Genomic DNA, 114145 nt, shown 5'->3' on the forward strand with positions numbered 1-114145 from the left:
CACGCGGACGAGGCGCACGCGAGGCATGGCGGCGGCGTCGACCGTCACCGTGAGGCCGGTGGGGCCGGCCGCGGCGGCTTGGAACGTGAGGTACTCGACGCCGCCCGAGCGCACCTTGCCGTCGGCCGCCTCGAGCTTCTGGGTCTTCGGGCCCTTCATGCTCTGGCCATGGAACTGCGCGCGCACGTCGGCGCCGCGCGGCTTCTTCGTGATCGGGTCGATCTCGACGGGGAGGTACGAAAAACAGGGGTTCTGGGGCTTGGCGAAGCCGGCCTTGTCGCCGTTCGAGAGGGCGAGCGTCGTGTAGAAGTCCATGGCCATCTCGGCCGGAGTGGTGCCGAGCGCGGTCGCGGTCCGCTGCGCGACGCCCTCTTTCGCGTCGAGCACGTCGCGGAGGTACGCCGGGCCTCCGCGGCCCTCGATGGTGCCGTCGGCCTTCGCCGTGTCGCTCCCGGCGCGATCGTAGAGGTAGCGCACGAAGAGGTACGAGGCGCCGCGCAAGAGGCCGTCGCGCTTCGTGTCGTAGGTCGAGCGCGCGCCCAGCACCTCGGAGAGCGAGTAGTCACCGATGCCGTCGAGCCCGGCCATGGTCACGTACAAGTTCCCCGACTGGAAGCCGCTCACGTCCTGCGTGAACCCTCCGAAGCCCTCGATCATGTAGGACGAGTCGGGCCACTCGGTGAGCTTGTTTTTCAGCACTTTTCGGCCGAAATGGACGAGATGGCCGAGCTCGTGGGCCAAGATCTCCTTGATGGCGGCGGGCGTGTTGTAGGGCGGCGCGATGTTGGCGGGCGGCGTGAGGTAGAGAAACTCACCCCTGTTGCCCGAGTCGGCGCCGCAGCCCGTGACCCCTTCGAGCAGATCGCACTGGCGGAAGAAGGCGACGGCCGAGTCGCGCGTGAGCGGAGAGAACACGAGGCCCACGCGCCCGTCTCCGTCCGTGTCGCTCTCGGTGCCGAAGATCGTGCGCGTGCGCGGCAAGACGTTCTTGTCGAAGTCGGCCAAGAACTCGGTGACGAACGCCGGGTCGAGCGCGCCCGGGTTCGCGGGGCTCTTGTCGAGCCAGACGACCGCCGTATCGCTCACGGCGACGACCTCGGCCGGCACGGGCTCGAGGCGCGAGCCGACGGGGACCTTGAGCGTGCGCGTCGTGCCCACGGCAGGGGCGGTGCCCTTGGGGGGCTCTTCGGTGGGGACGCTCTTGCCCTTCCACATGTCGGGCGAGAGCGCACACCCCGTAAGGCGCTTCGGCTCCTTCGGCGACGCGACATCTCCGGTCGACGCGGTGTAGGCGTGATCGCCGCGTGAGGTGTCGAGCTTGGTCGAGACGACCACGGCGACGTACTCCGCGCCCGGGAAAGGAGCGAGCCTCACCGAGGCCGTCCCCTCTTCGACGGGGAGCTCCACCGCTTCGCCCGGCTCGAGCGAGGCGCCACCCGCGGCTCCGTCCACGCCACCGTCGACCGTGGGCGGCACGACCGAGGCGTCGGGGGTCGGCGTGGTGGTCGACGCGCACGCGCCCGCGGAGGCGGCGACGAGGCACGCGGCGAGCGGGAGACCGTAGAACCGAAGTCGTTTCATCGTGGGCCTCTTCACTTCGCGTCGAACACGAACCAAAACCGCGCAAGCTTGCGATCGCTCACCCGCTTCGCCATGGCCTCGGCGAGCTTGGTTCGCGGCGTGGTCGAGACGATGCGGTACGCGGAGGCGTCTTTTCCGAGGTAGCGGACGGCGCGATCGGGCGTGGCGAGCCCGGTCTGCGCGTGGAAGTCGCCCGCGACCGTGAGCACGCGGCCGCCCTTCTTGGCCTCTTCGGCGGCGAAGTAGCCCATGGTCTCGTCCCGGATGACGGCGAGGTCGGTGAAGTACGCGAGCGCCTCGGCGGGCTTCATGCCCATGTTCGAGTGCGCGTTCGGATCGAAGTTGTCCGCGAAGTAGGCCTTGAAGGCGTCGTCGGGCGCGGGGATGGGGCGTGGCGCGATCGAGCCCGCGTACTTGAACGAGTCGCCGAGGGCGTTGAAGGCCTCGAGGGGCTTCTTGGGGTACGCGGCGTAGAGCGTGTCGAGCGCCTCTTTGGGCACGTTGAGACCGACGACCGGGCGCCCCTTCTCCTTCATGTGATCGACGAGGGGCTTCCAGTACTTGGCGTAGTTCGGCCACGGCTGGCTCTTCTTCTCGAAGTCCTCGGGGGTGAGGTTGCCGGCGACGTAGTCGTCCAAGATGGGCTGCTCGTCGCGCTGGAAGTGCTCCATCGCGAGCGAGACGTCCGAGAACTTCGCGGTCATGCGGGTGAGCGCCCAGAGCTCGAGCTCTTGGACCGGCGCGGTCTCGTGCTGCTCCCCGAAGAAGACGAGCTTCACCTCGCCGAGCTGCGCGACGAGGGCGGCCTCGTCGAGGTAGACGCCCTTCTCCGCGTCGAAGATCTGCATGGCCGTGAAAGCCGTGCCTTCGTACTTCGGGGCCGCTTCGGCCGTCGCGAACGTCTTCCCGGCGTCGGCGGGGGTGGGGCTCGTGGGATCGCCCGGCGTGGTCACGACCTCGGAGGCACAGCCTACGAGCGAGAGGACGGAGGCCAGCGCGAGCGACGAGAACGAGAGCCTTTGCATGGGGTGTGTCCTGTCACAACTCGCGGCCGTGCGGTAGGCCGCCCGGCGCGACGAGGCAGGGCACATTCGCAACACTACGACTTTATTGACATTTCGCACATTGCCCCTTGGTTCGTCGGGGGGCTACCCTCGAGGTCGATGCCCCCTCCGATGCCCTCCTACGCGCCCCCCGGGAGCCACGTGAGCTCGGCGCCAAGGAGCGCGCGGTGAGCCTGCTCGTCACGGGCGGAGCCGGGTTCATCGGTGCGTCGCTCGTAGCGCTCCGCGTGCGCGAGCACCCGAGCGAGCCCGTCGTGGTGCTGGATGCGCTCACGTATGCCGCGCGCCCCGAGCGCCTCCGGGACCTGCCCGGGGTCACGCTCGTCCATGGAGACGTGTGCGACGGCGAGCGCGTCCGCCGTACGATCGACGAGCACGGCGTGGATCGCGTCGTCCACCTCGCGGCCGAGTCCCACGTGGACAGGTCGATCACCGACGCGCTCCCCTTCGTGCGCACGAACGTGCTCGGCACGGCGACGCTGCTCGAAGAGGCTCGGCGCGCGGGCGTGCGGCGCTTCGTGCACGTCTCGACCGACGAGGTCTATGGCCACCTCGGGCTCTCCGATCCCCCTTTCACGGAGACGTCTCCGCTCGCGCCGCGCTCGCCCTACGCCGCATCCAAAGCGGGCGCCGAGCACCTGGTGCGGGCGTACGCCGAGACGTACCGCTTCCCTGCCCTCGTGACGCGTGGCTCGAACACGTACGGCCCCTACCAGCTCCCGGAGAAGCTCGTCCCGAGGCTCGTGATGCGCGCCCTCCGTGACGAGCCCCTGCCCCTCTACGGAGACGGCTCGAACGTGCGCGACTGGCTCCACGTGGACGACCACGCCCGCGCGATCGACCTCGTGCTGGAGCGCGGCGAGGACGGCGAGACCTACAACGTGGGAGGGCGCGCCGAGCGCTCGAACCTGGAGATGGCGCACGCGGTGCTCGACCTGCTCGGCAAACCGAGGAGCCTCGTGCGGTTCGTAGCCGACAGGCCGGGGCACGATCTGCGGTACGCGCTCGACGATGGCAAAATCGAGCAAACCCTAGGTTTTTCTCGGTCGCACACGCTCGAACGGGGCCTCGCCGACGTCGTCCGGTTCCTCGCCGAGCACCCGGAGCTGCTCGAGTCTCGGAGGGACGCCGAGGCGGGGAGCCTGCCTGGAGAGTGACGCACGACCGGGCGAAAAGGCGGTATCGTCGCTTCGCCATGAAGATCGTCGTCTTCGGTTCGGGTGGGCTCGTGGGGCGCTACGTCGTGCGTGAGCTCTTGGCGCGAGGGGAAGACGACGTCCTCGCCCTGCCGAGGTCCGCGTGCGACATCACCCGCCGGGAGGACGTGAACGCCGCCACGAACGAAGCCGACCGGATCGTGAACTGTGCAGCCTACACGGACGTGGAGCACGCCGAGGACGACGAGGACACGGCCTACCGCGTGAACACGCTCGGCGCGGAGAACCTCGCGCGCGCCGCGGCCCGGCACGACGCCTCGCTCGTGCACCTCTCGACCGATCTCGTGTTCGACGGCGAGAAGCCCACCCCCTACGACGAGCTCGACGTGCCCAGGCCCGTGGGCGCCTACGCGCGCAGCAAATGGGCGGGTGAGGTGCTCGCGCGGGAGGCCACACCTCGGCTCTTCGTCGTGCGCGTCCAAGGCGTGTACGGAGAGGGCGGCAAAGGGTTCGCGTCGAAGCTCCCGCGGCTCGTGCTCGGGCGCGGGCCCATCACCGCCGACGGGGAGCGCCTCGTTCAGCCCACGTGGGCTCGCACGGTGGCGCGCCACGTATGCGACCTCCTCCATACGGACGCGTACGGCACCTACCACGTGAGCGCCAAAGGCAAGACGACCTGGGCCGACTTCGCCCACGCCATCGCGAAGCGCCTCGACCTGCCCTCGCTCACCACGGGCGTGCCCACGGCCACGCTGAAGACACGCGCGATCCGGCCGAAAAATGCCCTCTTTTTACACAGAATGCTCGCGCTGCGTGGGTTCGATCGCCTGCCCACGTGGGAAGAAGATCTCGACGCGTACCTCGCCCACGCGGGCCTCGCGTGAAAGGGATCGTGCTCGCCGGCGGGAAGGGCACGCGCCTCTACCCGCTCACGAAGGTGGTGTCGAAGCAGCTCTTGCCCGTGTGGGACAAGCCCCTCGTCTACTACCCGCTCACGACCCTCATGCTCGCGGGCATCCGCGAGATCCTCGTCGTCTCGACGAGAGAAGACCTCCCTCGGTTCGAGGCGCTGCTCGGCACGGGCGCCGAGTGGGGCATCTCGCTCACGTACGCCGCGCAAGACGAGCCACGCGGAGTGGCCCACGCGCTCGTCGTCGGCGCCGACTTCGTGGGAAAAGACAAGGTCGCCCTCGTGCTCGGCGACAACGTGTTCTACGGCCAGAGCCTCGTCGAGCGGCTTCGCCGGGCCGCGAGCCTCGAGCGAGGAGCCACGGTGCTCGCGCACGTCGTGAAGGACCCAGAGCGCTACGGAGTCGTGGAGCTCGACGGCACCGGCAGGCCGGTCTCCATCGAAGAGAAGCCCGCGGCGCCGCGATCGAGCTACGCGGTGACCGGCCTCTATTTCTACGACGAGGACGCGGTGACCATCGCGAAGAGCCTCACCCCCTCCGCGCGCGGCGAGCTCGAGATCACGGACGTGAACGCCGAGTACCTAAGGCGTGGCGAGCTCCACGTGGAGGTGCTCGGCCGAGGCACGACCTGGCTCGACGCGGGCACCCCCGAGGCCCTCGCCCGTGCCACGGCCTACTTTCAGATCCTCGAGGAGCGCCAGGGCCTCAAGGTCGCCTGCCCCGAGGAGATCGCGTACCGCCTCGGGTACATCGACGACGACGCGCTGCTCGCGCTCGCACACGCCATGGGAGACGTCGACTACGCGCGCTACCTCGCGCGGCTCGTCGCCCCGAACGAGACCAAATAAAGCAAAGATCACGAACACTTACCCAGCACCGCCGCGAAACGTTTTGGGCCGGGACCAAAAAACCAGGAGGTGGGGCCCCAGCGGGCTTCGCCCGTGGGGCGGAGGACAGCGTCCTCCGATGACTACGCGAAACGTTTTGGGCCGGGACCCAAAACCAGGAGGTGGGGCCCCAGCGGGCTTCGCCCGTGGGGCGGAGGACAGCGTCCTCCGATGACTACGCGAAACGTTTTGGGCCGGGACCCAAAACCAGGAGGTGGGGCCCCAGCGGGCTTCGCCCGTGGGGCGGAGGACAGAGTCCTCCGATGACTAGGCGAGCTAAGTCAGCGGTTTTGGTCGAAGACCATGACCGATGACTTAGCGCGACGCCGTGATCTCGCGGACGAGCTCGGCGTACCTGTCGAGGCCGGTGCGCAGCGAGAAGTGGCCCTCCGTGAGCTCACGAGCGCGCGCGAGCACGGCGTCGTCGCGCTTCGTCTCGGCGAGGAAGGTGGCGGCGCGTTCGAGCTCGGTGTCTTCGAGGCTCGCGAGCACGTGGCCCGAGCCGGCCTTCGCGACCCACCCCGTGACCTCGTCGTTGCAGCCGAAGTAGACCGGGCGCACGCCCGAAGCGAAGAGCTCGGCGAGCTTCGTGGGGACGCTGGCGCGCTTCGCGTCGTTCACGACGAGGAGGAGCACCGAGAAGTCGACGAGCGCCATGTAGGCGGGCATAGCAGAGTGAGGCGCGACGCCGATGGTGACCCTCGAGGGATCGAAGCCACGCGCATCGAAGAGCTTCCGCCACTCGGCCTGTTGGTCGGAGAGCACGAGCACGTGGAGATCGTCGGCCTTCTCGAGCGCGCGACGCACGACCTCGAGCGTCTCTCCGGCGTAGTACGACTTGTTGAGCGAGCCCACGAGGCCGATGACCCGCTTGCCGCGCGTCTTCTCGCGGATGGCCGAGGGCACGCGCTCGGCGGCCTCGGCGTCGCGCAGGCGAAACTCGTCGTAGTCGGCGCAGGTGGGGATGTTCACGACCGGCGCGCCCGTCCACGGGCCGAATTTTCCCGTGCGAAGATCGTTCGCCTGAATCCCGGTGAGGGTGACCACGCCGGCCGCGTCCCGGAAGAAGCGGCGCTCGATCGCGCGCGCGACCGTGCGCACGTCCCTCCGGCCGAACCAGCGGCCGTCGGTGATGCGCTCGTCGATCCAGTACGAGCGGGCGTCGAACAGGTAAGGGACACGCGTCGTGTAGTGGGCCGCGGAGGTGACGAGCGCGGCGTGGTAGGCGCGCGCGTGAACCAGGGAAATTTGCCCGGTGGCGGCGAGCTTGGTCACCTCGGCAGTGGCGCGGCCGACGTTGCTCCCCGCGGCCTTCGTGGTGCCCGAGACGTCGTACGGGAGCGCCGTCCACGTGACGCCAGCTCGCTCGAGGCGCGCGCGCACCTCGGCGGTGTGACCCTGCTTGGCGAGATCCTTCGGGCGCTCGAGCGAGAGCAGCCGATACGGCACGCCGCGCTCGGCGAGGCCCATCACGATGCGCGCGACCTGGGAGTAGCCGATCGGCTGGAGGATGCCGTCGAACGTGACGTAGAGCACCGGCTTCATCGGGAGACCCTCTTCTTTTCGCGCATGGCGCTCGCCCGTCTACCGCGACTTCGCCCCGACGTGAACCACGAGCTCACGCAGGCTTTCGCGCGACCACTCGCATCGCGTCGAAGAGGTTCAGGGGGACCCCCACCCCACCGAGCAGGGGCGGCGGCGCCGGCAGGCCGAGCTTCGTGACCGCCTGGTGCAGCGCGAGCCCGAGCGGCACGACCTTCCACGGCCGGACGACCTCGACCACGTGGAGCCCCGCGCGCGCGAGGAGCGCCCGAAGGGAAGCCTCGGTGAAGAAATAGAGATGCTCCGGCGGGGTCATGAGGCGCCAACGTTTGCCAGCGAGGCGGCTCGCGATCGAGCCGAAATCCCCCGTCGTGAGCATCAGCGCGCCACCCGGCGCGAGGTTCTGCGAAACCCGACGGACCACGTCGTACGGATCGGCGAGGTGCTCGATCACGTCGAGCATCACGCACGCGTCGACGGGCCCGACGGCCTCGGCCATCGGGTCGTCGTAGACCCCCGTACGTACGTCGAGGCCACGCGCACGAGCGGCCGTCGCCGCGGGCTCCGACACCTCGACCCCCACGCAGGAATACCGCGCGCCCGCCTCGAGCAAGAAGAAGCCGAACGCCGCGCCGAGCTCGACGAGCCGACCCCCTCCCACGTGCTCGCCGAGCGCCGAGACCGTCCGCCCGAACTCGCCGCGAAGCACGGCCTCGCTCCCCTCGTAGTCCGCGTAGCCGAGCGCGCCGTCCGCGGTGAAATAGGCCTCGTCGTAGAGGTCGCGCGTGTCACGCGTGGGCGCTCCGTCGACGAAGCCGAGGCCACATCGGGGGCACGCGACGATGGTCTCGTTCGAGACACGAAAGAGGAACTTGGGGAGCACGGAGGCGCCGCACGCGGGGCACGCCGGACGGGGAGAGACCATGAGACCGAAACCTTCGCCGAGATCGGCGCCCCGAGCAACGCGCCTTCCCGTTTGACAAGGGCGGCGTTGTCCGCTCAAAGTCCGCCCGAACCGTGAATTTTCCGCTCGTTTCGACATGAACGCCCCCCGGCCGACCCCCTCCCCCGACGACGACGCGGGCGTCGAGAGCGGGCCCGTGCGCGTCTCGCAGGGCCGCGAGCGGCTCCTCGTGGTCATCCCCGCGAGGAACGAGGCCGAGCGCATCGGAGCGGTGATCACGAAGCTCCTCGAGACGCTCCCCGGGGCGCGTGTGCTCGTCGTCGAGGACGGCTCGAGCGACGACACGGTCGGCGTCGCGCGGAGGAGCGGCGCGACGGTGCTCCCGCTCGCGGTCGGGATCGGCTACGGCGGGGCACTCCAGACGGGCTTCAAGTACGCGGTTCGCAACGGTTTTTCGCGCGTCGTCACCCTCGACGCCGACGGCCAGCACGACCCGCTCGACGTGCCCAAGGTGCTCGCGCGGCTCGGCGAAGGCGGCACCGACCTCGTCATCGGCTCGAGGTTCTGCTCGGACACGGGCTACCGCACCGGGGCCGTGCGGCGCGCCACCATGGCCTTCTTCGCGTGGCTCACGAGCCTCCTCGCGGGGCAGCGCATCTCCGACACGACGAGCGGCTTCCAGGCCATAGGCGGCAAGGCCCTGCGCATGTTCGCGGACGAGTACCCCCACGACTATCCGAACGCCGAGGTGCTCGTCGACCTCGCGCGGCACGGCGGCAAGATCGCCGAGGTGCCCATCGTCGTGCACGCGCGCACGGGCGGCACCTCGATGTTCGACGTGTGGAGCGCGGCCTACTACGTCGTCAAAATGAACCTCTCGATCCTCATGGTGCTCCTCCGCAAGCGGCGCACCCTCCCCGCGATCCCCGAACGAACCGAGAACGGAGGCGCCGAGCCGTGAGCCCGCAAGGTAACGTCGTCATCGGGGCGCTCGCCACGGTGCTCCTCCTCGTGATGCTGAACATGCTGCGGAAGCGCAAGATCAGCGAAGAGGTGAGCCTCATCTGGATCGTGGCGTTCGCGTCGGTCATCGTGCTCGTCGCGCTGCCGGGCCTCACGGCGCGCCTCACGCACCTCGTCGGGGCCATCTATCCCGCGTCGGTGCTCACGCTGCTCGCGCTCGCGTTCATCGGGGTGATGCTCGTGTACTCGTCGGTCAAGATCTCGCGGCTCTCGCAGGAGGTGCGGGCGCTGGCGCAACGGCAGGTCATCGTCGAGGCCGAGAACCAGGCCCTCCGCGCGCGCCTCGAGGCCGAGGGCGGACCACGCTCCGAAGGCGAGCCCTCGCGATGAACCTCGCGGGGAAACGCGTGCTCGTCACGGGCGCGGACGGCTTCATCGGGAGCCACCTCGTCGAGGCGCTCGTCGCCCACGGGGCCGAGGTGCGCGCGTTCGTCGTCTACAACTCGCTCGGGTCGTGGGGCTGGCTCGACACGCTCCCCGAGGCCACGAAGGCGAAGCTCGAGGTGGTCGCGGGCGACATCCGCGACCCGCACGTCGTGTCCGAGGCGGTGCGCGGCGTCGACGCGGTGCTGCACCTCGCGGCCCTTATCGCGATCCCGTACTCGTACGTGGCCCCCGCGTCGTACGTCGAGACGAACGTCACGGGCACGCTCCACGTGCTCACGGCGGCGCGCACCCACGGCACGGCGCGCGTGCTCGTCACGTCGACCTCCGAGGTGTACGGCACGGCACGCTACGTCCCCATCGACGAGCGGCACCCGCTCTCGGGCCAGTCGCCCTACGCGGCCACCAAGATCGGCGCCGACCGGCTCGCCGAGTCGTTCCACAAGTCGTTCGGGGTGCCCGTCGTGATCGCGCGCCCCTTCAACACCTACGGCCCGCGGCAGTCGGCGCGCGCCGTGCTCCCCACGATCGTCACGCAGCTCCTCTCCGGCGCCGACGAGATCCGCCTCGGCAACCTCGCGCCCACGCGCGACCTCAACTTCGTCACCGACACGTGCCGCGGCATGATCGCGCTCGCCGAGTGCGACGCCGCCGTGGGAGAAGAGGTGCAGATCGCCACCCAGACCGAGGTCTCGGTGGGCGACCTCGCGACCCGCCTGGTCGCCTTGATCCGCCCCGAGGCGCGCATCGTGACCGAGGCCGCGCGCCTCCGCCCCGAGGCCTCCGAGGTCGAGCGGCTCGTCGGAAGTAACCAAAAGATTCGGGCACTTACGGGGTGGTCGCCCCAGGTCGAGCTCGACGAAGGGCTCGCGCGGACCCTCGCCTGGTTCCGAGAGCCCGGAAACCTCGCGCGCTACCGGGCCCATCACTATGCGACGTGATCCGAGCCCGAGCGGCCCTCGCCTCGTGTAGAAGCGGCTCGTGCGCGCGATCCTCCTCGCCGGGGGCCTCGGGACCCGGCTCAAACCCTACACCACGCTGGTGCCGAAGCCGCTCGTGCCGATCGGCGGCGAAGTGTCCATCATCGAGATCGTGATCCGTCAGCTCGTGCGCCGAGGGTTCACGCACGTGACCATCGCGGTGAACCACCTCGCCGAGCTCATCATGGCCTTCCTGGGGGACGGCTCGCGCTGGGGCGTCAAGGTCGACTACTCGGTCGAGAGCGAGCCGCTCGGCACCATCGGGCCCCTCACGCTCGTGCCGGATCTGCCCGAGCACTTCCTCGTGATGAACGGCGATATCCTGACCGACTTCGACTACGCGAGCTTCCTGCGCGGCCACGAGGCGCGCTCGAACGCCGTGTCGGTCGCCTCGTTCCAACGTGACACGAAGATCGATTTCGGAGTGCTCGAGTACGACGCCGAGGGTCGGCTCACGGCCTTCCGTGAGAAGCCCGTCCTCCGCTTCGACGTGAGCATGGGGATCTACGCCCTCTCGCGGCGCGTGATCGAGGGCCTGCCCAAGGGCAAAAAGTACGGCTTCGACGATCTCATGCTCGACTCGCTCCGCGACGGCGCGAGCGTGCACATCGTGCCCTTCCAGGGGCTCTGGCTCGACGTGGGCCGGCCCGACGACTACGACACCGTGAACGAGACGTACGCGGAGCTCAAGCCGCGGCTCGGGATCGGGCCATGACCGTCCTCGTCACGGGCGCCGCGGGCGCGGTGGGTCGCGCGCTCGTACCTCTGCTCGAGGCGCGCGAGGGCTCGGTCGTGACGACGGACGCCGTGCACACGAGCCATCGAGCTCATCTCGTGGCCGATCTCGCCGAGCCTTCGGAGGCACGCGCCCTCGTCGAGCGCATCCGCCCCGACTGCATCGTTCACCTCGCCGGAGCGTTCTCGGGGCACCTCGAGACCGACTACCGCGCGAACGTGCGCACGACGCAGAGCCTCCTCTCGGCGGTGTCCGACCTCGCGCCCACGTGCCGTATCGTGCTCGTCGGGAGCGCCGCCGAGTACGGAAAGGTCGCACCTCACGAGAACCCGGTGCGCGAGACGCACAGGCTCGCGCCGCGCAGCATCTACGGCCTCACCAAGGCCACGCAGACGTCCCTCATGCACCTCTACGCCGCGCTCTACGGGCTCGACGTGGTGATGGCGCGCGCGTTCAACCTCACGGGCAAGGGCCTCTCGGAGCGGCTCCTCCCCGGGCGGCTCGAGCGTGAGATCGACCGCGTGCGCTCGGGAGAGATCGATCGCATCGTGCTCGGCTCGCTCGAGGCGCGGCGCGATCTCTTACCCGTCGAGCGCTTCGCCGCGGAGCTCCTTCGCGTCGCGGATCACGGCGCGCGCGACGAGGTGTACCACGTGGCGAGCGGCGCCCCGACGCGCATGCGCGACTACGTGAGCGCGACCCTCGAGGCCGCGGGGCTCGACCTCGGTGTGGTCGAAGAGACGGGGCTCGGCTCCGGCCGAAGCGCGGACGTAGTGGACGTTTGGGCGAACGTGGAAAAGCTCCGTGGCCTCTGATCGTCCCCCTTCGTCGAGGAGCGGGGCCGCTCCGCCGACAGCCGCGCATGCTCCCGCCGAGAGGCTCGAGGGAGAGAGCGACGACGGCTCGACCGCGGCCACGACGGTGGGAGGCAAACGCGCGTGGCTCCCCGAGCTCACGATCGTAGACGTCACGCTCGCGCTCTCGGGCATGCTCTTCGGCGCGCAGTCCCTCTTTTATCCGTTCGGGCGCGACCAGGCGACCCACGGGTACATCGGTCGCGAGTGGCTCGCCGGGCGCCTCCCGTTCGTGTCGACGTTCGACATCAAGACGCCGGGGATCTTCTTCGTCCACATGGCGACCTTCGCGATCTTCGGGGAGCACACCTGGGGCCTCCGCGTCGTCGACCTCTTCGGCTGCGTGCTCACGACCGGGTTCCTCGTGGCGTACGCGCTCACCCCCCCGGGCGAGCGGCCCCGTCGCGGGCTCGTCGGCTTCTCCGTGCTCGCGGTCAACCTTCTTTACTATGGTCCGTTCGACTTCTGGAACTCGGGCCAGTGCGAGAGCTTCTGCAGCGTCTTCTCGATCGCCGGCATGATGGTCGCGCTCCGCGCGCGCCCGAGAGATGCGCTCGTGAGCGGCCTCGCCGTGGGGCTCTTCACGAGCCTCGCCGTGCTCTTCAAGCCTCCGTGCTTGTGGAACGCCATCGTGGTCTTCGCCGTCTTCGCGGCCCAGCTCGTGCGCAAAGCTCCGTCACGCGACCTGCGTGTACGCGCCATCACGCGCGCCGCCGCCGCGAGCGCGATCGGGGGAGCCCTGCCTCCCGCGCTGGTCATCGGGTACTTCGGCGCCAAAGGCGCGCTGCCGGCCATGTACGACGTGCTCGTCGTCACGAGCCGTCAGTACGTCGCTGGGGGGAGCTACGCCGACAGCTTCCTCCAGGGCCTCCAGCTCTTTTCGTGGGGCATTCTCAACTTCAACGCCACGCTGCTCGTCTCCATGAACGCGCTCGTCGTGGGCGCTGTGCTCGCGCGGCGGAGGGGCGATCGCGACACTTTCTTCCTCTACTGCGCGTGCATCGGAGGCCTCGTCGCGGGCTTCCTCACCGTGGTGATCCAGCTCAAGTTCTTCACGTACCACTGGTCGGCGATGCTCGGGTTCTTGGTGCTCGCGGTGACGGCGCTCGCGAAGGGCCTCTGCGAGCGCCTCGACGCGGCCGGGAAGACGTACGGACCGAAGCTCGCCGTGGCCGTGCTCGTCCTCGCCTACCTCACGGGGACGGCGCAGGTCGCGCGCTCGCTCGGGCTCGCGAAGCGCGCGCTCTACTACGCTCGCACGGGGGACGACGAGCCGCTCGGCGAGATGTGGGACGTACCCGGCTTTTACCCCTGGAAAGACGCCAAAAAGACGGGGCTCTGGCTCGCGCAGCACGCCGGGGCCGACGAGCGTGTCGCCGTGCGCGGGTTCGAGCCGCAGATCTACTTCTTCGCGAAGAAGAGGTACGACGGCCGCTACTTCTGGACGACCTTCCTCACCGCGCGGCGCTTCTCCAAGAACCGTGATCACCTCTCTCGCGAGGACTTCGCGAGCTTCAAGGTCAAACCTCCGAAGTGGGTCGTGGCCCTCTCGTACGAGCACGAGGGCGTCGACGCCGCCGAGACCTACGAGGCCCTCGGCTACGTACGCCGGGTCGTCGAAGGCCATTTCGTCATCCTCGAGGACGTCGGGAAGCTCGACTTCGGTGACGAGGTGCGGTGGTGAAGGTGCGCACCCCGAGGCTCCCGGCCCGCATCGACCTCGCGCTCGTGGCGTTGGCGGTCGCGATCGGCGTCCCGCACCTCTTTTTCCCGTTCGGGCGCGATCAGGCGCTCGCCGCCTCCGTCGCGCGCGCGTGGCTCTTCGACGGCACACGACCCTACGAGGGGAGCTTCAGCCAACACCCGCCGGGCCTCTTGCTCCTCCACGCGTTCGCCGCGCTCTTCGGCGACACCCACGCGTTTCCGTTCCGGCTCCTCTGCTTCGTGGCCGTGCTGGTCACGGGGCTCTCCGCGCCACTCGTGCTCGCCCCTGCGAGGTCGCGCATCCCTCCGGGCGTCCTGGGGCTCGGCGCGTGCGCCGCGAGCCTCTTCGCCCACGGGTACTTCGACTACGGGGACTCCGGGCGAGGCGGTGTGTTCGTCGCGGCGTGCCTCACGGTGGCGATGGCGCTGCTCCTCCGCGCCTCGCACGAAGACGGGCAGTCGCGACGGGCTGGACGTGTGCTCGGCGCGGGCGCACTGCTCGGGGTGGCGCTGCTGCTTCGGCCCACGGCGCTCGTCTTCGTGCCCCTGCTCTTGGGTGTCGTGGTGTCGGGGGAGCGTCCGTGGTCGCGCGCGGTGCGCCACCTCGCGACGTTCGTGCTCGGCGCGGGGCTCCCCATCGGCGCGGCCCTGCTCGTGCTCGCGCGGGGCAACGTGCTCTCGGACGCCTACGATCTTCTCTGGGATGGCCGCTGCGCCTACCTCGGCGCACATGCGCGGGGTGCGCTCGATCCGCCCTTCGCGATGGCCTCCGCGCTCACGACGTTCGAGCCCCTCGTCGCGCCGATCGGCTTCCTTTTTGCGGTCTTCGGCGTGTGGGCGTTCGTCGATGGCCGCCGCGACGATCTCGGCCGGCGGGTGCTCGTCGCCGGCGTGACGCTCGCTTCCGTGGGCGCGATCGTGGTCGAGCGACACTACGCCCGCTTCGCCTTCGAGCTCCTCGTGCTGCCCGTCGCGCTCGTGGTGTCGGCGATCGCGCTCGACCTCGGGCGGCTCTTCCCCACGGCGACGGCGCGAGCCCACCTGGCTTTCCTTGCACAGTGCATATTTCTCTACGCGGTGTCGTGTTGGGAGATCTACACGCCGCCCGCCGTCTATGGTTTGCGGTGGGCGGGGCTCACGCTGCATGCGCGTGGTCGTATGCCGCTTCGGATGTACGCGCACACGTTCGACGCCCCGCACGAGGCGTATTTTCCGGCCGAGAGCGCCGAGATGGCGGAGTGGATCCGGGCGCGCGCGGCCGAGGGGGACGAGCTCCTCGTTCGAGGGAACGCGCACGACGTCTACGTCCGAACCGGCCTCCGCTACCGCGGGAGGTTCGGGTCGTCCGGGCCGCTCACCGCGAAGGGCTGCGCCTACAAACGCGCGGCGTGGCTCGCCCAAGACGGCAACGAGCTGCGCGCGCGGCGGCCGAGGTTCGTGGTCGTCGAGGTCGTCGACGAGAGCAAGCGCTCCGCCGAGCCGGACGAGGGCAAGGGCTTCGCCGAACCGTTCCTGCTTCTCGGGTACACCGAGGGCTTTCGAACGTCGCACTACGTCGTGCTCGAGCGCCCTCGTTGACGAGGGCCGCGCTCGACGGTTGCGTCAGACCGCCTCGGCCGACGAGGGCGCAGGCGGCGGGAGGATGGGCTCGATGGCGTCGGGAGAGGTCTCGCGGCGGGACGTCGGCTCTCGCAGGACGATGCCTCGGTACGAGGGCTCGAGCTCGAGCGGCCGAATGTCCGACAGCACGCGCGCGGCCGCAGACTCGACCGTGAGCAACCCGAGGCCGACACCGAGCACCGGGAACACCAGGGTCCCCGACGTGGACTCGCGCACCTCGACGAGGCACCCGTCCTCGGACGGGTAGATCTCGACGGTGATCGCATCGTCGATCCAGGGGACGTCAGCCGCGGCGAGGGCGGCGAAGGCGTGGAGCAGCACGACGAAGCCGTTCGCGTCGCGCGCGCTCCCGCAGAGGCGGCGGAGGGCCACGAGACAACGCGCTTGGGTCGACGTATCCAGGGTCACGGTGGCGGCACACATATCCCGCCTCAAGCACTCCGCGTACCAGGAAATCCTTGGTGTTTCATGACGCTACGGCAATCGTCCTCGCGCACCGCGGTCTTTGGCCCTCGAACCGAGGTGCGGTGACCTCACGCCGGCTCGAGCACGGGGACGCCCGCGCGCTCGAGCAGGGTCACGGTCGCCATGAGCGGGAGCCCCACGATGGCGGTGTGGTCGTCGCCCCGGATCGACGAAAAGAGCATGATTCCACTCTCCTCGAGCTTGTAGGCGCCCGCGCAGTCGTGGGGGTCGTCGGCGTCGACGTAGGCCGCGATGGCCAGCGGGGTGAGCGAACGCATGGTCATGACGTGCACGTCCACGTGCTCGAGCACCTGGCCGGTCGGGGTGCGCACGGCGACCGCGGTGACGATGCGGTGCTCACGGCCCGAGAGGCGCGCGAGCTGCTCACGGGCCTTCTCCTTCGAGCCGGGTTTGCCGAGGATCGTGCCGTCGATCTCGACCACCTGATCCGAGCCGACGATCACCTCCCCGGGCAGCGAGTCGGCGAGGCTCTCGGCCTTGGCGCGCGCGAGGAACGCGGCGACCACCACGGGATCGCTCGTGCGAGGCTCGAGGGCGCGCTCGTCGCACGCGTGCGGCACGGCGTCGAACGGGATCCCGAGCCGTTGGAAGAGGGCGACACGAAACCTCGACGTGGTGGCGAGCACGACCTTCGGCATCCTCCGACTCTACCCGGCTTGCCCGACGGCGCGTCACGCTTCACGCTCCTCGGGTGACCCGTCGAACGGCAGCCGAGAGCGTCGCAGAGGTGCGCCTCGCGTGGGAGCAGCTCGTGAGCGAGTACGCTCCCGCGCCGCTTCACGCGATCGAGGGCGTCGAGATCACGGCGAAGCAAGCGCCGCGCACCTACCGGATCGCCGCGGAGACGGCAGCTCGGCTCGGGATCACGCCGCCGCGCGAGGTCCTCTGCGCGGCGACGACGGCAGCGCGCGGCACGCCCGAAAGCTGGCGCCTGTTCGTGGCACCGGCGGAGGTCACGGCGCTCGACGACGAGGCCCTCGCGGCGCACCTCGGGCACGCGTTCGCGAGCGCGACGTGGGCGACGCCGACGCGCCCGTTCGGCTTCGACGGCCCCGGAATGACGGTCGAGGCGCTCTTCGCGATGGCGAGGTTCCTCGGGGCCGACCGGTTCGCCCTCGTCGCGGCCGGAGGCGACGTGGAGGCCTTCGCGCGGTTCGTGCTCTCGCGCGAGCGCGACGATCGCACGGCCCCTTCCCGGGGAGTCGGCGCGATCCTCGACGCGCTCGACGAGGCGACCGTCTCGTCCCCGCTCGCCCGGCTCCTCGCCGACCCCGCCATGGGTGTCCCGAGCCTCTCTCTTCGTCTCTACGCGGCCAAGCGCTTCGTCCAGACGCGCCTCGCCGCCATCCTCACGGGTCGAGGCGAGGGGACGCTCGACGTACGCGAGCTCGATACGTCGCTGAAGGCGCTCGTCACGCGCCGCCATGGGTTCTTCCCCCATCGTCGGGTGGAGGGCATCCGCCCGGAGCGGGTCACCCTCGCGACGACGGCCTCCGCGCCGGGGTACGGTCTCGTGGACGCGTACGGCGACGCGCTCGGTCCCGAGACGGTGGACGTGGTGGGCTCGACCCGACGCGGGTGAAGCGCGTCGTGCGTGACGCGGCACGGGCATCGGAGACGGACGGATCGCGTCCACGGGGACGCACGGGAGCACCAAAGAAGCGATTCATTTCAGGCATTTACGGACACCACGTGCCGGCACGTGGGTTGCGAAAGGGAGGTCATCCCAGCGAGGCACCGTCGCCTCGCACGACATCCTTGGAGGCTCTCATGTCCGTCGTCCGTACCGTTTCGTTCTTCGCGGCCCTCTCCCTCTCCATCGGCGCGCTCGCGGGGTGTACCGCGGAGTCGAGTGATCCCGTCGTCCTCAAGGGGCGCATCGGGAGCGGCTCGTCGAGCACCACCACGAAGACCTTCGGCGGGCTCACGGGCGCCGAGGCGGGCCTCCACGTGACGGCGCGCGAGCTCCACAAGAAGGGCGCGACCGGCCGAAAGATCGACGTGCCCGTCGCTCCGGACGGCACCTTCGCCATCGACGTCCCGAGCGGCGCGCGCTGGGTCCTCACCGTGGACGGCACCGTCGCGGCGGCCGAGAAGAGCGCCCTCTTCGCCCTCGCGCAGGGCAAGAGCGTGCTCGACGCGAGCGTCGCGAAGGCCGGGGACGTCGAGCTCGGCGCCGTGAAGGTCGTCGGCGGTCAGGCGATCCCAGAGCTCCCGATCGACGGAAAGGCCGGCCTCGCGTCGGCGCTCGCCGAGGCCGAGGAGGTGTTCGAGTCCGCCCAGGGAGCGATCGTCGAGGCCCGCGCCGCCGCCGACGAGGCCCGCGCCGCCGCCGAGAAGGCCCAGGCCGAAGCCGAGGCCGCGCGGCTCGCCGCCGAGAAGGCCGCCAAGGACGCCGCCGAAGCCGCGAAGAACGTGCCCACCCCCGGCCTCCCCGGAGGCAGCTGAGCGCGAGCGGCCCGAGCGCCGACCTCGAACGCACGAAGGGCGCCCGATCCGTGAGGAGGGGCGCCCATAGCAGCCCGTTGATTTACTCCCGTCCCCCGTCGGGGACTTCCAAGGGTCGTCGGCCCGTCGCCGCCGCATCCCGACCGCCTTCGTTGCGCTCCTCCGGTGCCTGCGCGCCTACAAGAGTAGGCTCTGCGGGCTCCTCGGATCGCGCCTCGGCGGGTCGGGCGCGGACGACGACGACCCTTGGAAGTCCCTGACGAGGGACGGACCTCGGTCCCTAAATCAACAGGCTGCTTGGATGCGACCTGGCGGTTACGCGATCTCGTAGCCGACGGTGTCGATGGTGTTCGCCTCGAGCTTCGCGTCGGCCTCTTGGTAGCGCTTCGTGACGCGGCCGAGGTGGAAGAGTGCGAGGCCGACGACGCCGATGTCGTCGAGCCAACCGAGCACCGGCACGAACGCCTCGGGCACGAGGTCGACCGGGGTGGCGACGTAGACGACGGCGAAGAGGAGGAACGCCTTGCCGAAGAAGGAGGCGTCCCTGTCCCCGAGGTAGCGCCGGACCGCAGCGAAACGACCGAGACTCTTCTTGGATTTCGTCATCGTCGACCTCCGAACGAGGACGAAGGTAAGTCGCGAGCGACGGCCCGCAATGCGTCGCGATCTACGCGGCGGAGGGGCGCTATTCGGCGACCAAAAACGTAGTTCTTCCGACGAGTTGCCCGTCTTCCGTCTCGACGTCGACGCTCCAGTTTCCGGCGAGCTTCGCAGGCAGGTTGTCGCCCGAGAGGCGCGAGCGGAGGCGCACCGAGCCCTCGGGCCCCTCGACGCGGGAGGTCTCTTCGTTGGCGCGGACGACCTCGTTGCCGTCGTGCCGCCAGACGTGACGGAGCCGGTCTCCCTTGCCGCCGGGGACGACCACGTCGGTCACGGCTTGGAGCTGCTGGATGACCGACGGGTGGAGGACCTTGACCTCCATGGCGAGGCGGCCGTCGGCGAGCGTCATGGGGCCGACCGAGGCCCGCGAGAGGTGCATCGGCACCGGCGGGATCACCGTGCGCCCTTGGTACACGAGCCCGACCATGGCGAGCGCGGAGAGCGCGATAGCGAGGAGCACGCCCCGCTTTTTGTAGGCCGAGAGGTCGAGGTGCATCGTCCAGAACGCGAGCGTGGTAACCCCCGCCGCGATCATGAGCGAGTAGAGCGTGCGCGTGTTCGGGAAGAGCGCGGGCACGATGAGGTTCATGCAGCCGAAGAGCGCGACGGCGTGGAAGATCGACGCGAGCCCGACCCACTTCAAGAGCACGCGATCCATGACCACGTCGAGCGTGGAGAGCAGCGCGCAGGCCGCGAGCAGCACGATGAACCAACCGTTCTTCGAGTCGAGCGTGGTCGACTTCCAGTAGAACGGGAGGAGGAAGAACAGCATGCTCTGGTAGAGGTTCTTCAGGGCATACGTCATGGCGTAGAAACGAAGCTTCGTCTTCGTCTCGGCGCCCTCGAGCGAAGCCTGGCTCGTGCCCGACCCGTGGAGGCGGAAGAAGAGCAACACGAGCAGCCACGCGCCGCCGGCCGTGACGGCGAGGTACCGCGCTTGCTCGAAGCCCTTTTGCGCGAACAGCACGACGCCCGTGCCGAGCCCGAGCGCGTAGACCGAGTGGGCCCACCAGAGCTTCTTCGAGTGTCGGTTCGTGAACGCGCGGACCTTGTCGCGAAGGCCGAGCGGTACGGGATCGACCGAGCGCGCGGGCTCGCGTACCGGGCCGGGTGCGGGCGACCCTTGGGGCGGCGGAGACGACGGCGCGACCTTGGTGGGCTCCGGCGTGTCGGCCGAAGCGAGCACGTCGGCGCCCTCGAGGGGCGGCGGGACAGGCTCGGGTCCGGGAGGGGGCACGGCTACCACGTTCATGGGATCTAGCGCGTTTTCGAGGCCCGTACAGGCGGCCGTGCCGAAGCGTGCACCATGCACCTCCCTCGAACGCGGGTCGACCCTAACGGCATTCCCCCGCGTGGGGAAAAAACTTGGCCTTCTTTTCGTGAGCCTGCTTCTCGCTCTGGCTCGCCGACGCGTCGCGCCGATCAGCCGGGGGGCTCGGAGGCCGAGGGTGCGGGGGGCTCGGCGCCTTCGCTCGCGGAGGCCGGGGCGTCGACCGTGGCGATCTTCTCGCGCAGCGCCAGGTACGGGATGAACCCGAAGATGCAGGGACCGATCTGCCCGAAGAAGAAGAGGTTGAACGCGTCGGCGCCGTGGGGGAGGCCGACCATGACGAAGAGCTTCTCGAACGCCATGTGCCCCACCCCCGCGCCCGCGGCCGAGATCGGCAGCATCAGGCTCAAGAGGCCGATGGGGTAGATCGTGGCGACCTTGCCGAAGGGGACGTCGAACCCGCAGAGGAGCGTGGCCATCCGCGTGAAGAGGATCATGTTGACGCCGTGCACGCCCATGCTCAGCACGAGGGCCGTGACGAGCGCCGAGGGCTTCGCCGACACGAGGCGGAAGGCCGACACGATCTTGGTGACGAGGCCCGCGACCTTGCTAGGTCCGCTCGCGAGCGCCTCGATACGTGCACCATACATACGCATGAGCGCGACGAACACGATGGGCCCGACCACGAAGCCTGCGCCGAGCAAGAGCACCGTGGTCACGAGGGGGCGAAACTGAGGGTTTTCCCACAGCTCGCCCCCGCGGACGAGAACCACGAGCAGGGCGACGGAGACGAGGCCCGCGAGGCCTACGACGCGCTCGACGAACGCCACGAGCAAGAGCGGGACACGCTTCTCGGGGCCTTCGTCGCGGGCCACGTAGAGGGCCTTTATCACGTCGCCGCCCACGTTCCCCGGGATGACGACGTTGAAGAAGAGCGACACGAGCTGGAGCTGCACGGCGCGACCGAAGGGCACCTTGGCCCCCGCGAGGGAAAGCAGCGCGCGCCATCGCATGGTGGCGAAGCCGATCGACGCGAGCACGAACACGAGCACGTCCCACACGAGGAGCGAGGGGTGCTCGAGGAACTGCCCGAGCGACTTCATGTCGAGGGCCCCCTTCTTCACGAGCCAAGCGACGAGGCCCGCCGTGACGACGACCTTCACCGCGAAGAAGAGCCGCTGCTTGGCTTTAGGGGACAACGGTCATTCTTTCGGGCCCTCGTTGTAGCCGCGAGGGCGGTACTTCGGATCGACCCCGTTGTGCGACTCGCCGTTGGCGACGATGTCGTTCGTGAGCCACTCGAGCCAGCTCCCCTTGTGCTTGGCGGCGAGCTCGCGCAGCTCGACGCGACGCGCGGGCTCGGGCGGAGGATCGTCTCCCTCGGCGGCCTTGGGCATGGTGATGACCTTCTCGTCCCAGAGGCACTGGATGCCGAGGGAGAGGAGGTTCACGTCGTTCGGGGCGAGCGCGAAGCCCTTCATGTAGTGGGGCCAGGCCTCTTGGGGTTTGTGCTGCCGGCAGATCGTGTCGCCGAGGTAGATGCTCGCCATGGGCCACTCGGGCGCGAGCTCGAGGGCGCGGAGGTTCGCGATGCGGCGGGCCTCCAGGTCGCCTCGCGCACCTTTCATGACCGAGTAGTTGAGGTGCGCCTTGGCGCTGTTCGGGACGGCCTTGCGTGTCGCGTCCCAGAAGGTGAGATCGGTCGTGTAGTCGTTCGCGTGGACACGGGCGGCGACGCCTTGGAACACGGTGAACGCGACACACGCGGCGACGACCGCGCCGGCCGATTTCATGGTCGCCAGGCTCGGATCGCGCGTGGCGCGGACGATCTGCACGACGCCGTAAATGAGGACCCCGGCGAGCACGACGTAGGTGCCGCCCGTGGAGCCATCGGTGACGAGGAACGAGGCGACCGCGAGGACGAGCGCCGCGCCGGCGAACCCGAGGCCGACACGCGTGCGTGAGACGCCGCCCGAGGCCGCGTCGTGTTGCTTCGCGCGGGTGAGGAGCGCATCGAACATGACCGCGAGCACGATGCTCGAGCCGACGACGGGGAAGTACCAGAACCGCTCGGCGCGCACCGTGGGCAGCAGGATGGGGATGTTCGATACGGGGAAGTACGAGGCAACGATCCACACGAGGCTCGCCGCCACGAGGGGGCGCGCGTCGACTACGGGCGCGGCGGCCGGAGCCGCGGGCTTCGCTTCGGGATCGGTGCCCGAAGATGCGGGAGAGACGCCCACTTTCGCGCGGCGCCCGTCCAAGAACGAGCGGATCCCGAGGGCCGCGGCGACCGGCACGGGCAAGACGAGGCAGAGCGCGCCGAGCACGACCTCGACCGAGAAGAGCGACGAGGGGATGGGCTCTTGCGGCGACGAATAGTCCCCCGAGAGGGTCTTCGGGAAGACGACCTGCCCCAAGCCACGGAAGTAGACGCGCAGCGCTCCGGCGATGCGGTGCGGCGTGTCGGCGAGGGCCAGCGGGTTGTTGAGCGGGTCCTTCGGGAGGACGGGCTGGCCGTACCACTTCATCAGCGACGCGAACACCTTGTGCACGCCGCCCTTGGCGATGGCCTTCGCGTCCTCCGGGATGGGCGCGGGGAACCAACGGCGCCGCGACTCGACGTAGAACACGAACGACGCGGCCGCCGCCACGAACGCGACGAGCGTGCGCGCGACGCGGCGAGGTTTGTCGGGGAAGACGCTGCTCGCCGTGGCCAGCGCGAAGAGCGGTACCATGGGCACCACGATCATCGCGCTCTCTTTGGAGTAGAGGCCGAAGAGCGAGCCGACCACCACCCCGAACGCCATGAAGGGCATGCGCAGGGTGAGCGCGTAGAGCGCGACGAGGCACCCGAACGTCCCGAAGACGTCGGCGATACCGACGACGCCGCTCACGGCCTCGGTGAGCACCGCCGAAGCGACGAGGAACATGCCCCCGAGCCACGCGAGCACGGGGCGCTTCGTGAGGCGCCACAAGATCAGCGTGAGCAGCGCGCCGTTCGCGCCGTGGAAGAGCACGTTCACCCAGTGGTGCAAGAAGGGGTTGTGCTCACGCGCGCCGCACATCCACAAAAAGCGCCAGACCAGGTTCGGGATCGGGCGATACGAGCCGATGCTGCGCTCGGGGCCGAGGCCCCAGAAGTCGCGCTTGAAGGCGTCGAGCCAGTGGAACTTCGGCGCCTTCTCCATGACGCTGCGCACGTACGGGTTCGCGAGCAGCGCCTCTTGTTCGTCGAAGATGAAGTTCGTCTTGATGGGGTGCCGCGTGAAGAGCAGCATCGAGAGGAAACAGAACGGCACCACCGCGGCGAGGAACTGCGGGTCTTCTCCGAGGAAATAGTCGCGGAGCCACGCCTTCGCGGCCTCGTGCGGCTTCGGGCGGAGGCCCGGGACGGGAGGCTCCGGGGCCTTCGTCGTGTCACCGGGTGGGGCTTCGGCCGGCGTGGCCACGGCGGACGTGAGCTCGGCGCTCCCCTCGGACGGGACCGGCTCCGAGGTGGCCGCGCTCGGCTCGCTCGGCTCGTTCGACGCGCCCTCTGCCGACGGAGCGGGCTCGGCGTCCGTGATGGATTCGGAGCCCACGGCCGTGGGCTCGGCCGCCGCCTCGGGCGCCTCGTTCGGGGTCGGTCCGAAGCCCGGAGGATCGACGGGCCCTTCGCCGGAAGCCATGGAAACTTATGCCTTTTTTACGGGAGAATGTTTGTCGCGCAGGGTGGCGAGCACGGGCGGCTCGGGGGCCTGGGCGGCGTCGGGGATGATCCAGTTGTCGCCCCAGAGGTGGGCGCCGCCGTCGATGTACCAGGTCTCGCCGGTGACGAACCACGCCGCGTCGCTCGCGAGGTACACGACGAGCTCGGCGACCTCTTCGGCCGTGCCGATGCGCTTCATGGGTGTGCGCACGCGGCTCATCTCGAGCAGCTCCGGTGGATATTGATCGGTGCCCGACGTCTTGATGACGCCGGGGGCGACGGCGTTCACCTGCACGTTGTGCTCGGCCCACTCGACGGCGAGCGTCTTGGTCATGTTCTCGACGCCGGCGCGCGCCGCGCCCGTGTGCACCATGCCGGGGAAGCCGCGGGCGACGTTGGCGATCACGTTCACGATGCGCCCGCGCTTCTGCGGGATCATGTGCCGGACGGCCACGGCCTGCGTCATGAAGAAGGTGCCGTTCAGGTTGTTGCGGACGACGGCCTCCCACCCTTTCGCCGACACCGAGTCGGCCGTGGTGGGGAACTGCCCGCCGGCGTTGTTGACGAGGATGGAGGCCACGCCGAGGTTCGACTTCACGGCGTCGGCGAAGGTGGCCACGGCCTCGGCGTCGCGGATGTCGCACGCGCTCGCGAAGACCTCGATCCCACGCGCGGAGAGCTCGCTCTTGGCGGCCTCGAGCTTCTCGGCTTTGCGGCCGCAGATGGCGATTTTGCAGCCGAGCTCACCGAGCGAGTGCGCGATGGCGAGGCCGATGCCGCTCCCCCCGCCGGTGATGATCGCGAGCTGACCCTCGAACAGTCCCGCACGAAAGATGGTGGCCATGCTCGTTACTCTCCGCGGCGAACGACGCCGTCTTTGCCGCGCACGAGCTTCTCGCCCGTCTTCTTGCTCACGGCCACGTCTCCCTCGAACACGGCCGTGTCGCCGTCGGCGAAGACGTACCCCACGACGCGCGCCGGGTTGCCGCGCACGAGGGCGAAGTCGGGGACGTCTTTCGTGACGACCGAGCCCGCGGCGACCATGGCCCACTCGCCGATGGTGGTGCCGCACACGATCGTGGAGTTCGCGCCGAGGGCCGCGCCCTTCTTGATCAAGGTCTTCGAGACGATCCAGTCGGTCGCGCCCTTGACGCTGAGGTCGGGGTTCACCGCGCGGGGCCTTAGATCGTTCGTGAAGCAGACGTGCGGGCCGCAGAAGACGCCGTCTTCGAGGGTGACCCCGTGGAAGAGCGAGACGTTGTTCTGGATCTTGCAGTTTTTGCCGATGGTGACGTCGCTGTCGACGTACACGTTCTTCCCGAAGACGCAGTTCTCGCCGATGGTGACGTTCTCGCGGACCTGGCAAAAGAGCCAAATCTGCGTGCCGTCGCCGATGACGGCCTTCTCGTGAACCACGGCGCTCGAGTGGATGCGGATGCCCATTTGGGGGCGCAGCTTAGCCGAAAGCGGCCCGCGAGGGAGAGGGCGCTTGGGGGTCGCCCGCAAGCCAACTTTTTACATACATTTCATGCACTTATACACGCCGGGGTCGGCATCGGGGTGGCGGGCCCGAGGCGCTCTCCTTCATTCGAAGGATTCGCGAAGGAGCCGCCGGCGGCTAACGAAGCCGGATCGAGGCTCGCAGAGGGCCCGAATCCCGGGAGGGTCTTCATGAAACGTACACTCGTTAGCCTCGTTCTCGTTCCGTTCGCCGCCGCCGGCATCGTGGTGGGTTGCGTCGGGGACGACCCCGCCACCGGCGGAGACGCCGGCACCACGCCGACCGGCACGACGACCACGACCTCGCCCACGGCGACCTCCACCGACGCCGCCGTGCCGGACACCTCGACCCCTCCGCCCGACGCGGCGACGACGGACGCCGCGACCGACGCCCCGCCGCCTTTCTCACCGACCAACGTCGCGGGCCTCGTGCTGTGGCTCGATCCCTCGAGCGGGCTCACGTCCGCGGGCGGAAAGGTGAGCGCGTGGGCCGATCGATCGACCTCGGCCATCGCGGTGGCCCAGACCGCCGCCGCGAGCCAGCCCTCGGTCGGCTCGGTCGGCTCGAAGCCGGTCGTGGCGTTCGGCGCGACGAGCTGGCTCGAGGCCGCGGGCGCGACCGTGGGCACGAAGCTCGACTTCGGCACGGGTGACGTGCTCGTGGAGTACGTGGTCGCCACGGACTCGGCGGCGGCCACGGCGCTCACGGGTGTATTGTACAAGGCGAGCTTCGACGCCGCCCCCTACGACGGCCTCCAGCTCTACGGAAACCTCGGCGGAGGCGGGAAACCAGGCGCGGGGCTCGCCGGCGTGGATCTCGTCCTCACCTCCACGTCGGGGAACACCGCCGACGGCAAGCTGCACGTCGTCGGGTTCCGGCGCGCGGGGACGAGGCTCTCGCTCCGCTACGACGGCGCCGAGGTGGCCTCCTCGACGATGGCGGTGCGCAGCGTGGACAACACGCGCGCGCTCTACGTCGGCGGGCGCCCCGATGGCACGCACGGCGCGGCCCACAAGGTCGGGGACGTGCTCGTCTACAAGGGCGCCGTGGCCGACGCCGACGTGGCGAAGATCGAGGCGTTCGTGAAGCAAAAGAGCGGGATCTGACGCGCGAGCGCGGTTCACGAGCGGCCGCGGCGGAGGACCGTTCCCTGCGGTGACACGCCAAGCGAAATGGGCGGGATGGATCGACGATCACGACCGCCGATTTCGCCGGACGCGTGGGCGGCCCATAGCGGGATCACGCCGAGACACGAAGCACGAGGGCGACGAGATCGGCCTGGCGCTCGGTCTCCGTTTTGAGGAAGACCGAGCGGAGCTGCGAGCGCACCGTCGTCACGGCGACACCTCGCCGGGTGGCGATCTCTTTCAAGGTGAGCCCGTCGACCAGGGCCCCGACGAGCTGCGCCTCGGCTTCGGACAACCCGAAGAGAGCGCGGAGCCGGGCCGCGGGGAGCGCCGTCGGGCCCAGGATCTCGAGCGCGACCATCGACGGGAGCGGCGCGGGCCGAGCCACCACGAGGCGGAGCGCCGGGTCCGCGAGCCGCACGACCACGCACTTGCCGTCTCCGTCGGCGACGGTGCGCACCGCGCGCGCGAGACGCACGTCGTCCGCCGGGAACCGCAGCGCGAGGCGACCACGAAGGAACGCCAACGCGCCCGTGTCGAAGAGGGTGTGCGCCCGAGCGTCGCGATCCACGAGGCGACCTTGGGCATCGACGAGGAGGACGACCTTTCCGAACGGAGCCTCGGCGGCGCGCTGGATGCGGCGCGCGGTCGCGAGGCAGGGAAGCCATCCCTCGAGCTTCGCGCGATCTTCGATGGTGAACGGGTCGGCCGCGCCGTGGCGCATGACGCCGATCGTGGTCACCTCGGTCGCGTCGAGGTGGACGACGCCGGCCTCGAGCTCCGGGAGATCGAGCGGGATGCACAGCTCGTGCAGCATGGGATTTTTGAGCCGATCCTCGTCGGTCAGGAGCTCGGCGCTCGTGTAAGCGCGCCCCGCCGCGAGGCCGAGCCGCACGGCGCCGGCGACCCACGGGTCGTGCGCGTGGTAGTACGAGACGTACTCGCGATCGAGCTCCTCGGGGAGGCCGAGCCAGGTTTGGCTCACCCCCGAAGGACCACGCGAGGTCATGCCGACGGCGCGCGCCCCGAGGTCGGCACGGAGCACCGCGAGGGCACCCATGAGATCGCCCTCGACGACCGCCGATAGAACGCTCTGCGCCTTCCCCATGTACCCCACACGCACCCCCTATCGAACCTCGATGTTCCCCTATCCGGAGGCACGAGACAACGCACGCGCGATCGACCAGGCCGTGGTCGGTCGACCTGCCAGCCCCGCGAGCGCCGCGGACGCCGGAGCGTCACACGGCCGAAAGGCCGGGGAGTTTCGCGCTCTTACGTGACGACACGGCGAGGCGGGCGAGCTCGTCGGCCCGCTCGTTGAGGGGCACGCCGGCGTGCCCGGGCACGTACACGATGCGGAGGTTCTTGCGGGCCTTCACGAGCTTCACGATCGAGCCGACGAGCTCGACGTTGGCCTTCGCCTTCCAGCCCTTGGTGAGCACGCCGATGCTGTACTGGCTGTCGGTGTGGAGCACGAGCTTCTCGTCTTGGGTGAGAGACTCGAGGACGCGCAAGATGGCCGTGAGCTCGGCGATGTTGTTCGTGGCCGAGCCGAGGTACTCGTACGACTCGTGCCGCTCGCCCGAGGGCGTGAGCACCACGATGCCGAGCCCTGCGGGCCCCGGGTTGCCCGAGCACGCGCCGTCGGCGTAGGCGACGTAGGCGTCCTTCGGGAGCTCGGCGTGGTCGGCGACGGCCTTCTTGGCCGAGGCGGCCTTCTTTTCTTCTTTGGTGCGAGGCACGGCCTCGCCCGCGACGCAGTGATCGTCGGGCAGGACGGCCTCTCCGGGCTTCACCTCGAGGTTCGCTAGCGCCGCCTGGTAGGCGCGGCCGTCGTTGGGCTTGTAGCGGATCTCGACGCGGCCGCCCTGAGCGACGAGCTCCCCCGAGTCGGAGCAGCGGGCGAAGACCTTTTGACCGCGGAGCGTGGCCGTAATCCAGGGCATGGGGCGGCTCTATAGCCGCGATGAGAACGTGAGGGAACGGGGAGCTGCGGGGCGCGCGAGGGCGAGGGTCGACCTCATGAGGCGCCGGCCGCGCGGCACGAGGCGACGACGACGTCCACGAAGCGACGCGCAGGGGCGCGGAGCGGCTCTCTCCAGAGGACGAAGTAGGCAATCGGCGCGGCGCCCTCGAGCGGCACGGCGACCATGCCGCGCGGCGGCGAGCAGAGGTCGTTGACGATCGTGAGGCCGACGCCGAGGCTCGCGAGCGCGAGCATCGCGTCCCACCCGTGCACCTCCGCGCCGATCTCCCACGGGGTCCCTGCGAGGAGCCGATCGACGGCCTCACGGTGCGCGCTCGGCGACGGTGGGACGACGAGCCGCTCGCCTGCGAGGTCACGTGGTCGCACCTTGGTTCGCCGCGCAAGCCCGTGCCCCTCGGGGACGACGACGTGTTGGCCCACCGTGCGGAGACGCGTGGACTCGAGATCGCGAGGGGCGGAGCGGGCTCCGATGACCGCGAGATCGGCGCGCGCCTCGCGGACCGCCTGGGCTGCCGAGTCTGCGTTCGCGGTGACGAGACGGAGCCGAGAGCCCCCTCGCCCGAGCTTGCGGACAGCCGGCGCGAGCAGCCGCACGAAGGCGAACGCCCCGGTCGCGAGCGTGATCGCGCCGTCGTCTGCGTTGCCACGGAGCTCGGCGACGAGCGCGTCGCCTCGGGCGTGCACCTCGCGGGCGAAGACGGCGACACGCTCGCCCGCGGGGGTGAGGGAGAGGGCCTTCCCGCGCCTCGTGTAGAGCGGGACCCCCACGTCTGCCGAGAGCTTCTTCACCTGCACGTGCAGCGCGGGCTGGGACAAGGCGAGGCGTCGCGCGGCGTGCGTGAAGGAGAGGTGCTCGGCGAACACGGCGAACGAGAAGAGGTGCTCATAGTTCATGGCTGGTCTATCCGTTTTCACTATAGTCGCTCACGAACGGATCGTGGCGGCGGCGGCGCCGAGGGGCCATGCTCTCCTCACACACGGAGGAGACGAACGATGGGCACCAAGCCATCTCCACGACACGTCAAGGTCAGCAAACATCTCTCGTACGTGCTCCGGCACGCCCCTCGCGCCATCGGGCTCTCCCTCGACGACGCCGGCTGGGTCGACGTCGACACGCTGCTCGAGCGCTCGCGCGACGCCGGGTTCCCGATCGAGCGAGCGTTCCTCGACGAGGTCGTCTCGACGTCCGAGAAGCGGCGCTTCTCCTTCAGCGAGGACGGCCGACGAATCCGCGCGAACCAGGGGCACACCATCGAGGTCGACCTCGGCTACGCGCCCGAGAGCCCTCCCGACGTGCTCTTCCACGGGACGCCCCGACAAACCGTCGCGCTCGTGCGCGAAGGGGGGCTCAAGAAGATGGCGCGCCACCACGTCCACCTCTCGCGAGACGTCGAGACGGCCACGACGGTCGCCGCCAGGCGAGGTCGCCCCGTCGTCCTGCGGGTCGACGCCGCGGCCATGGCACGCGCCGGACACGTCTTCTACGTGACGCCGAATGGCGTATGGCTCACGGGCGAGGTGCCGGTCGCGTTCATCACGTTCCCCGACTGACCTACATCGGCGCCATTGGCGGGCGTGCTTCGATCACCGGGGTGCGGTCAGTGGATCGGGGCACCCCCACGCGGCGCGGACTCGGGCAGCTCTCGCTCGAATTCCGCTGATTTTCGAGGCCCGGCGTGCGGTACGGCCCGTGCTTGAGGGAGGGTATGGGCGCCCCGAAGAGAGCCGTCGCTGCCGTCGCGTCCTTCGCGATCGCGTTCGGTGCCGCAGCCCTCGTCATCGCGTGTGCGCCCGAGGTCGCGCGGCCCGTCGTGCGACCTCGCCCGGTCCTCGTGCCTACGGTGCGGATCGCGTCGGACTCGGCCGGGTGCCCGAAGGACATGGCCCTCGCGGCGGGCACCTTCTGCATCGATCGGTACGAGGCGTCGCTCGTCGAGATCGCGGGCGACGGGCGCGAGAGCCCCTTTCCGTGGAACGTGTCCCCCGAGGGGAAGAGCGTGCGGGCCGTCAGCGTGTCGGGCGCGTATCCCCAGGGGTACATCAGCGGCAAAGACGCGGACCGCGCGTGCCGCGCGTCCGGGAAGCGGCTCTGCGATCCGCGCGAGTGGGTCACGGCGTGCAAGGGCCCGAAGAAGACCACCTACCCCTACGGCGAGGCGCGGAGGCGAGGCGCCTGCAACGATCACGGGAAGAACCCGCGCCAGATCTTGGGCATTCGCGCGTCGACGTGGAATGCCATGAACCTGCCCGCGCTGAACGCCGTCGAGGGCACCTTGTCGAAGACGGGGGAGCACGAGACGTGCGTGAACGAGTGGGGCGTCTACGACATGGTGGGCAACCTGCACGAGTGGGTCGCCGATCCGAAGGGCACGTTCCAAGGGGGGTATTACCTGGACACCCACGAGAACGGCGAGGGCTGCGACTACCGCACCACGGCCCACGTGATGTCGTACCACGACTACTCCACGGGGTTTCGCTGCTGCCGCGACCTCGAGGCCGAAGAATAACCAGAGAGCGCAGCCCTCAGATCGCCCAGCCCATGCCGGCGACGAACGTGGGGAGCTCACGCTGACCGCCGGCGAGGGCCTGGACGGCCGGGAAAAACACGCCCGCCGTGAGCTGGAGGTCCATGGTCGGCCTCACCACGAGCTCGGGCGCGAGATAGCCCGCGAAGCCACCCGAGATGCCATCGCCGCGGCCGTCGGCCCCGGCGCCCTCGAGCTCGGCCCGCGCCGTCACGCCGAGGCGCACGGCGAATCGGGGTGCGGCTGGAACTGCCCTGTCGTCGAGAGCGAGAGCGTCGCGCCGCGGTGGGGTGCGGCGCGCACGGGAACGGGTACACGCACTCGGGGGGCGAAGGTGAGCGAGAAGCGCCCCGAGACGAGCCTCGAGGACACGATGACCTCGGGCACGACCGAGTTGCATCCCGGCTGGAGCATCGAGGGCAAGAATTCCCCACGATCGTCGCGCGCGACGGGGGCCGTGGGCAGGCCGAGCCCCGCCGTGAGCACGAACGCTCGGCCGCGACCCTGGTCGGGCTCGAAGCCGATGTCGGTCGACACGTGAAGGTCTCCAGGCACACCGCGCAGATCTCCCGCGGTGTCGGGCCCGGAGAGGGACCTCGCGAGCACGGGCATCGCGAGGCGGAGGCGGAGGGAGTCTTTGGGTGCAACATACACACTCCCCTCCGTCCGCCACTCGGAGAGCCGGGTCGTGTCGCCCAGCCGGAGGCCACCGCCGCGAACGTCGACCGCCGCTCCCATGGTGCCGCTCGCCGCGCGCTCGGCCTCTTTGGGCGCCATGGAGGCGTCCCCCGCGGCGCAGACGCCGCAGGCCGAGGAGGCTTTGGGGGTGAGCACGACGAGAGACACGAGGCACGCGGCCGAAGCCGCCGCGAAGAGGCGCATGCCCATTCGTGGAGGTAGGCCCCGACCGTTATGACCGGGGCGACCGATTCGTTCGATTTCCCGCGCTCAGGAGCGGGCGCGGGCGAAGGCCGGGCTCGGCTCGGTGCCCCGAGAGAGCACGAGCGCCGGGGTCATCGCGCGGCCGAAGAGCGCGCGCAGGCCCGCGAAGACCGCGACGCCGACGACGGGAGCACACGTGTAGAACACATGCATCGTGCGCGTGCCGTGCGCGAGATCGAAGGCGAGGGCCGTGCGGCTCGGGTGGCCGACCTCGTGGATGCCGAGCACGACGTACCCGAGGTACTCGACCGCCGCGAGCGCGACGAGGTACCCGAGCGCGGTCAGCCCGAGCGCCTTCGCGGGCGAGCCGAGGCGCGCCTCGAGCGACGAGAACACGAGACCTACCGCGACGAGCGCGAGGGTCCAAAGGAGGAACGCCCACCAGCAAATGCCCGGCGAGTTGAAGAAGGGGCGGCTGTACGAGTAGCCGTAGTTGCCCACCCACTCGAAGGCCACGGCGACCGCGCCGAGCGGGACGGCCGCGGCTCGGACGAGGCCCTCGCGCGAAGGGCCGCGGAGGCGCTCCCCACGACGGACGAGCGCGGTCGTGACCCAGGCGCCGGCCATGCCGACCAGGATGTCGGTGCCTTGGTCTTTCAAGGTCTCGGGGCGGAAGGCGTGGAACGCGACGTAGATGAAGGCGAGCTCGAGCAGCTCGTACGCGACGAGGAGGGAGACGAGCCACGTCCACGGGCGCCGCACGTGGAGGGCGCGGAGGACGAGCATCACCAAGAACCCCGAGTAGAGGTGCGCGAGCGACCACAGATCGAAGAAGAAGAACGGGCCCTCGAAGAGCTTCGTGTAGAGCCACCCCGTGTGCGACAAGATGCTATTGCCGGCTTCGTTCATGGCGATCTCCGTAGGGCGCGCCGCGCACGACCGAGGGCCGCGAAGGCCGAGGCGAGCGTGAGGGTGACGACCACGTGGGCCGCGAGCGCGTAGGCGAACCCGACCCCGAACAAGGTGAGCGTCGCCAGGATCATGAGCGCCGTGGCCACGCATAGGGCCCACGCGAAGGCGCGGAGGCGCGCGCTCCGACTCGGGGCTCTCGTCCCGGTCGCGCGAGAACGCCGTGGCGAAGAGGCCCACGAGCACGAGCACCGTGGCCAGCTCGAGCGCGACGTTCTTCTCGATGAAGGTGAAGGCCTTCGACTCGAAGTAGCGCGCGTGCAGCGCGAACACACGAACCTCGAGGAATTTCGGGCGAAAGCCGCGCGCGAGCACCGCGTACCCGAGGGCCGCCCCCGCCGCGGCGAGCGCGAGGCCCACGGGCCGCCCTTGGCTCGGCAGCCAGGGGAACACGGGAGGAGCTCCGGCGTCGCTCGCCATGGTCAGTTCTTCGAGAGGACGTAGGAGCTCATGGTGCTGCCGTCGTCGGCCACGGCCTCGACGTGCACGATCCCGAATTTGTGATTCGCGCGAATGACGATCTTCTTGATGCCGGGGATGCGCGAGTCTTGTTCGATGGTCATGGTCTTGATGTCGAAGAAGCCATAGGGGAAGTCGTCCTTATCGGACTTGGCCACGATCGTCCGCGTGATGACGGTGCCGTCGCTCTTCGAGATTTTGTAGGTGTCACCCACGTTGCCGGCGTACTTCACCACCGTGTGGGGTTTGCCGTCTTTGTTGAAGAAGTCTTGGACGCCCTCGGTCGTGACACGGAATTTCACCTCGGTGTCGATCGTGCCGTCGGGCTTTTTGGCGGAGCTCGGGATGAGCGCGGCGAACTTGGCGATACGCGGGTCCTTCGTCGGGTCGGCCGTGACCTTCGCCGTGACGAGGCCACCCTCGTTCTTGGTGATGGTCATGCGCGCGCCGATGTCGACGTTGTCGGCGCCGAGCTTCACCGTGCCGAGCGAGATGACGTTGCCCACCTGAGCCTGGGGCACGTTCGTGTCGCCCGCGAGGGTGTCGAGCGGGATGTCCTCCGTGGTGCTGCTCGAGCACGAGAGCCCCGCGAGGGTGACCATGACGACGAGCGAGCCTGCCGCGAGCCAACGTGACTTCATGACGTGGACCTCCTGGTTTCGCAGGTAGCAGGCCACGTGCCACGCGAAGCGACAGGGGTTTCCCCTGGCGCACCGCGTGGCGGGGTGCAGGGCGTGCGCGGGGCGCGCAAAACGAGCCAGGATTGGCTCGTTTGCGCGGCGCGTGTGGGGCGGCGCGGGCGGAGGCCTCTGGCCGGAGCTCGCGCCGCACCTTCGCGGGTGACGGGGTGGGGTGACGGGGGGGGGGCGGCGCGGGCGGAGGCCTCTGGCCGGAGCTCGCGGCGCACCTTCGCGGGTGACGGGGGGCCTCCCCCTGGCCGCTCGGAGGCTCCGCGCGCGGGGGTGGCGCGACGGGGCGCGGGGGCGCGGGGCCGAGAACGGCCTTTGGGGGAGGCGCGGGCGCGCAGGCCGAAGGCCGAGCACCCGCGGGTGGGGGCATCCCTGCTGCTGCTGCTGCTGCTGCTGCTGCTGCTCGGTTACACGCGGAGCTTGCGGGGGCGGTAGGCGGACGCGGCGTTCGCGGGGAGGGCCACGCCGTAGCCGCGGAGCTGGGTGGCGCGGGCGGCGACCACGGCTCCCTCGAGGAGGTTCAGCGCGATCTGCACGGTGGTGCGCTCGGCGGGGTCTTCGAGGAAGGTGCCCTTGACCCACGCGTTGAAGGCGCCCATCGCCGGGCCACACCAGATTTGGTAATCGCCTTTGCGGGTGGGCTCGCCCTCGATGGCCCAGCGGCTCGACTTACCCAAGTACCAGCGGAAGACGAGGGCCATCTTGTGCTTGGGATCGCTCTCGGCCATGACGACCTGCGAGGGATCGCGGTGCTCCCAGAAGGCGCGCGTCTCGGCCCAGACTTGGTCGATCGGGGCGCCGAGGAGGCGTTTTTCGACCTTGTCGCGGACGTCGCTCGGGAGAGACTCGAGGCTGTCGTACGAGCGGTAGATCTCGTAGAGACCATTCGCGCGATTGGGGAACATGGTGCCGCGCTTCAGCACTTGGAGCTTCACGCCGAGCTCGAACATGTCGGCCGCGGCGGCCATGGCCACGTCGGCGATTTGGGCCTCGGCCAGCATGGCCTTGCCGACGTCGGAGAGGCCGGCCTCGATGGCGCCCTGGTTGACGGTGCCCGTGACCACGTAGGCGGCGCCGAGCGCGAAGGCCGCGGCGACGGCGGTGGGGGTGCCGAGGCCACCGGCCGCGCCGATGCGGATCGTCTCGGTGTAGCCGTACTTCGCGGTGAGCTCGTCGCGGAGGCCTGCGATGAGCGGGAAGAGCGCGACCAAGGTCTGGTTGTCGGTGTGGCCGCCCGAGTCGCCTTCGACGGTGATGTCGCACGCGACGGGGATGCGCGCGGCGAGCTCGGCCTCGGCGTGGGTGAGGCGGCCTTGTTCGACGAGCTCGCGGAGCATCTCGGCGGGAGGCGGCGACATGAAGGGCGCGGCCACCTCGGGGCGCGATATCTTCGCGAAAACATGGTGCTTTCGGCGCACGTTGCCGTACTCGTCGAGCGTGAGGCCGGCGGCCGCGATGCGCACGACGGAGGGCTGGAGCGCCATGAAGGCCGACGCCGAGACGCGCTTCACGTTGCGGGCGACGAGCATGTCGGCGACGCGCTCTTCGAGGTCGGGCTCGGCCGGCGAGTGGATGAGGTTCACGCCCCACGCGGGGCCCTCGGTGCCGAGCTCCGCCTCGAGCTCGTCGAGGGCGCGCTCGACGCGCTCGTACGAGAGGCCCGCCGCGCCGAAGAACCCGAGCATGCCGGCGTGGGCCATCGCCACGACCATGGCCACGGTCGCGATGCCGTTCGCCATCTCGCCGGCGACGTACGGGAAGCGGACGCCGTGCGCCTCGTTGAACGAGCGGTCGCCGAGCCACTCGGGGTACGAGGGCGGCAGCGTGGCGAGGAGCGGGTAGTCGCCCTGGGCGAGCTCCGAGGCGGGCAGGATCTCTCCGCCCACCGCGAGGCCGACGCGGCTCGTGCTCGGGTCGAACACGACGTGGAGGGGCTCGCGGACGCGAGGCAGCGCGTGCACGAGCTCATCGGGAGAGAAGACGGGCAACGGACCGGGACGGTAGGTTCCGACGGCAGGGAGAGACATCGCGCCCCGGGTAGCACAGCTTGGGGGCGGGAGGTGTCAGGGAGACGTCAGGCGAGGCCGTTTTTCGCGGCGCGGCGTGCGCGAGGCGTGAGGCGGCTGCTATGCTCGGGCCATGGGACTTCGGCAGTGCGAGGGGTGCGAGCGACACGTGCGTGAAGGTGACACGGGGTGCCCGTTCTGCGGGGCAGAGGGCCGCGCGCTGGTGCCGGCGCCGCGCTCCACGGGGTCGCGTAAGGCGTGGGTCGGGGCGCAGGTGGCCGTGGCCGTCACGATCTCGGCCTGCTCGGTGTCGGCGGTGCCGGTGTATGGTGCACCCTTCGACCCGGACGATGTCTTCCCGGACGCTGGCCCGCGAGACTCGGGGAAAGACGTCGAGACCGACGGCCCGCTCGGCCCCGCGCCCTCGTGTTTCTCGAACCTCGGCGAGCGTGTGCGCGGCACCGAGCCCACGGCTCACCGCGGCGTGTGCACCCCGGAGGACGTGACCACCGCGGAGCGTGCGTGCGTGGCCGCCGCCCACACGGGCAGCGCCTGCACCGACTTTGCCGCCGCTCGCCCCGACTGCGCGCGTTGCATCTTCGGGCCTCCCGCGACCGAGGTGCCTGCGGCTTCGCCCATCGGGGCGCTCGTTCCTTCGGGCCCGACGACGGTCATGCCCAACTTGGGGGCGTGTGCGTCGCTCGTGCTCGGAAAACCCGAGTGCGCGGTGCCCATCACCAAGGCGAGCGCGTGCACGGCGGGGAGCTGCGCGGCGTGCGCCCCTCGCTCGAACGAGAAGGCCAACTGCGAGGCGTACGCGCAGCGCGCGTGTGTGGGCACGATCGAGTCGGCGTGCGAGAAGGCGCTGCTCGACGGATTCTCGAAGTGGGGGAGCACGTGCCAAGGCGCCAACGTGGGGGCGTCGTTCGCCAAGGTCGCTTGGTACCTCTGCGGCGACGCGCCGGCCGACGCGGGCGCGGCAGACGGCGGGGACGACTGACACGCCGGACGGGCGATGATTTGCCCGGGCGCGGCTGTTACGAATTCGGCTGCGGTAGGGCCGGGCGCGGGTATGGGCACGGGCGAGAGGATTCCGGCAGCCGCAGAGCCGGGCACGGGCGAGCGCATTTCGGCAGCAGCGGAGCCGGGCACGGGCACGGGCACGGGCACGGGCACGGGCACGGGCACGGGCACGGGCAAGAGCAAGCCGGGAACGGGCCGAGCAAGCCGGGAACGGGAGCGGACGAGAGCACTTCGGCTGCCGCAGGGCCGGGCACGGGCACGGGCACGGGCACGGGCACGGGCGAGCGCAAGCCGGGCACGGACGAGAGCAAGCGGGCACGGGCACGGGCACGGGCACGGGCGAGAGGAGAATCGAGCACCGGCGCTAACCTCGGGCGAGCCACGCTCCGGCGAGGGTGCCGAGCACGAAGGCCGCGAGGACCCATGGCACGACCGGGCGTGGGGGAGCGGCCCTGATGGGCGCCGATACGACCTTGAGGCGGGACGACTCGGCGTCGACGAGCACGACCCCGTCGACGTCGAAGGCGCACGAATACTCGAGGATTTGCCTGCGTGTCGCGGCCGTCTCGAGGCGCGGCGCGAACGCACCGGCCTTGGCCTCGGCCACGAAGCGGCGCCCTGCTTTCTCGACCACGAAATCGGCGCGCACGAGGAACGTCTCCTCGCCCCCGTCGACGTCGAGCGCGTAGCGCGCCGCGAGCTGCCGTTCGACGATGGTGTAGCCGTGAGCCTCGAGGAGACGCTCGGCCAGCGCCTCCCCGCGGGCGCCACGGGCTCGTGCGAACGCGACGCGCTTCGCGGGGAGGGCGCGGAGCCACCCGAGCCGCGCCGTCTGCACGAGGGCGAACGCGCCCGCACCGACCGCCACCACGGGGAGCCACGAGTCGAGCGAGGTCACCGCGCGATCGTCGGTGAACGGATGCTCCGGGCCAAGTTTTTGGGCGTGTGGGTCGGGGCGGCGGGGGCGATCGGAGAAAAACGACATCGTCGACGCAACGAGGTGGGGCGCGGCGCCGATAGAGCCGTTCATGAAGCTGACCTGGGTTACGGGCTTTCGCGCGGTCGGCGACACGAACGGCCTCGTGTGCGATTGAACGCTCCGTACTCCTTCGATGCGCACGCGGGCGTCCTCGTGCGCATCGTTCGAAGGGTCCTCGCCATGCCTCTCTCCTCACGCTCTCGGTTCTTCCTTGCCGCAATGCTCGTGCTCACGCTCCTCGCCTGGCCGCGGGCGGTGCTGCGACCGGGCATCAACGCGCTCCCCGCCTCCTTCGTCGTCGTCGCTGCGGCCGCGTTCGTCTCCATGGCCGTTCGAGCGGGCTATGCCTACGCCGGACGAGCGCCCATCGTACCAAGGGCAGTCGGCCTCGACCTGTGCCTCGCCCTGTCGTCGACCATCGCGCTATTCGGCAGTCTGGAGCGCCCCGTGAATGGGAGCGGCAATCGGCCCGCGAACGCTCTCTTTGGCCCACTCGCCGAGCTCTACGACCCTTGCGAACGCGGTGAGGGACGGCTCGTGCGGAGCGGTGTCGTTCCTCGGTTCGGCTACGTATGCGAGCAAGGGTACACGATTCGTATCTGCGCCTCCGCGGGCTGCTCCGGCGATCCTCCGCCGAACCTCGAGGGATCGCCATGACTCCCCACGAGATCCGCACGACGAGCCTCGTCTCGCTCGTACCCATCGTCTTCCTGGTCCGCCACACCACCGGCATCGTCGAGTCGAGCCCTCGCGGAGCGATGCTCACGGCGCTGATCGTCTTGGTGGGCAGCGCCCCCCTCCTTCATCGCCTCGTCGAGCGCTCCAGGGAGAGGGCGACGGCTCGACCCACCGACGATGGCCCGTATCGAACCGACCCTCTCCAGGAGGCCGCGCCACCCCCGTCGTCGTTCGCTCGCGGCGCCCTCGGTGACGCCCTCTGCGTGGTGCTCGCCCTCGCCGCGTGGGCGGAGCTTCGTTCCGCCGAGCCGCTTCAGCGCATTCCGATCCCCGATCCCTACGCTCAACGATGCGTCAGCACCCCGTGCTGATGGGGACATGAACAGCCGATGCTGCTCGCGCGCGTACCAACGTGAGGGAAGCGCGGGCGCGGCGGGGGTCGGCCGGATGGCGGATGGATCCCACCTCCCCTGGTGGGGACATTTTCGGTGCAGGGGGCGTGGCGCGCCGAGCGCCTCGCCTCGGCGCGATCCTCCGTAACGACGCCAGAGGCCCGAATTCCGCGGCGTCGCGACGATCGTGAGCGGTTGGTCGTTCGTGGCATGCGCGTTGCTGTTCGCGGGCCAGCCGCGGGGTGGCCGAAGGTCGGTCGATGGAAACCGCGAGCTCGCTCAGGAGCCCACCATGTCTACGAAGAAGCTCACCCTCACTTGCCCCACGCTGGGCGCCGTGTTCACGTTGCTCGCGCTCGCGGCATGCAGCAGCGGCCCGAACGACGAGGACGGGGCAGGCGTCGCCTCCGATGCGATCGTGGGGACGATCGCGGCCGACTCCCCCGCCCTCGACGCCGTGGGCCAGGTGTACGGGCCGAACGTGTTCGCGCCGGGGCAGCCTATGCTCCCCTACGGCTCCGCCACGCTCATCGCGCCGGACCGGCTCCTCGTGGCCATCGGGAGCCTCGCCCCGGGAGCCGAGTTTCGGGTCGGCCCCAATCCGGCCTCGCCCTCTCAGACGATCCCGATCGTTCGTTGGATCCGGATCGTCCAGTCGGACGTGGATACCGTCTCGTTGCGTGGTCTCCCCGGCCCGCAGGGCGCGATGGTGGCGTATCTCGCGCGCCCGGTGGTCGGGGTCACGCCGCTGCCCATCGGGGACCTGTCTCGCGCCGACATCGGGGCGCGTATCAGCGTCGTAGGCTATGGGAACGCGGGGGGCGCGCGGCAGCTCGGCCAAATGACTCTTCGGGCCATGCCCGGCGATTCGGCGCCACGCATCCTCTACCCCGACGTCGGCGCGTACGCCGCCGACCTGAAGGCCACGTGGATGGGCAGCTTCCCCCAGGAGACGATCCTCGAATACGCGAACCACGATTGGAACGCGCGGCTCGGCAGCGACGACGCGGTGATCGGCGGCGTCACCGGCGACACGGCCCCTCCCATCGGCACCGGGTACCTGGGCGCCGCCATGGTCCGACGGATCGGGGGGAGACCGCACTTGGTCGGGCTCGTATCGCAGCACTTCGGTATCGCAACATCGGAGAACGTGGTCATACCGCGTTGGGTATTTCGATTCGGCCCCGCGGCCAAGGAGCTCGTCGCCGCCTCGGCCGGGCCAGCATGCGAGGGTGTCACGAATTGGAGCAACGGGCGCGGATGTCTCTACACGGCCCCGACCGTGCTGAACGGTAGGACCACCGCCACGAACAGCGCGAACGGCATGAAGGGCACGATCTCGGGTACGTGCGTGCGCGGGCAGTGGACCGACATCGTGGACACCTGCGAGCCCGCGAAGAGCTGCCCTGGCGGCCGCTACGCGAGCCCGAAGGGCTGCTCCTACGCCTACCCCGAGACGCTCAGCGGGGTTTCTTTGCAGGTCAACAACGACGCCCCCGGCCGCACCGGCACGCTCTCGGGCACATGCATCGACGGAACCTGGCGCATGGACCCGTCGTTCGACGACACGTGCCGATAAGTGGGCGCGTCGACGGGATCGGAAGGGAGACGCCGCGGTCCCTGGCTGGATCGCGGCCAGAGCCCGAACCCGCACGACGCGCCGACTTGGGGGATCGTCGCGCAGGCGTTCGTCGAGGCCGATGACCATCGAAGGCGCCGGTGCGACGGGCGTACTCGTCTCGGCCGCTGCTCGAGAAGTCGGTGAAGCTCTCGGGGAGCCGTCGCGGTCATCGGCGCCCCGTAGCGCGGCCTACCAGCCACGCGCTGGCGACGGAGACCTTAACTTCAATCCAGCTCGTTTTCGTCATCGTGCGCCATGTCGAGCATCCGCGCTCTGGTCAAGTCGACGTGCTCTCCTCCCTGAACCCGAAGTATCCATCCCTCGACACTTGGGCGGCCCAATCTCCAGAACTTTGCGCACTTGCCAAGATACGAAACCACGAGCTCACGCATGGACGAGTCGAGGAGCTTCTGAGCCAGCTCGAAATCCGGACCGAATGACGACAATTGCGGAGAATCTCCGCAGTCGCCCGCCAGCAGCAACCTCCGGCCGGCCTCGGCGACGTCGCCCGCAGCCAAGGCCACTTCGCCGAGCAGAATGTTGCCCCAATGGAGACAGTTGGGTCTCTGCCACGCCTCCTCGTTGGCGTCCGCCCATTTCAGCGCGGCGGTAGCGGCGACGCGAATCGATGCGAGATCGGATGGCTCGAAGGAGACCCCCGCCGCGCGCAGTGCTATTGCAGCAAACTCTCGTTGCATCTTGGCTTTCGCTTCTCTGCGGGTACTGATTCGCGAGAGCAGCCCCCGCGAGCCCGAACTTCACGGCGTCCTCGGCCGCATCGGCTTACCTCGCGCCGCGCGCGCCATCAAGCTGAATCGAGCGCGTTCTCTTTCTCCGCAACCAACGCGGAAAGCTCGCTGTCGACCATCGCTACGAGGCGGCGTTCGGCGGCAAGTCCGAACCCTCGCCGAATGTAGCGTGGGATTCCGTAGTCGCCACATTCCTGCTCGTGCCAGGTCAATGACTCCCCTGAGCGCGAGAGGATGAGGCGAACCCCTGCTATCGCCAAAGCCAGGACCCGCAAGCTGTCGATGCCGCGTCCCTCCGAGCGAGCGGCCCTCGTACGGCCTCAGCTCCCCGAGCGCAGCGGCGTCGTTCGGGCCTCGCAAGCCGGCGACGCCGTATCCGTCCTTTGGGCGCGCCACCGTCCTACCCGACGCGTCGCAGACGAGAGGCGCAGTTCACTCTCCGTCCGAGAACTGCGACAGGCACGCCGACGGGGGCGTGTCCGGCACGGGACCGCCGGCGCGTAGACGAGGCGGGGGCGAGACCGCGCTCGTCGAGCCGGCAAGTATGCGGTCGTCGGGGAGTAGGCTTCCCGGCTTCACCCTGTCAAGGCTCTCGCCCAGGTCGTAGAGTGGGTGCATGCCGTGGCTTCGCCGCCTCGCTCTCCTCCCCGTCTTCGTCACCGCGCCCTCCGGGGCCGCGGCGGCTCTGCGACGCGCCGCTCCCGCTGGCTCGAACCCGGGCCTCCCCTGTGGGCCTACGCCGGTCAGGGCGCTTCACAACCCATGGGCGCTCCCGTGACGAACAGGCCGATGGACAGGTATCGAGACGCCATAGTGGCGGCTCTGGCCAAGATCGGGTTCAAGAAGCGCGCAGGCTATGCGTTCACGCTCGATCTCGCTCCCAACGTGCTCGGGTGGCTAGGCCTCAATCGAGCAACACGACACCATGGCCCGGGCGAAGTGGAGATCAACCCTATCATTGGCGTGCGCTTCCAGGACATCGAGCGACTGGTGGCGGAGTGTCGTGGCGAGAAGTTCCATGCCTACCAACCACCGACGATCGGCAGTCCACTCGGGTACCTCATGCCGGAGAACAAGTACATGGCATGGATGTTCGTTCCCGGCCGCTCGGAGGAGGTAGCTTCCGATATGGCCAATGCGATAGCCACCCACGGGGTTCCGTTCATGCGCTCGGCTGTCGACCTCGCCGACGTACGGCCACGACTCCAAGAGTGCTTTGGCGTTGCGGATCAGCTAGACTACAGGCGGCCGGCCGCCTCGCTGCTTGCGGGAGATGTAGAGCAGGCGCGCGCTTTGCTCGACAATTCGCTCGCGACTCTCGGAGCGCGGACCGACCTCGCCGCGGAAGACTTCAGGAGATTCGCGAAGTCGCTCCGCGGCAGGCTGCCGCCTCCGTGATAGCGCGTTTCATCGAAGCGGCCCACTGCGTCAGGATAGCTATCGGGCGCGCCGGCGTGGCGTTCGCCACCGGGGCGACCCGACGACGCTACCGGGTCGACCCACAGCGCGGACGATGTCTCCCCGGCAGACGTGCTTGCCGTCGTTCTCTCGCAAGCCACAGCCCACCGCGTCGGGCAGCGGCTCGGCCTGGGGCAAGGAGGCGCGGACGCGATTCCCCACTGAACTGGCTTACCTGACTCTAACGCGGAATCGGAAGGTATGTCCGGGTCTCGCCAAGGTCGCCCGCACACGCACGCTCGTCACCTAGGCCGCAGGCACGTTCACGCGCAGTATCGGCACAGCGGACCGGAGCACTTTCGGGGTATTGGGTGCACAGGGTACGAAAGAAGCGGCAGCCAGCCGCGTCATCGAGCCCCACGCAGGCATGTTCGGCGTAGGCGAACCCCGTCGAAGCCTCGCCGGCTTCGATCTTGACCTGCCCGTAGGCGGCGCATGCGAGCGCAATGCCGGCATCGCACTCCTCCTTGAGAATCGTGAGCGCTCGCACGGGATCGGGCGAGCACTTCCCCCCCTCGAGGTGGCAGACAGCCACCTTCACGCACGCCCAGGGCGATCCCCCCTTGCATCCTTTCTCCTCGAATGCCTGTGCCAAGCGTTCGTCGGGCTCTTCTAAGCCCCAACCTGCCCTAGCTTGTATTGCTCGTATCTCGCATGCGCCTCCGTTTCCGTTGTCGCAACGAAGCTGACATTCGGTGACGTCAACAACCGGACACGCCCAACAGACGGCCGATACGCCCACCATGTCTGGCGGACACTCGGCACCCTGCCGTCCCTTGCAGCTTGGGTGCAGAAGCCGGCCCGGCGCTCGCGCAACGCCGCGCTGGTCGACAGTAGCGGTACACCCAAGCAGACACGCTGACGAGATCAGAGCGACCAAAGTACGTTTCCGCCACATTTCAGTTTTCACCGTATTTGCGCGGGACTTCGAAACGGCAGAAGGGGAAGCAGGAAACGGCCGTGCGGTGGAAGCTTTCCTGGTAGGCGGCCTCGTCCTTCATGTGAGCCATCCACTCGTTGTAGCCATCCTCCAAGACCCTATCTCATCATCTTGTGCCGGCGGGCGCAACGCTTGTCGCCCCCTAAGGTTCGATCTTCCGCCCTTCCGACGGTTGGGTCATGCGAGCGCACAGCTCGGTTCGCCCCAGCTCGCATCCGCGGGCAAACACCTCCCTCGAGCAGCCCGTCCCGGCACTATCGGCGCTCAGGCAATGTCGCCCGAAGAGCGCACACGCGTCGGCATCCCCAAGCAAACACCCCCGTTCGGCGAGCCGCGTTGCCGCAATCGCGTCGTGGTTCTCCTCGAGCTCCACCGTTGCGTTTGCAAGACAGGCGCCGGGGTGCCCGCCCGTGCACAGGCGGTTTCGAATTTCACGGGCGCGGCGCCGATCCGCTCGACACGCCTTACCCGACGCCAAGCATCCTGCAAGCCCTTCGCACGAGTCGGACGAACCGAGCGAGCACCCGCGCTCGTATAGCAACTCCGCCTCTCCTTTTCGGGCGGCACCAAACCTGCCCGATTCGTAGAACAAGGCTGCCAATGAGCACGACTCGCCTTCCCCAGCCCTGCAGTGGGCCTCGCAGTCGGAGGGCGCTTCACATACCGCACAGCGCCCATCCACCTCGCGCATGGCTGAAGGGCATCCTCCGGCAGGCCGAGGCATGACGATAGCGGAGACCGACGCTTGCGCGGGGGTTTGAGTCCGAGCGCGGCCGCCCGAGTCGCTCGAGCAGCCCGTGTCGAGCAATGCGAGACAAAGGCTTCCGGAAGCTAGCCATCGTAGCGAGCGCATGCACCTAATAGCCATTCGCATTCGTTGTGCTCGCGACATTTTTCCAGCGCACTCCGTTGCGCATCACTTGAACTACTTTGCCGTCCGACACGCACACCACCACCCTCATGCTCTCAAGCTGATCTCCGCAGATGAGGCACTGCGTCTTGAACGCCGCTCTTCGTCTCCAGCATGAGCACCGGGAGGTGCCGCTCCGGAACGTAACCATAGACACGGTAGCTCACTGCGGCTTGGCAGACCACCTCTCCCGCGGATGCGGAGCTGCCCATCGTACATCCACTGCCGCTCGATGGTCCCGTTCACGCGGCGTGCGATCCGCAGGCCCTTCGCGGTCACCGTGGTCACGGTCGGCGCCGCGGGTGCCGGCGGCGTCACGTTCACCGTCGCCCCCGTCGGGCTGCCTTCACCGTCCCACGTGTAGGTCCGCGTCTCGGTTCCCACCGTGCGCGTCGCCACGTCTCCGTGCGCGTCGTACGTGTAGCTAACGTTGGAGATAATGGCGATGACCGATAGCCCCCCGAGGAGCACACAGAGGACAACCAGCGCAATCTTCCGAACAGCGATACCGAAAGTACCAGCGAGTCTCCCCACCCAAGCTGAAACCGCAAACGCCACGAGAGGCGGCCCCGCACAAACGAGCTCGGGCGGCACGAAGATCCCACCGACACGAACCGGGAACCGTTCCTCCAGGAGCAGCGCTGCGGCACCGAGGACAAGTGCGTGGACTGCGACCACCACAGACGTCGCGCCGAGCCCCCTGCCGACGAGGCTTCGCCTGTCGGTGGCGCCTGTTGCGTTAGTAGATTCCAAAGGGCATCCCGCAGCGCTCGTTGCACCTCCGAACGATGTCTGACAAAGCGGCCGTGCAGCTCTTGGTGCCCAACTTCGTTGCCCTCATCACCGCTGGCATGAATGGGCCCTTCTGCTACCGGATCGGCACGATGTCTCCCCGGCAGACGTGCTTGCCGTCGTTCTCTCGCAGTCCGCAGCCCATGGCCTCTTGCCATTCGCTGAAGCGCTCGGTCGTGGACCAGGGGCGGTCGCCGACGCACATCACCGTGTGGTCCGACCTGCGGATCGCGCACGTGGTCGATCCGGCGCTCCAGGAGCCCGCGAGCCGAAGGGCTTCGTCCGCGAATGGCTGCCGAGGTGGAGCCGAGGGCGCGTAGAGCGAGGCGCACACCACGCGGTGGTCCGAGCGCCTGACTCCACACAAATAGGCCCCGAACTGTGTGCCTTCAGGCTCGAGCATGAGGTCCTCGACCGCGTCGGGCAGCGGCTCGGCCAGGGGCGGGGTGGCGCCGAAGGCTCCCCAGCATTGCGCCTTTCCGTCGACTCGACGAATTCCGCACGCCACGTGCGGATAGGCGAGCGTGACGAGGGACGAGAAGCCCACGGACGGGGTCGTGGGGCGTAGCGCCTCGGTCCAGCATATGGGGAACCCGTCGCTCGCTCGCAGCGCGCAGTCGAGGGTCGTCGAGGCGTATGTCCCTGCCGGGAGCGTCGGGAGCGGCTCGCCGCCGAATCCCAGGGGACGGAGGCCCCCCGTCGCGCTCAAGGTGATAATTCGCTCTCCGTCGCCCGCGATGTTCCGGTAGCTCTCCGCCGTAACCTCCAAGGTGGCGGGCAGGATGCCGCTCGACCGGCAATCGATTCGCCCATCCGACTTGCGAATGCCGCACATGTTCGCGGCATGGCCCACGGTCGACGTGTAGGTCTCGTCGGGTGGAACGCGTTGAAATGGCGCCCCCCAACATCGCAGGCGATCGACGGCGTCGAGCGCGCACCCCTGCCACCGCGGCGCGCCGACGAGGCCGTGGTACGCCTCCCCCGCACGCGTCAATGGCCCGTATTCCGCGCTCCACACGGCGCCGTCGGCGGCCCGCACCCCCCAGAGATCGTTGCGCATCGGCCGTATCTCACGCATCGGGGAAGCGAAGAGGGCCGGTGCGGCCGAGAGCGCGCCGTCGCATTGAAATGGGCCGGGCAGAGCTCGCCAGGCACAAGCTTGCTCGGGGAAGTCGCTGTCGAACGCGAGCCCGGTAAACGGCCCCATCGACGTGAACAGCCCCGGATGCTGCCCTCGCGGCCAGAAGCAGTCGAGCTCGCCGTCCCGAGCGCGTATGGCACAAACGGTCGCCGGACCGGCGTCGATACTCGTATACGCTTCAGCGCTGTTCGGAAGGCCGTTCGTGAATATGTTGGTGCCCGTCGGAGTTGCACAGACGATTCGCCGGTCGCTCTCGCGCAAACCGCACACGAACTGCATGCCTACGGCCAAGCTGCTCACTGCGACATCGAGGCCCGTGTACGATTGACCGAAGGCCCAGCAGTCTACCGTGTGATCGGCTTCCCTGCGCGCACAGACCAAGTCCGTGCTCTCCATGTCGATCTGATCGTACTTCAACGGGTACCGATGTACCGTCCCGGATATCCAGCACCAGGCATACCCTTCATGGTCGATTCCGCAGACCTTGTTGTTTCCCGCCGCGAGCTGCTTCCATCGCGTTCCAGACGCGGGCGCCGACGTGGACACCGCGGGCTCGACCCACTCCGAGTCCGTCCGCGCCCGGTAGTGCCGCACGGCCGAGGGTGCCGCGCGGTCGTACCATGCGAGGCCCGTCACGCCTGGGACGTCGCTGAAGGTCGTCGGCGTCGTGTCCGCCGAGCGCTGCCACTGGAGGTGGACCTCGTTCGCGATCCCGACGCCTCGCACTCCCGTCACGGGGGCGGACTCGGCGCCGCGCAGGTCCCTGGCGAGGGGACGCACACGGTACGCGCGCGCGGCGGGCGCCGTGACGAGCCTCGGCTGCGCCGGGAGGCCCACCTTCACGGCCGACGCGAACGGCTCTCCCGCCGCGGTGGCGGCCTCGAGCTCGAACGTCGCCCTCGGCGCGTCCCGGTCCAGCCACTCGCGCTCTCCCGGCCCGACCGTGAGCACCTTTCCGTCGTCGCGCGAGATCTCGAAGCCCGTCACTGCTCCCGTTCGGCTGCCGCGCTTTCCCTCGGAGGCGCTCGCCTGGCGCTCGCCGTACACCGCGACCACCATGTAGACGTGGCTCGCCACGACGGCACCCTCGCCCATCGCGAGCCACGTCACCTTGATGCCGGCCCGCTCCGTCCCCTGGGTCGCCTCCACGCTCGGCGCGAGCAACGTGGCCGCCCGCGCGGTCCGGTCCTCGAATTTTCGCACGTCGGCGCCTACGCGCGCGAGCTCCACGCCATCACGCAGGACGCGGTACCCCGTCACCGCCGCGCTCGGCTCCTCCCACGTCACGCGCACCATGTCGGCGAGGTCGTTGCTCGCCGACAACACGGCGACCGCGCGATCCTCCACGGGAGCCACCGCCCCATCCGCCCCCGCGTCCTCCACGGGAGCGACGGTGACCTCGCCTCCGCACGCGAGGAGGAGGAGGCAGTACAGCGGAAGGCGAGCGAGGCCGAGATCGAAGCGAATCAGGTTCATGAGGGTGTTCCGATCCAGGCAAGGTCAGCTTTCATATTGCGTCCGAATCGGCACATCGTCATATCTTGACTGAGCTCGGAAGCATCTCGCCAATGTCGGCCAGACATTCTCCCTTACGGAAGCACCGGCGGCGGTGCCGCTGACGCCTCACCAGGAATTCGAGTACCTCCGCAACTCGCTTCGTGGCCGTACTGACATGCTCGCGCGGCCGCGGACTCGACACAGCGAGGAGGAGCATGGGCCGGGTCTTGTACACATAGCCGCGCGAGCGAGGTGCAACCGTAGCGATCCGTACATCCGCGTTCCGCCCAGGCGAAGGCAGCCTTCGCTTCGCCAGCGCGCAACAGAATCGTCGCGACACCTACACAGGCCGACGAGAGACCTTTAGCGCAAATATCTTCGAGCATGGTGCGCGCTCGCAGCTCGTCTTTCGGGTAGCCGTCGCCTCTATATATCGCGTCGGCCACGGCTTCGCACGCCATCAATGAGCCCCCATCACACCCTTTCCTATAGTATCGCGCGGCAGTGGCCAGGTCAGGATCACTATCGACGCCTATCGCCGTCGAGAACGCGTAGAGCGCGCAGGCATCTGCGTCTCCCGAATTGCACTTTGCCAGGCACGTCGCGCGAGGAACAATCGGACAGACCGTGCACATCCTGCTGTGCTGGACCATCTCCGCCGGACACTCGCTAGGAAGACGCTCCATCATGGCGTTTCGCGGCCTCATGGGCGCGACGACCTGAACGTGCTGTTCAGGTCCGCCAGAACATGCCCCGAGAGAGGCGAAGGTCACCATGGCCACAGTCCGAAAATGCATCAGACACCATTCCATCCGAGATACCAAATCTCTCGACTCTTGTGAGCAGGTCGTTCGCGGTCGCTTTAGCCGCCTTCATTTCGGATTTGTCGACTTCACCTACAAGGCAGGCCTCAGCTCGCTGGATGCATTTGACAACAGGCGACGCCTGCTGGCTAGTGACAGACTATCGCAGGAGTGCAAGTCGGGAAACAACTTGCTGCAATCGAGTCAAAGACGAGGCGACAGGTGTCTTCGGGCGGCACCCGGCCTCTGTCGCTATAGGACTGAAGACAACTGTGATATGCCCTCTCTACGCGTTTGTTGCACCCTTGGATACAGTTGTAGACTTGACCTCGGCAGTACTCCGGGGTGCCGGGCATGTACATTTTGCAGATGCCACCGACCGGCTGTTCCCCAGCGCTCCCCTGCGGCGTAGGTAGAGATGCCGGAGGCGCTCCTGCGAGGCCCGTCAGGTCGACCGAGTTCACCGGATCTCCCCCCGCATACTCATAAAAATTCTCCCCGCCCCCAAACCGCGCCTCGTCCTTGCTCAACCACCGCCCCGTCCGCGCGTCGTACTCCCTCGCCCCGAACCTCACGAGCTTCGTGGCGTCGTCGTGGATGCCTCCGGCGAAGCCGAAGGGCACCCTCGCGAAGCCGGAGGCTACGCTGTCGAGCTCCAGCTCGCCCCAGGGGCCGTGGCGCATCACCTGCACCGCTTTGCCATCGGATACGCGTACCACTGCCCTCATGCTCCCCAGGTGATCTCCGTAGATACGGTATTGCGTTTGGACGCCGTTCTTCGTCTCCAGCATGAGCACCGGGAGGTGCCGCTCCGGTACGTACCCATAGACACGGTAGCTCACCTGGGCTTGGTAGACCACCTCTCCCACGATGCGGAGCTGCCCGTGGTACATCCATTGCCGCTCCACCGTCCCGTTCACGCGGCGGGCGACGCGCCGGCCCTTCGCGTCCACGTCGTAGGTCACCGTGGTCACCGTTGGCGCCGCGGGGGCCGGCGGCGTCACCGTCACCGTCGACCCCATCAGGCTGCCTTCACCGTCCCACGTGTAGGTCTGCGTCTCGGTTCCCACCGTGCGCGTCGCCACGTTTCCGTGCGCGTCGTACGTGTACCCCGTGTAGTCCGGTTGCCCGACGTCGCCCACTTGCGTCGCACGGTCTTGGTCGTCGACGGCCGTCGCGTTTCGATTGCCTCGCAGATCGTACGTGTAGTCGATGGGGCTCGAGCCTGTTGGCGTGGCCGTCACGAGTCGGCCCGCCGCGTCGTACGCGTACGTCCACGTCTTGTTCGACATCGGGGCCATCGGCGTGACCACCGGGAAGGCGTACGCCTCGACCTTCGTCGCCACTCGGCCCGCGGCGTCGTACGTCAGGCCGATTTGGCCCATGCCGGCGCCGCCCCACTTCGCGCGCATCTCGAGCGGCGCGCCGAACCCGTCGTAGGACATCTCCTCGCGGAGCACGTTCGGGGTCCCGATGTCCGCCGCCATCAAGAGGCCGCCCCCAAGAGCTCGTCCTGGTCGCCTCGAAGGCGTAGGTCCCGTCGGGCGCGGTGGACGTGACCTGCTTCACCGTCAGCGCTTCGAGGCGCTGCGGCTTCTCTGCCGTCGGGCCGCGCGAGAGCTCCCACACCTTCGCCCGCCCCTGCGCCGTGCGGTGCACCACCGTGCGCGTCCCGTCGGCGAACGAGCTCACGAGAGTCTGCCCTCCCTCGGGAGGGCTGTCCGGCCCGCGGTCGCGAACGAGCCTGCCCTGCGCGTCGTACACGAAGTCGTGCGCCTTGCCGCGCCGGTCCACGTAGTGCGTGAGCAGGCCGCCTTCGTCGTGGGTGAGGTCGATGACGGCCGCATCGGGGCCGGTCACCGTGTCGAGGTACCCGTCCGCGAGGGCGAGCGTCGTCACCTTCCCATCCGGAGCTTGGATCGTGACGGTGTTGCCGGCCCTGGAGATCGTGGTCGTGCGCCCCAGCTATCGCCAGCGTCACGTCAGGGCCTGCAACTGTCGATGCCGCCCCCTCCGAGCGAACGAGCAGCGCAAGCCCCTGAATATCGAACGTGCATCTTCAATCATCTTCGGAAACGACGCAGGGTACATGGATGCTTTTCGGCTTCGACCTTGCCATCGAGACGGCCCGGCAATCTCTGCGCTGCCGCGCCCTCGTGCGCCCGGTCAGCGTCCCGGAAGGCCCGTGCCCAGATCGTCGCTCATGGCACCTTGATCCCCTTGCGACGGAGGATCACCCGAACTTCCTTCACGAGATCCGGGTCGCTAGCGAGCTCCAGGAGCGCAGCGCTGGCCCGAGGGTCTCTTGACCGGGAGATTTTTCGTAGCAGCATAATGCGACTTGGCCCGAGCGTCCTGTCGCGCGCTAGGGAGATCACCTCACCGATCTTGTCCTTGTTCGCCACGACCGAAATCGCGTCAGAGATCCGGTCCTTTATGTATCCTTCCTTCTCCTCCTTGTAGAGTCGGACGAGCAGATCCCAATGCGCAAGCGTTGCGGGAACTGCTACGGCAAGTGCGATCCCTTCTCGAACCTTTTCCGGATAGGGACAAGGAAGATGCTTTAGCAGAACGGGGACCGCCTCAGGGTACGACGTTCGCCCGTGGAGATCCCACACATCGTCTACCTGATAGCCCGCGGCCTCGAGGTCACGATACAACGCCGCCGCCGCGAGACGTTCCTCGACGTCGCGCCGGCGCCACTCCTCCCTTTGCTTTCGTTGATGCTCGAGAATCTCGTCGTATTTCCCGGTTTCCCGGAGGTGTTGTTCAAACTCTATCGCGGTCCTTCCGCCACGTCGTGTCTTCGAGCTTGCCATCGAAATCTTCCTTTCATGCGCACGCTACCCTAGCGCGGGCACGCCTGCAACAGTCACCTCAGACCGGGGGCCAAAGTGAGACTCAAAGCGCTCAAATCTACTACCGACGACCGAATGGTATGCGTTTCAAAACAACTTCCTTCCTCTCAATGGCAGCCTCAAGCGGCTCTGACAGCGTCGCACCAGGCCTTACCCAGAGATGAAATTCTCGCCCGGTCAACTTTGCGTGCGCGGCATAGTCCTGCAATTGCTGCGTATAGGACAGATACTTTACATTCTTCACCTCTGCCAGAGTCGATCTTGTCGTCCCATCAGGGATACGCCACCGTCCGCTAATTTTGAAAGGCACCTTCCCACCGATATCCGCGACACTTCGTACGGCAGCTTCGCCCCTTCGCCCCTTTGCTCCAGAGCTCACCCGATCGATCGCTCGGACTAGCGGCCGACCAGCCGCGCGTGCGTAGTATTGCACCCCACGCCCCGCGATGGCCTGGCCCTCGCGACGCACGATCCGCGAGGCTGCGCCGAGCAGAGAGCGCCCCGTGTTGACCACGGCCTGGGGGTTCTCCATAACCATCTCGACGGCGATGGCGCCTGCTGCCCCTGCCATGCCCGCCGAGCTGTCGGACTTCACCCCGGACAACTGCTCGATTCGCCCGGTGGGGTCGGCCAAGACGGATTCGCCCCTCCTGGCGGTCCCGGACAACAGGGCATTCGCGCAAGCAGATCCGACCGACGTTGGCGCCAAGTCCGCGAAAGTACGTGGCGGACAAGCCGGTCCAGCAGGTCCGACCGACCCAAGCCGGACCGACGTTGGCCCGAACTCGAGCAGGCGACGGCCTGGCCGAGCCACCCGTTGGGCCTGGCCGGGCCACCTTGGCCACACACGATCTCCCTTAAATTCAGCCACTTCGTGTTGGCCCACGACGTGAATAAGGGGAGGTATGTCCAACCCTCGCCGTATCGTCCCGGGCACCACCTACCTCGTCACGCGCAGGACCATCCGCCGCTATTTCCTCCTGAACCCGGACAAGAGGCGGCTCCTGCTCGCGTTCTATTGGTACGTCACGGCCGTGCTCGCGGCGGAATTTGGCATACAGGTTCACGCAGCGCAGATGCTCTCGAATCACCTTCACGAGGTGCTCACGGACACGCGAGGAAGGCTCCCCGACTTCCTTTCGCAGCGAAATCGCCTGCTCGCGAACGCCATCAAGGTGCTGCGTGGGTGGCCCGGGGAGGTCTTCTCGCGCGAGGGCACGAGCGTCGTCGCGCTCTATGGTGAGGACGCGGTGCTGCAGAAGATCGGGTATACGCTCGCGAACGTGGTCGAGGCCGGGCTCGTCGCGAGCCCCGAGGATTGGCCGGGTGTCACGCTCGCTGCGACGGACATTGGGACGCGCACCATTCGTGTCTCGCGGCCCGATCTGTACATCGACCCGGAGAACACGCGCTGGCCGGCGGCTGCGGAGATTTCGATCACGGTGCCGCGGTCGCTCGAGGCGAGCTCGGGGCACGAGGGGGCGCGGGAGCGCATCGTGTCCGCGGTCAACGCGGCGGTGGAGAAGGCGCGCATCGTGGCCCGCAAGGCGGGGAAGTTCGTGCGCTCGCTCGAGTGGATCTTCGCGGTGCCTCATACGACGCGTGCGTCGTCGTTCGAGGAGATGGGGGCGCGGAATCCCAGCTTCGCTGCGGGCGGGAACGTCGAGATGGCCGTGCGGGCCATGAAGGAGCGCGCTGGGTTCTTGGCGGCGTACCGGGAGGCGCTTGCGAAGATGAGGAGCGCCGTGCGGGATGTGTTCTTTCCGGAGGGGACCTGGCGCCTCTTTCGCGAGCTGGGCGTCAATGTCATTTCAACCACTTAGCGCCAACGTCGGTCGGATCTGCTGGCCGCTGCTTCGCACGACCTTCATGGACCGCCGAGGCGAAGGCGTTTCCCTCATTTTGGACCGTAGCGAAGCGCTCTCCGGAAAGAAGCCGAGCTACGAGCTCATCGCAGACCAAGAGGTCTGCCTCACCGTTTGGGCCGCCCTCCCACCCGAGCAGTAGCCTCCGCCCTACCCCCTCTTCGGCGAGAACAACCTCCCGACCGGGAGCTCGATGGCCTCGAACGGCTCGATTCGCGCGACCGAGGTGTCGTCGTAGGTGCCGACCTCGAACCAACCGCCTTGGGCGCCGTCGTAGCGGAGCGCCTCCAAGGTGCGCGCCTCGGGATCGATGAGCCAGTAGTAGGGCACTGCGTAGTTGGCATAGAGCCGGCGCTTCGTGACGCGGTCGTGCGCGGCGTTGCTCGGGGAGAGGATCTCGCAGACCCAGTCGGGGACGACCTCGATCGGGCGAACGTCGGCCGGATCGTCGAGCCGAGCACGCCTCCATCCGGCCAAGTCCGGTCGCACGATGTCGTGCACACCCAAACGAACGTCGACCTCGGGGAGTATCCACCACCCTCCGGGCCCACCGAGGCCGTCGTCGTCGTCGAACGGGCCACCGATGAAGCGCCCCGCCGCGCGCTGGGCCCGGGCGTGCCGCGGGAGAGGCGAAGGGGGCGTGACGAGCACGCCGCCGACGATCTCACCCCGCTGCTGCTCGGGGAGCGAGGAGAGCGCCTCGTAGGTCTCGAGCTTCGACGCGCGCTGCATGACCCAAGTGTAGCAGCAAGTGATCTCGCGACACGAGCCCCCACCCTCACAGCCAACGGCGCCGGCGGAGCACCAGCGCGAGACCCGTCGTGACCGCCGCCGAGAGCCCGAGCACCCCGTACAGCGACCAGGGGTGGCCCGCGAGCGGGAGCGGCACGTTCATGCCGAAGATGCCCGCGAAGAGGGCCGGCACCGCCACGAGCAGCGTGAGCGCGGCGATCTGCTTCATCGCCACGTTCAGGTTGTTCGACACCACCGTCGCGAGCGCGTCCATCGTCTCGCCGAGGAGCGCCTTCTTCGTGCGCGTCATCACGGCGGCCTGGCGGAGCTCGACGAGCACGTCCCCCACGAGGGTGCGATCGTCTTCGGTGAGGCCGAGGCGCGCGTCGTCGAGGGCGCGCTCGAGCACGAGCGTGTTCGTCTGGAGGGCCACGTCGAGCAGCACGAGGTGCTTCTGGTGGTCGAGCAGGGCCATGATCTCGTCGTTCTCGAGCGACGCACGGAGCTTGTGCTCGAGGCGCCTCACGTCGTGCTCGATGGCCTCGAGCGTCTTCACGAACCTGTCGGCCACACGTTCGGCGAGGAGCAGCGCGAAGCGCACGGCGCGCGACGGATCGACGTGGGCCTGCGCGAGCTTCTCGGGGATGGTCGTGTCGGTCGCCGAGATCGTGACGATCGTGCCGTTCGCGAGCGTCACGACGCCGATCGGCACCACCGCGGCGTCGGCCGTGGCCGACACGGGCGCGCGCAAGACGAAGAGCCGCGCGCCGCTCGGGTGGTGCTCGACGCGGGCGAGCTCGTGGGCGTCGAGGGCGTCCGTGAAGAGCTCCGAGGGCACACCGAGCTCACGCACCGTGCGGGCCTCGGCCTCGGTCGGCGCGACCACGTCGACCCACGACGCGGCGGCGGGATCCCCGCGGGTGAGCGAGCGTGTGACGGAGTCGTAGACGGTGATCACGCGGGGCCTCGGGCGAACCTAGCCTATCTCGCGAGACCCGCCTACGCTCGAGCCATGCGAGCCCCCCGCCTCGTCACGGCGATCGCCGCGTCCGCCAGCGTCGTCGCCCTCGCCGTAGGCTGCACACCCAGCCCGAGCACGAGCGAGCCTGTCCCGAGCCTCGCCGCTCCACGCGCGTCGACCAGCGGCGCCAGCGGCGACTCCCAAGCCCCCTCCGCGAGCGCGGCGAGCGTCGCCACGATCCCGGCCTCTCCACAAACGCCCGAGGCCGGCGTGCACCCATCGTCGACCACGTGCACGGCCGACGACGAGTGCGCGCTCTCCACGTTCCCGGGCTGCTGCTCCTGCTGCCCCTGTGCGCCCATCAAGGCCACTACCAAGGCCGACCTCGCCGCCCAGGAGCGCACGTGCGCCGTCAAGGAATGCGAGAGCTGCGCGAACGTGAAGGTGAAGTGCGCGGCGTGTGTCTCCCCGGCGCGCGAGGGCATGCGTGCACGGTGCATCGATCATGCGTGCACCCTCGTCGAGACGCGCGCGAGCCGCGTCGACGTCCCCTGCACGAGCGAGGACGACTGCTGGCTCGACGACGAGCACCGCCCCGTGGCTCGACCGCGCGCCCTGAGAGGCAAGAGGCTCACCCCGTGCAAGGGCACGGAGCACACCCCGGTATGCGAAGGCGGCGTCTGCGGCGCCCGCCATTGGAAGTGCTGATCGAGCCGCGCCCTACTTCTTCTTCCCACCACCCCACGTGCTGTGGCCCATGCAGAGGCCGTCGGCGTACGTGATGCGGTGGGCCTCGTCGGGGCCGAAGCTCTTCGCGAGCTCCTCCTCGAACACCTTGATTTGCTGGGTCGAGGCCAACATCATCCGCGTGAGCGGGGGCATCTTCTCACCGGCCGGAGGGGTCTTGAGGCCCGCGCGAATGTCGACGGCAAGCTGCTGCGCCTCGGTGCGCGCCTTCGGGTCGGTCTCGCTGAGAAAGTCCGAGACGAGGTGCATGCACGAGTCGACGCTCATCTTGTCGGTGAGCTCGGACTTCCCGAGCACCTCTTGGCAGATCGGGCGCATGTTCTTCTCGCGCCACTCGGCGACCTTCTTGTACGCGTTGGCGATGGTGTCGGCGTCCTGAGGCGCGAGCCCGAGCTTGTTCACCACGTCCGCGTCGGGTTTGTACCCTGCCTGCTTCGAGCACGGCACGCGGTACTTGAGCGTACCCTCCTTCGCGAGCGCGACGAGGTCGTCCTGCGAGAGATCGAAGTCGTTCTTGGCGGGCGCGCCGTCGGCCCCCTTCTGCTCGGCCTTGAGCTTCTCTTCGGCCTGCGACAGCTTCTGCTCGAGGTCCTTCTTTTGGGACTCGATCGTCTCGAGGCGCTTCTTCATGTCGCTCACGGTCACGACGAGGCTCTTGTTCGCCTCTTCGAGCGGGGCGTCTTGCGAGCCCGCGGCCCCGGCGGCGCCGAGCTTGGCCGACGTCACCACCACGCCGTCCGCGTCGGACACGTCGGCGCTCTCGCCCGCCTTGAGCGTCACACGCTCCTGCGCGTGCGACACGGCGACCTTGCCCTCGTACACGGCGACCGACATTCCCAGCGCCAGCGCGGCCCCGAGGGCCCCCATCTTCACGTCTCGTGCTTGCATCTCGTCACTCCTCCCAGAGGCCTTTACGTCCACTCGAAAACACGTCCCCGTCACGTCGACGTCGCCCGCGGCGGTGTGCACCCGAAAGCCACCGCCCGGCTCGACGCGGTAAAACACGTTGCCCTTCGTCTGATCGACCGTGCCCCCGCGGAACGAGAGGCGCGCGCCCGGCTCGAGCACCGCCACCGCGCGGTCGCCGATGCGGACCTCGGTGCGCTCCGTGTCGGCCGAGATCTCCCCCGACACTGGCGGGCGCGACGTCACCCAGAAGAGCGCACCGGCCGCGAGCGCGAGCGACGTCACCACCGCCGCGAACGTACGGCGCCGAGCGAGAGGCCGTGGAGCCTTCGCGGGCTCATCCCCTGCCCCCGCGCTCCCCGCGCTCCCCTCGGCACGCGGCGTCGCGGTCGCTTCGCCCTTCCCTTCGGAGAGGGCCTTTCGCACCACGCGGTCGGCAAACCCGGGCGGCGGCTCGTCGGCGTCCCACGCCGACAGATCGAGATCGTCTTCGTTCTTCATGGCGAGCCCTCCGCTTTGGGCCCGAACGCCGCGAGCGCGGCGCGCATCTTCTCTCGGGCACGAAACACCTTGGTCTTGGCGGTGGCCTCCGGCACACCGAGCACCTCGCCCACCTCGGCGAGCGAGAGGCCCTGCACCTCCGCGAGCACCAAGGCCGCGCACTGATCGTCGGGGAGCGCGCGGGCCGCCTGCTCGAGCGCCGCGCGGAGCTCCGTACGGGCGCGATCACGAAAGGGGCTCGAGGCGCCCTGATCCGAGACGGCCTCGACCTCGGCGTCGGGGGCCACGGCGATCTTCCGGCGCTTGCGCTCGTCGAGGGCGAGCCGCGTCACGATCGTGAGCAGCCACGTCGACACCTTGGCGGGCCCGTGCGGATCGAACGAGGGCAGCGCGCGATAGGCCCGGAGGAACGCCTCTTGGGCGAGGTCCTCGACATGGGGCCCGCGCCCGAGCATGCGCGAGAGCAGGCCGAACACGGCGCGCTCGTTCTTCACGACGAACGCGCGGAACGCCATCGGGTCCTGAGCGACGAGCCGCTCGAGCTCGCCGCGTGGGCCCACGCGTTCGTCCGCCGGGGAGGTGTGAGGCATGGCCATCGTCATCATGGGGCAGAACCCGCGTCGTCGGGCCCATGCGTTCTCACGACGAAGGGGCCCCGAGGTTCCCCGCGGGCCGCGTTTTTTCTCCGGCCCGGTATTCCCTATGGGTTTCAGGCACTTGCAGGCACGGTGGGCCGGGCTCCTTGCGCCGTTGCAAGTAAGCAGTTACTTACTTGCGCATGGGCGAGCAGCGCCGCAAATCCGAGGACAGGCAGGTCGAGCTGGCCGACGCGGCCTTGCACATCATCGCGACCAAGGGCATCGCGGCGCTGTCGACACGCAGCCTCGCGGCCGAGGTGGGGCTCAGCACGGGCGCCATCTTCAAACACTTCGCCTCGCTCGAGGCGCTGCTCGACGCGGTGGTCGGGCGGGTCGAGAGCGTGCTCGAGGCGACGTTCCCCGACCCGAGCCTCCCCCCTCTCGAGCGCCTCGAGCGCTTCGTCGCGGCGCGCAGCTCCGCAGTGGGCAAGCAGCTCGGCATCCTCAGGCTCGTCCTGTCCGATCAGGTGTCGCTCGCGATGACCAAGGGCGGCTCCGAGCGGCTCGCGGCCTGCGTCGCGAGGACGCGCGCGTTCCTCCGCGCCTGCATCGCGGAGGGCCAGGCCCAAGGCACCATCCGCGGCGACGTTCCCGAGGCCGCGCTCACCGCCGTCGTCATGGGCACGGTCCAAGTGCTCGCCCTCGCCAACGGGAAGGTCAAAGAGCGCGAGCTCGAGGCCAAGGCCGTGCGCGAGGGGCTCCTCACCCTCCTTACGCCACCCAGAACCGAGGCCGCGCCTCGAAAGAAGCCATCGTGACGAAGCTCTCCGTCGCTCTCTCCCTCACGTTCGCCCTCTCGTCCCTCTCCGCGCTCGGGTGCGCGGCGCCCCCGCCTCCCCCTCACGCGGGGCCGGCGCCCTTCGGGACCGAGATCCGCGTCGTCGAGCTGCCCGTGTCCCCCGGGCCGGGCGAGCCTCGCGAGGCGCGCGTGATCGTCGACGAGCCCGCGCTCAAGCTCGCGACCATCGTCCTCCGGAATGGCACGGAGCTCCCCGAGCACCACTCGGCGGTGCCGGTCACCATTCAGTCACTCAAGGGCAGCGGCACCGTCGTGGCCGGGAAAGAGCGCCTGAAGCTCGATCCGGGGCACGCGGTGGTCCTCGCCCCGAAGGTGCCCCACTCGGTGCTCCCCGACCCGGGCACCGACCTCGTCTTGCTCGTGCACCACATGGGCCGCGGAGAGGAGCATCACCATTGAAGACCGGGCGCTACAACGTGGCTGTCGGCCTGTTCGTCATGGCAGCGTTCATGGCGTACGGCTTCCTCCTCATCTACCTCCGCGACTTCGCCCCCGACAAAGAGGCGTGGGTCGCGAGCTACTCGCAGGGCAAACACTTCGAGGCGAGGCTCGCGCACGTGCACGGGGCGCTCTTCGCGACCCTCAACGTGGCGCTCGGCTTCGTGCTCGCGAAGCTCGACACGGCGAGCGACAAGGCACGCTCCGCGGCCGCCGCCCTCGGCATCGGCGGGCTCCTCATGCCCCTCGGGATCCTCGGTGAAGTTTACCTCGGGCTGTCGCCGGTGTTCGTGCTCCTCGGGGCGATCGCGATGACCGCGTCCGTGGTCGCCTCGGGCGTGCTCTCGCTTCGCCACTGGGGCGAAGGCTCCACCTCGAAAGGAACGCCATGAGCTCCGATCCCCTCGCCACGAACGGAGAAGAAGCGCGCTGGCCACGCGCGAGCATGATCGTCCACGCCGCGGGGGCAGCCCTCGTCATCGGGCTCGCAGGAGCCGGGTTCGTCATGTCCGACGCCCCCGCGGGCTCGGGGGCACGGCTCCTCCTCTCGCGACTGCATACGCTGCTTGGCGCGGGCCTCATGATCCTGACGGTGGCGAGGCTCGTCTTGCGCGCGCGAGGGCCAAAACCACCGCCGCTCGAGCTCCCCCCCGTGCACCGTATGGGCATGGGCTTCGTCCACGTGTTGCTGTACGTCGTCACGTTCGCGATCGGCGCGAGCGGCTTCGCCACGGGAGCGACGAGCGCCTGGCCGGACTACCTCGGCGGTCGCCTGCCCGAGGCGCCGGACCTGCACGCGCTCGTGCCACGGCAGGCTCACGAGGCGCTGGTCTTCGCCTTGCTCGGCCTTGTCTTCGCCCACGTCGCGGGCGTGATGATTCACCAGGTCCGCAAGGGCGGCGTGCTCGGGCGCATGATCCCGTTCCTCAAGTAGGGGCGGGGCTCGTCGCCTACCGCGCGCGCTCGTGGCGGAGGGCGTGGTCGATGAGCACGAGGGCGCTCATCGCCTCCACGAGGGGCACGGCCCGCGGCAAGACGCACGGGTCGTGGCGCCCGCGGCCGCGCAAGGTCGTATCTTCGCCGGTGCGGGTGACGGTGCGCTGCTCGTGCATCACGGTGGCCGTGGGCTTGAACGCGACGCGGAAGTACACGAGCTCCCCGTTGGTGATGCCGCCCTGCACGCCGCCCGAGCGGTTCGTCTCGGTGCGCACGCGGCCGTCTTTCATGAAGAACGGGTCGTTGTGCTCGAGGCCCGAGAGCTCGGCGCCGGCGAACCCCGACCCGATCTCGAAGCCCTTGCTCGCCGGCAGGCTCAGCATGCCCTTCGCGAGATCGGCCTCGAGCCTGTCGAACACGGGCTCACCCCAGCCCGGCGGGCACCCGCGCACGACGCACGTGACCACGCCTCCGACGGAGTCTCCGCCTTTTCGCGCGGCCTCGATGCGCTCGATCATGCGCGCGGCCACCTCGGGGTCGGGGCAGCGCACCGGGGTCTCGTCGACCTTCTCGCGCGTGACGGTGAGGTCCTCGTTGGGGCACACGATGGTGCCCACCTTCGACACCCACGCGACGATCTCGACGCCGTAGCGCAAGGCCAAGAGCTTCCGCGCGATCGCCCCCGCGGCCACACGCGCCGCCGTCTCTCGCGCGCTCGTGCGCCCTCCGCCGCGGTAGTCGCGGTGGCCGTATTTGGCGTCGTAGGTGTAGTCGGCGTGGCTCGGTCGGTACTTCTCGGCGACCTCGCGGTAGTCGCCCGAGCGCTGGTCCTCGTTGACGATGCGGAGCGCGATGGGCGTGCCGAGGGTGAGCCCCTCGAAGACGCCGCTCTCGATGTGCACCGTGTCCGACTCTTTTCGCTGGGTGACGAGCTTGCTCTGGCCCGGCGCGCGCCGATCGAGATCGGGCTGGATGTCGGCCTCGGAGAGGGCGAGGCGCGACGGGCACCCGTCGACCACGGCCCCGATCCCGACGCCGTGCGACTCGCCCCAGGTGGTCACGCGAAAGAGGTGCCCGAAGGTATTGCCCACGGAAACACTCTACAGGGAGCGGCCGCCCACGGGTGCCCCGTGACACCGAGCCCCGCGCCGCACCATGCACACGATGGCGCGTAACAGACGAGAACCGTTGGTGTTTTCGACGGTTGGCGAGGCTCAGACCTTACGCTGGTGGAACGCCCAGGCGTCGCCCACGATGCCGAGCAGATCGGCGCGCTTCGCCTTCCACCCGAAGGTGGCCTCGGCCTTCTTGGCGCTCGCCACGAGCACGGCCGGATCGCCGTCGCGGCGGGGCTTCATGCTCACGGGCACCTTGCGCTTCGTGACGGTCTCGACCGCCGAGATGATCTCTTTGACCGTGGTGCCGCGGCCGGTGCCGAGGTTGTACGCCCCCGAGGCGCCGCCGCGCGCGAGGTGGTCGAACGCGGCGAGGTGGGCGTCGGCGAGGTCGAGCACGTGGATGTAGTCGCGCTCGCAGGTGCCGTCGCGTGTGTCCCAGTCGTCGCCGAAGACGCCGATGTCGGCGCGCTTGCCCGCGGCCGCGTCGAGCACGAGCGGGATGAGGTGGGTCTCCGGATCGTGGCGCTCGCCGAGGCCCGCCGCGGGGTCGGCGCCCGAGGCGTTGAAGTAGCGGAGCGCGGCGTATTTCAGGCCGTACGCGTCGTGGTAGCGGCGGAGCGCGTGCTCGATGAAGAGCTTCGACTCGCCGTAGGTGTTCACCGGGCGCTTCGGGTGGTCCTCGTCGATGGGGGTGTACTCGGGATCGCCGTACACGGCCGCGGTAGACGAGAGGATGAACGTGCCGACCTTCGCGTCGAGGAGCGTCTCGAGGAGGGCGAGCGTGGCCACGAGGTTGTCCTGGAAGTACATCCGGGGCTTCACCATCGACTCGCCGACCTGGATCTTCGCGGCGAAGTGGATCGTGCCCTCGACGGCGTGGTCGGCCACGATCTTGCGGACCTTCTCGCTGTCGCGGATGTCGCCACGGACGAAGCGGGCCTTCGGGTGCACGGCGTCCTCGTGGCCGCTCGAGAGGTCGTCGAGGACGACGACGTCGCGCCCCGCCGAGACCAGGGTCTTCACCATGTGCGAGCCGATGTAGCCCGCGCCGCCCGTAACGAGGATGCTCCCCATGAGGGCTCGCACCTTAGCAGAGCCCCGGCGCACGCCAGCGGGTGCTTTCGGCGGGGGGAAGAGCGAGATCGAACGAATTCGCACACTTGGCGCCAACGTCGGTCGGTCCCGCCCATCGACCCCGGGGCCCAGGGCAAAAAAAAAAGACCCGGCGGGGAGCCGGGTCTTTCGACGGTGGGCGAACAGGGACTTGAACCCTGAGCCAATGGATTAAGAGTCCACTGCTCTACCAATTGAGCTATTCGCCCGTCGGTGAGGGCGCCTTGGTACGCCCCCGGGCCATTCGAGTCAACGAAAAAAAGACAGCCCCTCCGGCCGAGGCCTCACACCCGCGTTTTCAGGCGCGCTTCACCGTCATGCGGCCGGTGAGGTCGATGCGGTGGAGGAGCGGCTTCTTCGGCTGCTTCGCGAAGTACTCGTCGACGGCCTTCCGGGCGCCCTGCCAGTAGCCGTAGTCGTCGAGGATGAGCACGCCCCCGTCGACGAGGCGCGGGTAGAGCACCTCGAGCTCGTGCTTCGTCGACTCGTACCAGTCGGTGTCGAGGCGCAAGATGGCGATCTTCTCGGGGGCCGCCGCGGGGAGCGTGTCCTCGACCTTGCCCCGCACGAAGTGCTGCCGCTCGCCCGGGTACCCGGTGCGCCCGACGTTCTGGCGCACGTCCTCTTCGCCCGCGATGCACCAGACGCTGTTGCCCTCCTTGCGGGCCGTGGCGTCGAGCATGGAGTCGGCCGAGCGGCCGTCGAACGCTTTGTCGTGCTCGGTCGCGGGGCTCATGCCCTCGAAGGTGTCGCACAGGTACAGATCGCGGATGCTCCCGAGGGAGAGCAGCGTCTTCGCGACGACGACCATGCTGCCGCCGCGCCACACGCCGCACTCGACCACGTCCCCCTCGATGCCGTTGCCGACGACGTAGCGCACGGCGTCGCGCAGGGCCACGATGCGCTCGGGGCTCGTCATGGTGATGTCCGCGACCGACTCGCAGAGCGCGACGTCCTCGGCGGAGAGGTCGGGGGGGTAGGTGACCTGCTCGACGGCCTGGCGCACCCAGTCGTTCGCCTTACGGGGAAAGAAGCGGCTCATGACGCTGCGCGGGGCGAGGGTACGGCTCATGACGATCTCCTGGATTTTTCCTTGCCGAACACGTCGGCGAGCGCGCTCAGTCGCGGATGGGGCGGGCCACGACGACGTACATCGCCGCGTTGTCTTGGGTGATGCCGCTCGGGGTGACCAAGTCCTCCACGATCATGCGGAGGTTCATGAGCGTCGCCATGGGCGGTACGGCGACGCGCCCGAGCAGGGGCACCGCGTTCAGGGCGTGGCGGAGCCCGAGGAGGCGGAACTGGGTCGTCCAGGCCAAGGGACCGACGGCGCCCTCGACGTGCTCGACGACGTAGCCCGCCGACTCGATCGTCCTCACGAGGCCCGGGCGCGTCCACCTGTGGAAGTCCGTCGGGTGCGGGTGGTAGAGCCACGTGCCGTGCGTCGAGAGGAGGAGCCTCCCGTCCGGCGCGAGCAGGCGCTTCGCCTCCTTCAGATAGGCGTCTACGTCCCACACGTGCTCGAGCACCTGGAAGCTCGCGACCACGTCCGCGTGGCCGTCCGGGAGCGGGATGGGCTCGCCCGGGACGATGCGCACGTCCGGATCGCCGTCGATGTCGCACCCGACGTACGTCGCGCCCTGCCCCTCGAAGAGAGAGACGTAGGGGCGGTCCCCGCAGCCGAGGTCCACCACGCGGGAGCCCGTCCGGAGCCCGAGCTTCGGGACGCACGCCTCGATCGCGATGCGGAGCGCGCGGAGCACGTGGCGTTGGTGGTCCCAGATGGGCGGGTCGAACCGGGTCTTGCCCTCATTCATGCGCGCCGTCTCTACCACAGAAGACCGGGCGATCCCGCCGGCCGGGTACGTGACGTTTGCTCACCCTCCACGTTGCCGCGACGGCCGCAACAATCCTTTCGCTCTTGGGGCCCGCTGATTTAGCGTGCGCCGCGAATGGTCGCCCTCGCCGCACTCACGACCCTCGCGTACCTCGCCGCGCTCGCGACCGCCCGCGTCGCGCCGAAAGACGGGGCGCCGGCGCAGAGCCCCGCGGAGCTCGCCGTCGCCGCGAGCCTCCTGCTCAACGCGATCCTCGGCGGCGCGATCTACGCGCTCGGCATCACGAACGTGCTCTACCGGCCCGTGCTCGGCACGACGGTCGCGGTGGTGTCCCTCGGGCTCCTCGCGCTCGCGAAGCGCCGCGGCCTCTCCCCGAAGGACCTCGCGCGGGCGCTCCGCGACGTGACGATCCTGCCGTTCCGCGCGGCGTGGGAGACGGCCAAGTCCACGAGCCTCATGGGGCTCGGCTTCCTCTTCGCGACGGGCTTCCTCGTGGTCACGGCGATCGCGGTCTACTACGCCCCCAATTGGCGCGACTGGGACTGCCTCTGGTACCACGAGTCGATGGTGGGCTTCACCATCCAGAACCACGGGTTCCGGGTGGTCGAGCTGCCGACCTACCTCCAAAAGATCAACGGTTACCAGCGTTTCGGCGAGATGACGCAGCTCTGGTTCGGCATCTGGGCGGGCCGCCCGCTCGTCGAGGCGCCGAACCTCGTCTTCGTGCCGCTGCTCATGGGCTCGGTGTACCTGCTCGCGAAGCGCTACTCGGGCGATCGTGTGGTGTCCATCGCGTGGGCCGTCGCGTTCCTGCTCGTGCCCGGCAACGCGCGCCTCCTCCAGAGCACCATGGTGGATCCGCACGCCGCGGCGCTCTTCGTCACGGCCACCTTCTACGCCTCGGAGAAGGACCTCCGCCCGCGCGAGGCGTGGCTCGCGATCGTCGCCCTCACGATGGCGGTCGGCACGAAGACCTTCTTGCTCATCCCGGGCTTCGTGCTCGCGGTGCTCGTGCTCGTGAGGCTCATCCGCCACCGGAAAGAGCTCGGGGCCCGCACGACGGGCGCGATCGTCGGCGGCGGCAGCGCGCTCCTCGTGGGGATGGTGGCGTTCACCCACCTCAGGAACTACCTGAACTTCAAGAACCCGGTCTGGCCCGACCTCTCGGTGGACGTCCCGAAGCTCGGCATCCACTGGGTGGGCACGAACGTGCTCTTCGACGACAACCTCCCCACGACCCAGCGCGTGAACGCGAACGTCGCCCCCGGCGACCTCTACGACAAGATCGTCGCGATGCCCTGGACGAACACGTGGGGCGACCACTCGTGGCAGATCGCGGACTACGGGCCCGGCGTGAGCTGGCTCGTGTGGCCCGTGGGCACGCTCGTCGCGCTCGTCCTCCCGCTCGTCGTGCTCCGCGATCTCGTGTGGAAACGCCTACGAAAGAAGCCGATCGACGAGGATCGGGCCTCCCGCGCGAGGCTCGCGTCGATGCTGGCCTTGCCCACCCTCGTGGCCTTCATGGCGTCCCCTGCGCTCTACATCGGGCGTTACCACACGGCGATGGTCGGGCTCCTCTTCGGCCTCGTCGCGTGGGTCGCGTCGCACGAGCGCACGAAGCGCTTCGCCGAGGGCGTGCCGCTCATGCTCCAGGTGACGGCGATCATGATGACGCTCTGGACGCCGGCCGCGCGCCGGTATTGGCTCATGTGGGACCAGGTCAAGTCGATCGTGGTGACGCCGTACCCCGAGCGCGAGCTCGCGCAGCGCTTCGGCGCGGGCGTCCACGAGCCCACCGGCTGGGCCCGAGAGCGCGAGGTCCACGCGGGCACGCGGGTCGGCTTCGACGGCATGCACTTCGTGTCGCTCCTGTGGAACAACCGCTACTCGAACGAGGTGTACTGGCTCGGCAACGAGGCCGACCCGCTCCGCAAGGCCGACGAGCTCGGGATCCGCTGGATTTACGCGGGCGGCGGCACGGCGCTGCACGGCCAGGTCACCTCGAGCCCGGCCTGGGTGGCGGTCGGCCCCCTCGAGGCGGAGCGGTTCGGGACGGTCTACCGCCGCAAATAGGCCGCTCGCGCCCGGCCGTTTCCTTTCCAAAGGCCGGAGAGCCGTTCTATCGTCCGCGGCGAGGCCCCGGCCCGAGCCGGCGGCGCACGTAGCTTAAGGTCCCTCGTGAAATCGACCCCTCCCCCCGAAAAGAAGCTCGAGCTCTCGGTCGTCATCCCCTGCCTCAACGAGGAGAAGACGATCACCTTCTGCATCGAGAAGGCGCTCCGCGCGATGAAGGAGCACGGCATCGAGGGCGAGGTGCTCGTGAGCGACAACGGCAGCACCGACAAGAGCATCGAGGTGTCCGAGGCCGCCGGCGCGCGCGTCGTGAAATGCCCCGACAAGGGCTACGGGGCCGCGCTGAAGTACGGCTTCGAGAACGCCTGGGGCGACTACCTCCTCATGGGAGACGCCGACGACTCGTACGACTTCTCCGAGCTCCCGCGCTTCGTCGACAAGGTGCGCGAGGGCCACGTCTACGTGATGGGCACGCGCCTCCGCGGCAAGATCATGCCCGGCGCGATGCCGTTTTTGAACCGGCACCTCGGCACGCCGGTGCTCACGCGCATCTTGAACTGGCTCTTCGACACGAGCATCACCGACTGCAACTCCGGCATGCGCTGCATGAAGCGCGAGATGGTGCTCGGCCTCGGGCTCATCTCCCCGGGCATGGAGTTCGCGTCGGAGCTGATCGTGAAGGCCGCCAAGGCCGACGTGCCCATCGTGGAGGTGCCCATCACCCTCCACAAGGACAAGCGCGACCGCGCGCCTCACCTTCGCCCCTGGCGCGACGGGTGGCGGCACCTCCGCCTCCTCCTCTGGTACGCGCCCAACAAAACCATGATGCAGCCGGGGCTCGTGCTCTTGCTGCTCGGGCTCGTGCTCGTCGTAAGCCAGCTCTTCGGGCCCTTCAGCGTGGGCGGCCTCTACTTCGACATCCACTACATGATCCTCGGCCTCACGATGAGCATCCTTGGCTTGTCGGCGGCCTCGATGGGCGGCGCGATCCACGCGGTGATGCCCGAGCCGAAGCGCCCCTCGGCCCTCGCCGACTGGCTCACGTTCGACAAGGGCGTGGTCGTGGGCGCGCTCCTCTTCGTCGGCGGGCTCGCGTGCGACGGGTACGTGCTCGGCACGTGGCTCTCGACGCACCGGGGCGAGGTGACCCCGACCCTCACGCGGCTCACGCTCTTCGGCGTGCTGCTCATGGCGATGGGGTTCCAGTTCATCTTGGCCGGTCTGCTCGTGGGCACGGCGCAGACCGCGTCGGCCGCCCACATGGCGCGCTCGGGCCGCGGAGATGGCTGACCCGCGGCACGCGATCGTCGACCTCCTGTGGCCCCTCGGGGCGTGCATCTTCTTCTCCGCGACCGCGGCGACCACCCGCCTCGAGCTCGAGTCCCGCGCCGAGCGCATCGTCGCGACGGCCCTCCTCTCGAACGCGTTCGCCGTCGTGCCCATCTACCTCTTGGGTCTCGCCGGCGCTCTCACGCGGGCGACCCTCGGCGGGGTGATCGTCGGCTCCACGGTCGCGATCGCCGCGGCGACGTACAAGCGCGACAAGGCGATCGTGGCCACGATGAAGGAGCTGGCGCTCGCCCCGTTCGAGGTCTTCCGCGAGGCCCTCCGCGCGAACGCCCCCGTCGCGTTCGTCGCCCTCGGGGCGACCGGGTACATTCTCTTCGCGGTCTACGCGAGCTACCTCGCGCCCACGTGGCGCAGCTACGACGCCCTCTGGTACCACGAGCCGATCGTCGGATTTGCCATACAAAACAAGGGGTTCGCGTGGGTCGACGTCCCCCCCGAGCTCGACGTCGTCAACGCCAACCCGCGCGCGTCGGAGATGCTCCAGCTCTTCTTCGCGATCGTGGGCGGGCGGCGCGTGATCGAGACCGCGTCGGTCGTGACGATGGCAGCGGTCGGGGTCGCGCACCACGCCCTCTTCGGGCGCCTGACGTCCCGCGTGGACGTGCGGCTCGGCTTCTCGGCGGCGCTCCTCCTCGTCCCGGCGTTCTTCATCCAAATCGGGACGACGTACATCGACGCGCACGTGTGGGGGCTGCTCGTCGTGGGGCTCTTCTTCGCGACCGCGCGAGCCGTCTCCCGCGGCTACCTCGCGCTCACGGCGCTCGCGGTGGGTCTCGCCTTCGGCGCGAAGGCCACGGCGTACCTCCCGGGCGGCGTCGTGCTCCTCGTCGCCATGGGGCGCCACGTCGAACCGCGGCGGCTCTTCGCCTCCGGGGCGCGCGCGATCCTCGTCGGCTCGCTCGCGCTCCCCCTCGCGATCCACACCTTCGTGCGGAACGCCGTCCACTTCAAGAACCCGGTCTTCCCCGTGCCCGTGGCGCTGCCGTCCCTCGGCATCGCGTGGCAGGGGCTAGGCGCGCCGTTCGAGGACGCGGAGGTGATCGAGCCTTTCCTCTCCGTCTGGAAGAACGCCGCGGGCCAGCCAGGGGGCGACGGGAAGTACAGCTACCCGTTCTACGTCTTGCCGCACACGGCGCGCGAGGCGGCCGCGTCGTTCAACTATGGGTACGCCGTCGCGTACGTGCTTGTGCCGTTCGGGGCCGTCGCGCTCCTCTTCATGACCGCGCGCGTCCTCGCGAGCCCCGCTGTCGGGCTCCCGCGGAGGCACGCGACCCGCGTCGTGATGGCGACCACGCTCGCCCTCGCCGGGATCGTCCACTACACGACGCTGAAATACCTGCATCTTGCACGCTATCACGGCGTGCTGCTCACCATGCTCGTCGTCGCGATCGTCGCGGCCTCGGAGGTGCTGCGGCGCCCGGCGTGGGCAGGAGCGCTCGCCGCGGCGGCGTGCGGGCTCGGGGTCGTCTCGCTCGCCATCCAGGATCCTCGGGTCTACCTCGTCCCGGGGGATGTCGCGGAGATGCGTGAGGTGCCCTACCCCGAGCGCGAGGCGACCCCGCGCTTCGGCGCTCCGACGACGCTCGACGGCGGGCGGCTCCGCGCCGGGTTCGCGCCGGGCTCGGTCATCGCCTACTCGGAGAACCTCCAAGCCATCGCCCCGCTCTGGAACGACGACTACTCGAACCGCGTGGTCTACGTGCACGGCGACAAACGGCTCTCGGGCGAGCTCGACGCGGTAGGTGCGCGTTACTACGTCTGCACGGGCTACTGCACCGCCCACCCCGAGCTCTTTCACAGCTTCGCCCCGAGGGGCCCGATGTTCACGTTCAGCACCAGCGCCATCTTGTACGAGCGCCGGGCACCGTGAGGGCTTCGCACGGGCGCGTGACGAAGGTACGATCGAGCTCCGATGGCGGGTGAGGACGACGACGAGCGGGCGAGCCCCGAGGAGGCCAAAGACGCCGTGACGGGCGATGGTCCCGAGCGCGTCGCGTCCTCGGCTTCGTCCGCTCCGGAGGGCTCCGCCAAGAGCCCCGAGGCCGGCACGCCGAGCACGGCGAAGAAACGAGGCGACGTCGGGTCCTTCGCGCTCGCGCTCGCCGTGTGTGCCCTGTGCCTCGCGCTCGGCGAGAGGCGGTACCGCAAATCTCCCCTCCCCGAGGCCATCGCCAAGACCGACACCTACACCACCAAGATCGCCGACTACACGAGGCGCGGGGGCGCCGACGTGGTCATCGTGGGGAGCTCGCGCATCTACCACGGCGCCAACGCGCCGCTCCTCTCCGAGCTCGCCTCGAACGCGCTCGGCAAACCGACCACCGTGTACAACCTGGGCGTGCCCGCGGGGGATTTGCCCGGGTACGTGCTCTCCGTCGACGACGTGCTCCGCAGCGGCCTCAAGAAGCCGCGCCTCTTCGTGTTCGGCATGAGCCCCATCGAGTGGACGTGCTGCCCCGCGACGAGCGTGCCCTCGTCGCCCAAGTGGATCGCGGCTGTGCGCCCGCGCCACGCGTGGACGCTGTTCGCGTCGGCGAGCGATCCCGAAGAGGCCTTCACCGATCTCACGCTCGGCCTCTTTCAGTCGTTCGGGGCGCGCACGCACGTGCTCGCGTCGGTGCTACGCGACACGCCGCCGCAGGGCGTGGCGAACCCCGGAGACCTCGGCTGGGCCAGCTTCGGGTGGGCGGTCTCCCCCTCGGTGCAGGCCTCCCGCGCCGAGGGCCGCGCGAACGCGTACCGCCCCAACTTCTACCCTCCGAAGCACTTCGACCGCGCGGGCTCCGACAGGTACTTCCGCGCCGCGCTCGCCCGGCTCGAAGGCGCGGGGGTGAGCGTCGCCATCGTAGGCACGCCTCAAGCGCGCCAGCTCGACATCAACAACGACGCCGCGAGCTACTACGGCGAGTACGTGGCGTATCTCACGGCGCAAGCCGAGGCGCACGGCACTACGTTTGTAAACTACAACGACTTCCCGGGCCTCACCAACGCCGACTTCGGCGACGGGGATCACCTGCTCGTGGGCGGCAGCATCAAGTTCTCGCGCCTGCTCTCCGAGGAGGTGATCGTGCCGCACCTCTCGGGAAAAAAGCCCCAAGCACGTCGCTGACGCCTCCTTTGCGAGGCGTTCGTCACGCGAACCGCGAGCGTGCGGCCTCTCCCAAGATGCCCTCGTAGGCGGTGAGGAACGCGTCGAGACCCCACGCGCCCTTCGCCGAGCCGCGCACCTCGTCACGCGAGAGATCGGCCGCGAGCGCCTCACGCACCACGTCGGCGAGGTTCTCTCCCTCGGACACGAAGCGCACCCCCGCGAGGCCGTCTAGCCCGTCGCGGAAGGCCGGATCGTCCGACACGACGACAGGCGTGCCCGAGAGCAGCGACTCTTGCACGCCGAGCGGGAGCCCCTCACCACGCGACGGGAGCACGTAGGCGTCGGCCATGGCGTAGATCTCGGGCATGCGCTCGGGCGAGACCGCGCCGAGGCGCACGGTGCTCGGGAGCCCTTCGAAGAGGTGCGCGAGCGGACCGTCACCGGCGACCACGAGCGTGACCCCCTCGGCGGCGAGCGCGCGCTGCACCTCGGCCACCTTGGCGACGCCCTTCTTCGCCACGAGGCGCCCCGAGAAGAGCATCACCTTCGCGGCGGGATCGATGCCCGCGCGCGCACGGAGCGCCGCCCGATCCGCCTCGGTGCGCACCACGAAGCGGGTGTCGTCGATGCCGTTCCGCACGAGCGAAAATGGCTTCTTCACACCAAGCGTACGGAAGTACTCCGGCACGTGAGGCGCGCACGCGACGAGCGCCGTGGCCGCCGCGAGCACCGAGCGACCGAGGGTGCGGTACGCGAGCTCTTGGACGAGATCGAGCGCCTTGCCGAACGGCACGTACCCGACGTGCTGCGTGAGGACGAGCGGGGTCCCCGTGGCCTTGCAGGCCGCGGCCGCGAGCGCAGACCCCATGTAGAGGCAGTCGTGGGCGTGCACGACGTCAGCGCGACGCACCTCGGAGAGCATCGTGGCCGGCGCGCTCGGCGACCAGATCGGGTACGGCACGCCGAGCTTCTCCTCGAGCACGTTGAGCGCCCGAACCCGCACGATTTCTCCATTCTTTCCGGGCACTTCGGGCACGGCCGACGACACCCACCGCACCTCGTGCCCGCGCGCGCGGAGCCCCTCGGCGAGAGACTCGGCCACGCGCTCGATGCCCCCGAGGTGGGGAGGCATGTAGTGGGTCACGACGAGTATGCGCACGAGCTCACCTCGGAGCGGTCAGAAGTTGAAGTAGATGAAGAGCGGCGAGCTCGTCGCGTAGAAGAAGCAGACGTAGGCGATGGCCGCCCACACGAGGCCACGGGCGGGCGCCGGCATCTTGCGGTGGAGCGTGAGCCCGAGCTTCGGCACGCCGAGCACGTGCATGACCACGAGCACGAGGAGGAGCTTCACCACGAGCTGCACGTCGACCGGGAGCGCGGCATACGCGGGCCAGGGCCCCCTCGCGCGCGCCATCGCCACGAGCACGGCCTTGGCCTTCTCGAACGTCTCGGCGCGGAAGAACACCCAGCCCACCATGACCTGCACGAACGTCACGACCGTGGCGACCACGCGGTACGGCGGGCTCTTGCGGAGGCGCTTCGCCCACGGGATCGGGTCGGTCGCGTCGGCGTAGAGCTTGTGCACCGCGAGCAGCGCGCCGTGGTACGCCCCCCACGCGACGAACGTCCACCGCGCGCCGTGCCAGAGCCCGCCGATGAGCATCGTGAGGAAGAGGTTCCGGTACGTGAGGAGCTTGCCGTGCCGGTTTCCGCCGAGCGAGATGTAGAGGTAGTCGCGCAGCCAGCGCGAGAGCGTCATGTGCCACTTTCGCCAGAACTCGGCGATGTTCGACGCGGCGTAGGGGGTAGTCGAAGTTGTCGGGGAGCTCGTAGCCGAGCATGAGCGAGCAGCCCCGCGCGATGTCCGTGTACCCCGAGAAATCGCAGAAGATCTGGCCCGTGTACGCGAGCACGCCGAGCCACACGTAGGGCCCTGTCGCCTTTCCCGGGTCGGTGAAGATCGTGTTGGCGAAGGCGCCGAGGTTGTCGGCGATCACGATCTTCTTCATGAGCCCGAAGAGCGCGACGAACATGCCCTCCGAGGCCTTCTCGGAGTCGAACGAGTGGTCCTTCCCGAGCTCGGGGAGGAGCTCGTCGGCGCGCACGATGGGCCCGGCGACGAGGTGCGGGAAGTACGCGATGTAGAGGAAGAACTCGGGGAGGCTCTTGGCCTCGGGCCCGCCTCGGTAAAGGTCGATGACGTACGAGAGCATCTCGAAGGTGAAGAACGAGATGCCGAGCGGCAGCGCGAGCTCGAGCTTCACCTTGGAGCCCGCCGTGGCGAGCAAGAAGTCCGTGTACTTGAAGAACACGAGCGGCACGAGGAGCAGCACCACGGTGCCGGCGAGCACGCGCTTCTTCTTCTTCGGGTCGCGCTCACCGCGGATGCGGGCGGCGGCGAGGTACGTGAAGAGCGTCATCCCCCCGATGAGGAGGCCGTACTTGAGCCCCCACGAGAGGTAGAACGCGTAGCTCGCGGCGAGCAGCAGCGGGGCCACGAGCTTGCGCGGCAAGACCCACCGCAGCACCAGCACCGCGGCGAAGAAGTACAGGAACAGAAAGCTGTTGAAGAGCATCCGCCCAGCGGCATCCTACTGCGCGCGCCGAGCGAGAAACGCATGGAAAAACGAAAGGGCGCCCCGAAAAGGCGCCCCTCGGCGATTCGAGCTGCGGTCGAGAGGACGGCTTACTTCTTGTTCTCGTCCTTCGACTTGTGGGTGTTGTCGTACTCGATGCCCTTCTTCACGTTCTCGATGGCATCGTTCACGTTCTGGATGGCCTTGACGCGATAGCCGCCCTTGTCGCTCGTGGCGTTCTGGAGGCTGCCCTTCGCGGCTTGGAGCTGCGCGAGCGCGGCCTGCATCTTGGGCTGCTCGTCGGCCTGGGCGGTCTTCGTGGTCTCGTAGCCGATCCCCGCTGCCACGACCCCGGTGAGCACGAACGTCGACACCTTCCAAAAGTTCATCGGAGAGCTCCTTCTCTGAGAGATGGCCGTCCCGAGCCGCACCAGGATGGTGCCGACGCGCCGATCCGAGGATCGGGGCCATCGACGTGGCGACCGGGCAAACCCTTCGCTATCGAACACGACTTGACGGAGGAGCATCGCACGGCATTCACGCGATCGTTCACCCTCCTCGAGCGCGGGGCGCGACTTTTCGACTTTTCGACGCGACATCTTGCACCTACGACCCCATTGAAGGCTGCGTAAGGTTCGTCGAAGCGCCTCACGAGCGGCGCTCGAGAGGGGTCATCGGAGTTGCCAGTCGCCGCCGTGTCGCCGCTTCGAGCGCCACGACCGACAAGATCCTCGCGGGCGGCGTCGCGCTTCGCACACCGGGCCGTCCGAAGGGGACGGAAGCCCGAGAAAACCTGGTATTTCGGCTCGACCACCCGAGGCACGTCCGTTGCTACCATCGAGCACATGCGCTCCTCGCGGCCCTTCTTCTTCGCCCTCCTCCTCGCCTCGGCCTGCACCACCGAGGCCGCCGCACCGGGCAGCTCCACGCCCGTGCTCACCATCCCTCCCACGGTGAGCGTGGACCAGGGGCGCGCCGCGCGCGTTCCGCTCGGGCTCGAAGGGGCCACGGCGAGCGACGTCGTCGTCACGCCGAGCGAGGGCCTCACGGCCAAGGTCGAGGGCGCCGAGCTCGTGGTGGCCGCGTCGTACGAGGCCGGTGAGAAGGGCACGGTCATCGTCGAGGCCAAAGGCGCACGTGCCGAGCTCGGCGTGAGCGTGCGCGCGATCGCGTGGAAGACGCGTTTTCAGTGGAAGAAGGACGAAGGGCCCATCGCGCGCGAGCACGCGACCTTCTTCGAGGACGACGAGCGTCGGGTCGCGTACATGCTCCACGGGTTCGGCTACGAGCCGTACGGGCAGCCCCTCGGTGACGCGTTCGTCTTCGACATGGCGAAGGGCACGTGGGCCACGTGGACGCCCACGGGCGACGTGCCCGAGCCCGCCGGTGCGCGCAGGGTCGCGCGCGCCCCCGGGTCGAAGGTGCACTACCTCTACGGCGGCGCAAAGAAGGACGACAAGGACGAGGGCGGCCTCTACCGCGTCGATCTCGGAAACCCTTCGAAGACGTTCACCAAGCTCACGTTCGCAGGCACGGCGCCCGCGGGCCGCTCCCTCCACGCGTTCGCATTCGACGAGAAATCGTCGCGCTTCGTCGTGTTCGGCGGGGTGAGCTACGAGGCCTCGTCGATGTTCCTGGGCGACACGTGGGTCGGCAAGCTCGAGGGCGACACGGTCACGTGGTCCGAGCTCAAGCCCTCCGTGGCGCCGACCGCGCGGTACGGCTCGTTCACGGCGTTCGACCCGAAATCGCGGCGCCTCGTCGTGTGGAGCGGCGCGCAGAAGCCGAAGGGCGGAGACTCCGTGAACGCGGCCCAAGACGCGTGGGCGCTCGACATGACGAAGGACGTCCCCGAGTGGTCCGCGCTCGATCTCGGCGCGAGCCCCCCTTCGGGCCGACGGAACGGGTGCGGCGTGTTCGAGCCCGAGAGCCAGCGCCTCTTCGTCTACGGCGGAACCAAAGACGCCAAGGTCTCCGAGACCGGGCTCTTCGCGCTCGATCTCTCGGGCGCGTCGCCCACGTTCACGCGGATCGAGCGCGAGGGCGCCCCTCCGCTCCGGTCGTCGGGGTTCGGGTACGTCGACCCGAAGACGCACGACGTCACGTGTGGGTTCGGCAACGACAAGTCCCTCTTTACGGACGTGAACGTGCTCGGGTATCCCGAGAAGTAGCCGCTCTCGGGCGCGCTTTCATCGCACCGGCGAGCCGCTCGGCGTCCCGCGCGAAGGCCTCGGCGAGCGTGTCGAGCACGGCCCGCACACGCGGTGTGCCCTTCACGTCCTTGTGGACGGTGAGCCAGATGGGCTCGCTCGGCTCGTCGGGCATGGGCACGTGCTGGAGGTCGGGCTCTCGATCGCCGAGATAGCGCGGGAGGACCGCGACGCCCGAGCCGCTGCGCGCGGCCTCGAGGAGCGCGATGGTGAAGTCGCACACGAGCACGGCGCGCGCGCCGCCCGAGAGCTTCGCGACCCACGAGCCATCGACCACCTTGGGGCCCGAAGGGCACGTCAGGATCGCGTGCTCACGGAGCTCCCCGGGCCGCGTGAGCGGGCGCTTCGCGAGGTATCCACGCGAGGCGTAGAGGCCATACGCGACGTGCCCCACCCTGCGCACGACGAGGTCCTCGTGAGGCGTGCGAAAGAACCGCACGGCGACGTCGGCCTCGCGGCGCGAGAGGTCGAGCACGGTGCCGGTGGTGACGAGCTCCAGGGCGAGCTTGGGGTAGCGCGCGCCGAGCCCCGCGAGCAGAGGGGCCAGGTACGTCGCGCCGAACGTCTCGGGCGAGGTGACCCGCACGGCCCCCTCGACGACGCTCTTGCTCGCGTCGGCGCCGCGCTGGAGGGCGAGCACGGCATCCTCGACGCGGAGCAGATCGAAGAGCACACGCTCCCCCTCGAGGGTCGGCACGTAGCCCTGCGACGTCCGCGCGAAGATCGTCACGCCGAGCGAGGCCTCGGCGGACTCGACGCGGCGGCCGACGGTCGTGTGGTCGACGTCGAGCGCCTTCGCCGTGCGCGCGAGCGAACCGTGCCGCGAGAGCGCGAGCACGTACCGGAGATCGTCCCAGCTCGTCATGATGTGGATTTTCGCACAGCCGCCGTGGATGGGTGAGCCTTCCTGCGAGAGGGGCCTCGTGCGAGGGTTCTACCCATGATTCGTCGCTCGTTCGCCACCGTCGCCGTGATCGTCATGGGAGCTCTTGCCGCGTGTGGCGGCAAGGTCGAGGATTTCCGCACAGCCGAAGAGAGCCCCGCTCCTCCCCCCCCGGGCGACGCCGCCCCCGCGACGACCGACGCAGCAGCGATCCCCGCGATCCCCGGCGGCGACGGCGGCGCATGCCGCTTCGTCCCATCGACCTTGCACCTCACGCCGAACCCACTGAACGAACAGGCATGCCAATCGCCCCTCGAGTGCGAGGTCCTCATGGGGCACGGCGCGGCGTTCGTGCGCTGCATGGGCGGAGTCGGCTCGGAAGCCCCCGTCTTCACCGACTCGTGCGACGAGACGACCTGCACCTGTCACGACGACAGGGTCGGGTTCGCCGTCCATTTCGACATCGCGTGGGCGTACGGCCAGCGCCGCTCGCGGACATGCAGTTACTCCGTCGAGGTCGTGCCCACCTCTCCATGACGGCACACCCTTGTTTCCATTCCCACGTACACCGACGTCATTTCGTTCCCCGCGAGGTCCCATGCGACGCACGATTCGGCCCATTTTGGCCCTCCTCTTTCTCTCGGGCACGCTCACCTTCGCGTGCGGCGGCGCCGTCGAGGACTCTGGCCCCGGCGCCGAAAACGCGAGCCCCGCACGAGACGGTGGCGCTTGCAGCATGGTGGCCTCGGGGCTCCGGCTCGTCCCGAGCGCGTCGAACGGTCCCGCCTGCGGCGAAGCCGTGGCGTGCGACGTCTCGACGGGGCATGGCGCGTACTGGACGCGGTGCGCGGCCGGGGTCGGCACGAAGAACCCGGTGAGCACCGACGAATGCGACAAGTCCACCTGCCGCTGCACGAACGGAGCCGGGTTCGTGATCGACTTCGCGACATCGACCGCGTACGGCGCGAACGACGCGCGCACGTGCACCTACCGCGTCGAACGCACCCCGTAGCAGCCCGAGCTCGGGGCGAGGGCCTATCCCCGAGGGGAGACGGCACGGCCAGCCTCGTGCTCCTCGGCGAGCTTCGCGAAGAGCAGGTGGTCTTCCCACTCGCCCGCGATGCACACGAGCTTCTTCGCGAGCCCCTCGCGCCGAAATCCGCATTTTTCGGCCACGCGGAGGCTCCGCGTGTTCCTCGGCATGACCGCACACGAGACCCTGTGCAAGGCGAGCCCATGAGGGACGGGCGCGAAGGCGAGGTCGAGGGCGGCGCGGACGGCCAGCGTCGTGAGGCCCCTCCCGGCGAACGCCACGTGCACGGCCCAGCCCACGTTCGCGGACTGCGAGACGCTGCGCACGATGTCGTTCAGGTTCACGAAGGCCACGATGTCCCCCGCGTGCGACAGGGCGAGGCCCTTGAACGAGGACCCGGAACGGTGCTGCCCGAGGAGCCTGTCGAAGCGAACGGCGAGCGTGTCCTCCGGCCCGGGCTTCGGGGACCACGGCGCGTGCAGCGCCGAGCTCGCCTGCATCGCAGAAATCCACGCGTCGCGGTCGCCTTCCCGAACCGCGCGGTAGACGAGCTCCTCCGTTTCGACCCTCATCCGCCGACGGTAACCCTGAAATCTCAGCGCTGCACGAACGAGAGCTTGGCCGAGTTCACGCCGAAGCTCACGACGGGCTCGAACGCGGCGCCCGTCGTGTCCCACACGCCGGCCTCGTAACCCGCGGTCGCCTGGTCTTGCCAACGGAAGTTCTCGTACGTGTTCACCTCGAAGACGCTCGCGAGGTTCTGGGTGACGGCCGTGTCGACCACGAGGTCCACGGGGAACTCGTAGAACGCACGCGCGCCTTCGTTCACGAACGTGACGATGCCCGACGTGGGCGGAATGGGGAGCGGCTGCACGCCCTCGGTGGTCACGGGCTGCGCGCCCACCGTCTCGAAGGTGGTCTTGTAGTACCCCTGGTCGCGCACGGCGCCCTCGGCCGTGGCTCCCTTCGTGAGGACCTGCACCGTGTCGAACGTGCCGTCGAACGCGAGCCCTTGGGTGTGCGCTCGGCCTCGCACCTTCCACGTGACCTTGGTGACGCCGATGCGCGCGCGCGTGTACCTGCCGGCGACGAGCCGCGCGATGGGCACCGTGGCGATCGACGTGTCGGCGCCGTCGGCTACGCTGCACGTGACCCCGTCGGCGCCCGTGTCTTTGGCGTCGAACACCACGAGCGGCGAGACATCGGCGGCGTCGCGGTAGAGCGAGAGGCTCACGATGGAGAGGGTCTGCGCGAGCGGCGTCTGGCCCGACGTCCCCTCGAGGACGGGTACCTTCGCTTGCGTCGCGCGGAGGCGCACCTCGACCGTCGGGCCGTTCGGCTGCGACCCTGCGTCACCCGAGGGAGCGTCGCTCGCCTTGCCCGAGTCGGCCGGATCGAAGCCGCCCACGTCGACCGTGCCCGAGCACGCGACCGAGACCACGCCCACGGCGAACCCCACCGCGAGCCCCGAGACGACGGTGCGCTTCATTGCTCCCAGTATAGCCGGGCCGCGTTCGCGCCGAAGCTCACGACGGGCTCGAAGGTGCCAGGGGTCGTGTCGTAGACGCCGCGGCGGTAGCCGGGTGAGTCTTGATCGACCCAGCGGAAGTTCTCGTGGGTGTTCACCTCGAAGATGGCGTGGAGGTCCCCCGTGACGCCGGTGTCGATCGTCATGTCGATCGGAAAGGCGTAGACGAGGCCATTTTTGCCCTCTTCGAGCGCGATACCACCTTGCCCGGTGGTGGTCGGGAGGGGCGCGTCGGCCCCCTCGACGCTCTGCTTGGGGATCGAGGGCGCGACGAACGTGTAGCGGTAGTAGCCCTTGTCCCGCTTCTGCCCGTCGAGCGTGGTCCCGTTCGTGAGCACCTGCACGTTCTCGAACGTGCCCGGGATGGCGAAGCCCGAGGCGTGCATGGTCGACGCCACGTGGAAGCGCAGGTACGCCACCTCGACGCGCGCGTAGGTGTAGCGGCCCGCGCGCAGGCTCTTGATGGGCAGCTTGGCGAGCACCGTGTCGTCGCCTTCGGAGAGGCCCCCTTCGACCGGGGCGCTCCCGTGATCGAACACGGTGTACCCGTTCGGATCGTCCTTCGAGGTGAAGAGCGTGAGGCTCTTCCACGCCATGCGCTGGAGGCTCGGGGTCTGCCCGGACGAGCCCGGGGCGTGCGCGAAGGCGGCCTGCGTCGCGCGGACGTGCACCGAGACCATCGGCCCCGACGCGGTGTCGGGAGCTCCGGGTGTACCGGGCGTCGTCTCGCCTCCGGGCGGGTTGCCCTCGGGGGTCGTCGGCGCGCCTCCGGACGGGTCGGGGATGTCGACCGTCGAGCCGCCACAGGCGACGAGGGAGAGGCCGAGAGACGAGACGACGAGAGCCGAAGCAAGACCGAACGAGCGCATCAGATCCTCCTTGCCGGTCGCCGAGCGACGCGGTTCGGAGAGTGGGTGGTGGCGCCGGGGCGGCATTATGAGGGCCGCGACGAACTTTCTACGACTTCTCCCAACCTATCGATATCACGTCATAAAATGCCCACCGATCACGGCTTCTCGGGCGGGGCGAGCAGCGCGTCGATGCGCGTCTTGTGGGACGAGCCGGGGTACGCCTTGGCGAAGCGCGCCGCGCGGGCCTCGGCCTCGGGGCGACGACCCAAACGCACGAGGGCGTCGATGGCGATGACCTCGCGCTCTTGGGCGAGCAGACCTCGAGGGAAGGTGCGCGCGTGCTCCTCGGCTTTGGCGAGCGCGCGCGCGGGGCTCGACCGGAGCGCGTCTTGCGCCTCACGGAGGAGCGCGGGCTCTTGCGCGGGGTCGGCGTCTTGCGCAGCGCTCGCGGCGGGCGACGAAGAGGACGACGGGCGTGGTCTCGGCGCGCTCGCGGGCGCGCTCACGCTCGGCAAGGGGGAGAGGTCGGCGCTCGGCACAGACGATGCGGGCGTGGAAGGGGCAGCGCTCGGCACGAACGTGACGCCGCTCGGCGCAGGCACGACGGGAGCGCTCGACAGCACCACGGCGGTGCCCACCCCTGCGCCCGCGAGCACGGCCGCCGCGGCGATGGCGGCGAGCGTGCCCTTGGTGAGCGAGAAGAGCCCTGCTTTGGCCCCGGCGGCCGCCGCTCCGGCCTTGATGGCCGAGGCCCCGCCCGGCGGCATGGGGGGAGGCACGGGCGGCACGAGCAGCGGCAAAATACGGGCTTCGAGGGCCTCCGTGCGAGGGGCGTCGGGCACGTCGGCGCGCGCGCCCGCGAGGGCTTTCTTCAAGAAGGCCGAGCCACCGTCGCGCATTCTCACGGGATCGTCGCTCATGACGCGCGACCTCCTTCCTCGAGCTCACGGGCGAGCTCTTCGACACGTTTGCGGGCGGCGTGGAGGCGAGAGTACGCCGTCTGGAGCGGGCACTCGAGCGCCTGGGCGACCTCGTTCATGGGAAGCTCTTCGATCTCGTAGAGGACGAACACGGCGCGTTTGTCGTCGTCGAGCTGCATCAAGATGCGGTCGAGCAGATCGCGCGCCTGCGAGACCGTCGCCCTGTCGAGCGGCGTGCCGTGCTCTACGCCTTCGGGCGGCTCGTCGGTGAGCACCTCGCGGCGGCGAGGCGCGCGTTTGCGGTAGTCCGACGCGGTCCGCACGCAGATGCCGTAGATCCACGTGCGGAGCTGCGAGCGCCCCTCGAACTCGGCGAGCTTGCGCATCACGACCAAGAAGACCTCTTGGCATACGTCGTCGACGTCGCCCTCGGCCACCCCGAGCCGCCGGAGCGCGCGGAAGACGAAGGGCAAGTTCTCGCGGAACACCGTCGCGATGTCGTGAGGTGACCTCCTCGGGTCGGGTGCGACGGGCTGGGGTTGCATGGGCTCGCGGAAGGACCGCCACCCGTTCGTGGAGGCTCCCGGGGCGCATTATCGAGGGTCCGGAGAAAAAGTCCTAAGGCGCTAAAAAGCCCTTGGGTTCCGGCATGTTGGGCACAACCTGGTCACCCCTCGTAGAGCGCGTCGTGGATGCGGGCCGCGCGCTCCCTCAAGGTCGCGTGGAGCTCGCGCGAGCGCGGATCGGCCCGGAGCGCGCGGAGGCTCGGGCTCTTCTCGTACCAGTGGACGTCGAAGAGCCCTTGGCCCACGGCGCGCTCGAGCCCTCGCAGGGCCACGTCGACGTCGCCGGCGGCCGAGGCCAAGTCGCAGAGCACTTGGGCGTAGAACGCGCTGCGACGTTGGCTCGCGTGAGGCTCGAGGAGCCCCTTGGCGATGCAGGTCTCGCGCGCGGCTCCCCAATCTCCGCGGACGGCGGCCACGGTCGCGCGGCACAGATCCGGATCGAAGACACCGGACTCGAGGCGCGCCTCGAGATCGGACACGGCTTGCCGAATCCACTCGGCCTCTCCGCTCCACAGGGCGAGCCGGAGCATGCCGAAGGGGCGTCCGAGGCGCTGACCTTCGCTCCGCTCCAGCAAATCGATCTGACGCTTCGCCTCGCCCCATCGACCTTCGAGGCCATCGGCTCGCGCGAGCTCCCACCGGAGCACGTAGAGCTCGGGCTCGCGCGCCATGGCAGCCTCGAGGCGGGCGCGCGCGTCATCGAGGAAGCCGGCCTCGAGCAGCATGCGACCGAGCCACTCGTGCCCGTCGGGCCATCCCGGCGCCACCCGCACGGCCGCGCGAAAGTGGCGGGCCGCCGAGACGGGATCCTCCGCGTGGAGGGCGAAGTGCCCCGCCGCGATGTGGGGCTCGGGGCGGTTCGGAGCGAGCGTGAGCGCGCGCTGGATCTCGCGGCGCGCAGCGTCGAGGTCAGGCGGCGCCGCCGTGGAGAAGAACGCAAAACGGACGAGCGCCATGGCATGCCCTGCGAGCAGCACCGCGTGCTCGGGGGCGAACGAGAGCGCCCTTTCGTAGAGCCGAAGCGACTCGCCGTCGTCCAGCGCGAACGTTCGGCGGAACACCCGCCGCGCGCGCAGCCATGGCTCGATCGCGCCCGGGGGGAGGCCGATGTCCTCGCGCGCGCGCCGTCGCGTCGACGCGCTGAGAGCGAGCCCGTCGAGCACGAAGTCGGCGAGCGCGGGGATCACCTTGGCCTCGAGCGGGAAGCGCCCCGAGAGCACGACCTCGTCGGCCTCGCGGCTCCGCACCTCGAGGAGCAGCCTCTTTCCAGCCGAGATCGTGCGACCGACGATCCCGTACGTGGAGCGGAGGGCCTCGTGGTCGTCCAAGTGGAGCCTCAGGCCTTCGACCGTCGAGAGGCCGAGGAGCAGCTCGTCTCGCATGGCGCCGAGCACCTCTCGCGCTTCGGGACCGGCCTCGACGAAGGGCGCGAGGGCGACCGTCGGCGCCGGATCACGGGCGAGATCGCGCGGGCGAACCGCGAGCGGGGCTTGCTCGGCGAACGACGAGGCGAGCTCTTCGAGCGCGGCGGCGAGGGAGCTCGCGTCGGGGTGCCGGTCGGCGGGGCTCGGCGCCATGGCCTTCACGACGAGCCGCGCGAACGCCTCGGGGAGGTTCGCCTGGCGCGCACGCGGGTCGGGCGGCGCGACGTCGAGGCGCGCCACCATGACGGCGATGGCCGTATCTCCCTCGAACGGGAGCGCCCCGGTCACGAGCTCGAACAACGTGACCCCGAGCGCATAGAGATCCGTGCTCGGCCCCGTGCGCTCGTGGCGCACCTGCTCTGGCGACATGTAGGCAGGCGTGCCGACGAGGTCGTTCGTGGGGTCTTCGAGGGAGAACGCGATGCCGAAGTCGGCCACCGCGATGTGCCCATTCGGGCGGATCATGACGTTGTCGGGCTTGATATCCCGGTGGATGACGCCTGCGGCGTGGGCAGCCTCGAGCGCGCGCGCGACCTCCGCGCCGATCCTGGCGGCGAGGCCCCAAGGCAAGGGCCCCGACCGCGCGAGGACGTCCGACAGCGGCTCCCCCTCGACGAACTCCATCGTCACGAACCGCGTGCCGTCGGCGTTGTGGAGCTCGAAGACGCGCGCGACCGACGGGTGCGTGACCCGGCGCGCGAGGCGGACCTCCTTGCGAAAACGCTCCACCAGAGCGGGCCGCATCGCGAGCTCGGGCCGCAGCGTCTTGACCGCGACGACCTCGTCGAGCTCACGGTCGTGCGCGCGGTACACCTCGCCCATGCCGCCGGCCCCGACGAACTCGAACACATGGTAACGCCCGCCGAGCGTGCGACCGAGCAGCGCCGCCGCGGAGGGCTCGCCATGCGAGGCGAGGTGCCCCTCGTCCGTGACCGTCTCGGCGAGCTGGGTGTCGTCCACCACGCCTCGAAGGTACCACGCCCTCTCCCCTCGGTAGGGTCAGCTCGAGGGCGCGGGGGGCTGAGTCACCCGGTGGGTGGGCTCGTCAGCGGGGGACGCCAGGCCGAGCGCGCCGATCACGATGAGCCGCTCGAGGAGCTCGAGGACCTGCTCGCGGGGCATCGCCGCGACCTCGAGGAGGTGCGCGACGTTCGAGACACCGTCGACGCGCGTGAGGAGGAACGCCTCGCGGGGCTCGAGCGGGAGGCGAACGAGCTCTTCGTCGGACACGATGACGATCGGCACGGCGTCGAGCGCGATGAGCATGCGCTTACGGACCCGATCGGCCACCTCGAGGGCCGCGTCGATCTGGCCGGCCAAGTAGAGCGCTCGCATCGACTCGAGCTCGAGCGTGGAGCCGCCGCGTCCGCGCGTGAGATCCTCCCCGCCGCCCAGCCTATGCAGCGCGCCGAAGCCACCGAGATCGGGCGCTGGCGGCTCTCGACGGCTCACGAGGCGCCCCCGAGCACACCCCGTCCGCCGAGCGAATTTCGCAGGTATTTTCGGGCCATAGACATCGCTCTCCCTCCGTTCGATCGATAGTCCGAGGGCGCCGCGGATCGTCCTGAGACCCACCCAAGAAACGACTCCTCGCTCCGGAGCGCGACGAAACGACGCCCGAACGTCACGAGCGCGTCGCGAAACGACAGCGAAGGCGCGAACGCCCGCGTCCTCATCGGGCGATCTCTTCTTTCGCGAGCCTGTCGAGGGTCGACGTGTCGCCGACCTCGAGCCCGCGCCAGACCTCGAGGAGCGCGGCTTCGTCCGCGGACGCGGCGGCGCCCTTCGACGCGGTCTCACCGGAGCCGCGGTCCATCCCGAAGATGCGGCCCGCGATCTGGCCCACGCAGATCGACGCCGTGCTCACCATCTGGAACGCCGTACGCGGCCGCAGGATCTCGGCCAGGCCGATCGTCGAGAGCACCTTCGCGAGATCCGCGGGCGGGAGGGCGCAGATCGAGGCCTCTTTGGCCGTGTAACACGCGGGGTGGGACGCGAAGGCCTTGTCGAAGGTCGCCTTGCAGACCGCGCTCGAGGCCGGGCCGCTCGCGAACGCCCCGCTCGCGACGACGTCGTCGGCGAGCGCGCGCTGGAGGCACTGCATCACCTTCGTCACCCAGACCTTGCCCGTGTTCGAGAAGGCGCCGGCCCGGAAGGCCGTGCAGTACTTCTCGCCGAAGCCGAGCGCGTACCCCTCGGTCCCGCACGGGGTCGTCCGCTCGAGACAGGCCGAGTACCAGGAGCAGTCGCCCTCGAGCGGAGTCGCGCAGCTCGCTACCGTCGGATACGCGTCGCCGTCGGCCTCGCAGCGACCGCGCGAGGTCTCGACGACTACCTTTCCGCGCGCCCCACAGCGCGCCGCGACCTCGGCCGCGCCCCGAGAGCAGTAGACCTTGCTCGCTTCGGCCCGGCACGACGCGCGCGCTCCGTCGTCGAGCGGGATCACACGCGCCCGCTCCTGCGAGAGCGCGCTCTCTTGGACGTCTTCGTCACCGGCCTCGGCGGAGGCGCACCCGACACCGAGCACGACCATCGGGAGAACGAAGACGAGGGACAGCAGACCCGCGCGGCGCGACGAGATGTTCGGCATGCGCCCCGCTCAGCATGCGTTGTGCCACATCAACCTACGCGAAACCCCACGCCACGCCGCCAGCCGGAGGAACCACGCGAGCCTGCAAGGGGATCCCTTCGTGCCTCGCACGGCCGAACCTCTGCCTCTTCGGACGATCGTGGATCACGTACGGGCCGAGGGAGGCACGGTTCGTTCGCGCCGCCCGTGACCTGGGCCTCGAGGGCAACGGGCCAGAAATCCGCGGTTCGCGCCGAGATCCCGCGTGGGCACGTGTCGTGCAGTGTGGGACGACCATGAAGCTCGCCCCCCTCGCCATGGTCCTCTCCCTCACGCTCCCCCTCTTCGCCTGCGCCGCGGAGTCGGCAGACGAAGGCTCGGCCACGTCGAACGACGACGAGCTCAACGCCGTCCCGGGTGCGTTCCAAGTGCGCTTGCGCTCCACGACCGGCGAGGACGTGGTGCTCGCCTTCGACAAGGAGACGCGCCCGGTCGCCGGCCGCCCGGAGTGCGAGGTCGTCGTCGCGAGCCCGCTGCGGGTCGCCGTCTCCAAGGGCGCTGGGCTCTCCCCGGCGCGCGCGGAGGTCATCGTCGACAACTACGTGCGAGGGCGCACCGTCGCGTTCACGCGCTCCGCGGAGGACTCGAAGACCGCCGTCCTCACGCGCGCGAGCCGCGTGTCGTTCCGGGCCGAGATCCCCGGGTTCGTGATCGGCAAACGCTGCTCCGGCGAGCCGCTCGAGTACCACCAGAACCTGAAGATCGTGCTCGATGGGAAGCCGCTCGTCGATCCCATCGGAGACAAGGACAACTTCTGGGCGACCTTGGCGAGCGCGCCGAAGTCGGGAATCTCTCCTTCGGCGCGGTCGACCGCCAACCTCGCGAGCGTCGAGGGCGCGCAGGTCGCCCTCACCTTCGGGAAGCTCGCCGGGGACGATCCGGCCCAACCCGCGACCTGCACCCAGGTGCAGGCCATTCCGGCGCGCCTCACCGTGAAGGCGCCGGGCGCGCGGACCGTCGAGGTCAAGCTCGAGAACTACCTGAGCGGGCGCACCATCGCGCGAACGCTCGCGCCCTCGTCGCCCGGTGTGCTGCGGCTCACGGCGACCTCGTCGGACGGCAACTTCGGCGCCGACGTGCCCCCCATGGTGATCGAGTCGGCGTGCTCGGGGACGCCGTGGACGTACGACCAAGTGCTCACGCTCACCATCGACGGAAAGACGCACACCGACCCCGTCGGGCGTAGACCGTCGTTCAACCTCGATCTCGCCAAGAGTCCGTGATCCGCGCGACGGCGCGCGCCGCTCGACTGCCTATTACGGAATCCTAAGGCCAATACCCACGTCGCCGCCGAACGTCACGGGCAGTTGACGAAACACCTCTTGTCTCGTCCCGTCGGGGAGGGTCACCTCGAACGACTCTCGGAGAAAGGGGATGTAGCCCGCGACGTTCGCGCGCAACGTGAGCGGCCCCACGATCTTCACCGACGCACCGAAGCCGACGCCCCCGGAGAGCGTCGCGCGCATCTCGTTGACCGACCTCGGCAACCCCGAGGGGCGCGCGAAGAGCAGGCCGACCTCTCCCTCGGCGCACGCCGTGAGCAGGGCCGGGCCGAACACGTGAGCGAGCGGGCAGAGGCCTCCAGCGAGCGTCCCGTGCGAGAAGGCGACCTCGGCCGAGAGCACGGACGCGGCGCTCGGCACCACGTAGCTCGCGCGCCCCTGGAGCCCGATGAAGCCGCGCGGCACGAGCACGCCCACGGCCGACACCCCGAGCCCCACGCCGGGGACGGTGCCCGCGGTGAAGCGCGCCCCGAACGCGGCGTCGAAGAGGAGCGCAGGCGGCACCGGCTTCTTCGGCTTCTCGGGTATCGGGACGGGCACGGGCACGTACACCGTCTCCACCCGCACCTCGGGGGGAGGCGCCGAGGGCTTCTCGGCCGGAGGAGGAGGTGGTGGTGGTGGCGCCGGAGCGAGCGCCGCGTCGGGATCGATCATGACCGCGACGACGAGCACCAGCGACTCCGTGAGCGCGTCGCACGAGGCGCCGGCCTTCTCGAGGGAGCGCGTGCCGAGCACCTTGCCCTCGGAGTCGCGCAGCACGATGGTCGCGGCGAAGCCCTGCCCCTTCTTCTCGGCGCGGCCCTCGACCGAGACGTCGGCTTCGGCCGGGGACACGAAGACCTTACGACCGAGCCGCGCCTCGACGGCGCGCGCGAGCGCCTGCGTGGCGACACAACCGTCGGCCCCGGGCAGCCTGTCCCATCCGAGGGTGGACGTGCGCTTCTTGGGCGCCTCGGCCCGGGCCTCACGCGCGGGGGCGCCGAGGAGCGCGAACGCGAGCGCGGCGAGGGCGAGACGAGGGTGGGGCCGAGGCGAAGACAAGCTCGACGAGTCTACGCGGCCTTCCGCCGGTGGGAAGGCTCACCTGCCTCGCACGCGACGGGCGGCCGTGATTCTCGCGAGCGCGAGGGCGACGAGGAGACCCGCGAGCGCGCCGAGGCCCCCCTGCGGGCCGTTCGGTCCCACCGCGCAGCCCCCCGAATCGTCCGAGGGGGACGAGGTCGGCGAGCACGCGAGCATGGTCTCGCCCGCGTCGTTCGTGCACCGCAGCGCCTGGCACGCCCCCGATGTGCTCCCGTACGTGCATGCTTGGCCGACCGCCTTCCCGTTGCACGCCGAGATCGAGTCGGTCTGACCGCACGAGCTCGACGGCGGACGGGGCAACACGTCGGCGAAGGAGAGACACGGCACCACGAGCACGGATGCCGCGGTGATCACGGCGGCGAGCGCGCGCCTCACTTTCGCACCCCCTCGAGCTGAGACACGGGTCGAGTCCATGCCCACCGAGGAGCATCACGCATGCCAGATCGGCACACATGCAACACACGGGATCCACTCATGTTTTCGGGCCCCGAGGCACGAAGCTCCCTGCATCGTGTGCACGCGCGCGCACGCGCTGCGTCGCCCGGGAGCCACCCCGGATCAGAACGTGTAGAAGAGCTCGACGGGGAGCGTGATGTTCGCGGACGAGGTGCCGAGGCTCACGTTCTGGCTCGAGACCGACTCGGACCCGATCGTGCCGAACATGCCGAGGCCGCTGCGGAGCTGGAGGCGCTCCGACACCTGGTACCCCACGCGGAGCGCCACGGTGACGGCGACACCGAAGGTGCTCGTCGACTCTTCGACCACGGGATTGCCCGGGGTGTTCAAGCGAAGGTTGCGATCGCTCCCGCCGAAGTAGAGCCCGAGCCCGAGCCCGGGCATGAGCGCGAGGCGTTTCGTGAGGGGGATATCGTATTGCGCCGAGAGCTCGGGCATCCAGCTCGTCTCGGAGCGCCCCCCACTCCCCTCTTCGCGCCCAATCGACTTCTGGAGGAGCCCGAACGACGCACCGACGACGAGGTTGTCCTTGACGTGGTATTCGAGCGCCGGCGCGAGCCGCAGGAAGAGCGTCGAGTTGGTCTCCGAGGGGCCGGTCAAGCTCTCGGCCGACGTGCTCGAGTACGCGAACGCGGAGCGCAGACCGAGCGCAAATGCGCCCTTTTTCACGGGGAGCACGACCTCGGCCGGCTCCTCCGTGGCAGCCACCTGGGGGAGCGGCGCGCCGCGCTTCTGCGCGTCGTAGTCGGCAAACGGATCCGGCTGAGCGAACGCCGTCGAAGAAGAGAGCGCCACCAGCGCCGACGCGACCGTACCGACCGCTGCGCGACGGTGAAGTGCCAAGAACGAATATTTCATTTCACACCGTCCAAAAGCTCGAGGTGAATCTCGACGCGGCGATTTCGCTCGCGTCCATCGGCCGTCGCGTTGTCGGCCACGGGGTTCTCGGCGCCGCGCCCCTCGGAGACCACGAGGTCGGCCGGCACGCCCTTCGTCACGAGCGCGTTCCGGAGCGCCGCAGCGCGGTCGGCCGAGAGCTTCTTGTTCTGGGGGGCCCAGCCGCGATTGTCCGTGTATCCGACGAGCGACACGCGACGGATGGTTTTCTTGTTTTCGAGGATCGTCTTGGCGACCGCGGCGACCATCGCCTGGCTCTTCGTGTCGAGCGTCGCCGTGCCGTTCGTGAAGGTGATGGGCGGGCTCGGGACGAGCATGTCCCCCGAGCGAGAGAGCCCCGCGACCCCCTCCGGGATCTCGAAGGTGGGAACCGCCGCGAGCGCCTTTTTGTAGATGCCCTCGGCCTCGCGCGCCCGATCGCGGCACACCCCATAGCGCTTGTCGTTGCAGGCTACGGTCGCCGACAGCAAGGTCTCGCCGGCGCGCACGACCCCTTCGGAGTCGTGGGTCGCACACCCCCGCGTCGAGCAGAGCTTCTTCGCCACGTTGGCGTCGCGCACGGCGTCCTCGGCGTCCTTCAACGAGCCTTTGTCGTCGGCGGCGCCGGGCAGCGGGACGGCCAACACCTCGTCGAACGCGGTCGTGGCTCGCGTCGCCAGGTCGAGCGCCACCTTGTAGCGCTTGTCGTTGTAGGCCCGCTTCGCGGACTCGTGGAGCTCGCGGGCGGCGGCGTGTTTCTTCACTTCACGGTCCGCGCACCGCTCCTTTTCGCAGATGGTCGAGCGTTGCCCCGAGTCCCGCAGCGCAGAGTCGGCGTTCTTCCTGGCCTCTTCGAGCTCCTCGGAGCTTCCCGCGTCGGCGGTCACGCGGGTGAGCGGCTCGAGGATCACCGCCGCGGCGTCAGCGTGCGCCCCGGCCTCGGCGTACCTCTTCGCACGCCACGACGCTCGGGCTGCTTCGACGCGTTTGTCGGCCTCGGCGAGCTTCTGGGTCTCTTGGGGGGAGATGGCCTTGGCCTCGTCGCGCAGCGCAAGCACCCGGTAGACCTTGGGATACGCGGCCCGCCACGCCGGATCTCCCTCGGTCGACTTCACCGACGCGACGCGCTTCTCGGCGAACGACTGCGCCTCCGCCGGTTTGGCCTCTTGGGCGGCCTCGGGCTTCTTGTCTTCGGGCTTTTTCTCTTCGGGCTTTTTCTCTTCGGGTTTCGCCGCGACGACGGCGCCCGGCTCGTTCTTCTCGCGAATGCCATCGAAGAAGAGCTTCGCGTCCTTGGCCGACTTCTCGGCGTCCGCGAGGGCATCTTTCTCGTAGGCGGCAGTGGCCTTCTTGAACGCCTCTTCGCCCCGCGCGAAGGTCGTTTTGTCGGCGTCGGTAGTAGCGCGCAACTTCGCGATACTCCTCGACTTCTCGGCATCCTGAATCGCCGCGAACGCGCTCTCCCACGGCTTCGCCGAGAGGTCGGGCTTCTTCTGCGGGGCCTCGGGCGCCTCGATGCGTTTGAGCGTCTCCGCGGCGCGCTTCGCGAGAGGCAGCGCGTCCGAGCAGGCCTTCTTCTCGATCTTCTTCTCGGCCTCGCTGGCCTCGGTGAGCGCCTCTTTGCGCTTCTTCTCGTCGGACTCGGGGAGCTTCTTCCCGGCGAACGTCTTGTCCTTCTCTTTGGCCTCGCCAACGAGGCGCTTCGCTTCGCTGCACGGCTCCTCCCCGGCCTCGACCGGCGACTTGCCCGGGGGAGCGCCCGTCGCAGCGCCCTTAGGACGAACACGTACGAGCACCGCGAAGGCGCGGGCCGCGAGCTCGTCGGCCTGGGAGAACGACTTCCGGTCGAACCACGCGGTCGCGCTCGCGAGCAGCGCCTTCCCTTCGGCCGTGCCAGGGTCGTCCGCGGCCACGGCCTCCGCCCGAGCGAGCTCGACCTGCGCCTTCTGGAGGCTCGCCGCGGCCTTCTTGCTGCCATCGTCCGCGACGGGCTTCTCGGTCGCCTGTGGCGCTTGTGGCTTGGCCGAGCGGGCGTCGCACGCGCGGAAGCGCTCCTCGGCGCGGAGGGAGAACTCGTAGGAGCGCTCGTAGTCCTGGGCGTCGAAGCGCTTCTGCGAAAGCTCCAAAATGGAGTCGTATTCACGGAAGACGGTGCCGCACGCCTGGTCTTTCCCCTGCCCGATGGCCTCGCTCCGCTTGAACTGCAGCTCGACGAGCTTGCGCTCCGCGGCGGCCCGCAGCGACCCGTCACGCGGGTCCAGCCGTGGGGGCGGCGCAACGGGCGGCTGCGGCGATTGGACCGCGGTCGGTGCTGCGTGGCCACCGCGGGGCTCGTTCGCCCCGGGGACGACGATGACGGTCGACTCGCGCACGCGCTCCGACTCGGTTCGCTCCGTACGGGGGGCAACCTCCACGCGGGGCGCCGACCCCTCCGACTTCTTGTCCTTCTTGGACTTCTCGAGCGCCGCGACGAACGCCTCGACGCGTTCACGCTCCGCGAACGCCCCCGCCATGTCGAGCTTCTGGATGGCCTGGCGCGCGTACAGCGTCGCCTTCTCGTTCTCGCCCCGCTGAGCGAGCTCTTTGGCGTGAGCCACGAGCTCCTTCGCATCGGCAACCAGCTCCGGGCGCTCCAACTTTGCGCCTTGGGGAGCTGCGGCGAGCTTCTTCTCGGCGTCGGCGACGGCCGGCGGAGGAGCCGCCGACGCACACCCCGCGAGGACTTTGGCGGCCACGAAACCGAGGCCCACGATAGACAAATAGGAAGTACGTTTCATCATATCGATCCCTTCGGGAGGGCAGAGAGCTCGGGAGACGTGGGGCGAGCACCGGAGTGAGGCTCGCCGCGGCGAGCACGTTCGAGCGCGTACCGGGCGCGAATGGCCGAGAGCTGCCCCTCGGCGGTGTCCAGCAAGAGATCGCGCAGCGAGGGGTTCTCGTCCGAGCGATGGAGGGTCTCGGCCTTCGCGAGCCACCCGGCGATCCTCTCGAGCTCGAGCGCCACCGTCTTGGCGTCGGCGTCGGCCTCGACCACCCGGGCCGCGGCGCGAAGTGCCATGATCCGCTCGCCCGGGTCGGACCGCAGATCGGCCGGGCGCGGTGGGTCCTCGGCCTCGTTCCGCCCACAGCCCACGGTCGACAAGGCCACCGAAATACCGAGGGCGACACCCAACGATTTCAAAATACCGACCATGCGAACCTCAGCCTCAAGGCGTGGGCCATCTGATCTCGCTCGATCGCTTGGGCGTCACGACGGAGGCCGAACGTGTAGACGAGCGACACGTACTTCCCGAGCCGGAGCGCGGCCGAGTTGTCCCATCGATAGACCGGGCGATACGTGCCCTCTCCCTTGAAGAGGGGAGAGAACTGGTCTTCGCCGACGAAGGCGTCGAGGCGTGAGTCGACGTCGAGGAGCCCTCGAATGCGAAATCCGAGCGACGCGGTGGCCTCGGCGCCAAAGGTGGAGACGTCGGCCACCTGCTGGAGCTTGAGGGTGTCGCCTTCGAGGGCCGTGGGGTAGCGCCCGTCGAAGAAGAAGGCCTGACGGGCCGCCACGCCACCACGGATGGCGAAGCGGAAGACGTCTCCCTCGAACGCCGAGCCAACGCCGGCGCCCTCCTGGGTGACGAGCGGACCGAGCTCCGGAAAGAGCCTATACGCCGTTCCAGGCTCCATACGATCGCGGCGCGCGATCTCGCCATTCGGCCCGTAGGTCGTCGCGTCGAGCGTGCGACCCGGGTAGTACTTCGTCGGGAAGAGCGAGGTCATCCCCATGGCGTGGCCGTACGGCCCGATCACGCCGCCGAGCCGGTAGGTGTAGAGCAGCTCGGCCCGCACGTCGTCGACGAGCTTCTGGACGGGTGTCTCCGATGTGCTCGTGCCCGAACCGGCCAAGATACCGACGGCCGACTCGTCGGCCATGACATCGAGCTTCGCCAGGTGCCGCCCCGTGTCGAGCGACAAGTCGAGCTTCGTATACCCACCGAGCATGAGCGACTGGCCATTGAAGCCCCCGAGCTGGTTCGAGCGGCTCGCGAGCGAGCCATCGGCGGCGAGCACCCAGCGGAGCTTCCACGGGCCCTTCTTCTCGGCGACCTCGGCCTCGCCGACCTCGGAGCGAAGGAGCCTCCCGTCGTCGACCACGAGGCGGAGTCGCGTCACCTGCCCCGCGGTCACGACGAGCACCTGGGAGCCCTCCTCCGCGCGAGGGTTCTTGCCGAGCGCGAGCGAGTAGGTACCCGCCGGCAAGTAGGCGACGACGCTCGTCTTTTCGCCCTCCTTGACCGTGGAGTGGAAGGGACCGAACGTCCGCCCCTCGGGGGCTTCTCCGACGGTGAAGGTGTCCTCGACGGGCTGCCCGCGCGGGTCCACCACGGCGAAACGCACGACCCCGAACGCCGGGCTCACGTCGGCGGTCTCGCCCTCCTCGACGTCGACCGGAGTCGTCGCCCGGAGCCCGAGAGGCCCATCTCCGACGAGCACGTCGTAGTGGCCCGGCGGCACGGCGATTCGCCTCCCGAGCCTCCCGACGGCCACCGTCTTCCCCGATTGCCGCACGACGACCGTCACGTCGTCGGGTGTGCGCCCCTCGAGCGCGGGGACGAAGACCGCCCCGAGATCGGCCGGGACCGCCGTGATGTCCACGTCGGCCTGGTCCCTAGCGGGGAGGGCCCCATCGGCGGCGGCGCTCGGCGTCGACGCGAAGAGCAGCGCCGCGATCGACGCGGGGATCACGGCACGTGTGGGCCGGAACACGGGCATGGGCGCGCGGGCCCGTGCATGCCGTTGGGGATTGGCATGTTCGAACGAAGTATCCATAAGGCACTCTCGTGTGACGGCGGGGCACGCGAAGAGCGCGCGCCGAAACCGTGCGTGCCGAGCTACAGCAACCGGTGTGCCGCACCGTCGACTTGCCTCGTCGTCACCGTTCGACCCGCGCCGGGTGCCCGCGAGGCACGAACGTACTCGGCAGTGCTGCTGTCACCCATCGGCGACGAGGTCTCGAACGAGCGCGTCTCGTCCTTCGCGAAACACGGCCTACGCAGGAAGACTGGCCTTTCGAGCACGCCCGAGCGAGGAGTTGCCTTCGTGGTCGCGTCAGGGCACGAGGACGCGCTTCACGGCGCCTTCGCCGCGAACGGCGACCGTCACGGTGCGGGCGCGCGTCACGGGATCGCTCTCGACGGCGATCCCACGTGGATCGCGTTGGCCGCCGGCGAGCACGGTGAGGGCGCCGGGCCGCTTCGGAGCCGCGTACACGCGGCCGTCAGCGTCTCCCTCCACGGACGATGTAAAGTACACGTTCGTGTCGTCGAGCGTGAGGCGCTGCCCCCCGGGCCTTCCTTGCGCGACGAGCTCGGGTCCTGCGGCGCCGACTTTGGGGACGCGCACGACCGCGCCGTTCACGAGGAGGGCGTAGACGTGGGTCGGGTCCGTGGCCAGGTCGACGACGACCTCGGCGAAGGCCGTTACGGTGTCGGGCAGGGTGCCCGTATTCCCCTTGGCGCGGCGGCGGAGGGCCTTCCCTTGTCGAACGGCGAAGTAGAGGTTGACGTCGTCCGCGACGATGGCCGAGATGCCGTCGGGGGTGCGCCCGAAGGCGTACTGGAGGCCGCCGTTCACCCGCCCGTAGGCCCGGATCTCGTCGTCGTTGCCGTTCCCGTACGTGAACACGGTAAAGACGTTGTTGTCGGGCGTGACGGCGGCGTCGACCGAGGCATCGCCGGCAAAGGGATACCCATCGAAGACGGCGATTTGCCTGTACGCCTGCGAGTTGTCGTCGACGAGGGTCTGGGCTGCGACGGACTTGTCCTTGGCGACACGACCGACGAGCGTGACGCGGCCGGCGTCGGAGCGGGGATCGTTGGCGGCGACCCAGAACACGAACCGCGAGTCGGACGAGATCCACCGAGGCGTCGCGAGCCCCTCGGCCATGGTCTCGACGGTGGCCTGTGCCCCCTTCGCTTTGCGCCGGAGCTGACCGCCTTCGTTGATCCAGTACACGTGCGTGCTGTCGACCACGACGTCGATCGGCCTGTCTTGCTGGCCGGCGAAAACGGGGGCGACGAGCACGTCGGGCAATGCGCCATCGGGCAATGCCCCGTCGGGGCGCGGGGGATCTTGGGAGGACGCGTCGGCGACGTCTGCCCCAAGCTCCTTGTCCTCCAGACCAAGGACCAGCGCGCAGGCCTGCGCGAGGCCCGCGAGCGCGCCGACGGCGAGGAGGCGATTGACGAAGAAGCGTAAGCGGCGCATCAGAACGCCCCCGAGTACGACAGCCCAGGGCCTCCCGGCCCCCCGAAGCCGAGCCTCGAGGTCGGTCGCGGGGGAGCAGGGTCGTCGGGCTGCCGAACCACCAAGAGCACGAACGCCCCCACGATGCCCGCCACACCTACGGCGAAGCCGACGGTCGACAACGCAGCGGCGGAGCGCGCGTCGTCGTTGGCCGCGAGGCCGGCGGCGCTGCACACCGTTCCGCGACAGCTCGCGTCGACCTCCGACTTGGACCGAATGGCCTGAATGCCAAATATCGTACCCACACCGACACCGGCCAATCCCACGACGCCCGAGACAACGGCGGGCCACGGGAGTCGTTTTCCACCGGACGCGGGAGCGGTGGGAGCCGGCGTCGAGACCTGCGGCGCTTCGGCACGCGCGGGGGACTCGGCCGCGAGCGCGGAGATCACCACGGTGGCCGCGCTCGGCCCCGCTGCTACCACGAAAGGCGTCTCACCGCGGGCGTGCCCAGGCGCACGCGCGAAGAGCGAGTGCGGCCCCGGGTCGAGCGGGAGCGGCGTCCCGAGGCTCTGCACGGCCATGGGCCGGCCGTCGAGGCGGAGCTCGAGCCCCTCGGGGGCCGAGCCCTCGAGCTTGAAGGTGACCTTCGACAGCTTGGCCTCGAGCTCTTCGGCGCGCTTCTCCGCGAACCTCTCGCGCTCCGGTTGTTTCGCCTTCGCCGAGAGCCGAGCTGCCTCGAGGAACTCGACCCACGCGCTCGCCGTGAGCCCGAGCGCGTCGTGGCACGTGGCGAGGTTCAGCGCCGTCCCGGGCTTCGGGTCGAGCCTCAGGCTCTCCTCGTACTTGGGGCACGCTTCGGCCATTTTTCCTTGGGCTTCGAGGCCCTTGGCGAGCTGAAAGAACGTCTCGGCCTGGGCGCGCTCGGTGGGCGTCGGGGTCTGCGGCTCTTCGGCGAGGGCGCGAGAGGGCACGCCACCCAAGGCCGCGAGGGCCGCTCCGACCGCGAGCGCGCGGAGGGCGCGCGTTCCAACCTGGTGCATGTCAATCTCGAGTATCGAGGAGTGGGTTCTTCGAGGTCGGCTTCTTCGCGCCGCTCGGCGAATACGGTTTGGGCAAAGGGGCTGTCTTGGCCGACGAGGGGACGGGCGCGGGGGGCTTTTCGGCGGGGATCGCGGCGCCCGCAGACGTGGGCTCGGCGGGCATCGCCGTGGGCACCGCCTCTGCAGCGATGGACGCCGCAGGGGACGCCGGCGGCTTCGTGACGGGCGCGGCCGCGGCCGATGCGGTCGTGGCGACGCCTCTCCGCGTGGCCCGCACGAGCACGAGCGTGATGGCGAGGAGCACCGTGACCACGACGGCCGCGGCCGCCCACAGCCCGCGGCGAAGGCGATCTTTCTCGGCGCCGCGCCTCACTTGGCTCCAGCCGCTCACGGTCATCCCCTCGCCCTCGCCGGGCGCCGCGAGCGTGAGCGCATCGGGCTGGGAGAGCGCTCGCGACGACGCACCGCTCGAAGGGAGTAGGGACGCCGACGAGTCGACCGTGATGTGGGCGGCCGAGTGCGGGAGGGCGGTGTTGCTCGCGGTGGCCGCGTACGGGGAGAGGGCGCGCGAGAGCTCCCCCGCGCTCTGGAAGCGGCGCTCGCGGTCTCGCGAGAGGCACCTGTGCACGATGGCGCAAAGCGGCGCAGGCAGGTGCGGCGCGAGCTCGTGGAGGGGCCGAGGCTCTTCCCCGAGGAGCGCCGCGAGGACCTCGCCCGACGTCTCTCCGGTGTAGGGCGTCTGCCCGCAGAGCAGCTCGTAGAGAATGGCCCCGACCGACCAAATGTCGGTTCGAAGGTCGGTTTTTCGGGAGTTCTTGGCCTGCTCGGGCGACATGTAGGCGGGTGTCCCCACGATGCCGTTCGTCTGGGTGATGTTGGTGTCGGCCAGGGTCTTCGAGATGCCGAAATCGAGCAGCTTGACCCGACGTGAGCGATCCGGCCGCAGCGCCAAGAAGATGTTGGAGGGCTTGAGATCGCGGTGCACGATGCCGATCTCGTGCGCCGACGCGATGGCCTCGAGCGCCTGGAGCACGGTGTCGACCGCATCGCCCACCGCGAGCCGCCCGCGGGTCTCGAGCTCCACGTCGAGGTCGTGCCCCTCGAGGTACTCCATGACCATGAAGGGGAGCCCGTTCGGGAGGGTGCCTGTGTCGAACACGCGGCATACGTGGTCGGACTCGATGCGCGCCGCGGCGCGGGCCTCTCGCTGGAAGCGCTCGGTCGCGTCGGCCAGATCGGCGCCGTGCCGCGGGACGAGGCACTTGATGGCGACGGACTGATCGAGCGTCGTGTGGCGGGCCGCCATGACCACACCCATGCCGCCGATCCCGAGCACACGCTCGACACGGTACTTGCCCGCCACCACGTCGCCTGGGGCGAGCGGGAGCGGTACGGGGTGGGCCGACGAAGACACGACAACCCCAGTATCTCACGAAACCCGCCTGCAACGTGGCCGTTCGTCGAGGTAAGAGAGTCGCCCACATGGGCGCCCAACGCATCGAGCCCGCGCCCCGGAGAGCTTCGCATCGGGGCAAGTGTGGGGCGCCACGAGGCGACTCTCCGCGACTCACGCGGGGGTCGAGTGAGGGCGGCGAAGGTGACATGCTCGAGGTATGTCGCGTCTCGGCTCATCCATCGCGTGGCTGCGCCGCGCGCGCGAAGCGGTTCCCGAAGCCGATCGCCGCGTGCTCTTGAACCCCCTAAGGCTCGCCGCCCGGTTCGCGACGTTCGCTGCCCGTCGGGCGACCCACACGGACCGCCCCCTCCCGGCCGACGACGTCACCCTCCGCGACGCGGCCCTCGTCGAGCTGCTCGTCGATGGCTTTCGCATGGTCGCGCGCGACTACTTTCGCTTCGAAGTGGAGGGGGTCGAGAACGTCCCTGCGACGGGCCCGGTGCTCCTCGTGGGCAATCACTCGGGCGCGCTCTTGCCGCTCGACGGGTTCTTCGCTGCGATCGCGCTCCACGACCGGTTCGGAGGCGAGCGCGTCCCGTTCGCGCTGGTCCACGACTTCGTCTTCGACGATCCGCTCCTTCGTTCGTACGCGGCGAGGCTCGGGATGCTGCGCGCCGGGCACTCGGGGGCCCAGCACGCCTTTTCGCGCGGGCACGTCGTGCTCGTCTTCCCGGGCTCCGATCAGGACGCCTTCCGCCCGTTCCGCGATCGAAACAAGGTTGTGCTCGCCGGGCGAACGGGATTCCTCAAGCTCGCTCTTCGCGAGAAGGTCCCTATCGTGCCGGTGGTGTCGGCGGGCACCCACGAGCAGCTCGTCGTGCTCTCCCGCGGCGACCGCCTCGCCAAGCTCGTTCACGCGCACGCCTGGGCACGCGCCGACGTCTTCCCCATCGTGCTCTCCGTCCCGTGGGGCATCACCTCGGGTTTTCTGCCGTACGTGCCGCTCCCCACGCAGGTCACGCAGGCGTTCTTGCCCGCGGTCGACGTCCGTTCGTTCGGCCCCGACGCCGCCGACGATCCCAAAGTCCTCGCGCGCCTCTACGAGCAGATCGAGGGCTCCATGCAGGCGACGCTCGACAGGCTCACCCGTGGCCGGCGGTTCCTCCTGGGCCGAAGGTAGCCGCGCAGAGGCGCCGAAATGCCCAGCGTTCGTACGTAGTTACAAGATTCGTCCACCTTCTGGTGCGACGGACCGAGGGAGGGCCCGTCTCGGGGGCAGCGGCGTCTCGCGCCGCTCCTTTTTTTGCTCTCGAGGTCCCCATGAAGTCCCGTACTGCGTCCCCGGTCGCGTTCGTCGCGGCCACGATCGTCGCGGCCACCTTGTCCGCCATCGTGCTCCCGAGCACCCCCGCCCACGCCGCCGAGAGCGAGCGCGGTGCGGCCTACGTCGAGGCCCACCTCCTCGGCGCCCAGCTCTCGTTCGCGTCGGCGAACGGGGTCTCTGCGTCGGGAGTGCAGTACCCGATCGAGATCCACGGTGGCTACCACCTGAGCGGTCGGCACGACGGCTTCGTCGTGGGAGCGACGCAGAAGCTCGCGTTCGCGAACGGCTCGATCGGCGCGACCGTCCTTCGGCTCGGATACGACGTCGCGATCCCCATCGGAAAGCGCGAGCTCACGATAGCACCGTACGCCTTCGGCGGTATCGCGTACCCGTTCGGCGGCGGAGACCCTGGCGCTCACCTGGGTGCGGGAGTCGAGGGGCGCTTTTTCCCGCTCGAGAAGCTCGACGAGGTGACGGCGGCCCCCGTCGTTGAGGCTCCGAAACGCGTCGTCGTCGCGGCGAACAAGGTCGAGATCCGCGAGAAGATCCAGTTTCGGCACAACGAAGCCGTGATCGAGAGCGCGAGCGACTCCCTCCTCGCCGAGATCGCCCAGGTCATCAAGGCGAACCCCCAGCTGAAGAAGCTCCGCGTCGAGGGGCACGCGAGCTCCGAGGGTGACGCGACCGCCAACGAGAAGCTCTCCGAGGCCCGCGCGAAGGCCGTGCGCGAGCACCTCGTGCACAAAGGGGGAGTTTCCCCGGACCTCCTCGAATCCAAGGGCTACGGCGCCAAGAACCCGATCGCGTCGAACGACACGCCGGAGGGGCGCGAGAAGAATCGTCGTGTCGAGATCCAGATCCTCGAGCAGTCGGCGACGATCGAGAAGCTCGAGGAGGGAAAGGTGCGCACGCCGAGCAAGGGAGGCGAAGGCCTCTTCGTCGCGGTGAAGCCCTTCGAGCTCGGGCTCGTCACGGGCACCCCCACCGTGGTGACCCTCGCCTTCCAAGCAGGCATCGGCTACGCGTTCTGACGAGCGTGACCGGCGTCGAGCATGATGCCGCGCGCGAGGCGATCGACGGCGTCGCGGTCGACCTCCGAGGGCAGCGCCGTGCGTGCCATCGCGGCGGCCGTGCGCGCCGAGAGGTCGGCGGCGAGCCGCTCGAGCTCCGCGAACGCGTATGCGCCTTCGCGAATGTCGCGTAGCTCGTCCGCGTCGGCGCGGCGAACACGCAGCTCGCCCTCCAAGAGCGCCTCCACCGCCATCCGAGAGATCCTGACGAGGTGCATGGCGTGTTTCGTGTCGTAGCCGAAGCGGCGCTCGAGCTCGGCGCGCGCGGGGTTCCGCTGCGTCTTCCACGCTTCGTACGCGGCGTACTGCGAGAGCGCGCTGCGGTAGGCTCGCTCCGCCTCGAGGGTGGCGACCACTTCGCGCGAGAGGCCGAGCACCTTCGTCGCGGCGCGGCGCTCGGCCTCGCCGGCCTCGTCGCCGGGGGCTCCGGCCACATTCATGCAGAACACACGTATTCGCTCCTCGATCGCGGCGCGGGTACCCTCGGGGACGTCGAGGTCGGCGATCGACGTTCGGCCTACGACCTCGGCGATGGCCGCCTCGATACGCCGTCGCTCGTCGGCACCCAAGGCCCCCTGCCCCGCCGAAAGCCCGAAGTCTTCGCGGCGAGGGCGCGCCTCGGGAGGCGAGAGGAGCCACCCGCGGTGGGTGCGGATCTTCTTCAGTTGCGCGGCCGCATACCCTTGGAATGTCCGCCCCACGTGCTTCGTCAAGAACAAGTACCGAGCCGCGTGGATCTTCTCCCACGTCGAAGTCCGAAGTAGCCAGTCGCGCGGGTCCGTGAAAAGGATCTCGAGCGCGCTCGGGTTCGTCGCGGCGGCGAGCGTGAGGAATTTCGCCACGTCGAAGAGGACGATTTCGCCCTTCACCGAGAGGGAGCGCGCGACGTCCGCCCGCGAGCCGAGGGCGCCCGAGAGCAGATCGAGGATCTCTCCCTCGAGCGCGCCCTCGTGCTGCTCGAAGCGGTCGAAGAGCCCGACCCTCACGTCGAGCGGCGCGACACAAACGCCTCGAACGTCGACGTCCGAGCCCTCCTTTGCCGTCCCGTGCGCGTGGCTCCCCGCCACCGTCGCGAAGACGGTAGCGCGGGCGAGCCAGGAAGGAGTCACGGGCACTCTCCCGCGAGCCTCAGGCGCACGACGAAGGCATCGAGCTCGCGCACGGTGGTCGGCTCGTCGGGGAGGTGGCTCCGCGCGTGGGCCTCGTCGAGCTCGCGCTCGAGGGCGTCGAGGAGCGACGAGTGCCGTTCGAGCTCACCCGGGTGGAGCTTCATCTTCTCGGCGCCCTCCCGCTTACGTACGACGAGATCGTCGATCTCGGGGCGGCGGTACGCGTCGTTCAAGGTGCCGAGGTGAGCTTCGATTTCCCCGGTTCGCATGAGGTGGATCCCCGAGAGATACACCCGATACGCATACAGAAGGTGTTTCACCGTGGCGTCGGGCTCCGCGAGCCGCTTTCGCCTTCCGTGAGCGAATCCCAAGTAGTGGCGGACCGTCGGGCGGGTGACGCACCCCCGGCCGAGCTCGCGGAGCTCGCGGAGAGCCTCCGTCTCGACGACGACGAGCGGCGAATAGAGCTGCTCGAGCACGTACCCGTTGTGCCCTGTCATCAGCCGACAGAACTTGCGCACGTCGTGCGCGACCCAGTCGAGGTCGACCACCGTCGTGTCGACCACGGTCAGGGTTTCGTCTTTGGGGAACATCCCGAGCACCTCGGACACCGGACGAACGAAGGCGCCACGGAGGTCCACGTCGCTGTCGCGCGAGGCGAACCCATAGAGGTGCGCCCCGCTCACGGACGCGAATACGGGCGATGGCCCGCGGCGCGCCACGCTCGCCAAGAAGCCCCTGTCGAGCATCCCGAAGGCCTCTTCGATGGCGCTCGTGTGCATTCCTCGAAGATACACTCCACGACGAAAGCACGGAAGGAGCAACGCCGCGGCGCGCTCCTTCCCTCGGCGTGGCCTTCGCGTCTCAATCGCGCGCGGCGAGGCCCTTTCGCATGCCCGCGCCGCCACACACGATCGCGATCACGAGCCCTTGGATACCCAAGAAGAGCGCGCTCCCCATCGCGAGGTCCTCGAGCACGAGGCCGAGCCCCACGTCGGCGAGCCCATAGAGCACACCCGCCATCACGACCGCCGCGGTGACCGTGCCCTTCTCGGCTTTGGTCCATTTCGCCCCACCGAACCCGGCGCCAGCGAACGAGAGCGCCGTCGTGAGGTACCACGCATAGCCCCCCACACCGGGGATGTGCACGTGCAGGAAGATCACGTCGAACACGAGCGCGATCGCGACGGCGAGCACACCGAGACCGAACGCCGCCCCCGAAGGGAGACCGCTCGGCTGGGGGAGCCCCGACAGGGCTTTTCCGGCCGACCCGAGCCCGGGCACGTGAGGCATTCCCACCGAGAATCCGGCCGCCGAGAACGGAGACGGGGCAGGCGGTGACGACGGTTGGGCCTGCGGAGCGGGCCCGCCGTAGCCTTGGGGCGCTCCGTACGGCGAGGGGGCCTGCTGCGCTCCGTACGGCGAGGGGGCCTGCTGCGCTCCGTACGGCGAGGGGGCCTGCTGCGCTCCGTACGGCGAAGGGGCCTGCTGCGCTCCGTACGGCGAAGGGGCGCCCTGAGCCATTCCGTAGGGCGACTGCGGCTGGGGCGCGAACCCGTGCCCTCCTTGGGAGACGACCTGCGTGCCGGGGTGAACGGGCGAGAAGCGGGGGTTCCTGGGATCCTGAGGAGGGGCTTGCATCGGAGTTCCTTTCGCGCCGAATGCGGCGTCGAGGACACCTAGAGCACCCCACGTGCCAACGCCGAAGAGGGCCGAATAGCCGAGAAATTCGCGAGAACGAGGCGCGGTCGGCAAGCGCTTGCCGGCAACCGGTCACCCCTTCGGCAAGGGCTCACTCCGGCCGGGGAGCCCTTCGACCGCGCCACTCCTTGAGGCCCTCGTACCAGGCGAGCGCGAGTGGGCCGCTCCCCACGGCGAGCGCGAGCTCGAGGGCCTCGACCTTCGCGAACGCGAAGATCCCGCGAAGCCCCGGGACGAGCACGATCGCGAGGAGCGCCACCAACGAGACGACCACGACGACCGTCGCGACGCGGTTCTTCGGCCCCGTGAGGCGCAGGTACGACCGCGTCCGCGAGCGGTGCGCGAGGATGAGCGTCACGTTGCCCGACATGAGCCCCACGAAGGCCAGCGTCCGCGCGTGGGCTTCTCCGGCGCCGCGACCGAGCGCGTAGAGGCCCAGACACGCGACGAGCACCGAGAGACCTTGCAGGAGCGCCACCCCGAGCGTGCGCCCGTCGAAGAGCCTCTCGTCCGCGGGGCGCGGAGGCCTCTGCATGAGCCCGGGCTCCTCGGGCTCGGCCTCGAAGGCGACGCTGCACGCGGGGTCGATCACGAGCTCCAAGAAGGCGACGTGCGCGGGGTGCAAAACCGGCGGAAACCCGAGCAAAATCGGGACGATAGACAGGCCTGCCACGGGCACGTGCACGGCCACGACGTAGGCCATCGCCTTCTTGATGTTGTCGAAGATGCGGCGCCCTTGGCGGAGCGCGGCGACGATGGAGGCGAAGTCGTCTTTCGTGAGGACGAGGGCCGCGGCCTCTCGCGCGACGTCCGTCCCGCGCCCGCCCATCGCGATGCCGATGGTCGCGGCCTTGAGCGCGGGGGCGTCGTTCACGCCGTCGCCCGTCATCGCCACGACGTCTCCCCGCGCCACGAGAGCTCGAACGATCCGGAGCTTCTGCTCGGGCACCATGCGGGCGAAGACCGACGTCGTCCGGACACGCGCGACGAGCTCGTCGTCCCCGAGCGCGTCGAGCTCCGCTCCGGTCAGCGGCTCCCCTGCCCCGAGCCCCGCGGCGTAGGCGATGGCGCGAGCGGTCTTGGGGTAATCGCCGGTGATCATGACGACATGGATCCCGGCGGAGCGGCACTCGGCGACGGCTTTCGGGCACGCTCGCGCGGACCGGATCTTCGAGCCCGACGAGGCCGAGCCACTCGAACACGAAGTCGTGCTGACCTTCCGGGAGCTCGGCCCCCGAGACCTCGGCGCGCGCCACGCCGAGGACGCGCATGCCCTTCTCGGCGAGCTCGCCCACCTGCTCCAGGATCGCCTCGACTCGCGCCCCGTCGAGGTGGCACAGATCGATCACCGCCTCGGGCGCTCCCTTGGCGGCGACGAGGAACTTCCCACCGTCGCGGTACGCGTGGGACATGGCGAGCAGCTCGGGCGAGAGCGGGTACGCCCGTCGCGGAATCCATGCATCATGCAGGTGCTCGGAGCCCGAGAGAGTCTCGCGCCCGATGGCGTGGAACGCGAGCTCCATCGGGTCGAATGGGTCCTTGGCGCTCGCGAGGATGCCGTACTCGACGAGGGAGTGGACCTCCTCCGGGAGCTCGCGCGCCGTGCCGTCGACGAAGATCCGATGCTCGCCCGCGACGAGCGCCGCGACCCGCATCTTGTTCTCGGTGAGGGTCCCGGTCTTGTCCGTGAACAGCGTGGTCGCGGCGCCGAGCGCTTCGATCGCTGGCATTCGCCGCGTGAGGACGTCGCTCTTGGCGATGCGGTACGCGCCGAGCGCTTGGAACACCGTGAGGACGACCGGCAGCTCTTCGGGGAGCAGCGCCATCGCCAGGGTGAGCCCCGCGAGCAGTCCCTTCGTCCACGTCCCCCGCGCGGCGCCGAGGACCACGACCACGAGCCCGCACAGCACGACGGCCACGACGGCCATCACGCGGACCGCACGATCGACCTCCTGTTGGAGCTTGGTCCTCGTGGTCGTGACCTCGCCGAGCGCGCTGCCGATCTTGCCCATTCGCGAGCGGGCGCCGGTGCGACGCACGACCATCCGTGCCTGCCCCGCGACGACGAGGGTGCCCGAGTAGACCTCCGGACGATCGTCGCCTCCGGGCTCCGCGGACTCGGCGTCGAGCTCGTCTTCGCGCGCGGGGCGCTTGCGCACCGGGACGGACTCGCCCGTCAGGAGGGACTCGTCGACCGAGACGTGCTCGCCGTCGAGGAGCACGCCGTCCGCGGGGATGCGGTCCCCTTCGCCGAGCACGACCACGTCTCCCCGCACCACCTCTCGCCCCGGGATACGAATGCGCTCTCCGTCACGCACCACGAGCGCCCGAGGGCTCGCGAGATCGCGGAGCGCCTCGACCGCACGCTCGGTGCGACGCTCCTGCACGAGGGTGATGGTGACGACGATGACGACGAAGGAGGAGAGCGTCGCGGCGTCGCGCGCTTCGCCGAGCACGAAGTAGAGCGCCGCCGTCGCGAGGAGGAGGAGCAACATCGGCTCCTTGAGCACCTCGAGGAGCGTGACGACGACCGACGGCCGCTTGGCGGAGGGCAGCTCGTTCGGGCCCTCCGAGGCGAGCCGCGCGGCGGCCTCGGACGACGAAATCCCTCGTACTTTCGAACTGTTGACCATCTAGCTCGACCTCGACGACTCCGACCCTACGCGCTTCCGCGGGCGCGCGCGCGAGAAACGGCTAAGGTGCCGACGATGCGCGCTCTCGCCCTGGTCGTGCCCGTAGCCCTCACCCTCGCCGCCGCGTGCGGGAGCACGCCGGACACGACGCCGACCGAGGACGACGCCGGCCCCGCGATCGACGCCGCCGCACCGAAGGACGCCGCGACCTCGAAGCCCCAGGACGCCGCGTCGCCCGAGGACGCGAGCCTCCCCGCGACGGACGGCGGCCGCGACGCGGCACCGCCCACCGACGGGAGCGTGGTCCCTCCGACGCGAAAGGGGCAGTGTTTCACCGACGCGCACTGCGGAGCGGGGCTCACGTGTGTGGCCGGAAGCCCCGGGGGGTTCTGCTCCGGGTGCGGGGGCTCGTGCAGCGTCGGCCCCGCCGATCAATGCAACTTCGCTACGTGCAACGAGTCGTGTACGAAGGACGAAGACTGCACGCCGGGGCTCCGGTGCAACGCGTCCGGCACGTGCATCCTCAAGTCGTGCACCGGAACCGGGACGAGCACGTGCGGGCCGTTCCATTCTTGCCAGTCGGGCTTCTGCCGACGAATCTCGTGCGCCGCCGGAGAGACGTGCCCGAGCGGGACCGACTGCAAGACGACCGCCACCGGGCGGCTCTGCGTGGAGACGTTCCTCACCTTCCCGTGAGTCAGCCTTGCGCGTCTTCCGGAGTGCCCTTGGTGGGCGCTCCCACGGGCGACGGCTCGTCGAGCTCGTGCGCCGCGGCGAGCTCGCAGAGCTTGTTCCTGAGCTGGTACATCTGGTCGAAGCCGAGGCCCTGACCGATGAACGGCACTCCGTAGGTGAGGGCCGCCAAGAGGGCGAGGACCGGGAGCGAATAGAGGGCCGTCGGGCTCTCTCCCACGCGATCTTGAGAGTATCCATAGGAGATCGCGAGGAGCGCCAGAATGCCCAATACGAAGTAGATGGCCATATACATCGTCCAGACGTGGGGGTGGGGGCCGAACCTCGCCCGGAGGGTGCACCCTTCGCCGCCCTTCTCCACGTCGACGATGAGCTGCGGGGACCAGAGGTGCTGCTCCTTGCGCACGAACGACATCTCGATGCGCTCGAGCAGCGCCATGCCCTTGATGCGTTCGTTCGCCTTGAGGAAGGTCGCCACCGCGCGACGAACTTCTTCCGGCGTGAGCGACGATGCGAGGACGAACGTCGGTCGGGGTCTCGGGAGCGCCTCGGTCATGAGCCGAAGGATAGTCGCTTCCGGGCTGCCAGGCTCGCGCGCCCGGCTTGACGCGCTGCGCGCACGAAGAACCTCGATGTTCTGCTCCGACGCGGGTCATGGGAGGGCGAGCTTCGGCCCCGATCCGGGCCACGAGGCCAGCGCGATGCGCGACGTGGCGGATGGACACGAGCCGCGACCACCCGAGCCACCTCGGCAACGGTGAGCGTGCCGTCGTCGTCGTCCGAGAGCATGGATCGCCCCTAGGATCGTCCACGGCTTCGGCGTCACGCGTGAGCCCGTCGCCCGGGAGCCGAAAGAGGCACACGCAGGCGGGGAGGGCGGCGAGTGTGGCCCGACGTACCACGGGCTCGCGGTTTCATCGGACGAGAGGACTCGTACGAGCCCCGCGAAGATTTCGCGAAACGGAACCTCGCGCTCCAAGCCTGCACGTACAGGCGACTCGCCACGAGGCCAGAACCTCACAAAAATCCCCCAAAATCGGGGCCTTGGGTCACCGAAGGCCCATGTCCGAAAACGGCACGTCACCCGATCGGGTGACGTCCCGGACGCGCCAAGCGCCACTTACATCTCATCTTAGATGTCGCTCGTAGAACTCGACACGGGACACGCGCGGCATACACTCGAGCTTCGATGACGACCGCACTCGAGCAATCTCTTCGCAGCATGGCGTCGGACTTCGCTTCCCAGCTCGTCGCGCTCACGGCCGAGCACTTGGCGTCGACCTTGTCCTCGTTCGACCCGGCGCAACCGGCCGACCAGAGTGCGCCGGCCTACTTGGCATTCCCCCTGCCCGCAGAGCGTCCCTCGAGCGTCCCTCCGCCGGCGCGTGGGCGAAAGGGCGCGAAGCCCGAGGACTTCGTCGAGCCGTTGGTCGAGATCGTGAAGCGTCACCCGTGGCCGCCGCGCGCGCGCGAGCTGAGGGCCCTGCTCGGGCTGCCCAAAGGGCGGTTCCTCCGCACCGTGAGCCTCGCCATCGCCGCGGGCCGCATCAAGCGCACCGGGTTCAAATCGTCGGTGCAGTACCAGGCCGTCGAGGGCAACTGAGCGAGCGCCCTGCCCGAGCGCGAGCGCCTTGGGTGTGGGAAAGAGACTGACGCCCCTTCGTCGTCGGCCTCCGTGCACGCGTCCGGCGCGGGCAGATCCATCCCGTCGGCTTGCGCGAGGCGCCATTCCGTCGTAACCCTCCGCATCATGTTCCGCGTTCTCCTCGGCTCGTTCGTCTGAAGCCCCGCGCGCCCGTCGCGGCGCGCTCTTCGTTCGAGCCCTCATCCGCGCGAGCCTCCTCCGACCGAAGCGTCGAGGCGGGCTCGTATGTCGCAAGACGACCTCGGCGCGCGCCGTCGAGGTCCCGCGGCCTCGTGCGTCGAGGTCGCGCGCGCCCTGGAGAACCGTCATGCCAGCCTCTGCGTTCGACGCGGCCAAACGCCGCACCGACCTCGCCATGCGCCGCGCGCGCTCGGGCCTCGATGCCCTGGAATGCGAGGCGTTCGACGACCTCGTCCACTCCGTGTGGAGCGGCTCTCGCGCGCTCTCGCGGCGATCGTGCCCGAACCCCGAGATCGTCGCGGCGATCGCGGCGATGGCCCGATCGCACGCGGATTTCGTGCGCGCGCCCCACACCTTCGTCGCCACGTCGAGCTCCCCCATCGGGACGGTTCGTGACCTCGCCGAGCACCTCTTCGCGCTCTATCCCGTCCCCGTCGCCATGAACGCGGTGTGGCTCACGGGCAGCGACGAGCCGGGCCCGGAGCACGCGTGGTACATCCGCCTCGGACGCGGCGACAGCGTGCGCGAGCTCGGGATCCCGATCCGGGTCACACGCGCGCTCGCTCATGCCCTTCGGAGCGCTCCGTTCTTTCCCACCGTGACGGGTGCGCTGGTGTGGGCCCAGGCCCGGTCCATGGGCGCGAGCGACGAGCTCGCCCGCGCCTTCGCCGAGAGTCGCCTCGGCCGAACCCTCGCGCACGACGACACGCGGCGCTCGCTCGTCGAAATCCTCGTGAGGGACGGCGCCGCTCCGGAGCACGTGGGGCCCGTCGTCGACTACGTGGCCCGCGAAAAACTCGAGGCTCGCGACGGATTCCGCGCCGATGGCACCTTCGGCCCCACGCCCCCTCCGGAGCCCGAGCTCTCCCTCCATGGGCGCACGCTCGGCTCGCTCCTCCGGCGGGTCGACGCGTGGCACGTGGCGGCGGGGCGCGCTCCCGTGAGCGACGTCGCCTGGCCGAGCTCGGGCATCTCGGGCCTCTCCTTCGAGGAGCGGATCGAGCCTCGCCTCCCCGACGAGCCGCCGACCCTGCGGATCGTGTCCATCGTGGAGCTCCTGTCGTCGTTCGAGCTCGCCCGGGAAGGTCGCGCGATGAGGCATTGCGTGGCGAGCTACGCGGGCGAGTGCATCCAAGGCAAGGCATCCATCTGGTCGCTCCGCGCGACGACCCGCCAAGGCCAAAAGCGACTGCTCACGATCGAGCTGGACCTTCGAGCCCGCACCGTACGCCAAGCCCGGAGGCTCGCGAATCGCCCCGCAGGGCCTCGCGACAAGGAAATCCTCGCCGTCTGGGCCCAGCGCGAGCGCCTCACCCTCCCTCCGAATGCCATTCTCTGACTGGCATGTATGTCGATGCAGACTGCCATGAAACGAGTACCAAGCATCCTCTCCGTGCCTCTCCGAGCGCTCGCCCGTCGCGACTTCGTCGAAGCGCGCGTGGCCGTCGACATTGCCCCCCGCCGGCGCGACGTCGCGTGGGTCGTCGCGGCCTTCGCGCTGACTCCGGCCGAGCTCGGGTTCGCGCGCGCTCTCCTCGCGCAGAAGCCGAACCTGCGCCTCTTCCGCGCCAATCAGCGGGCCTCGTGCGGCGACTTCGTGGTCGTCGATCCCAGCCCACCCGACGTCGAGCGTCGTCGCGTGGTGGTGCTCGATCTCAAGCTCGGCGCGGCTCTCTCCGAAGGTGGAGGCGGCGCGGGTGTGCAGCTCATGGGCGCGAGGCGCGCGGTCGCGGAGGTCGCGCAGAGCTTCGGGCTCGTGCACCCCGACGCCCCGATCGATCTGCTCGCGGGAGGAGAAGACGTGCTGCTCGAAGCGCTCGCGTCGCGAGACCTCAGAATCGCCCGTCGATCACGAGGCCCCCGAGCGCGGCGCGCGCCCTCACCGGGGCAGATTTCGACGTGAAGAACAGCACGGCGGAGGCAGCAGTGACCACACCACCCACGACGAAGAGGGCCGTGGCCACGTCGGCCCTCGACCGCGCGCCGGCGATGGCGTCGAGGCCGGCAGCGTCGCAGCCGCGTGGGTCGCACGAGGTAGACGTCGCGGTGTCGTAGTCGCTCTTGGCGCCGAGCGCGAGCACCCCGCCGACGCCGATCGTCACGAGCCCGACGCCCACGCCGACGAGGGAGATCGGGCGAAGGGGCGACGACGCGACCGTACCCTCGCTCGGAGCTCCCGCGGGCGCCGACGAGCCCTGCGGGGGCGGCGACGTGGGCTTCGGCTCTCCCAGCGCGAGGCGAACGGTGCGGACCTCCCCGGGTGACAGGGACAGCGTCATCGTCGAGGGTGCGTAGCCATCACGTGCAACTTGCACACGATGCTCTCCGGGATCGAGCGCCACGTCGTTCGAAGAGGAGAGCGGTTCGCCGTCGACCGTGACCGCCCCGCCTTCGGGGACCGAGAAGGTGACCTTCGGGACACGCGGGCCGATCGCCTCGAGGCGCGCCGTCGCGATCGCCTCGAGCTCGGGCTTTTGCTCGGTCACCGCGAGGCGTTTGCCTTCGAGGTAGTGCGCACGCGCCGAGAGGAACTTGCCGGCCGACTCTTCGCACTCGGCCCAGTTCAAGACGGCCTTCGCCGAAGGTTGCGCCTCGTGGCTCTTTCGCAAAAAGACCATGGCTTCCGCGCACTTACCAGCCTTCTTGAGCTCGTAGCCTTTCTTCAGCGCGTCGAGCGCCGTGTCGTCCGCGTGGGCGAGACGAGGCACGAGCAGCGCGGCGACGACGGCGAGCGCGGCGACCTTCGGGAGAGGCTCAGGGAGCAAGGGGATCTTTCGCAGCCGGCTTCGGGACATGGGGTTTCGGAGGAGGCGACGACGGTGGGCGAGCGGCCGACGCGCTCGGAGAGCTCGACGCTTTCGGCGAAGGAGGGGCCACCTCCGCGGAGGACGAGCCCGCCGGGGCGGTTGCGCTCGGAGGCGGAGGGGGCGGAGGAGGTGCGGAAGCGGTCGACGACACGAGCTCCGGCGGAGGTGGCGGTGCGGCGACGACGACGGTCGGCTTTCGAAACACGAAGAGCGCGATGGCGAGGGCGGCCACGGCGAGACCGAGCGCGACGACGGCCGCCCAAAGGCCCTTTTGACTCGGGTGGCCCGGGGGTGGGAGTGTCGGCGCGAAGGCCACGGCCGCGTCGGTCGACATCTCCGTGGGCGCTTGAGGGGCGACGAGATACTCGCCACTTCGCCCTACGAAGAGCGCATTCTGAGAAGAACGATCGGGGGCCATGTCGGGCGCGCTCGGAAGCGGAGCCACCGGGACGACCGCGCCGTGCGCGGGGAGCGCGGCCAAGAGCTCCGGATCGGGCACCATGAGGGGCGCGGGGCTGCGCACGGGCCCGTGTTGGCCCACGGCCTGAACCGCGCGGACGTGGTCGCTCGGGGGGGCGCGCATGGGGAGCGTGGCGAAGGGCACGAGCGCCGCGTACACGTCCCGAATGTGGGCGTACCTGTGCGCCGGATCCTTGGCGAGGCACCGATAGACGACGTTGGCGAGCTCGACCGGCACGTGCGCCGGCAACGGCGGCGTGGGCTGGTTGTGCACGCGGATGAGAATGGCTCCTACGCTCTCGTCGTAGAAAGGGAGGAGGCCCGAGAGGAGCTGGTACATCAAGACGCCGAACGACCAAATGTCGGACCGGTGATCGACCGACTTCGACGAGACGATCTGCTCGGGCGACATGAAGTACGGCGACCCCATCATGAGGTTCGTCTTGGTGCGATCGAGCGCGGCGTCCGGCTTTTGCTGTTTGGCGATTCCGAAGTCGATGATTTTGACGACCTCGACCCCGTCGTCTCTCTTGGCGACGAACACGTTCGAGGGCTTGAGGTCGCGGTGGACGATGCCCTTGTCGTGCGCCTCGGCGAGGCCACGGCACACCTGGAGCCCGAGCTCGACGGCGCGCACCGCCGGGAGCGGCCCCTCGACGAGCTCGCCCAGGTCTTTGCCCTCGAGGTACTCCATCGCGAGGTAGAGGGTGCCGTCGGGCAAGACGCCCACGTCGTAGAGAGAAGCCACGTGGGGCGACTTCAGGTCGGCGAGGATGCGCGCCTCGCGCAAGAACCTCGCGCGGAGGTCGGGGTCGGGCATGGCCTCTTCGGTCATGACCTTCAGCGCCACGGGCTGCTTCAGGAGCAGGTGCGTCGCCTTGAGCACCGTGCCCATGCCGCCTTCGCCGAGCACCCCTTCCACGCGGTACCGCTCGGCCACCACCTGCCCGACGAGGGCGAGGGCCTTACGAACGTTCGGGGTCTCGGACGATGCGTCCATCGCCGATGGAACGATGGCAAAGTGTTTCCGGTTTGTACAGAAGAGCGTCTTTCTCGGGGGGCGGTGACGATTTTGGCTCGGCCACGCTTTCCGGTAGGATGCCCCCATGCCGGCCGCGAAAAAGAGGGCTCGCCCACCGACCCTCGCCCTCGCCGCCGTGGTGGGGTGTGCGCTCACCGCGTGCTCGGCCATCCTCGGGCTCGACGAGCTCCCCGCCCGCCCCGGAGATCCGGAGGACGCAGGCACCCCCTCCGACGCGGCCGACCCGCCGGACTCGCGTCCGATCCCCTCGAGCGACGCGAGCCCAGACGCCGCCGACGCCGCGCCTCCGCCATGCGACCCCGAGAAGCTCACGAGCGACCCGAACAACTGCGGCGCATGTGGGAGGGTGTGCAGAGCCGTGTGCAGCGCCGGGACCTGCGACGCCGACCGGCTGGCGCTCTTGCCCGGAGCCCCGCGAGGCCTCGCGACCGCAGGCGATCGCGTGTACTTCGCACTCTTGAACGGGACGACCGCCGAGGTGCTCTCGTGCCCCATCGCGGGGCCATGCACGAGCCCCACCGTCGAACGGAGGAGCCCCGGCGACGACGTGCGCCTGATCGCTTCGATCGCCACCACGCCGCCCACGCTCGTCTTTTGGGTGCTCGGCCGAGGAGCCGACAAGACCTCGTTCTTCTCGTGCGCGACCGGCACCTGCGCGGCCGCCGCGCCCGTCAAAGAGGAGCCCGGCACGGTGGTCGACGCGCTCGACGTCGACCTCCCCGGCAAAGACCATCTGATCGTGTATTCTACACAGACCACCGGAGTGGCCCACAGCGTCACCAATACGTTCACGAGGGTCGTCCCCGCCCTCCGCGGGACGCAGCTCCTCGGCCACAATGGCAAGTATCTCTTCGCGCGGAAGAGCACGGGGTTCGAGCGGGTCACGCTCGACGTGGTCACGCTCCCCTCCGTGGCGCTCCCCCTGGGGGATTTCCCGGACTCACGCCAGTTTCTCTGGAACGGCTCCACCACGACGCTCTTCGTCGCCGCGGCCGCGATTTCCACGTGCGCCGGCGCCGACTCCGACTGCGCCGCGCGTACTCCGTGCGCCGTCGGGCCCGGGACCGCGACGGTCGGCGCCGACGCGACCCATGTACTCTACACAAGAGGGCAGGACCTCGTCACCGCCCCCTACGAGACGCCCTGCGCGCCCCTCAAGGTGCTCACGGCCGCGGCCCCCTCGGGCCCCACGACGGGCCGCGCGATGGGGCTCGGCCCGTCACATGCCGTCTGGCTCGAGCCGAACGGCGCGTCGACCGCGCTCTACCGCGCGAACCGGTGACGGCGACTAAGGCTGCACGGCGATGGCCGTGGGTGCGAGCACGTCGCGGTCGATCGTGAGCCAGAGGGTGCGTGTCGCCTTCTGGAGCGTGGGGTAGAAGTCGGCGTGGGCGTTCAGCGTGGCCCCGCCGAAGGTGATCGTGTCGGGCGCCTTGGCTCCCGTGTACCCGTGAATCACGAGCACCGGCCGGTGAACCCCGGCGCCTCCGGGGTTCA

104 protein-coding genes, 1 tRNA gene and 2 pseudogenes (2 of these 107 running past the window's edge) are annotated in these 114145 nt (G+C 69.4%); 41 read left to right on the top strand and 66 right to left on the bottom strand.

Going from position 1 to position 114145, the window contains the following annotated elements:
• A protein-coding gene (locus IPK71_02200; protein ID MBK8212535.1) for a hypothetical protein crosses the window boundary here: on the bottom strand, positions 1–1581 show its 5' portion. Its footprint begins 6 nt before the window's first position; 1581 of the gene's 1587 nt are visible here — the first part of the coding sequence; the start codon lies at positions 1579–1581; its stop codon lies beyond the left edge, outside the window.
• A gap of 11 nt (positions 1582–1592) precedes the next feature.
• Positions 1593–2606: a ChaN family lipoprotein gene (locus tag IPK71_02205; GenBank protein MBK8212536.1), complete on the bottom strand. Its 1014-nt coding sequence runs from the start codon at positions 2604–2606 to the stop codon at positions 1593–1595.
• A gap of 206 nt (positions 2607–2812) precedes the next feature.
• On the opposite strand from IPK71_02205, the gene rfbB reads away from it, so the two are divergent.
• From rfbB to rfbA, 3 genes are read left to right on the top strand one after another with little or no spacing between them, the layout of a single operon-like run.
• Entirely contained in the window at positions 2813–3802 is a 990-nt protein-coding gene (gene rfbB / locus IPK71_02210; protein MBK8212537.1) for a dTDP-glucose 4,6-dehydratase, read from the top strand.
• A 38-nt stretch (positions 3803–3840) separates the two neighbouring features.
• Positions 3841–4686, top strand: coding sequence for a dTDP-4-dehydrorhamnose reductase (gene rfbD / locus IPK71_02215; protein ID MBK8212538.1), 846 nt, complete (start codon positions 3841–3843; stop codon positions 4684–4686).
• Positions 4683–5561 (top strand): glucose-1-phosphate thymidylyltransferase RfbA, encoded by an 879-nt coding sequence (gene rfbA, locus IPK71_02220; GenBank protein MBK8212539.1) that lies wholly within the window; start codon positions 4683–4685, stop codon positions 5559–5561. The genes rfbD and rfbA overlap by 4 nt, the downstream gene beginning before the upstream one ends.
• 354 nt (positions 5562–5915) lie before the next feature.
• Here the strand turns inward: rfbA and IPK71_02225 are convergent, their stop codons facing one another.
• Together IPK71_02225 and IPK71_02230 are read right to left on the bottom strand one after the other, a co-directional pair.
• Entirely contained in the window at positions 5916–7145 is a 1230-nt protein-coding gene (locus IPK71_02225; GenBank protein ID MBK8212540.1) for a hypothetical protein, read from the bottom strand.
• Positions 7146–7218: 73 nt separating this feature from the next.
• Positions 7219–8067 (bottom strand): class I SAM-dependent methyltransferase, encoded by an 849-nt coding sequence (locus IPK71_02230; GenBank protein MBK8212541.1) that lies wholly within the window; start codon positions 8065–8067, stop codon positions 7219–7221.
• Between the two features lie 115 nt (positions 8068–8182).
• On the opposite strand from IPK71_02230, the gene IPK71_02235 reads away from it, so the two are divergent.
• Genes IPK71_02235 through IPK71_02265 form a run of 7 tightly spaced genes read left to right on the top strand, consistent with a single transcriptional unit; the run spans position 8183 to position 15305 of the window.
• Positions 8183–9007 (top strand): glycosyltransferase family 2 protein, encoded by an 825-nt coding sequence (locus IPK71_02235; GenBank protein ID MBK8212542.1) that lies wholly within the window; start codon positions 8183–8185, stop codon positions 9005–9007.
• On the top strand, positions 9004–9399 hold the full coding sequence (locus IPK71_02240) for a DUF2304 domain-containing protein (GenBank protein MBK8212543.1): 396 nt from the start codon (positions 9004–9006) through the stop codon (positions 9397–9399). The genes IPK71_02235 and IPK71_02240 overlap by 4 nt, the downstream gene beginning before the upstream one ends.
• Positions 9396–10394 carry an SDR family NAD(P)-dependent oxidoreductase gene (locus IPK71_02245; protein MBK8212544.1) on the top strand — a complete coding sequence of 333 codons (999 nt, stop codon included), beginning with the start codon at positions 9396–9398 and terminating at the stop codon, positions 10392–10394. Before IPK71_02240 ends, IPK71_02245 begins: the two co-directional genes overlap by 4 nt.
• 40 nt (positions 10395–10434) lie before the next feature.
• The gene (locus tag IPK71_02250; protein ID MBK8212545.1) at positions 10435–11148 is read left to right on the top strand and encodes an NTP transferase domain-containing protein; all 714 of its coding nucleotides are present in this window, start codon (positions 10435–10437) and stop codon (positions 11146–11148) included.
• On the top strand, positions 11145–11984 hold the full coding sequence (locus IPK71_02255; protein MBK8212546.1) for an NAD-dependent epimerase/dehydratase family protein: 840 nt from the start codon (positions 11145–11147) through the stop codon (positions 11982–11984). The genes IPK71_02250 and IPK71_02255 overlap by 4 nt, the downstream gene beginning before the upstream one ends.
• Positions 11974–13707 (top strand): hypothetical protein, encoded by a 1734-nt coding sequence (locus tag IPK71_02260; GenBank protein ID MBK8212547.1) that lies wholly within the window; start codon positions 11974–11976, stop codon positions 13705–13707. The genes IPK71_02255 and IPK71_02260 overlap by 11 nt, the downstream gene beginning before the upstream one ends.
• Entirely contained in the window at positions 13704–15305 is a 1602-nt protein-coding gene (locus tag IPK71_02265; protein ID MBK8212548.1) for a glycosyltransferase family 39 protein, read from the top strand. The genes IPK71_02260 and IPK71_02265 overlap by 4 nt, the downstream gene beginning before the upstream one ends.
• A gap of 24 nt (positions 15306–15329) precedes the next feature.
• Here IPK71_02265 and IPK71_02270 read toward each other — a convergent pair whose 3' ends face one another.
• On the bottom strand, positions 15330–15770 hold the full coding sequence (locus IPK71_02270) for a hypothetical protein (protein ID MBK8212549.1): 441 nt from the start codon (positions 15768–15770) through the stop codon (positions 15330–15332).
• A 110-nt stretch (positions 15771–15880) separates the two neighbouring features.
• Positions 15881–16471, bottom strand: a complete 591-nt coding sequence (gene maf / locus IPK71_02275) for a septum formation protein Maf (GenBank protein ID MBK8212550.1) — start codon at positions 16469–16471, stop codon at positions 15881–15883.
• A 53-nt stretch (positions 16472–16524) separates the two neighbouring features.
• Between maf and IPK71_02280 the strand changes: the two genes are divergently transcribed.
• Entirely contained in the window at positions 16525–17415 is an 891-nt protein-coding gene (locus IPK71_02280; GenBank protein MBK8212551.1) for a hypothetical protein, read from the top strand.
• Positions 17416–17603: 188 nt separating this feature from the next.
• Positions 17604–18281, top strand: coding sequence for a hypothetical protein (locus IPK71_02285; GenBank protein MBK8212552.1), 678 nt, complete (start codon positions 17604–17606; stop codon positions 18279–18281).
• A gap of 315 nt (positions 18282–18596) precedes the next feature.
• Here IPK71_02285 and IPK71_02290 read toward each other — a convergent pair whose 3' ends face one another.
• The 6 genes from IPK71_02290 to IPK71_02315 form a co-directional block, all read right to left on the bottom strand.
• Entirely contained in the window at positions 18597–18887 is a 291-nt protein-coding gene (locus tag IPK71_02290) for a DUF1232 domain-containing protein (GenBank protein ID MBK8212553.1), read from the bottom strand.
• Between the two features lie 79 nt (positions 18888–18966).
• Positions 18967–20193 carry a DUF2914 domain-containing protein gene (locus tag IPK71_02295; GenBank protein ID MBK8212554.1) on the bottom strand — a complete coding sequence of 409 codons (1227 nt, stop codon included), beginning with the start codon at positions 20191–20193 and terminating at the stop codon, positions 18967–18969.
• A gap of 170 nt (positions 20194–20363) precedes the next feature.
• The gene (locus IPK71_02300) at positions 20364–21410 is read right to left on the bottom strand and encodes a flippase-like domain-containing protein (protein ID MBK8212555.1); all 1047 of its coding nucleotides are present in this window, start codon (positions 21408–21410) and stop codon (positions 20364–20366) included.
• 3 nt (positions 21411–21413) lie between these two features.
• The gene (locus IPK71_02305; GenBank protein ID MBK8212556.1) at positions 21414–23516 is read right to left on the bottom strand and encodes a tetratricopeptide repeat protein; all 2103 of its coding nucleotides are present in this window, start codon (positions 23514–23516) and stop codon (positions 21414–21416) included.
• Between the two features lie 372 nt (positions 23517–23888).
• Positions 23889–24746 carry an SDR family oxidoreductase gene (locus IPK71_02310; protein MBK8212557.1) on the bottom strand — a complete coding sequence of 286 codons (858 nt, stop codon included), beginning with the start codon at positions 24744–24746 and terminating at the stop codon, positions 23889–23891.
• Positions 24747–24751: 5 nt separating this feature from the next.
• Positions 24752–25345, bottom strand: a complete 594-nt coding sequence (locus IPK71_02315; GenBank protein MBK8212558.1) for an N-acetyltransferase — start codon at positions 25343–25345, stop codon at positions 24752–24754.
• A gap of 228 nt (positions 25346–25573) precedes the next feature.
• Between IPK71_02315 and IPK71_02320 the strand changes: the two genes are divergently transcribed.
• The gene (locus IPK71_02320; GenBank protein ID MBK8212559.1) at positions 25574–26509 is read left to right on the top strand and encodes a hypothetical protein; all 936 of its coding nucleotides are present in this window, start codon (positions 25574–25576) and stop codon (positions 26507–26509) included.
• Positions 26510–26642: 133 nt separating this feature from the next.
• Here IPK71_02320 and IPK71_02325 read toward each other — a convergent pair whose 3' ends face one another.
• The 3 genes from IPK71_02325 to IPK71_02335 form a co-directional block, all read right to left on the bottom strand.
• The gene (locus IPK71_02325) at positions 26643–27647 is read right to left on the bottom strand and encodes a helix-turn-helix domain-containing protein (protein ID MBK8212560.1); all 1005 of its coding nucleotides are present in this window, start codon (positions 27645–27647) and stop codon (positions 26643–26645) included.
• A gap of 121 nt (positions 27648–27768) precedes the next feature.
• Positions 27769–28476: a ribonuclease HI gene (locus tag IPK71_02330; GenBank protein ID MBK8212561.1), complete on the bottom strand. Its 708-nt coding sequence runs from the start codon at positions 28474–28476 to the stop codon at positions 27769–27771.
• A 74-nt stretch (positions 28477–28550) separates the two neighbouring features.
• A complete protein-coding gene (locus IPK71_02335; protein MBK8212562.1) occupies positions 28551–29411 on the bottom strand; it encodes a LysR family transcriptional regulator in 861 nt (286 codons plus the stop codon).
• Between the two features lie 99 nt (positions 29412–29510).
• On the opposite strand from IPK71_02335, the gene IPK71_02340 reads away from it, so the two are divergent.
• Both IPK71_02340 and IPK71_02345 read left to right on the top strand, forming a co-directional pair.
• Positions 29511–30068, top strand: coding sequence for an RNA 2'-phosphotransferase (locus IPK71_02340; GenBank protein ID MBK8212563.1), 558 nt, complete (start codon positions 29511–29513; stop codon positions 30066–30068).
• A gap of 155 nt (positions 30069–30223) precedes the next feature.
• Entirely contained in the window at positions 30224–31024 is an 801-nt protein-coding gene (locus IPK71_02345) for an SUMF1/EgtB/PvdO family nonheme iron enzyme (protein ID MBK8212564.1), read from the top strand.
• A 16-nt stretch (positions 31025–31040) separates the two neighbouring features.
• On the opposite strand, the gene IPK71_02350 is transcribed toward IPK71_02345, so the two are convergent.
• From IPK71_02350 to IPK71_02370, 5 genes are all read right to left on the bottom strand, one after another.
• Positions 31041–31268 carry a hypothetical protein gene (locus IPK71_02350; protein MBK8212565.1) on the bottom strand — a complete coding sequence of 76 codons (228 nt, stop codon included), beginning with the start codon at positions 31266–31268 and terminating at the stop codon, positions 31041–31043.
• Positions 31253–31924, bottom strand: coding sequence for a hypothetical protein (locus IPK71_02355; GenBank protein ID MBK8212566.1), 672 nt, complete (start codon positions 31922–31924; stop codon positions 31253–31255). Before IPK71_02355 ends, IPK71_02350 begins: the two co-directional genes overlap by 16 nt.
• Before the next feature lie 66 nt (positions 31925–31990).
• Entirely contained in the window at positions 31991–33313 is a 1323-nt protein-coding gene (locus tag IPK71_02360) for a hypothetical protein (GenBank protein ID MBK8212567.1), read from the bottom strand.
• Positions 33314–33315: 2 nt separating this feature from the next.
• The gene (locus tag IPK71_02365) at positions 33316–33993 is read right to left on the bottom strand and encodes a hypothetical protein (protein MBK8212568.1); all 678 of its coding nucleotides are present in this window, start codon (positions 33991–33993) and stop codon (positions 33316–33318) included.
• Between the two features lie 455 nt (positions 33994–34448).
• The gene (locus IPK71_02370) at positions 34449–36068 is read right to left on the bottom strand and encodes a PfaD family polyunsaturated fatty acid/polyketide biosynthesis protein (protein ID MBK8212569.1); all 1620 of its coding nucleotides are present in this window, start codon (positions 36066–36068) and stop codon (positions 34449–34451) included.
• A 112-nt stretch (positions 36069–36180) separates the two neighbouring features.
• On the opposite strand from IPK71_02370, the gene IPK71_02375 reads away from it, so the two are divergent.
• A complete protein-coding gene (locus IPK71_02375) occupies positions 36181–37047 on the top strand; it encodes a hypothetical protein (GenBank protein ID MBK8212570.1) in 867 nt (288 codons plus the stop codon).
• A gap of 387 nt (positions 37048–37434) precedes the next feature.
• Here the strand turns inward: IPK71_02375 and IPK71_02380 are convergent, their stop codons facing one another.
• The gene (locus tag IPK71_02380) at positions 37435–37968 is read right to left on the bottom strand and encodes a hypothetical protein (protein ID MBK8212571.1); all 534 of its coding nucleotides are present in this window, start codon (positions 37966–37968) and stop codon (positions 37435–37437) included.
• A gap of 261 nt (positions 37969–38229) precedes the next feature.
• Here IPK71_02380 and IPK71_02385 point away from each other — a divergent pair, with 261 nt between their 5' ends.
• The 3 genes from IPK71_02385 (at position 38230) to IPK71_02395 (ending at position 40698) form a co-directional block, all read left to right on the top strand.
• The gene (locus tag IPK71_02385) at positions 38230–38706 is read left to right on the top strand and encodes a hypothetical protein (GenBank protein MBK8212572.1); all 477 of its coding nucleotides are present in this window, start codon (positions 38230–38232) and stop codon (positions 38704–38706) included.
• The gene (locus IPK71_02390) at positions 38703–39098 is read left to right on the top strand and encodes a hypothetical protein (GenBank protein ID MBK8212573.1); all 396 of its coding nucleotides are present in this window, start codon (positions 38703–38705) and stop codon (positions 39096–39098) included. Before IPK71_02385 ends, IPK71_02390 begins: the two co-directional genes overlap by 4 nt.
• Positions 39099–39411: 313 nt before the next feature.
• Positions 39412–40698: a hypothetical protein gene (locus IPK71_02395; GenBank protein ID MBK8212574.1), complete on the top strand. Its 1287-nt coding sequence runs from the start codon at positions 39412–39414 to the stop codon at positions 40696–40698.
• 266 nt (positions 40699–40964) lie between these two features.
• Here the strand turns inward: IPK71_02395 and IPK71_02400 are convergent, their stop codons facing one another.
• The gene (locus IPK71_02400; protein ID MBK8212575.1) at positions 40965–41438 is read right to left on the bottom strand and encodes a hypothetical protein; all 474 of its coding nucleotides are present in this window, start codon (positions 41436–41438) and stop codon (positions 40965–40967) included.
• An 825-nt stretch (positions 41439–42263) separates the two neighbouring features.
• Between IPK71_02400 and IPK71_02405 the strand changes: the two genes are divergently transcribed.
• A complete protein-coding gene (locus IPK71_02405) occupies positions 42264–42887 on the top strand; it encodes a hypothetical protein (GenBank protein ID MBK8212576.1) in 624 nt (207 codons plus the stop codon).
• Between the two features lie 1966 nt (positions 42888–44853).
• Here the strand turns inward: IPK71_02405 and IPK71_02410 are convergent.
• From IPK71_02410 to IPK71_02430, 5 genes are all read right to left on the bottom strand, one after another.
• A complete protein-coding gene (locus IPK71_02410) occupies positions 44854–45009 on the bottom strand; it encodes a hypothetical protein (GenBank protein ID MBK8212577.1) in 156 nt (51 codons plus the stop codon).
• 656 nt (positions 45010–45665) lie between these two features.
• Positions 45666–48206, bottom strand: coding sequence for a hypothetical protein (locus IPK71_02415; GenBank protein MBK8212578.1), 2541 nt, complete (start codon positions 48204–48206; stop codon positions 45666–45668).
• Between the two features lie 973 nt (positions 48207–49179).
• Positions 49180–50274, bottom strand: coding sequence for an RHS repeat-associated core domain-containing protein (locus IPK71_02420; protein ID MBK8212579.1), 1095 nt, complete (start codon positions 50272–50274; stop codon positions 49180–49182).
• A 957-nt stretch (positions 50275–51231) separates the two neighbouring features.
• Positions 51232–51849 (bottom strand): hypothetical protein, encoded by a 618-nt coding sequence (locus IPK71_02425; protein ID MBK8212580.1) that lies wholly within the window; start codon positions 51847–51849, stop codon positions 51232–51234.
• A 100-nt stretch (positions 51850–51949) separates the two neighbouring features.
• On the bottom strand, positions 51950–52522 hold the full coding sequence (locus IPK71_02430) for a hypothetical protein (GenBank protein MBK8212581.1): 573 nt from the start codon (positions 52520–52522) through the stop codon (positions 51950–51952).
• Between the two features lie 271 nt (positions 52523–52793).
• Between IPK71_02430 and IPK71_02435 the strand changes: the two genes are divergently transcribed.
• On the top strand, positions 52794–53711 hold the full coding sequence (locus IPK71_02435; protein MBK8212582.1) for a transposase: 918 nt from the start codon (positions 52794–52796) through the stop codon (positions 53709–53711).
• Between the two features lie 192 nt (positions 53712–53903).
• On the opposite strand, the gene IPK71_02440 is transcribed toward IPK71_02435, so the two are convergent.
• Both IPK71_02440 and IPK71_02445 read right to left on the bottom strand, forming a co-directional pair.
• Positions 53904–54485 (bottom strand): Uma2 family endonuclease, encoded by a 582-nt coding sequence (locus tag IPK71_02440; protein MBK8212583.1) that lies wholly within the window; start codon positions 54483–54485, stop codon positions 53904–53906.
• Between the two features lie 46 nt (positions 54486–54531).
• A complete protein-coding gene (locus IPK71_02445; GenBank protein MBK8212584.1) occupies positions 54532–55443 on the bottom strand; it encodes a magnesium transporter CorA family protein in 912 nt (303 codons plus the stop codon).
• Positions 55444–55497: 54 nt separating this feature from the next.
• Between IPK71_02445 and IPK71_02450 the strand changes: the two genes are divergently transcribed.
• The gene (locus IPK71_02450; protein MBK8212585.1) at positions 55498–56154 is read left to right on the top strand and encodes a hypothetical protein; all 657 of its coding nucleotides are present in this window, start codon (positions 55498–55500) and stop codon (positions 56152–56154) included.
• 12 nt (positions 56155–56166) lie between these two features.
• Here the strand turns inward: IPK71_02450 and IPK71_02455 are convergent, their stop codons facing one another.
• Positions 56167–57600 (bottom strand): FecR domain-containing protein, encoded by a 1434-nt coding sequence (locus tag IPK71_02455; protein MBK8212586.1) that lies wholly within the window; start codon positions 57598–57600, stop codon positions 56167–56169.
• Positions 57597–58190, bottom strand: coding sequence for an RNA polymerase sigma factor (locus IPK71_02460; GenBank protein MBK8212587.1), 594 nt, complete (start codon positions 58188–58190; stop codon positions 57597–57599). The genes IPK71_02455 and IPK71_02460 overlap by 4 nt, the downstream gene beginning before the upstream one ends.
• 188 nt (positions 58191–58378) lie before the next feature.
• Between IPK71_02460 and IPK71_02465 the strand changes: the two genes are divergently transcribed.
• From IPK71_02465 to IPK71_02480, 4 genes are read left to right on the top strand one after another with little or no spacing between them, the layout of a single operon-like run.
• Positions 58379–58996, top strand: coding sequence for a TetR/AcrR family transcriptional regulator (locus IPK71_02465; GenBank protein MBK8212588.1), 618 nt, complete (start codon positions 58379–58381; stop codon positions 58994–58996).
• Positions 58993–59436, top strand: coding sequence for a hypothetical protein (locus IPK71_02470; protein MBK8212589.1), 444 nt, complete (start codon positions 58993–58995; stop codon positions 59434–59436). Before IPK71_02465 ends, IPK71_02470 begins: the two co-directional genes overlap by 4 nt.
• A gap of 38 nt (positions 59437–59474) precedes the next feature.
• Complete coding sequence (locus IPK71_02475) at positions 59475–59867, top strand: hypothetical protein (protein ID MBK8212590.1); 393 nt, start codon at positions 59475–59477, stop codon at positions 59865–59867.
• Positions 59864–60409: a cytochrome b/b6 domain-containing protein gene (locus tag IPK71_02480; protein MBK8212591.1), complete on the top strand. Its 546-nt coding sequence runs from the start codon at positions 59864–59866 to the stop codon at positions 60407–60409. The genes IPK71_02475 and IPK71_02480 overlap by 4 nt, the downstream gene beginning before the upstream one ends.
• Positions 60410–60425: 16 nt before the next feature.
• Here the strand turns inward: IPK71_02480 and aroC are convergent, their stop codons facing one another.
• The 5 genes from aroC to IPK71_02505 form a co-directional block, all read right to left on the bottom strand.
• Positions 60426–61502 (bottom strand): chorismate synthase, encoded by a 1077-nt coding sequence (aroC, locus tag IPK71_02485; protein ID MBK8212592.1) that lies wholly within the window; start codon positions 61500–61502, stop codon positions 60426–60428.
• A gap of 123 nt (positions 61503–61625) precedes the next feature.
• The gene (gene galE / locus IPK71_02490; protein ID MBK8212593.1) at positions 61626–62603 is read right to left on the bottom strand and encodes a UDP-glucose 4-epimerase GalE; all 978 of its coding nucleotides are present in this window, start codon (positions 62601–62603) and stop codon (positions 61626–61628) included.
• A gap of 175 nt (positions 62604–62778) precedes the next feature.
• Positions 62779–62851: transfer RNA gene (locus IPK71_02495), tRNA-Lys, on the bottom strand.
• Positions 62852–62940: 89 nt separating this feature from the next.
• Positions 62941–63714, bottom strand: coding sequence for a class I SAM-dependent methyltransferase (locus IPK71_02500; GenBank protein ID MBK8212594.1), 774 nt, complete (start codon positions 63712–63714; stop codon positions 62941–62943).
• 46 nt (positions 63715–63760) lie between these two features.
• Positions 63761–64459, bottom strand: a complete 699-nt coding sequence (locus IPK71_02505) for a class I SAM-dependent methyltransferase (GenBank protein MBK8212595.1) — start codon at positions 64457–64459, stop codon at positions 63761–63763.
• A 135-nt stretch (positions 64460–64594) separates the two neighbouring features.
• On the opposite strand from IPK71_02505, the gene IPK71_02510 reads away from it, so the two are divergent.
• The 4 genes from IPK71_02510 to IPK71_02525 all read left to right on the top strand — a co-directional run bounded on the left by IPK71_02510 (position 64595) and on the right by IPK71_02525 (position 71012).
• Entirely contained in the window at positions 64595–66553 is a 1959-nt protein-coding gene (locus tag IPK71_02510) for a hypothetical protein (GenBank protein MBK8212596.1), read from the top strand.
• Positions 66554–66658: 105 nt separating this feature from the next.
• On the top strand, positions 66659–67843 hold the full coding sequence (locus IPK71_02515) for a glycosyltransferase family 2 protein (protein MBK8212597.1): 1185 nt from the start codon (positions 66659–66661) through the stop codon (positions 67841–67843).
• On the top strand, positions 67836–69773 hold the full coding sequence (locus tag IPK71_02520; GenBank protein ID MBK8212598.1) for a hypothetical protein: 1938 nt from the start codon (positions 67836–67838) through the stop codon (positions 69771–69773). Before IPK71_02515 ends, IPK71_02520 begins: the two co-directional genes overlap by 8 nt.
• 42 nt (positions 69774–69815) lie before the next feature.
• Positions 69816–71012: a hypothetical protein gene (locus tag IPK71_02525; protein ID MBK8212599.1), complete on the top strand. Its 1197-nt coding sequence runs from the start codon at positions 69816–69818 to the stop codon at positions 71010–71012.
• Between the two features lie 22 nt (positions 71013–71034).
• On the opposite strand, the gene IPK71_02530 is transcribed toward IPK71_02525, so the two are convergent.
• The 4 genes and pseudogenes from IPK71_02530 to IPK71_02545 all read right to left on the bottom strand — a co-directional run bounded on the left by IPK71_02530 (position 71035) and on the right by IPK71_02545 (position 73959).
• Positions 71035–72153 (bottom strand): glycosyltransferase family 4 protein, encoded by a 1119-nt coding sequence (locus IPK71_02530; protein ID MBK8212600.1) that lies wholly within the window; start codon positions 72151–72153, stop codon positions 71035–71037.
• An 18-nt stretch (positions 72154–72171) separates the two neighbouring features.
• Entirely contained in the window at positions 72172–72753 is a 582-nt protein-coding gene (locus IPK71_02535) for a hypothetical protein (GenBank protein MBK8212601.1), read from the bottom strand.
• A 70-nt stretch (positions 72754–72823) separates the two neighbouring features.
• Positions 72824–73570 (bottom strand): annotated as a pseudogene (locus tag IPK71_02540) (MBOAT family protein).
• A 110-nt stretch (positions 73571–73680) separates the two neighbouring features.
• On the bottom strand, positions 73681–73959 hold the full coding sequence (locus IPK71_02545) for a hypothetical protein (GenBank protein ID MBK8212602.1): 279 nt from the start codon (positions 73957–73959) through the stop codon (positions 73681–73683).
• Positions 73960–74415: 456 nt separating this feature from the next.
• Here IPK71_02545 and IPK71_02550 point away from each other — a divergent pair, with 456 nt between their 5' ends.
• Entirely contained in the window at positions 74416–75741 is a 1326-nt protein-coding gene (locus IPK71_02550; GenBank protein ID MBK8212603.1) for a hypothetical protein, read from the top strand.
• Here the strand turns inward: IPK71_02550 and IPK71_02555 are convergent.
• Positions 75704–76645, bottom strand: coding sequence for a LysR family transcriptional regulator (locus tag IPK71_02555; protein ID MBK8212604.1), 942 nt, complete (start codon positions 76643–76645; stop codon positions 75704–75706). The two genes, IPK71_02550 and IPK71_02555, sit on opposite strands and share 38 nt — an antisense overlap.
• Before the next feature lie 75 nt (positions 76646–76720).
• Here IPK71_02555 and IPK71_02560 point away from each other — a divergent pair, with 75 nt between their 5' ends.
• Both IPK71_02560 and IPK71_02565 read left to right on the top strand, forming a co-directional pair.
• Positions 76721–77200, top strand: a complete 480-nt coding sequence (locus tag IPK71_02560) for a hypothetical protein (GenBank protein ID MBK8212605.1) — start codon at positions 76721–76723, stop codon at positions 77198–77200.
• Positions 77201–77261: 61 nt separating this feature from the next.
• Positions 77262–77675, top strand: coding sequence for a hypothetical protein (locus tag IPK71_02565; protein MBK8212606.1), 414 nt, complete (start codon positions 77262–77264; stop codon positions 77673–77675).
• Positions 77676–77698: 23 nt separating this feature from the next.
• On the opposite strand, the gene IPK71_02570 is transcribed toward IPK71_02565, so the two are convergent.
• The 8 genes from IPK71_02570 to IPK71_02605 all read right to left on the bottom strand — a co-directional run bounded on the left by IPK71_02570 (position 77699) and on the right by IPK71_02605 (position 85575).
• On the bottom strand, positions 77699–78268 hold the full coding sequence (locus IPK71_02570; protein ID MBK8212607.1) for a GNAT family N-acetyltransferase: 570 nt from the start codon (positions 78266–78268) through the stop codon (positions 77699–77701).
• 23 nt (positions 78269–78291) lie between these two features.
• Positions 78292–79185: a hypothetical protein gene (locus IPK71_02575; protein ID MBK8212608.1), complete on the bottom strand. Its 894-nt coding sequence runs from the start codon at positions 79183–79185 to the stop codon at positions 78292–78294.
• Positions 79182–80093: a hypothetical protein gene (locus IPK71_02580; GenBank protein ID MBK8212609.1), complete on the bottom strand. Its 912-nt coding sequence runs from the start codon at positions 80091–80093 to the stop codon at positions 79182–79184. The genes IPK71_02575 and IPK71_02580 overlap by 4 nt, the downstream gene beginning before the upstream one ends.
• A gap of 137 nt (positions 80094–80230) precedes the next feature.
• Positions 80231–80995, bottom strand: coding sequence for a hypothetical protein (locus IPK71_02585; protein MBK8212610.1), 765 nt, complete (start codon positions 80993–80995; stop codon positions 80231–80233).
• Positions 80992–81540: a sigma-70 family RNA polymerase sigma factor gene (locus IPK71_02590; GenBank protein ID MBK8212611.1), complete on the bottom strand. Its 549-nt coding sequence runs from the start codon at positions 81538–81540 to the stop codon at positions 80992–80994. Before IPK71_02590 ends, IPK71_02585 begins: the two co-directional genes overlap by 4 nt.
• Positions 81541–81662: 122 nt before the next feature.
• Complete coding sequence (locus IPK71_02595; protein MBK8212612.1) at positions 81663–83948, bottom strand: protein kinase; 2286 nt, start codon at positions 83946–83948, stop codon at positions 81663–81665.
• 36 nt (positions 83949–83984) lie between these two features.
• The gene (locus tag IPK71_02600) at positions 83985–84437 is read right to left on the bottom strand and encodes a hypothetical protein (GenBank protein ID MBK8212613.1); all 453 of its coding nucleotides are present in this window, start codon (positions 84435–84437) and stop codon (positions 83985–83987) included.
• 220 nt (positions 84438–84657) lie between these two features.
• Positions 84658–85575, bottom strand: coding sequence for a hypothetical protein (locus IPK71_02605; protein ID MBK8212614.1), 918 nt, complete (start codon positions 85573–85575; stop codon positions 84658–84660).
• A 275-nt stretch (positions 85576–85850) separates the two neighbouring features.
• On the opposite strand from IPK71_02605, the gene IPK71_02610 reads away from it, so the two are divergent.
• Complete coding sequence (locus IPK71_02610; protein ID MBK8212615.1) at positions 85851–86837, top strand: hypothetical protein; 987 nt, start codon at positions 85851–85853, stop codon at positions 86835–86837.
• Positions 86838–86870: 33 nt separating this feature from the next.
• Here IPK71_02610 and IPK71_02615 read toward each other — a convergent pair whose 3' ends face one another.
• The 9 genes from IPK71_02615 to IPK71_02655 all read right to left on the bottom strand — a co-directional run bounded on the left by IPK71_02615 (position 86871) and on the right by IPK71_02655 (position 98003).
• Positions 86871–87938: a hypothetical protein gene (locus tag IPK71_02615; protein ID MBK8212616.1), complete on the bottom strand. Its 1068-nt coding sequence runs from the start codon at positions 87936–87938 to the stop codon at positions 86871–86873.
• Positions 87939–87977: 39 nt separating this feature from the next.
• Positions 87978–88355, bottom strand: coding sequence for a hypothetical protein (locus IPK71_02620; protein MBK8212617.1), 378 nt, complete (start codon positions 88353–88355; stop codon positions 87978–87980).
• 183 nt (positions 88356–88538) lie between these two features.
• Positions 88539–89231, bottom strand: a complete 693-nt coding sequence (locus tag IPK71_02625) for a hypothetical protein (protein ID MBK8212618.1) — start codon at positions 89229–89231, stop codon at positions 88539–88541.
• Between the two features lie 59 nt (positions 89232–89290).
• Positions 89291–92092, bottom strand: coding sequence for an OmpA family protein (locus tag IPK71_02630; GenBank protein MBK8212619.1), 2802 nt, complete (start codon positions 92090–92092; stop codon positions 89291–89293).
• The gene (locus IPK71_02635) at positions 92089–92505 is read right to left on the bottom strand and encodes a hypothetical protein (GenBank protein ID MBK8212620.1); all 417 of its coding nucleotides are present in this window, start codon (positions 92503–92505) and stop codon (positions 92089–92091) included. The genes IPK71_02630 and IPK71_02635 overlap by 4 nt, the downstream gene beginning before the upstream one ends.
• Positions 92490–94073 (bottom strand): hypothetical protein, encoded by a 1584-nt coding sequence (locus IPK71_02640; protein ID MBK8212621.1) that lies wholly within the window; start codon positions 94071–94073, stop codon positions 92490–92492. Before IPK71_02640 ends, IPK71_02635 begins: the two co-directional genes overlap by 16 nt.
• Positions 94074–94409: 336 nt before the next feature.
• Positions 94410–95567: a hypothetical protein gene (locus IPK71_02645; protein ID MBK8212622.1), complete on the bottom strand. Its 1158-nt coding sequence runs from the start codon at positions 95565–95567 to the stop codon at positions 94410–94412.
• On the bottom strand, positions 95567–96589 hold the full coding sequence (locus IPK71_02650) for a tetratricopeptide repeat protein (GenBank protein MBK8212623.1): 1023 nt from the start codon (positions 96587–96589) through the stop codon (positions 95567–95569). The genes IPK71_02645 and IPK71_02650 overlap by 1 nt, the downstream gene beginning before the upstream one ends.
• Position 96590: 1 nt before the next feature.
• Complete coding sequence (locus tag IPK71_02655) at positions 96591–98003, bottom strand: protein kinase (protein MBK8212624.1); 1413 nt, start codon at positions 98001–98003, stop codon at positions 96591–96593.
• A 199-nt stretch (positions 98004–98202) separates the two neighbouring features.
• On the opposite strand from IPK71_02655, the gene IPK71_02660 reads away from it, so the two are divergent.
• Together IPK71_02660 and IPK71_02665 are read left to right on the top strand one after the other, a co-directional pair.
• Positions 98203–99165: an acyltransferase family protein gene (locus IPK71_02660; protein ID MBK8212625.1), complete on the top strand. Its 963-nt coding sequence runs from the start codon at positions 98203–98205 to the stop codon at positions 99163–99165.
• Between the two features lie 140 nt (positions 99166–99305).
• The gene (locus IPK71_02665; protein MBK8212626.1) at positions 99306–100340 is read left to right on the top strand and encodes an OmpA family protein; all 1035 of its coding nucleotides are present in this window, start codon (positions 99306–99308) and stop codon (positions 100338–100340) included.
• Here IPK71_02665 and IPK71_02670 read toward each other — a convergent pair.
• The 4 genes and pseudogenes from IPK71_02670 to IPK71_02685 form a co-directional block, all read right to left on the bottom strand.
• Positions 100328–101488 (bottom strand): nucleotidyltransferase domain-containing protein, encoded by a 1161-nt coding sequence (locus IPK71_02670; GenBank protein ID MBK8212627.1) that lies wholly within the window; start codon positions 101486–101488, stop codon positions 100328–100330. The genes IPK71_02665 and IPK71_02670 overlap by 13 nt on opposite strands.
• On the bottom strand, positions 101485–102270 hold the full coding sequence (locus tag IPK71_02675; protein MBK8212628.1) for a nucleotidyltransferase domain-containing protein: 786 nt from the start codon (positions 102268–102270) through the stop codon (positions 101485–101487). Before IPK71_02675 ends, IPK71_02670 begins: the two co-directional genes overlap by 4 nt.
• Positions 102271–102352: 82 nt before the next feature.
• Positions 102353–103129 carry a hypothetical protein gene (locus IPK71_02680; protein MBK8212629.1) on the bottom strand — a complete coding sequence of 259 codons (777 nt, stop codon included), beginning with the start codon at positions 103127–103129 and terminating at the stop codon, positions 102353–102355.
• Between the two features lie 151 nt (positions 103130–103280).
• Positions 103281–105822: pseudogene (locus IPK71_02685) on the bottom strand (cation-translocating P-type ATPase).
• A gap of 75 nt (positions 105823–105897) precedes the next feature.
• Here IPK71_02685 and IPK71_02690 point away from each other — a divergent pair.
• The gene (locus IPK71_02690) at positions 105898–106518 is read left to right on the top strand and encodes a hypothetical protein (GenBank protein MBK8212630.1); all 621 of its coding nucleotides are present in this window, start codon (positions 105898–105900) and stop codon (positions 106516–106518) included.
• A 1-nt stretch (position 106519) separates the two neighbouring features.
• Here IPK71_02690 and IPK71_02695 read toward each other — a convergent pair whose 3' ends face one another.
• Positions 106520–107071: a hypothetical protein gene (locus IPK71_02695; GenBank protein ID MBK8212631.1), complete on the bottom strand. Its 552-nt coding sequence runs from the start codon at positions 107069–107071 to the stop codon at positions 106520–106522.
• 633 nt (positions 107072–107704) lie between these two features.
• Between IPK71_02695 and IPK71_02700 the strand changes: the two genes are divergently transcribed.
• The 3 genes from IPK71_02700 to IPK71_02710 all read left to right on the top strand — a co-directional run bounded on the left by IPK71_02700 (position 107705) and on the right by IPK71_02710 (position 110243).
• Complete coding sequence (locus IPK71_02700; GenBank protein MBK8212632.1) at positions 107705–108118, top strand: hypothetical protein; 414 nt, start codon at positions 107705–107707, stop codon at positions 108116–108118.
• Positions 108119–108467: 349 nt separating this feature from the next.
• Positions 108468–109679, top strand: a complete 1212-nt coding sequence (locus IPK71_02705; protein ID MBK8212633.1) for a PcfJ domain-containing protein — start codon at positions 108468–108470, stop codon at positions 109677–109679.
• Positions 109680–109706: 27 nt separating this feature from the next.
• Positions 109707–110243 (top strand): hypothetical protein, encoded by a 537-nt coding sequence (locus IPK71_02710; protein MBK8212634.1) that lies wholly within the window; start codon positions 109707–109709, stop codon positions 110241–110243.
• Here the strand turns inward: IPK71_02710 and IPK71_02715 are convergent.
• The gene (locus IPK71_02715; protein ID MBK8212635.1) at positions 110173–111105 is read right to left on the bottom strand and encodes a PEGA domain-containing protein; all 933 of its coding nucleotides are present in this window, start codon (positions 111103–111105) and stop codon (positions 110173–110175) included. The genes IPK71_02710 and IPK71_02715 overlap by 71 nt on opposite strands.
• Positions 111095–112606 (bottom strand): serine/threonine protein kinase, encoded by a 1512-nt coding sequence (locus tag IPK71_02720; GenBank protein MBK8212636.1) that lies wholly within the window; start codon positions 112604–112606, stop codon positions 111095–111097. Before IPK71_02720 ends, IPK71_02715 begins: the two co-directional genes overlap by 11 nt.
• Before the next feature lie 106 nt (positions 112607–112712).
• Between IPK71_02720 and IPK71_02725 the strand changes: the two genes are divergently transcribed.
• A complete protein-coding gene (locus IPK71_02725) occupies positions 112713–113930 on the top strand; it encodes a hypothetical protein (protein MBK8212637.1) in 1218 nt (405 codons plus the stop codon).
• A gap of 6 nt (positions 113931–113936) precedes the next feature.
• Here the strand turns inward: IPK71_02725 and IPK71_02730 are convergent, their stop codons facing one another.
• Positions 113937–114145, bottom strand: the end of a protein-coding gene (locus IPK71_02730) for a hypothetical protein (GenBank protein MBK8212638.1). Its footprint extends 1381 nt past the window's final position; 209 of the gene's 1590 nt are visible here — the last part of the coding sequence; the start codon falls outside the window, past its right edge — the gene reads right to left on this strand; it ends in the stop codon at positions 113937–113939.

The organism is Myxococcales bacterium (genome assembly GCA_016712525.1).
In the GTDB taxonomy this organism is placed as follows: Bacteria; Myxococcota_A; Polyangia; order Polyangiales; family Polyangiaceae; genus JAAFHV01.

Excerpts from the sequence above, each read along its gene's own strand:
- IPK71_02205 (MBK8212536.1), bottom strand. The coding sequence starts at position 2,606 with ATGCAAAGGCTCTCGTTCTCGTCGCTCGCGCTGGCCTCCGTCCTCTCG.
- IPK71_02340 (MBK8212563.1), top strand. The coding sequence starts at position 29,511 with ATGGGCACCAAGCCATCTCCACGACACGTCAAGGTCAGCAAACATCTC.
- rfbD (MBK8212538.1), top strand. The coding sequence starts at position 3,841 with ATGAAGATCGTCGTCTTCGGTTCGGGTGGGCTCGTGGGGCGCTACGTC.
- IPK71_02235 (MBK8212542.1), top strand. The coding sequence starts at position 8,183 with ATGAACGCCCCCCGGCCGACCCCCTCCCCCGACGACGACGCGGGCGTC.
- IPK71_02375 (MBK8212570.1), top strand. The coding sequence starts at position 36,181 with ATGGGACTTCGGCAGTGCGAGGGGTGCGAGCGACACGTGCGTGAAGGT.
- IPK71_02590 (MBK8212611.1), bottom strand. The coding sequence starts at position 81,540 with ATGCAACCCCAGCCCGTCGCACCCGACCCGAGGAGGTCACCTCACGAC.
- IPK71_02725 (MBK8212637.1), top strand. The coding sequence starts at position 112,713 with ATGCCGGCCGCGAAAAAGAGGGCTCGCCCACCGACCCTCGCCCTCGCC.
- IPK71_02545 (MBK8212602.1), bottom strand. The coding sequence starts at position 73,959 with ATGAACTTTTGGAAGGTGTCGACGTTCGTGCTCACCGGGGTCGTGGCA.
- IPK71_02435 (MBK8212582.1), top strand. The coding sequence starts at position 52,794 with ATGTCCAACCCTCGCCGTATCGTCCCGGGCACCACCTACCTCGTCACG.
- IPK71_02565 (MBK8212606.1), top strand. The coding sequence starts at position 77,262 with ATGCGACGCACGATTCGGCCCATTTTGGCCCTCCTCTTTCTCTCGGGC.
- IPK71_02550 (MBK8212603.1), top strand. The coding sequence starts at position 74,416 with ATGCGCTCCTCGCGGCCCTTCTTCTTCGCCCTCCTCCTCGCCTCGGCC.
- IPK71_02580 (MBK8212609.1), bottom strand. The coding sequence starts at position 80,093 with ATGCGCTCGTTCGGTCTTGCTTCGGCTCTCGTCGTCTCGTCTCTCGGC.
- IPK71_02525 (MBK8212599.1), top strand. The coding sequence starts at position 69,816 with ATGGCGGGTGAGGACGACGACGAGCGGGCGAGCCCCGAGGAGGCCAAA.
- IPK71_02720 (MBK8212636.1), bottom strand. The coding sequence starts at position 112,606 with ATGGACGCATCGTCCGAGACCCCGAACGTTCGTAAGGCCCTCGCCCTC.
- IPK71_02700 (MBK8212632.1), top strand. The coding sequence starts at position 107,705 with ATGACGACCGCACTCGAGCAATCTCTTCGCAGCATGGCGTCGGACTTC.
- IPK71_02460 (MBK8212587.1), bottom strand. The coding sequence starts at position 58,190 with ATGCCTCACACCTCCCCGGCGGACGAACGCGTGGGCCCACGCGGCGAG.
- IPK71_02480 (MBK8212591.1), top strand. The coding sequence starts at position 59,864 with ATGAGCTCCGATCCCCTCGCCACGAACGGAGAAGAAGCGCGCTGGCCA.
- IPK71_02335 (MBK8212562.1), bottom strand. The coding sequence starts at position 29,411 with ATGAACTATGAGCACCTCTTCTCGTTCGCCGTGTTCGCCGAGCACCTC.
- IPK71_02500 (MBK8212594.1), bottom strand. The coding sequence starts at position 63,714 with ATGAGCCGTACCCTCGCCCCGCGCAGCGTCATGAGCCGCTTCTTTCCC.
- IPK71_02330 (MBK8212561.1), bottom strand. The coding sequence starts at position 28,476 with ATGCCCTGGATTACGGCCACGCTCCGCGGTCAAAAGGTCTTCGCCCGC.
- IPK71_02575 (MBK8212608.1), bottom strand. The coding sequence starts at position 79,185 with ATGAAGCGCACCGTCGTCTCGGGGCTCGCGGTGGGGTTCGCCGTGGGC.
- IPK71_02675 (MBK8212628.1), bottom strand. The coding sequence starts at position 102,270 with ATGCACACGAGCGCCATCGAAGAGGCCTTCGGGATGCTCGACAGGGGC.
- IPK71_02560 (MBK8212605.1), top strand. The coding sequence starts at position 76,721 with ATGATTCGTCGCTCGTTCGCCACCGTCGCCGTGATCGTCATGGGAGCT.
- IPK71_02225 (MBK8212540.1), bottom strand. The coding sequence starts at position 7,145 with ATGAAGCCGGTGCTCTACGTCACGTTCGACGGCATCCTCCAGCCGATC.
- IPK71_02245 (MBK8212544.1), top strand. The coding sequence starts at position 9,396 with ATGAACCTCGCGGGGAAACGCGTGCTCGTCACGGGCGCGGACGGCTTC.
- IPK71_02385 (MBK8212572.1), top strand. The coding sequence starts at position 38,230 with ATGCCTCTCTCCTCACGCTCTCGGTTCTTCCTTGCCGCAATGCTCGTG.
- IPK71_02585 (MBK8212610.1), bottom strand. The coding sequence starts at position 80,995 with ATGAGCGACGATCCCGTGAGAATGCGCGACGGTGGCTCGGCCTTCTTG.
- IPK71_02360 (MBK8212567.1), bottom strand. The coding sequence starts at position 33,313 with ATGGCGAGCGACGCCGGAGCTCCTCCCGTGTTCCCCTGGCTGCCGAGC.
- IPK71_02505 (MBK8212595.1), bottom strand. The coding sequence starts at position 64,459 with ATGAATGAGGGCAAGACCCGGTTCGACCCGCCCATCTGGGACCACCAA.
- IPK71_02650 (MBK8212623.1), bottom strand. The coding sequence starts at position 96,589 with ATGCACCAGGTTGGAACGCGCGCCCTCCGCGCGCTCGCGGTCGGAGCG.
- IPK71_02440 (MBK8212583.1), bottom strand. The coding sequence starts at position 54,485 with ATGCAGCGCGCGTCGAAGCTCGAGACCTACGAGGCGCTCTCCTCGCTC.
- IPK71_02535 (MBK8212601.1), bottom strand. The coding sequence starts at position 72,753 with ATGACGCTCTCGCGCTGGCTGCGCGACTACCTCTACATCTCGCTCGGC.
- maf (MBK8212550.1), bottom strand. The coding sequence starts at position 16,471 with ATGCCGAAGGTCGTGCTCGCCACCACGTCGAGGTTTCGTGTCGCCCTC.
- IPK71_02230 (MBK8212541.1), bottom strand. The coding sequence starts at position 8,067 with ATGGTCTCTCCCCGTCCGGCGTGCCCCGCGTGCGGCGCCTCCGTGCTC.
- IPK71_02295 (MBK8212554.1), bottom strand. The coding sequence starts at position 20,193 with ATGAACGTGGTAGCCGTGCCCCCTCCCGGACCCGAGCCTGTCCCGCCG.
- IPK71_02370 (MBK8212569.1), bottom strand. The coding sequence starts at position 36,068 with ATGTCTCTCCCTGCCGTCGGAACCTACCGTCCCGGTCCGTTGCCCGTC.
- IPK71_02455 (MBK8212586.1), bottom strand. The coding sequence starts at position 57,600 with ATGAAGAACGAAGACGATCTCGATCTGTCGGCGTGGGACGCCGACGAG.
- IPK71_02520 (MBK8212598.1), top strand. The coding sequence starts at position 67,836 with ATGGCTGACCCGCGGCACGCGATCGTCGACCTCCTGTGGCCCCTCGGG.
- IPK71_02690 (MBK8212630.1), top strand. The coding sequence starts at position 105,898 with ATGCGCGCTCTCGCCCTGGTCGTGCCCGTAGCCCTCACCCTCGCCGCC.
- IPK71_02695 (MBK8212631.1), bottom strand. The coding sequence starts at position 107,071 with ATGACCGAGGCGCTCCCGAGACCCCGACCGACGTTCGTCCTCGCATCG.
- IPK71_02630 (MBK8212619.1), bottom strand. The coding sequence starts at position 92,092 with ATGATGAAACGTACTTCCTATTTGTCTATCGTGGGCCTCGGTTTCGTG.
- IPK71_02555 (MBK8212604.1), bottom strand. The coding sequence starts at position 76,645 with ATGACGAGCTGGGACGATCTCCGGTACGTGCTCGCGCTCTCGCGGCAC.
- galE (MBK8212593.1), bottom strand. The coding sequence starts at position 62,603 with ATGGGGAGCATCCTCGTTACGGGCGGCGCGGGCTACATCGGCTCGCAC.
- IPK71_02705 (MBK8212633.1), top strand. The coding sequence starts at position 108,468 with ATGCCAGCCTCTGCGTTCGACGCGGCCAAACGCCGCACCGACCTCGCC.
- IPK71_02345 (MBK8212564.1), top strand. The coding sequence starts at position 30,224 with ATGGGCGCCCCGAAGAGAGCCGTCGCTGCCGTCGCGTCCTTCGCGATC.
- IPK71_02660 (MBK8212625.1), top strand. The coding sequence starts at position 98,203 with ATGTCGCGTCTCGGCTCATCCATCGCGTGGCTGCGCCGCGCGCGCGAA.
- IPK71_02400 (MBK8212575.1), bottom strand. The coding sequence starts at position 41,438 with ATGCAACGAGAGTTTGCTGCAATAGCACTGCGCGCGGCGGGGGTCTCC.
- IPK71_02365 (MBK8212568.1), bottom strand. The coding sequence starts at position 33,993 with ATGAAGTCACGTTGGCTCGCGGCAGGCTCGCTCGTCGTCATGGTCACC.
- IPK71_02605 (MBK8212614.1), bottom strand. The coding sequence starts at position 85,575 with ATGCCGAACATCTCGTCGCGCCGCGCGGGTCTGCTGTCCCTCGTCTTC.
- IPK71_02290 (MBK8212553.1), bottom strand. The coding sequence starts at position 18,887 with ATGACGAAATCCAAGAAGAGTCTCGGTCGTTTCGCTGCGGTCCGGCGC.
- IPK71_02510 (MBK8212596.1), top strand. The coding sequence starts at position 64,595 with ATGGTCGCCCTCGCCGCACTCACGACCCTCGCGTACCTCGCCGCGCTC.
- IPK71_02320 (MBK8212559.1), top strand. The coding sequence starts at position 25,574 with ATGAAACGTACACTCGTTAGCCTCGTTCTCGTTCCGTTCGCCGCCGCC.
- IPK71_02465 (MBK8212588.1), top strand. The coding sequence starts at position 58,379 with ATGGGCGAGCAGCGCCGCAAATCCGAGGACAGGCAGGTCGAGCTGGCC.
- IPK71_02410 (MBK8212577.1), bottom strand. The coding sequence starts at position 45,009 with ATGGGCAGCTCCGCATCCGCGGGAGAGGTGGTCTGCCAAGCCGCAGTG.
- IPK71_02645 (MBK8212622.1), bottom strand. The coding sequence starts at position 95,567 with ATGCGCCGCTTACGCTTCTTCGTCAATCGCCTCCTCGCCGTCGGCGCG.
- IPK71_02450 (MBK8212585.1), top strand. The coding sequence starts at position 55,498 with ATGCGAGCCCCCCGCCTCGTCACGGCGATCGCCGCGTCCGCCAGCGTC.
- IPK71_02640 (MBK8212621.1), bottom strand. The coding sequence starts at position 94,073 with ATGCCCGTGTTCCGGCCCACACGTGCCGTGATCCCCGCGTCGATCGCG.
- IPK71_02390 (MBK8212573.1), top strand. The coding sequence starts at position 38,703 with ATGACTCCCCACGAGATCCGCACGACGAGCCTCGTCTCGCTCGTACCC.
- IPK71_02425 (MBK8212580.1), bottom strand. The coding sequence starts at position 51,849 with ATGGCAAGCTCGAAGACACGACGTGGCGGAAGGACCGCGATAGAGTTT.
- IPK71_02355 (MBK8212566.1), bottom strand. The coding sequence starts at position 31,924 with ATGCGCCTCTTCGCGGCGGCTTCGGCCGCGTGCCTCGTGTCTCTCGTC.
- IPK71_02270 (MBK8212549.1), bottom strand. The coding sequence starts at position 15,770 with ATGTGTGCCGCCACCGTGACCCTGGATACGTCGACCCAAGCGCGTTGT.
- IPK71_02310 (MBK8212557.1), bottom strand. The coding sequence starts at position 24,746 with ATGGCCACCATCTTTCGTGCGGGACTGTTCGAGGGTCAGCTCGCGATC.
- IPK71_02680 (MBK8212629.1), bottom strand. The coding sequence starts at position 103,129 with ATGCAAGCCCCTCCTCAGGATCCCAGGAACCCCCGCTTCTCGCCCGTT.
- IPK71_02415 (MBK8212578.1), bottom strand. The coding sequence starts at position 48,206 with ATGAACCTGATTCGCTTCGATCTCGGCCTCGCTCGCCTTCCGCTGTAC.
- IPK71_02315 (MBK8212558.1), bottom strand. The coding sequence starts at position 25,345 with ATGGGCATCCGCATCCACTCGAGCGCCGTGGTTCACGAGAAGGCCGTC.
- IPK71_02395 (MBK8212574.1), top strand. The coding sequence starts at position 39,412 with ATGTCTACGAAGAAGCTCACCCTCACTTGCCCCACGCTGGGCGCCGTG.
- IPK71_02570 (MBK8212607.1), bottom strand. The coding sequence starts at position 78,268 with ATGAGGGTCGAAACGGAGGAGCTCGTCTACCGCGCGGTTCGGGAAGGC.
- IPK71_02255 (MBK8212546.1), top strand. The coding sequence starts at position 11,145 with ATGACCGTCCTCGTCACGGGCGCCGCGGGCGCGGTGGGTCGCGCGCTC.
- IPK71_02285 (MBK8212552.1), top strand. The coding sequence starts at position 17,604 with ATGTCCGTCGTCCGTACCGTTTCGTTCTTCGCGGCCCTCTCCCTCTCC.
- IPK71_02610 (MBK8212615.1), top strand. The coding sequence starts at position 85,851 with ATGAAGCTCGCCCCCCTCGCCATGGTCCTCTCCCTCACGCTCCCCCTC.
- IPK71_02635 (MBK8212620.1), bottom strand. The coding sequence starts at position 92,505 with ATGGTCGGTATTTTGAAATCGTTGGGTGTCGCCCTCGGTATTTCGGTG.
- IPK71_02710 (MBK8212634.1), top strand. The coding sequence starts at position 109,707 with ATGAAACGAGTACCAAGCATCCTCTCCGTGCCTCTCCGAGCGCTCGCC.
- IPK71_02665 (MBK8212626.1), top strand. The coding sequence starts at position 99,306 with ATGAAGTCCCGTACTGCGTCCCCGGTCGCGTTCGTCGCGGCCACGATC.
- IPK71_02475 (MBK8212590.1), top strand. The coding sequence starts at position 59,475 with ATGGCAGCGTTCATGGCGTACGGCTTCCTCCTCATCTACCTCCGCGAC.